The 111,679-nt window shown below is 65.3% G+C and carries 107 protein-coding genes, 1 tRNA gene and 3 pseudogenes; 41 read left to right on the top strand and 70 right to left on the bottom strand.

What is annotated here, in order from left to right; all coding sequences use genetic code 11:
* Positions 1-380: 380 nt before the first annotated feature.
* The 9 genes from ACJH5R_RS20955 to ACJH5R_RS20915 form a co-directional block, all read right to left on the bottom strand.
* Positions 381-1,103: a hypothetical protein gene (locus tag ACJH5R_RS20955; RefSeq protein WP_406782811.1), complete on the bottom strand. Its 723-nt coding sequence runs from the start codon at positions 1,101-1,103 to the stop codon at positions 381-383.
* A complete protein-coding gene (locus tag ACJH5R_RS20950; protein ID WP_406782810.1) occupies positions 1,100-1,507 on the bottom strand; it encodes a hypothetical protein in 408 nt (135 codons plus the stop codon). Before ACJH5R_RS20950 ends, ACJH5R_RS20955 begins: the two co-directional genes overlap by 4 nt.
* Positions 1,504-1,926: a hypothetical protein gene (locus ACJH5R_RS20945; RefSeq protein ID WP_406782809.1), complete on the bottom strand. Its 423-nt coding sequence runs from the start codon at positions 1,924-1,926 to the stop codon at positions 1,504-1,506. The genes ACJH5R_RS20950 and ACJH5R_RS20945 overlap by 4 nt, the downstream gene beginning before the upstream one ends.
* A 26-nt stretch (positions 1,927-1,952) precedes the next feature.
* A complete protein-coding gene (locus tag ACJH5R_RS20940) occupies positions 1,953-2,087 on the bottom strand; it encodes a hypothetical protein (protein WP_406782808.1) in 135 nt (44 codons plus the stop codon).
* Positions 2,088-2,449: 362 nt separating this feature from the next.
* The gene (locus ACJH5R_RS20935; RefSeq protein WP_406782807.1) at positions 2,450-2,830 is read right to left on the bottom strand and encodes a hypothetical protein; all 381 of its coding nucleotides are present in this window, start codon (positions 2,828-2,830) and stop codon (positions 2,450-2,452) included.
* Complete coding sequence (locus ACJH5R_RS20930; protein ID WP_406782806.1) at positions 2,830-3,255, bottom strand: hypothetical protein; 426 nt, start codon at positions 3,253-3,255, stop codon at positions 2,830-2,832. The genes ACJH5R_RS20935 and ACJH5R_RS20930 overlap by 1 nt, the downstream gene beginning before the upstream one ends.
* 151 nt (positions 3,256-3,406) lie before the next feature.
* A complete protein-coding gene (locus ACJH5R_RS20925) occupies positions 3,407-3,748 on the bottom strand; it encodes a hypothetical protein (protein WP_406782805.1) in 342 nt (113 codons plus the stop codon).
* Positions 3,749-3,765: 17 nt separating this feature from the next.
* Entirely contained in the window at positions 3,766-5,484 is a 1,719-nt protein-coding gene (locus ACJH5R_RS20920; protein ID WP_406782804.1) for a hypothetical protein, read from the bottom strand.
* 214 nt (positions 5,485-5,698) lie between these two features.
* The gene (locus ACJH5R_RS20915) at positions 5,699-6,811 is read right to left on the bottom strand and encodes a hypothetical protein (RefSeq protein WP_406782803.1); all 1,113 of its coding nucleotides are present in this window, start codon (positions 6,809-6,811) and stop codon (positions 5,699-5,701) included.
* A gap of 299 nt (positions 6,812-7,110) precedes the next feature.
* Here ACJH5R_RS20915 and ACJH5R_RS20910 point away from each other — a divergent pair, with 299 nt between their 5' ends.
* From ACJH5R_RS20910 to ACJH5R_RS20880, 7 genes are all read left to right on the top strand, one after another.
* Complete coding sequence (locus ACJH5R_RS20910; protein WP_406782802.1) at positions 7,111-7,353, top strand: helix-turn-helix domain-containing protein; 243 nt, start codon at positions 7,111-7,113, stop codon at positions 7,351-7,353.
* Positions 7,350-7,580, top strand: coding sequence for a hypothetical protein (locus ACJH5R_RS20905; protein WP_406782801.1), 231 nt, complete (start codon positions 7,350-7,352; stop codon positions 7,578-7,580). Before ACJH5R_RS20910 ends, ACJH5R_RS20905 begins: the two co-directional genes overlap by 4 nt.
* Positions 7,577-8,221, top strand: coding sequence for a hypothetical protein (locus tag ACJH5R_RS20900; RefSeq protein WP_406782800.1), 645 nt, complete (start codon positions 7,577-7,579; stop codon positions 8,219-8,221). The genes ACJH5R_RS20905 and ACJH5R_RS20900 overlap by 4 nt, the downstream gene beginning before the upstream one ends.
* Positions 8,218-9,012 carry a hypothetical protein gene (locus ACJH5R_RS20895; RefSeq protein ID WP_406782799.1) on the top strand — a complete coding sequence of 265 codons (795 nt, stop codon included), beginning with the start codon at positions 8,218-8,220 and terminating at the stop codon, positions 9,010-9,012. Before ACJH5R_RS20900 ends, ACJH5R_RS20895 begins: the two co-directional genes overlap by 4 nt.
* Before the next feature lie 317 nt (positions 9,013-9,329).
* Positions 9,330-9,803 carry a helix-turn-helix domain-containing protein gene (locus ACJH5R_RS20890; protein ID WP_406782798.1) on the top strand — a complete coding sequence of 158 codons (474 nt, stop codon included), beginning with the start codon at positions 9,330-9,332 and terminating at the stop codon, positions 9,801-9,803.
* A 402-nt stretch (positions 9,804-10,205) separates the two neighbouring features.
* Positions 10,206-12,098, top strand: coding sequence for an AAA family ATPase (locus ACJH5R_RS20885; RefSeq protein ID WP_406782797.1), 1,893 nt, complete (start codon positions 10,206-10,208; stop codon positions 12,096-12,098).
* A 456-nt stretch (positions 12,099-12,554) separates the two neighbouring features.
* On the top strand, positions 12,555-13,409 hold the full coding sequence (locus ACJH5R_RS20880) for a hypothetical protein (RefSeq protein WP_406782796.1): 855 nt from the start codon (positions 12,555-12,557) through the stop codon (positions 13,407-13,409).
* A 37-nt stretch (positions 13,410-13,446) separates the two neighbouring features.
* Here the strand turns inward: ACJH5R_RS20880 and ACJH5R_RS20875 are convergent, their stop codons facing one another.
* Together ACJH5R_RS20875 and ACJH5R_RS20870 are read right to left on the bottom strand one after the other, a co-directional pair.
* Complete coding sequence (locus ACJH5R_RS20875; protein ID WP_406782795.1) at positions 13,447-14,235, bottom strand: hypothetical protein; 789 nt, start codon at positions 14,233-14,235, stop codon at positions 13,447-13,449.
* Between the two features lie 363 nt (positions 14,236-14,598).
* A complete protein-coding gene (locus ACJH5R_RS20870) occupies positions 14,599-15,492 on the bottom strand; it encodes a DUF2971 domain-containing protein (protein ID WP_406782794.1) in 894 nt (297 codons plus the stop codon).
* A 137-nt stretch (positions 15,493-15,629) separates the two neighbouring features.
* Here ACJH5R_RS20870 and ACJH5R_RS20865 point away from each other — a divergent pair, with 137 nt between their 5' ends.
* Positions 15,630-17,069 (top strand): hypothetical protein, encoded by a 1,440-nt coding sequence (locus tag ACJH5R_RS20865; protein WP_406782793.1) that lies wholly within the window; start codon positions 15,630-15,632, stop codon positions 17,067-17,069.
* A gap of 259 nt (positions 17,070-17,328) precedes the next feature.
* Here ACJH5R_RS20865 and ACJH5R_RS20860 read toward each other — a convergent pair whose 3' ends face one another.
* On the bottom strand, positions 17,329-18,921 hold the full coding sequence (locus ACJH5R_RS20860) for a hypothetical protein (protein WP_406782792.1): 1,593 nt from the start codon (positions 18,919-18,921) through the stop codon (positions 17,329-17,331).
* A 267-nt stretch (positions 18,922-19,188) separates the two neighbouring features.
* Here ACJH5R_RS20860 and ACJH5R_RS20855 point away from each other — a divergent pair, with 267 nt between their 5' ends.
* The 4 genes from ACJH5R_RS20855 (at position 19,189) to ACJH5R_RS20840 (ending at position 22,655) form a co-directional block, all read left to right on the top strand.
* Positions 19,189-19,734, top strand: a complete 546-nt coding sequence (locus ACJH5R_RS20855; protein ID WP_406782791.1) for an ImmA/IrrE family metallo-endopeptidase — start codon at positions 19,189-19,191, stop codon at positions 19,732-19,734.
* A gap of 14 nt (positions 19,735-19,748) precedes the next feature.
* On the top strand, positions 19,749-20,840 hold the full coding sequence (locus ACJH5R_RS20850; RefSeq protein ID WP_406782790.1) for a hypothetical protein: 1,092 nt from the start codon (positions 19,749-19,751) through the stop codon (positions 20,838-20,840).
* Positions 20,841-20,914: 74 nt separating this feature from the next.
* On the top strand, positions 20,915-21,376 hold the full coding sequence (locus tag ACJH5R_RS20845) for a GNAT family N-acetyltransferase (protein WP_406782789.1): 462 nt from the start codon (positions 20,915-20,917) through the stop codon (positions 21,374-21,376).
* Positions 21,377-21,431: 55 nt separating this feature from the next.
* Positions 21,432-22,655, top strand: coding sequence for a hypothetical protein (locus ACJH5R_RS20840; protein WP_406782788.1), 1,224 nt, complete (start codon positions 21,432-21,434; stop codon positions 22,653-22,655).
* 117 nt (positions 22,656-22,772) lie between these two features.
* Here ACJH5R_RS20840 and ACJH5R_RS20835 read toward each other — a convergent pair whose 3' ends face one another.
* The 16 genes and pseudogenes from ACJH5R_RS20835 to ACJH5R_RS20760 all read right to left on the bottom strand — a co-directional run bounded on the left by ACJH5R_RS20835 (position 22,773) and on the right by ACJH5R_RS20760 (position 36,584).
* Entirely contained in the window at positions 22,773-22,949 is a 177-nt protein-coding gene (locus ACJH5R_RS20835; RefSeq protein WP_406782787.1) for a hypothetical protein, read from the bottom strand.
* Positions 22,950-23,172: 223 nt separating this feature from the next.
* A pseudogene (locus ACJH5R_RS20830) lies at positions 23,173-23,366 on the bottom strand (alpha-isopropylmalate synthase regulatory domain-containing protein); the annotation flags it as partial.
* A gap of 452 nt (positions 23,367-23,818) precedes the next feature.
* The gene (locus ACJH5R_RS20825; RefSeq protein ID WP_406782786.1) at positions 23,819-24,697 is read right to left on the bottom strand and encodes an alpha/beta hydrolase-fold protein; all 879 of its coding nucleotides are present in this window, start codon (positions 24,695-24,697) and stop codon (positions 23,819-23,821) included.
* 38 nt (positions 24,698-24,735) lie between these two features.
* A pseudogene (locus ACJH5R_RS20820) lies at positions 24,736-24,864 on the bottom strand (hypothetical protein); the annotation flags it as partial.
* Between the two features lie 76 nt (positions 24,865-24,940).
* Positions 24,941-25,348: a DUF732 domain-containing protein gene (locus ACJH5R_RS20815; protein WP_406782785.1), complete on the bottom strand. Its 408-nt coding sequence runs from the start codon at positions 25,346-25,348 to the stop codon at positions 24,941-24,943.
* 164 nt (positions 25,349-25,512) lie between these two features.
* Entirely contained in the window at positions 25,513-25,980 is a 468-nt protein-coding gene (locus ACJH5R_RS20810) for a CAP domain-containing protein (RefSeq protein WP_406782818.1), read from the bottom strand.
* A 74-nt stretch (positions 25,981-26,054) separates the two neighbouring features.
* Positions 26,055-26,564: a hypothetical protein gene (locus ACJH5R_RS20805; protein ID WP_406782784.1), complete on the bottom strand. Its 510-nt coding sequence runs from the start codon at positions 26,562-26,564 to the stop codon at positions 26,055-26,057.
* On the bottom strand, positions 26,561-27,166 hold the full coding sequence (locus ACJH5R_RS20800; protein ID WP_406782783.1) for a mammalian cell entry protein: 606 nt from the start codon (positions 27,164-27,166) through the stop codon (positions 26,561-26,563). Before ACJH5R_RS20800 ends, ACJH5R_RS20805 begins: the two co-directional genes overlap by 4 nt.
* Before the next feature lie 36 nt (positions 27,167-27,202).
* On the bottom strand, positions 27,203-28,627 hold the full coding sequence (locus ACJH5R_RS20795; RefSeq protein ID WP_406782782.1) for an MCE family protein: 1,425 nt from the start codon (positions 28,625-28,627) through the stop codon (positions 27,203-27,205).
* A gap of 1 nt (position 28,628) precedes the next feature.
* On the bottom strand, positions 28,629-29,786 hold the full coding sequence (locus ACJH5R_RS20790; protein WP_406782781.1) for an MCE family protein: 1,158 nt from the start codon (positions 29,784-29,786) through the stop codon (positions 28,629-28,631).
* Positions 29,783-31,108, bottom strand: coding sequence for an MCE family protein (locus tag ACJH5R_RS20785; RefSeq protein WP_406782780.1), 1,326 nt, complete (start codon positions 31,106-31,108; stop codon positions 29,783-29,785). The genes ACJH5R_RS20790 and ACJH5R_RS20785 overlap by 4 nt, the downstream gene beginning before the upstream one ends.
* Positions 31,105-32,439, bottom strand: a complete 1,335-nt coding sequence (locus ACJH5R_RS20780) for an MCE family protein (protein ID WP_406782817.1) — start codon at positions 32,437-32,439, stop codon at positions 31,105-31,107. Before ACJH5R_RS20780 ends, ACJH5R_RS20785 begins: the two co-directional genes overlap by 4 nt.
* Positions 32,440-32,480: 41 nt before the next feature.
* Complete coding sequence (locus ACJH5R_RS20775) at positions 32,481-33,530, bottom strand: MCE family protein (protein WP_406782816.1); 1,050 nt, start codon at positions 33,528-33,530, stop codon at positions 32,481-32,483.
* Positions 33,531-33,564: 34 nt separating this feature from the next.
* Positions 33,565-34,896 (bottom strand): MCE family protein, encoded by a 1,332-nt coding sequence (locus ACJH5R_RS20770; protein WP_406782779.1) that lies wholly within the window; start codon positions 34,894-34,896, stop codon positions 33,565-33,567.
* A 2-nt stretch (positions 34,897-34,898) separates the two neighbouring features.
* Positions 34,899-35,735 (bottom strand): ABC transporter permease, encoded by an 837-nt coding sequence (locus ACJH5R_RS20765; protein WP_406782778.1) that lies wholly within the window; start codon positions 35,733-35,735, stop codon positions 34,899-34,901.
* 42 nt (positions 35,736-35,777) lie between these two features.
* Positions 35,778-36,584 (bottom strand): MlaE family ABC transporter permease, encoded by an 807-nt coding sequence (locus ACJH5R_RS20760; RefSeq protein WP_406782815.1) that lies wholly within the window; start codon positions 36,582-36,584, stop codon positions 35,778-35,780.
* 330 nt (positions 36,585-36,914) lie between these two features.
* Here ACJH5R_RS20760 and ACJH5R_RS20755 point away from each other — a divergent pair, with 330 nt between their 5' ends.
* From ACJH5R_RS20755 to ACJH5R_RS20745, 3 genes are all read left to right on the top strand, one after another.
* Positions 36,915-37,097, top strand: a complete 183-nt coding sequence (locus ACJH5R_RS20755) for a rubredoxin (RefSeq protein WP_406782777.1) — start codon at positions 36,915-36,917, stop codon at positions 37,095-37,097.
* A gap of 195 nt (positions 37,098-37,292) precedes the next feature.
* On the top strand, positions 37,293-38,609 hold the full coding sequence (locus tag ACJH5R_RS20750) for a cytochrome P450 (RefSeq protein ID WP_406782776.1): 1,317 nt from the start codon (positions 37,293-37,295) through the stop codon (positions 38,607-38,609).
* Between the two features lie 17 nt (positions 38,610-38,626).
* Positions 38,627-38,947, top strand: coding sequence for a 2Fe-2S iron-sulfur cluster-binding protein (locus ACJH5R_RS20745; RefSeq protein WP_406782775.1), 321 nt, complete (start codon positions 38,627-38,629; stop codon positions 38,945-38,947).
* Positions 38,948-39,121: 174 nt separating this feature from the next.
* Here ACJH5R_RS20745 and ACJH5R_RS20740 read toward each other — a convergent pair whose 3' ends face one another.
* Together ACJH5R_RS20740 and ACJH5R_RS20735 are read right to left on the bottom strand one after the other, a co-directional pair.
* Positions 39,122-40,006: a LuxR C-terminal-related transcriptional regulator gene (locus tag ACJH5R_RS20740; protein ID WP_406782774.1), complete on the bottom strand. Its 885-nt coding sequence runs from the start codon at positions 40,004-40,006 to the stop codon at positions 39,122-39,124.
* Positions 40,007-40,101: 95 nt separating this feature from the next.
* On the bottom strand, positions 40,102-41,304 hold the full coding sequence (locus ACJH5R_RS20735) for a response regulator transcription factor (RefSeq protein WP_406782773.1): 1,203 nt from the start codon (positions 41,302-41,304) through the stop codon (positions 40,102-40,104).
* Positions 41,305-41,774: 470 nt separating this feature from the next.
* On the opposite strand from ACJH5R_RS20735, the gene ACJH5R_RS20730 reads away from it, so the two are divergent.
* On the top strand, positions 41,775-42,602 hold the full coding sequence (locus ACJH5R_RS20730; protein ID WP_406782772.1) for an alpha/beta fold hydrolase: 828 nt from the start codon (positions 41,775-41,777) through the stop codon (positions 42,600-42,602).
* 31 nt (positions 42,603-42,633) lie between these two features.
* Here ACJH5R_RS20730 and ACJH5R_RS20725 read toward each other — a convergent pair whose 3' ends face one another.
* Both ACJH5R_RS20725 and ACJH5R_RS20720 read right to left on the bottom strand, forming a co-directional pair.
* Positions 42,634-43,428, bottom strand: coding sequence for a MaoC/PaaZ C-terminal domain-containing protein (locus tag ACJH5R_RS20725; RefSeq protein WP_406782771.1), 795 nt, complete (start codon positions 43,426-43,428; stop codon positions 42,634-42,636).
* Positions 43,429-43,548: 120 nt separating this feature from the next.
* Positions 43,549-45,285: a PHA/PHB synthase family protein gene (locus ACJH5R_RS20720; RefSeq protein WP_406782770.1), complete on the bottom strand. Its 1,737-nt coding sequence runs from the start codon at positions 45,283-45,285 to the stop codon at positions 43,549-43,551.
* 507 nt (positions 45,286-45,792) lie between these two features.
* Here ACJH5R_RS20720 and ACJH5R_RS20715 point away from each other — a divergent pair.
* Positions 45,793-47,310 carry an aldehyde dehydrogenase family protein gene (locus ACJH5R_RS20715; RefSeq protein WP_406782769.1) on the top strand — a complete coding sequence of 506 codons (1,518 nt, stop codon included), beginning with the start codon at positions 45,793-45,795 and terminating at the stop codon, positions 47,308-47,310.
* Between the two features lie 57 nt (positions 47,311-47,367).
* Here ACJH5R_RS20715 and ACJH5R_RS20710 read toward each other — a convergent pair whose 3' ends face one another.
* The 9 genes from ACJH5R_RS20710 to ACJH5R_RS20670 form a co-directional block, all read right to left on the bottom strand.
* A complete protein-coding gene (locus tag ACJH5R_RS20710; RefSeq protein ID WP_406782768.1) occupies positions 47,368-48,906 on the bottom strand; it encodes a long-chain-fatty-acid--CoA ligase in 1,539 nt (512 codons plus the stop codon).
* 34 nt (positions 48,907-48,940) lie between these two features.
* On the bottom strand, positions 48,941-51,028 hold the full coding sequence (locus ACJH5R_RS20705; RefSeq protein ID WP_406782767.1) for an enoyl-CoA hydratase-related protein: 2,088 nt from the start codon (positions 51,026-51,028) through the stop codon (positions 48,941-48,943).
* Positions 51,029-51,076: 48 nt separating this feature from the next.
* The gene (locus ACJH5R_RS20700; protein ID WP_406782766.1) at positions 51,077-52,297 is read right to left on the bottom strand and encodes an acetyl-CoA C-acetyltransferase; all 1,221 of its coding nucleotides are present in this window, start codon (positions 52,295-52,297) and stop codon (positions 51,077-51,079) included.
* Between the two features lie 54 nt (positions 52,298-52,351).
* Entirely contained in the window at positions 52,352-53,485 is a 1,134-nt protein-coding gene (locus ACJH5R_RS20695; RefSeq protein ID WP_406782765.1) for a CaiB/BaiF CoA transferase family protein, read from the bottom strand.
* The gene (locus tag ACJH5R_RS20690; protein ID WP_406782764.1) at positions 53,482-54,669 is read right to left on the bottom strand and encodes an acyl-CoA dehydrogenase family protein; all 1,188 of its coding nucleotides are present in this window, start codon (positions 54,667-54,669) and stop codon (positions 53,482-53,484) included. Before ACJH5R_RS20690 ends, ACJH5R_RS20695 begins: the two co-directional genes overlap by 4 nt.
* Positions 54,666-55,661: a phosphotransferase family protein gene (locus ACJH5R_RS20685; protein WP_406782814.1), complete on the bottom strand. Its 996-nt coding sequence runs from the start codon at positions 55,659-55,661 to the stop codon at positions 54,666-54,668. Before ACJH5R_RS20685 ends, ACJH5R_RS20690 begins: the two co-directional genes overlap by 4 nt.
* Before the next feature lie 86 nt (positions 55,662-55,747).
* On the bottom strand, positions 55,748-56,878 hold the full coding sequence (locus tag ACJH5R_RS20680) for a TIGR03617 family F420-dependent LLM class oxidoreductase (protein ID WP_406782763.1): 1,131 nt from the start codon (positions 56,876-56,878) through the stop codon (positions 55,748-55,750).
* A gap of 134 nt (positions 56,879-57,012) precedes the next feature.
* On the bottom strand, positions 57,013-58,560 hold the full coding sequence (locus tag ACJH5R_RS20675; RefSeq protein WP_406782762.1) for an acyl-CoA carboxylase subunit beta: 1,548 nt from the start codon (positions 58,558-58,560) through the stop codon (positions 57,013-57,015).
* An 87-nt stretch (positions 58,561-58,647) separates the two neighbouring features.
* Positions 58,648-59,658: an AraC family transcriptional regulator gene (locus ACJH5R_RS20670; protein ID WP_406782761.1), complete on the bottom strand. Its 1,011-nt coding sequence runs from the start codon at positions 59,656-59,658 to the stop codon at positions 58,648-58,650.
* Between the two features lie 209 nt (positions 59,659-59,867).
* Between ACJH5R_RS20670 and ACJH5R_RS20665 the strand changes: the two genes are divergently transcribed.
* The 5 genes from ACJH5R_RS20665 (at position 59,868) to ACJH5R_RS20645 (ending at position 65,782) form a co-directional block, all read left to right on the top strand.
* Positions 59,868-60,224 (top strand): hypothetical protein, encoded by a 357-nt coding sequence (locus tag ACJH5R_RS20665; RefSeq protein WP_406782760.1) that lies wholly within the window; start codon positions 59,868-59,870, stop codon positions 60,222-60,224.
* A gap of 301 nt (positions 60,225-60,525) precedes the next feature.
* Positions 60,526-61,545, top strand: coding sequence for a phosphogluconate dehydrogenase (NAD(+)-dependent, decarboxylating) (gene gnd / locus ACJH5R_RS20660; protein ID WP_406782759.1), 1,020 nt, complete (start codon positions 60,526-60,528; stop codon positions 61,543-61,545).
* Complete coding sequence (gene pgi, locus ACJH5R_RS20655) at positions 61,542-63,143, top strand: glucose-6-phosphate isomerase (protein ID WP_406782758.1); 1,602 nt, start codon at positions 61,542-61,544, stop codon at positions 63,141-63,143. The genes gnd and pgi overlap by 4 nt, the downstream gene beginning before the upstream one ends.
* A gap of 124 nt (positions 63,144-63,267) precedes the next feature.
* Entirely contained in the window at positions 63,268-64,275 is a 1,008-nt protein-coding gene (fgd, locus tag ACJH5R_RS20650; RefSeq protein WP_406782757.1) for a glucose-6-phosphate dehydrogenase (coenzyme-F420), read from the top strand.
* A 253-nt stretch (positions 64,276-64,528) separates the two neighbouring features.
* Positions 64,529-65,782, top strand: a complete 1,254-nt coding sequence (locus tag ACJH5R_RS20645; RefSeq protein ID WP_406782756.1) for an NAD(P)/FAD-dependent oxidoreductase — start codon at positions 64,529-64,531, stop codon at positions 65,780-65,782.
* Positions 65,783-65,806: 24 nt separating this feature from the next.
* On the opposite strand, the gene ACJH5R_RS20640 is transcribed toward ACJH5R_RS20645, so the two are convergent.
* Positions 65,807-66,880, bottom strand: coding sequence for an AraC family transcriptional regulator (locus tag ACJH5R_RS20640; protein WP_406782755.1), 1,074 nt, complete (start codon positions 66,878-66,880; stop codon positions 65,807-65,809).
* Between the two features lie 43 nt (positions 66,881-66,923).
* A complete protein-coding gene (locus tag ACJH5R_RS20635; protein WP_406782754.1) occupies positions 66,924-67,547 on the bottom strand; it encodes a TetR family transcriptional regulator in 624 nt (207 codons plus the stop codon).
* A gap of 81 nt (positions 67,548-67,628) precedes the next feature.
* Here ACJH5R_RS20635 and ACJH5R_RS20630 point away from each other — a divergent pair, with 81 nt between their 5' ends.
* Complete coding sequence (locus ACJH5R_RS20630; RefSeq protein WP_406782813.1) at positions 67,629-68,594, top strand: aldo/keto reductase; 966 nt, start codon at positions 67,629-67,631, stop codon at positions 68,592-68,594.
* A gap of 32 nt (positions 68,595-68,626) precedes the next feature.
* On the opposite strand, the gene ACJH5R_RS20625 is transcribed toward ACJH5R_RS20630, so the two are convergent.
* Both ACJH5R_RS20625 and ACJH5R_RS20620 read right to left on the bottom strand, forming a co-directional pair.
* Positions 68,627-69,463 carry an SDR family oxidoreductase gene (locus ACJH5R_RS20625; RefSeq protein WP_406782753.1) on the bottom strand — a complete coding sequence of 279 codons (837 nt, stop codon included), beginning with the start codon at positions 69,461-69,463 and terminating at the stop codon, positions 68,627-68,629.
* A gap of 43 nt (positions 69,464-69,506) precedes the next feature.
* Positions 69,507-70,307: a maleylpyruvate isomerase N-terminal domain-containing protein gene (locus tag ACJH5R_RS20620; protein ID WP_406782752.1), complete on the bottom strand. Its 801-nt coding sequence runs from the start codon at positions 70,305-70,307 to the stop codon at positions 69,507-69,509.
* 209 nt (positions 70,308-70,516) lie between these two features.
* Here ACJH5R_RS20620 and ACJH5R_RS20615 point away from each other — a divergent pair, with 209 nt between their 5' ends.
* Positions 70,517-70,888: an AraC family transcriptional regulator ligand-binding domain-containing protein gene (locus tag ACJH5R_RS20615; protein ID WP_406782751.1), complete on the top strand. Its 372-nt coding sequence runs from the start codon at positions 70,517-70,519 to the stop codon at positions 70,886-70,888.
* A 324-nt stretch (positions 70,889-71,212) separates the two neighbouring features.
* On the opposite strand, the gene ACJH5R_RS20610 is transcribed toward ACJH5R_RS20615, so the two are convergent.
* The 3 genes from ACJH5R_RS20610 to ACJH5R_RS20600 all read right to left on the bottom strand — a co-directional run bounded on the left by ACJH5R_RS20610 (position 71,213) and on the right by ACJH5R_RS20600 (position 73,023).
* Positions 71,213-71,479: a hypothetical protein gene (locus ACJH5R_RS20610; RefSeq protein ID WP_406782750.1), complete on the bottom strand. Its 267-nt coding sequence runs from the start codon at positions 71,477-71,479 to the stop codon at positions 71,213-71,215.
* Positions 71,480-72,013: 534 nt separating this feature from the next.
* Positions 72,014-72,448 (bottom strand): hypothetical protein, encoded by a 435-nt coding sequence (locus ACJH5R_RS20605; protein ID WP_406782749.1) that lies wholly within the window; start codon positions 72,446-72,448, stop codon positions 72,014-72,016.
* Positions 72,445-73,023, bottom strand: a complete 579-nt coding sequence (locus ACJH5R_RS20600) for a recombinase family protein (protein WP_406782748.1) — start codon at positions 73,021-73,023, stop codon at positions 72,445-72,447. The genes ACJH5R_RS20605 and ACJH5R_RS20600 overlap by 4 nt, the downstream gene beginning before the upstream one ends.
* A gap of 315 nt (positions 73,024-73,338) precedes the next feature.
* Between ACJH5R_RS20600 and ACJH5R_RS20595 the strand changes: the two genes are divergently transcribed.
* Both ACJH5R_RS20595 and ACJH5R_RS20590 read left to right on the top strand, forming a co-directional pair.
* Positions 73,339-73,599, top strand: a complete 261-nt coding sequence (locus tag ACJH5R_RS20595) for a hypothetical protein (RefSeq protein ID WP_406782747.1) — start codon at positions 73,339-73,341, stop codon at positions 73,597-73,599.
* A 251-nt stretch (positions 73,600-73,850) separates the two neighbouring features.
* Positions 73,851-74,066, top strand: a pseudogene (locus ACJH5R_RS20590) (hypothetical protein); the annotation flags it as partial.
* A gap of 67 nt (positions 74,067-74,133) precedes the next feature.
* Here the strand turns inward: ACJH5R_RS20590 and ACJH5R_RS20585 are convergent.
* Entirely contained in the window at positions 74,134-74,511 is a 378-nt protein-coding gene (locus tag ACJH5R_RS20585) for a hypothetical protein (RefSeq protein WP_406782746.1), read from the bottom strand.
* A gap of 179 nt (positions 74,512-74,690) precedes the next feature.
* On the opposite strand from ACJH5R_RS20585, the gene ACJH5R_RS20580 reads away from it, so the two are divergent.
* From ACJH5R_RS20580 to ACJH5R_RS20560, 5 genes are all read left to right on the top strand, one after another.
* Complete coding sequence (locus tag ACJH5R_RS20580) at positions 74,691-75,047, top strand: hypothetical protein (RefSeq protein ID WP_406782745.1); 357 nt, start codon at positions 74,691-74,693, stop codon at positions 75,045-75,047.
* A gap of 14 nt (positions 75,048-75,061) precedes the next feature.
* Positions 75,062-76,759 (top strand): alpha/beta hydrolase, encoded by a 1,698-nt coding sequence (locus ACJH5R_RS20575; protein ID WP_406782744.1) that lies wholly within the window; start codon positions 75,062-75,064, stop codon positions 76,757-76,759.
* Positions 76,760-76,875: 116 nt separating this feature from the next.
* A complete protein-coding gene (locus tag ACJH5R_RS20570; protein WP_406782743.1) occupies positions 76,876-77,385 on the top strand; it encodes a hypothetical protein in 510 nt (169 codons plus the stop codon).
* 116 nt (positions 77,386-77,501) lie between these two features.
* Positions 77,502-78,050, top strand: a complete 549-nt coding sequence (locus ACJH5R_RS20565) for a hypothetical protein (protein ID WP_406782742.1) — start codon at positions 77,502-77,504, stop codon at positions 78,048-78,050.
* Positions 78,051-78,283: 233 nt separating this feature from the next.
* Positions 78,284-79,129 carry a bifunctional 5,10-methylenetetrahydrofolate dehydrogenase/5,10-methenyltetrahydrofolate cyclohydrolase gene (locus ACJH5R_RS20560; RefSeq protein ID WP_406782741.1) on the top strand — a complete coding sequence of 282 codons (846 nt, stop codon included), beginning with the start codon at positions 78,284-78,286 and terminating at the stop codon, positions 79,127-79,129.
* Positions 79,130-80,338: 1,209 nt separating this feature from the next.
* Here the strand turns inward: ACJH5R_RS20560 and ACJH5R_RS20555 are convergent.
* From ACJH5R_RS20555 to ACJH5R_RS20545, 3 genes are all read right to left on the bottom strand, one after another.
* Complete coding sequence (locus ACJH5R_RS20555) at positions 80,339-80,671, bottom strand: hypothetical protein (protein WP_406782740.1); 333 nt, start codon at positions 80,669-80,671, stop codon at positions 80,339-80,341.
* The gene (locus ACJH5R_RS20550) at positions 80,668-80,970 is read right to left on the bottom strand and encodes a DUF732 domain-containing protein (RefSeq protein ID WP_406782739.1); all 303 of its coding nucleotides are present in this window, start codon (positions 80,968-80,970) and stop codon (positions 80,668-80,670) included. Before ACJH5R_RS20550 ends, ACJH5R_RS20555 begins: the two co-directional genes overlap by 4 nt.
* A 493-nt stretch (positions 80,971-81,463) precedes the next feature.
* Entirely contained in the window at positions 81,464-82,375 is a 912-nt protein-coding gene (locus tag ACJH5R_RS20545) for a hypothetical protein (RefSeq protein WP_406782738.1), read from the bottom strand.
* 279 nt (positions 82,376-82,654) lie between these two features.
* On the opposite strand from ACJH5R_RS20545, the gene ACJH5R_RS20540 reads away from it, so the two are divergent.
* The 4 genes from ACJH5R_RS20540 (at position 82,655) to ACJH5R_RS20525 (ending at position 84,416) form a co-directional block, all read left to right on the top strand.
* On the top strand, positions 82,655-82,888 hold the full coding sequence (locus ACJH5R_RS20540; RefSeq protein WP_406782737.1) for a hypothetical protein: 234 nt from the start codon (positions 82,655-82,657) through the stop codon (positions 82,886-82,888).
* A gap of 209 nt (positions 82,889-83,097) precedes the next feature.
* Positions 83,098-83,427, top strand: a complete 330-nt coding sequence (locus tag ACJH5R_RS20535; protein WP_406782736.1) for a hypothetical protein — start codon at positions 83,098-83,100, stop codon at positions 83,425-83,427.
* Between the two features lie 38 nt (positions 83,428-83,465).
* Positions 83,466-83,756 (top strand): hypothetical protein, encoded by a 291-nt coding sequence (locus tag ACJH5R_RS20530; protein ID WP_406782735.1) that lies wholly within the window; start codon positions 83,466-83,468, stop codon positions 83,754-83,756.
* A 30-nt stretch (positions 83,757-83,786) separates the two neighbouring features.
* The gene (locus ACJH5R_RS20525) at positions 83,787-84,416 is read left to right on the top strand and encodes a hypothetical protein (protein ID WP_406782734.1); all 630 of its coding nucleotides are present in this window, start codon (positions 83,787-83,789) and stop codon (positions 84,414-84,416) included.
* Here ACJH5R_RS20525 and ACJH5R_RS20520 read toward each other — a convergent pair.
* A complete protein-coding gene (locus ACJH5R_RS20520) occupies positions 84,368-84,967 on the bottom strand; it encodes a VOC family protein (protein WP_406782733.1) in 600 nt (199 codons plus the stop codon). The genes ACJH5R_RS20525 and ACJH5R_RS20520 overlap by 49 nt on opposite strands.
* Before the next feature lie 74 nt (positions 84,968-85,041).
* Here ACJH5R_RS20520 and ACJH5R_RS20515 point away from each other — a divergent pair, with 74 nt between their 5' ends.
* On the top strand, positions 85,042-85,404 hold the full coding sequence (locus ACJH5R_RS20515; protein WP_406782732.1) for a hypothetical protein: 363 nt from the start codon (positions 85,042-85,044) through the stop codon (positions 85,402-85,404).
* A 273-nt stretch (positions 85,405-85,677) separates the two neighbouring features.
* On the opposite strand, the gene ACJH5R_RS20510 is transcribed toward ACJH5R_RS20515, so the two are convergent.
* From ACJH5R_RS20510 to ACJH5R_RS20475, 8 genes are all read right to left on the bottom strand, one after another.
* A complete protein-coding gene (locus ACJH5R_RS20510) occupies positions 85,678-86,574 on the bottom strand; it encodes a hypothetical protein (RefSeq protein WP_406782731.1) in 897 nt (298 codons plus the stop codon).
* A gap of 378 nt (positions 86,575-86,952) precedes the next feature.
* Positions 86,953-87,795, bottom strand: a complete 843-nt coding sequence (locus ACJH5R_RS20505) for a hypothetical protein (RefSeq protein WP_406782730.1) — start codon at positions 87,793-87,795, stop codon at positions 86,953-86,955.
* 25 nt (positions 87,796-87,820) lie between these two features.
* Positions 87,821-88,150 (bottom strand): hypothetical protein, encoded by a 330-nt coding sequence (locus ACJH5R_RS20500; protein WP_406782729.1) that lies wholly within the window; start codon positions 88,148-88,150, stop codon positions 87,821-87,823.
* Positions 88,147-88,377, bottom strand: coding sequence for a hypothetical protein (locus ACJH5R_RS20495; RefSeq protein ID WP_406782728.1), 231 nt, complete (start codon positions 88,375-88,377; stop codon positions 88,147-88,149). The genes ACJH5R_RS20500 and ACJH5R_RS20495 overlap by 4 nt, the downstream gene beginning before the upstream one ends.
* A gap of 11 nt (positions 88,378-88,388) precedes the next feature.
* A complete protein-coding gene (locus ACJH5R_RS20490; protein ID WP_406782727.1) occupies positions 88,389-88,712 on the bottom strand; it encodes a hypothetical protein in 324 nt (107 codons plus the stop codon).
* Positions 88,712-89,113 (bottom strand): hypothetical protein, encoded by a 402-nt coding sequence (locus ACJH5R_RS20485; protein WP_406782726.1) that lies wholly within the window; start codon positions 89,111-89,113, stop codon positions 88,712-88,714. The genes ACJH5R_RS20490 and ACJH5R_RS20485 overlap by 1 nt, the downstream gene beginning before the upstream one ends.
* Positions 89,113-91,179 carry a hypothetical protein gene (locus ACJH5R_RS20480; RefSeq protein ID WP_406782725.1) on the bottom strand — a complete coding sequence of 689 codons (2,067 nt, stop codon included), beginning with the start codon at positions 91,177-91,179 and terminating at the stop codon, positions 89,113-89,115. Before ACJH5R_RS20480 ends, ACJH5R_RS20485 begins: the two co-directional genes overlap by 1 nt.
* Complete coding sequence (locus tag ACJH5R_RS20475) at positions 91,176-91,370, bottom strand: helix-turn-helix domain-containing protein (RefSeq protein ID WP_406782724.1); 195 nt, start codon at positions 91,368-91,370, stop codon at positions 91,176-91,178. The genes ACJH5R_RS20480 and ACJH5R_RS20475 overlap by 4 nt, the downstream gene beginning before the upstream one ends.
* A 314-nt stretch (positions 91,371-91,684) precedes the next feature.
* Here ACJH5R_RS20475 and ACJH5R_RS20470 point away from each other — a divergent pair, with 314 nt between their 5' ends.
* The 3 genes from ACJH5R_RS20470 (at position 91,685) to ACJH5R_RS20460 (ending at position 92,950) form a co-directional block, all read left to right on the top strand.
* A complete protein-coding gene (locus ACJH5R_RS20470) occupies positions 91,685-91,891 on the top strand; it encodes a hypothetical protein (protein ID WP_406782723.1) in 207 nt (68 codons plus the stop codon).
* 88 nt (positions 91,892-91,979) lie between these two features.
* Positions 91,980-92,516, top strand: coding sequence for a hypothetical protein (locus ACJH5R_RS20465; RefSeq protein ID WP_406782722.1), 537 nt, complete (start codon positions 91,980-91,982; stop codon positions 92,514-92,516).
* Positions 92,513-92,950 (top strand): hypothetical protein, encoded by a 438-nt coding sequence (locus tag ACJH5R_RS20460; RefSeq protein ID WP_406782721.1) that lies wholly within the window; start codon positions 92,513-92,515, stop codon positions 92,948-92,950. The genes ACJH5R_RS20465 and ACJH5R_RS20460 overlap by 4 nt, the downstream gene beginning before the upstream one ends.
* Positions 92,951-92,957: 7 nt before the next feature.
* On the opposite strand, the gene ACJH5R_RS20455 is transcribed toward ACJH5R_RS20460, so the two are convergent.
* The 8 genes from ACJH5R_RS20455 to ACJH5R_RS20420 all read right to left on the bottom strand — a co-directional run bounded on the left by ACJH5R_RS20455 (position 92,958) and on the right by ACJH5R_RS20420 (position 101,437).
* Positions 92,958-93,515, bottom strand: a complete 558-nt coding sequence (locus tag ACJH5R_RS20455; protein WP_406782720.1) for an orotate phosphoribosyltransferase — start codon at positions 93,513-93,515, stop codon at positions 92,958-92,960.
* A 35-nt stretch (positions 93,516-93,550) separates the two neighbouring features.
* The gene (locus tag ACJH5R_RS20450; protein ID WP_406782719.1) at positions 93,551-94,726 is read right to left on the bottom strand and encodes a tyrosine-type recombinase/integrase; all 1,176 of its coding nucleotides are present in this window, start codon (positions 94,724-94,726) and stop codon (positions 93,551-93,553) included.
* A 163-nt stretch (positions 94,727-94,889) separates the two neighbouring features.
* Positions 94,890-94,976: transfer RNA gene (locus tag ACJH5R_RS20445), tRNA-Ser, on the bottom strand.
* Positions 94,977-95,076: 100 nt separating this feature from the next.
* Positions 95,077-97,608, bottom strand: a complete 2,532-nt coding sequence (locus ACJH5R_RS20440) for a PGRS repeat-containing protein (RefSeq protein WP_406782718.1) — start codon at positions 97,606-97,608, stop codon at positions 95,077-95,079.
* Between the two features lie 48 nt (positions 97,609-97,656).
* On the bottom strand, positions 97,657-98,751 hold the full coding sequence (gjpA, locus tag ACJH5R_RS20435; protein WP_406782717.1) for an outer membrane porin GjpA: 1,095 nt from the start codon (positions 98,749-98,751) through the stop codon (positions 97,657-97,659).
* Between the two features lie 358 nt (positions 98,752-99,109).
* Positions 99,110-99,610: a MarR family winged helix-turn-helix transcriptional regulator gene (locus tag ACJH5R_RS20430; protein ID WP_406756752.1), complete on the bottom strand. Its 501-nt coding sequence runs from the start codon at positions 99,608-99,610 to the stop codon at positions 99,110-99,112.
* Between the two features lie 11 nt (positions 99,611-99,621).
* Entirely contained in the window at positions 99,622-100,122 is a 501-nt protein-coding gene (locus ACJH5R_RS20425; RefSeq protein WP_406756751.1) for a MarR family winged helix-turn-helix transcriptional regulator, read from the bottom strand.
* Positions 100,123-100,432: 310 nt separating this feature from the next.
* Positions 100,433-101,437, bottom strand: a complete 1,005-nt coding sequence (locus tag ACJH5R_RS20420; RefSeq protein ID WP_406782716.1) for a MarR family winged helix-turn-helix transcriptional regulator — start codon at positions 101,435-101,437, stop codon at positions 100,433-100,435.
* A gap of 165 nt (positions 101,438-101,602) precedes the next feature.
* Between ACJH5R_RS20420 and ACJH5R_RS20415 the strand changes: the two genes are divergently transcribed.
* Positions 101,603-102,571, top strand: a complete 969-nt coding sequence (locus ACJH5R_RS20415) for an NAD(P)H-quinone oxidoreductase (protein WP_406756749.1) — start codon at positions 101,603-101,605, stop codon at positions 102,569-102,571.
* Positions 102,572-102,755: 184 nt separating this feature from the next.
* A complete protein-coding gene (locus tag ACJH5R_RS20410; RefSeq protein ID WP_406756748.1) occupies positions 102,756-103,370 on the top strand; it encodes a GNAT family N-acetyltransferase in 615 nt (204 codons plus the stop codon).
* A 152-nt stretch (positions 103,371-103,522) separates the two neighbouring features.
* Here the strand turns inward: ACJH5R_RS20410 and ACJH5R_RS20405 are convergent, their stop codons facing one another.
* A complete protein-coding gene (locus tag ACJH5R_RS20405) occupies positions 103,523-109,168 on the bottom strand; it encodes a PE family protein (RefSeq protein WP_406782812.1) in 5,646 nt (1,881 codons plus the stop codon).
* Positions 109,169-111,679 lie beyond the last annotated feature (2,511 nt).

Genomic DNA, 111,679 nt, shown 5'->3' with positions numbered 1-111,679 from the left:
AAAAACCCCGGCAAAAGCCGGGGCAATCTGTAACCGATGACGCGACTCATGTGTAACCCATGACCCGACTCATCACATGGCGGTGGCGGAGGGATTTGAACCCCCGGACGGTGTTAGCCGTCTCTCGCTTTCAAGCTACCCCGAACTGGGTCTTTACCGATTCAGCGGGGTCCAGGCGTGTCCACTGAAAACGGATCTACCTGCGCGAATACGAATTCCGCCAGGTGATGCCGAACCGGTCCAAGTGAAAAATTGGGTCAACGATGGGTCATCGACCCCGGTTCTGGGTCATCAGTAACGTCACCGCACACGGCGCGGCCCCAAACAACGAAACCGGCCCTACACCTGGAGCAGGTGCAGGGCCGGTTGGGTTGACTGGGTTACCGCGGCTTCGGCATCTCCGCGACCGGCTCGCGGCTGCAGGCGTCGCCGGCGAGGATCGGCACCGTTGCCGGCACCGCAACCCCGCCCGCGGGCACCGGCAGCGGCACCGTGAAACCGGTGCAGCGGCTGATGTCGACACGAACCCCGTCACCCGTTCCGTACGCGAACGCATCTCCGTTGCGGATCGACTGGTCCCACCGCCGAGGCATGTCCGCAACGGTCGGTGGCGGACCACTACCCGGAAGCCGCTCATTCGATGGCACGTCGCAGGACCAGTACGTGGTGTCCAGCCCCACGCCCACTGCTCCGGTGTTGTCGGGGATGCCGATCACGGTCCCGGCCGGCAACCGAAGCGTGACCGTGCAACCGACTTCTGGACGCGCGGAATGGAAGGCGAACGCCTCCCCCCGCTCCTCCGCCTTTGCTGCAGCGTCCCGGTCCACACCGGCCGGCAAATCAGCCACCTCGACGACGCCGCGGTTGCGGCGCTCCTCGTGGCGCTCCCCGGCGGCGTATCCGGCGCTGTAACTGGCGGCGGCCCGCCGACTGGCCTCAGCGACACCGCTGGCGTACCCCCGCTCGCGGGCGAGGTCCTGCGCCCACTCGACGCCGAAGGCGCAGGCCGTGGCCAGTGCCAGCACCCGCACCACTCGCACCCACCGCGGCGCCTTCGCCAGTGCTCTTCCGGGTGCACGGAGAATCCGATTCAGGCGCTTCATTTTCCACCTCCAGCCGGCAGCTTCTCGCTGGAGCCACCGCCCTTGCCCGGCGGCAGCACCAGCTTGCCGCCGGTGCCGGGCCGGGGCATGCACCCCCAGCCCATCCCGGATCCTTCGGTGATGTCGGTGTCCTGCTCCAGGATCTGAGGCACTTTCGAAATCGCCACCGCGACCTCCGCGATCCAGGCGTGGCAGATCGGCTGATCAACCGATTCGTACGGCGCCCGCCACACAACCGGGCGTCCGCTCTCGGCGGCGATCCGCAGCGCCACCGGAGTCGACTCCGAGAACGCGACCCGCTCCGGCTCCGGACCAGAGACGGTTCCGAGTCCGAACCCGATCCCGCCGGCGACGGCGGCCGCAACTGCGACCACCGCCCCGGTCAGCCACACGCGGGACGTCATGCGGCACCGCCGAATCCGTCGTCACTGGCGTAGCCGTAGCCGGTGTCAGCGGCGGGCTCGGTGACGGGCTCTTCGACCGGCGCGGAGACGGGCTCGGTTTCGGGCTCGGCTTCGGGCTCCGGGGCGAGCCCCAGCGCCTGCTCCAGGGCAGCCACATCGTGGAGAGCAGCCAACGACGCCTTCGCGCTCTTCTTTGACGCTACGGCGGCTCGCGCCGCCGTCACCCAGGCGCCGTCCACCAACGCCTGCACGCGGGCGCCGATCGAACCGGTTTTGCCACTGTCGATCTCATCGACCAGAGCGGTGCACTGCTGCGAAAGTTCCGCTGGCAGATTCCCACTCAAAACCGCCTTCTCCAGGAAACGGCAAGCGCGGTCGGCGCTGAGGCGCGGGGGCTTCGGGTTTGTCTTCGTGCTCATGTGTTTTTCCTTTCGGATTGAGGTGGTTACTTGTTGCTGTTTCGAGCGGCGTATTCGGCGACCGAATACGCCTGCATGGTGGTCAGGTCGACCACCACCGGGTGCTTCGCGCGGATGGCCTCCTGCAGAGCGCGGTCGCGGTCCGGGTCGGGGTCAGTCATCATTTCTCCTTGCGGTTGAGATGTGCTTTGAACGTTCGAGATTCGGGGTGTAGGCCGAGCGGGTCACGGGTCGGATATCACCTCCAGCGCTCGAATTTCGACGGACGCGGGATAGGCCAATCCCGTGTGATTGGAAATTGCAAGATCGGTGGCTGTATCGCACCCTGTATCGCACCTTGTATCGCCGGCTGTTTCGCGGGCTGTATGACGGCCATATCGGACGCACCGCCGCAAAAGCCGGTTCTGAGCCGAAAAACCGCCTCCCACGGCTATGTCGGCGCCGCCGGCGCCGTCTCCGTACCGGCCGCTGTATCGCGAGCCGTGTATCAGCCGGGTTATCGCGCGTGACCCGAAATAGATGATCATGCGATCACCCACTGCCCGGCCGCATCCCGCACCAAGCGCTCCCCCAGGAGCCGCGCGTCGGTTCCCGCCAACTGCGACGCGAGCGTGCTCGGGGCGACGCCCATCAGCTGCGCAATCTGACCGATCGGGCCGCCGCTCAGCACAGCCAGACCGAGTAGCCGGCGCTCTGTCAGCGCCATCGATTCGCGCGCCGATCGCAACGCGACGACGGCCGCGACGACGGCGTCCCAACGGGCAGAACCGACAGGTGCTTGAGCGATTCCGTTGAGGGGCTGCAACGCCTGCGCGTAGGTGCTGACGACAGTGTGAGCGGCCATCGGAATCGCCTCGGCGGCGTACGCGATTCCACTCGGTGTCGGCATCTTTCGGCGTCCCATCACAGCTCCTCGATCACGGTTGAATGCGTCGGCGGCGGGGCGATGGCGTACTCCCCGTTGAGCTTTTTAATGTCCGATCGGCTGGCGGTCGCTATGCGGCGCGACTCTGGATAGCTGTCGACACGGGCGCTGATTGTCTGCGTACGGGTCCGCATGCTGGTGGCCAGTGCATGGGCCGAAACGCCACCCAACCGAAGGGCGGCATACATCTTTGCGAGCGACTCGTCGACGGCGTTCTGGCCGCGCCGGTAACGAGCCAGCGCGTCCAAAACTTTCAGTGGATCCGACTCGCGCTGGGCTATCCAGCGGAGGGCTTCGAGCCGGCTCTCCTCGGCTGCTACGAGCTCGGCTGCTGCCTCCTGAACGAACTGCCTGCTGGCGGCGGAACTCTTGCGATCCCGCGCGTGGATGATGCGGGGGCTCATCGCGAAACCGCCTGTCCCGAGTGACGATTAGATGTGTCCGAAGCGGAGATAACCGCCAAAAAACCTGCACTGATTGATGATTCAGCCGCCGCGGTGGGGTAAACCTCCTGGTCAGAGCCCCTCGCCGGTTCCATGTGCCCCAAGTGACGATTCATCGCCGCTCACCCCGCTTCGCAGCGCTGGTGGAGGTCAGCCGCTGCCCAAGAGTTCCCGGCCGCATCCCCAGATCCCGTGCCGTAGTGGTGATCGGCGCCCCGCCGAGAACGGCCAGGCCCAGCAGCTCGAACATGGCTGCGTCGATGGCGACCTGACCAGCTCTGAACTTGCCTACGGCAGCTACGACTTCCGCCGGCGTCGCGTAGTCCTGCGCGGCGATCTGACGCAGCGCTGCTGCGGCGTCGGCAGCCGCGCGTCCGACTGCTGCAGCGGCTTTCGGGGCCTCGGTACGGGCGTAGAAAATGTCTTCGTGGGATGGGTTTTTCAAACGTGCCATCGTGGTCTCCCGCTCTCTCAGTTAGCGTTCTTGTGGGCGTCGCTGAGTGGTGCTGCACCCGGCTTGTAGTACTCGCTGGTGGGGTCATAAATGACGGCTGCGGGGTCCCGAACCCCGTCCGGACCGTCGAGAATCTGCACCGGCAGTGAGTTTGTGGATGGATCCGTTGCGGGGGTCCACTTCTGCCAACTCCCGTCACCGCCCGGCTCGCCGGGGAGCGGGAACTTCCAGGCGAATCGGCGTAGCCGTGGTGCCTGTCGCACCGCCGCGTCGAAGGCTTCGGAGTCGCGTCCGGGCGGGTTGAAAAACCCCTGGAACATCGCGATTTGGGGCGGAGCATCGTCGCGAATGTCCGCGACAATTCCGCGGCCCTTCTGCTTCGGGCTGATCAGTGCACCGAGCTCTTTGATGCGCTCCTGCGTGGCTCCAGGAGGGAACAGATTCTGCCTGTTGATGTCGCTCGGCGGCCCCAGCAGGACCAGGGTGGACGTGTTCACCTGAAGCTCCCCGTCCCAGGCTGCGCGGTAGGCGAATTGGCCTGCGATCAACAAGAAAATGCGAAATTCCCGCGCCTGGCTGGCGATGAAAGACAGGTTGGCGAGGGTCTCCAGCGCGCCGTCGCGGACCTCCTTGACTTTGCTTTTGGCGCGGTCATTGATCCAGGCCGGGTACTCGTCGAAAACGACCAAGAGCGGCGTCGGTCGGTACTCGATCCCCTGCTGAACCAGCCGCGCTGACAGCGCCTGGCGGCGCTCCAATTCGTCGCGGGCGTACTTCACCCCGCGGTGCAGAACCGCGTCATTCCCCCCACGCGCGGCGTTGTAACTCACCACTCCTGGGAGTCCTTCAAGGGCCAGTTTCCGCAGGTCTTTGCCCGATTTCGCATCGAGCAGGAGCACCTCAGATCCTTGCAGGCAAGCAGCTCGCACGACCGTCTGTGCGAGCACGGTCTTGCCACTGCCGCTGTCGGCGAACAGCGCCATGTGCGGTGTCTGATCCTGGTTCACCAGGATTGGCGAACCGTCTTCTCTCACCCCCAGCGGGAGCACGAAATCGGGTGCCGCTACATATCTCTCGGCTTGCGTACGGGGACGGGTAAACCAGCTGGCACGCAGCGGATTCGTCTTCGGGAACTCTCGAACGATGGGGCGCTGATTCAGGTGGATTACAGGGGTCAGACCCTGCACCGTGACCGTCAACTCCGGCATCCCGAGGGCCTGCTTCAACGCCTGTTCCGCAGCCTGCACCTGCTTGGGCAGCACCCCCTGCGGGAGGGTCATGGTGCAGGTTCCGCCACCGTCATCGGAACCGAACACGCACTTGGGGAACAGCGGCTTCTCCGGTGTTCCCATCACCAGTCCGAGCCGGTCCCACAAGTCCCAGCGCCAGTCCCCGCCGCGGTAGAACGCAGCAGTTTTCGGTGATTCCCTCCAGCCAAACGTCGAGTCAATTGCGTTGTAGCGGATGAGGTTGAACCGACCGGCAACGTCGCCTTCCGTGTACGTGTACTGACCCAGATTTCCCCGCTGTTCCGCCATCAGGATCAACGCGCGGGCGCACTCCATCTCCTGCGCTGGGTCCGCCACAGTGACGGTCACGAAGATGTCTCCGCGGTCAAGCCTGATGTCGCAGCTCACCATTCGGGGGATGCAATATTCCCCGAGCAACGCGGGGCTGGTGAGCAGTCGCTTCCACGCATCCTTCGCGTATTCAAAGCCCGTCAGGGGCTTCGCCACCTCCACTGATCCCCGTGCTGGCTGTGCCGCCGCGATTGCGGGGAGGAGCTGCACATACTCATCGACTGCCGCCTCCAGCCGACGCTCTGATTCCGCGGCTGCCGCCGCCGTCTCGACGTGCTCAGCTGGGGTCTCTGGCTCGGGTTCAGGCATCGGATCAGGCGCAGGCCCGCCAAAGTCCAAGCCAGCGAAAGGGTCGTCAGCCGCGGGCATCTCAGCTCCACTCGGGGTCGATCGTGCGGCCACCGCCACTGGCCGGCGCCGCCGGCTTCTGGTTCGTCACGGTGAGTGTGTAACCGCCCGAAGCAATGTCGCGGTCGAGCGACCCCGCACGGACTTTCAGAGCCCTCACCAGGGCCGGAAGGTGCTTCTCCAGCGTCTCCGCGGTGATGCTGCTGTGCAGAACCTGGAGCGTGATCTGCGCGTCACCGGATGCAACGGCGGCGACTCCGACGGCCCGGACCCACGAATCCCAGAGCTGCCCATCCTCACCAGTGATCTGCCGCCCCCAGCCGAGGTCACGGCTGACCTTCGACACCGCCGCGACCGCCGGCTGAATCTTCCCGTCGACGCTGGTCACAGCCTTCAAGGCGCTTCCCTCCGGCGGGTTCCAACCGTCGGCCTCGACCGACTGCTGGTACAGGCTCGCTGCCTGCTCAGGGGTCAGGATCGGCTCCGGCACCTGCTGCACCACCGGCGCCGGCTGGGGCGGCAACGGGATGCCGCGACCGCGCAGGTGGGCGTAAGGATCTTGCGGGGCAACGGGGTTCTGCTGAGCTTCCCACTGCTGCTGTTGCCACTGGTGGTGCGCGAGGTCGTAACCCCGCATTGCGGGCTCGTCGCCACTGACCTTCGCCCAGCCGATCATCGCGATGACGCCGGTGATGATGCCCGCCACCACGGCGGGTCCGACGCCGCCGAAACGGGCGACGCCGATGGTCGCGCCGACACCGATCAGAACCGCTCCTAGCCAGCGGATTCCGCCTCCGGCCAGCTCCGCTTTAGCAGCCCCGGCATGCCCCGGGCCGGCATCTTTCCGCGCCTCTCCCGGACCTTTCAGAAGCATGAAGAGTCCGATTCCGATCAACGGGAGCGCCCACCAGAGCGGGGTGTTGGCGTAGCTGCCGGGGTCCCACATGTCGTGGCGGTGCTGCTGTTCGGCTGACTTCTCCAGCGACTCGCGCAGCTGCCCGGCCGAGCAGATTGCCCGGTCAATCGGGTCATCGGAGTCGCACTCCGGCGCCGTGGCACCGGCGGTTCCGGACGCCGCAAGGGTGGCCAGAAAGGGGGTCAGAAGCGCCGCGTGAGTGGCGATCCGGGAGGTCAAAATGTCACGTCCTTCTGTCCTATTGCCCTTTGGATGTAGCTCAGGTTAGCCTCCGGTATGCGGTCGGTCAGGCATGGAAACCAGTGCAGTACAGCTGTTTTGGGCATTTCATGGGCAAGTCTGGACAACTCTGTCCAAGCCCGTCCAAGACTGGCCCTGTGACGCACATCACAGAAATAGTCGCCGAAATCGGCGCCGTGTCGCGCCAGTCGCGCCGCATTCGTCCAAGCCTGTCCAAGTTTGGGAAGTTCTGTCACACCAGCACGAGATCATCGTGCGCAGAACGAAAGTGAGCAGATATGGCCACCACCCCCGGCCCAGAACCGGTACCAGAGTCGCCGCGAGCAGTGCTCGATCGAGGCCGCGGGCTCGGCCTCGACGACGTCGCCGCGACCCTCGGAAAGTCCGTCAAAACGGTTCGGAGATTGGCACTGTCGGGTGAACTTCCCGCGTACAGAATCGGCTTAAAAATCACGGTCTTTGAGAAGGACCTCAACGACTTCATCGACGCTCGCCGCATCCTCGGAGGTGACGCAGCATGACCGACATCACCGAGATCCGTAGGGCCGCACACGCGCTGGCACTTGAGCACGGGCTGTCTCGGCAAGCAGCCGGCGCCGCCGCCGGCGTGGCTGAATTGCGCTTCCGTGGTGAGCCGATCAGTCCCGCAAGCCGCGAGCTGATCAGCCCGTACGGCGCGATCCCCTGGGTCAAAACGCACTGGGAAGAGATCCTCACCCGCGCCGGAATCGCGGAGGACCCACGATGACCGACTACGCGATTCTCGACCACCCTGGCATCGCCAGCGTCGAAGCCGTCGCGGTCGGAGAAGCCGTCCACGCATGGCTCCGCGACGGGCACGGTTGCATCGAACCCGTGCTGTCCTTCTGCGCCGGCTACGCGCGGGCGCGGACCCGCGCAATCCACCGCGGCAGGGGGTTGGCGTCGGCGGTTCTGGACATGGCTCGCGACGACATCGACGTGTTTGACCTGCGAATTCACAGCGACGAGCAGCTGCATCTGATGGGGCTGATCGACAGCTGCGTCGATGAGGTTTCCGGTCCTGCGGTGGATCAGCACCGGCGCAGAATCGCTGCGCTGGCGCGGGTTGCAGCGGTGGAGCTGATGGCGGAGACGATGCCGGAAGTCTCCTCTGCGCCGCTGGTTTGGGTGGGGGTGGAAGCGGAGGCCATGGTGCTGGAAGTGGACGTGGACGAAGTGGTTGTGGGTGATCCCGCTGCGGTAGCAGCGCGGCGTGAGGTGAGCTGGTTCGCAACGCATCAGGGCGGGTGGTGCGAGGCGAGGTACGCGGCGTGGCTGGGCGAGGAACCGCAGCGGGGAGAGCTGGTGACGCGGGTGGAAACGATGCTGCAGGCAGAGGGAATTGAAGCGATGGGAGTGGCCGCATGAGCCCAAAGAATGTCGCGCGCACCTACTGGAAATGTGTTCTGGCACTGTTCGTCACGCTGAGCGTTGCCGGAAACGTTCAGTACGCGATCCTCATCGCACCCGAGCCGTTTACGGTCGGGGCTGGCGTTGCCACAGCTGTCGCTCCACTGGCACTGTTCCTGGTCACCGAAGGCCTTACCCTCGGTGCCGGAAGTGGTGTTCGACGCGCAACCTATCGCGTAGCCGTCACCGCCCTGGCCGCAATCACCGCTGCTGCGTTCGCCGCCAGCTACATCCAGCTGCACAGCCTGCTGCTGGAGTTTCGCCTGCCCGCAATCACAGCTGTGCTCGCTCCGGCGATCGTGGATGCCGTCGTAGCGGTGTCCAGTCTGATGATCCTCGCGATGCGACCAACGGCCACTGTGGCCGCCCCGGTCGCCGGCGGCCAGGTGGTGGCCGCTCCCCCGACCGACCCGGCCGCCGAGCCGGTTGCCGGCGCGGTCGCCGCTGCACGTACGAGTGCGGGGCTGCACCTCGTTGCCGGTCCCGGTGATCACAACATGGGCGGCAGCGACCACGCAGCGGCCGGGGCGGCCGGCATACCCATGACCAGCGCCGACGCCCACCTCGACCGGGCGGCGGAGTTGGTGGCGGCCGGGGTGGTGAAGGCGCCGCCGCCCACGGTCGCTGCGGCACTGGCCGGACTGGCCGACGGTGGCAGCCACCGTGCCGTCGCGGCGGCCACCGGGCTGCATCGGACGTCGGTGAGCAGGTTGGCGGCGGCCGCCGAGGAGGCGGTCGGCGTCGGGTGACGGCCATAGTGGCGGCCGAGTGCCCGGTCGCTGATCAGTGACGGCCCCTGACTCTGCGGAGTCGGGGGCCGTTCCGTTTCGGGAACGGCTGCAGACGCGCCGCGGGGGAAATACGCCGATAAGGAGTTGATAAGACTTTTTGTGTTGCTGGAGTGAAAATTTGGACCGTCGCGAACCGGTGAATACCGGGGCGAATCGGGCAATGGTGTGCGGCTGTCCGCGTGTCGTGACGGGCGGCTGGACACGGCGAAATCCCATGCGAGGCTTGGTGCGTACGACGATCTCAACCGATCTCGACCGATCTCGCAGGAGCACTCATGACAACCACCTTCACCGCCGAGCCGATGCTCACCGTCGACGACCTCGTTCGCGTCTGGGGCGTGACCGACGAGTCAATCCGGGCGCTGATCAGCTCGGGAAAGCTTCGCGCACACCGTGTCGGCCGGCTCATTCGGATCCGTCCAGAGGACGCGGAAACGTACTTGGAAAGCACCGCAACGGTTCCCGCAGCTGTGACGGTTACGGTGACCGCGGCGGGGCTGGGCAGCTCCCACGGAGCCGTCACGATCGCCGGTAAAACGGTGGCCGGAGACGCTTCTGAGCTCACCGAAGCGCTGTGGAATGTTCCGCCGGAGGGCGGCGAAATCGAGGTCGACGGCCAACGGATTCTGGTCCCGCACCAGGCCGCCGGACGGGTCGCCAGCATCGCCCTGGCGGGCCTGGCCATGGTGCCGGGCGGTGACAGCGTCACCGCCTCGGTGCGGGCTGGCGACGACCCGCTGGACGCCTAGAAAGCACGAAAGCCGGGTCCCTCAACCCGGCTCCCGCAACAACTTTCGTCCTCATCCCACCAAGGAATGGACCTTCCCATGATACCTCAAGCACCCACTACCAATGCCTCCACCGTCAGCGCCACGCCGACCTGCGGCTGCCGCATCACCACGCTGGACAGCACACCTGGCTACACCGCTCACTCCCCCGAAACCTGCGCGGACAGCCGATCCGATGTCGGCGTTCCGCTGCCCGCCGCCGACGCGCTCGGCTTCCTATACATGGCGCTAGACGCGACCGAGCTCCGTGTCAGCGCCGATGATTTCGCCGCGGCGCTGGAGGCCCGGTGCACCGAACCGGCACCCCCGGCCCCTCCCGCGCCAGCACCCCCGCCGCGATCTGCAGGTGCGCCGTGGACGTCGGTGGAATGGGATCCGTACCTCCACCCCGACCTGGTGTCCACCGGCAGCGCTGGAGTGCTCGCCTACTGCGGCGAAGCGGCTATGCAGCTCCTCGCCGACGGCACAGCGCAGGTACTCGACAGCGGCGAGTTCCACCTGGAGTTCGGGTTCGGCGCAGGCTCCGTAATCACCGCCGATCAACTCGGCGCTGCCCTGCGCGGCATCGCTCCTGATGAAGTCTCCGCGGCACAGGCTGTGGAAGCCGCAGAACGTGTTTGGGGAGGGGATGAGCGGGTGTATGCGGCGGAGCGACGGGCGATCAAACGGGCACGCGCGGCGCGGTTCGGCGCGCAACTCGCCAGCGTCACCGGCGCCGATTCAGCCGAGCTGCGGGCGGTGTACATGAATACCGTCGCCGACGCTGCGCCCTCCCGTCCGGAGCCTGCGATCGCGGGCAGTGCCGATGCCGACTGGTTCGCCGCGACCTGCAATCCGCTGGCCGTCGACGGCGGGTACACCGACGGCGGTCTGACGCATCGGATCGAGGCGCAGCTACGGCACACCGCGTCACCGGTGGTGCCGACACGCGAGGAGGTCACGGATGCGGTGGCGGCGACGCAGTCGGCTATTGACGTGGCACTGGCAGCGGTTCCGCAGGCACCGATCGCGCCCGAACCCGATCAGGACGAGCTGGTTCTCAACCGCGCCGCATTCGAGCGCCGGGTGGAGGCCGAGCAGCTGAGGGCGGAGTTGAGGGCGTTCCTCGCCCGGGACCCCGCCAATGCGAAGCACGAGATCACTGCTCTTATGGCGATGCCATTGGCGGACCGGGCCGAGGCCGTCGTCGCCGCGAAGGCCGGTCGGCTCACCCGATTGGGGCTCACAATCCGAAGCCTCGGCGCCACGATGGTTGGGTCCACGCAGGCCTGGATCAGGCTGCGGGAAGGCGTGCTCACCGAATCACGGTTCGCCGACGGTGGCTCGTTCATTCTTGACATACCGGAGGTAACGCCCGCCATGTGGGGCGCGGGCGAGGACGTGCTGTGGGCCGAAGGGGAGGCGCTGGTGATCGCAGGTCCGCAGGGCGTCGGAAAATCCACAATGGCGGGAAACCTCGTGCTCGGCATGCTCACCGGAGGCTCCGATTTCCTCGGGTACCCGGTCAAGCGGGTGGACAGGATCCTGTACCTGGCTATGGACCGCCCACGGCAGATCGCCCGCGCCCTGCGGCGCCAGCTGGCTCACATGTCGCGCGAGCTGCTGGCGGAGCGGCTCACGGTGTGGCAGGGGCCGCCGCCGGAAGATCTCGCGGCTCATCCGGATCGCCTGGCGGCGATGTGCGCGGAGGCGGGGGCACAGGTTGTGGTCATCGATTCGCTCAAGGACGCCGCTCTCGGCCTGGCAACCGACGAAGTCGGTGCCGGCTGGAACCGTGCCCGGCAAACGGCGCTAGCGGCTGGTGTCGAGGTGCTGGAGCTGCATCACGACCGGAAAACGACCGACGCAGCTGCGCCCGCGATTGAGAAGCTTTACGGAAGTATCTGGATCACCAGCGGGGCCGGTTCGGTGATTCACCTCGGCGGCGAGCCCGGAGACCCGGTGGTGAAATTCCGGCACCTCAAGCAGCCAGCCACAGAAGTCGCACCGTTCGAAATCGCACACGATGGTTCCACCGGAACCATGACCGTTCACGCCGGCGTGGACCTGCTGGACCTGTGCCGGCAGCCCGGCGGGGCAAGCGCCGCACAGTGCGCCTCTGCCCTGTTCGAAACCGATCGCCCCAGCTCGGCTGAGAGAGAAAAGGCACGCCGGCGTCTGGAGAAATTGCGGGAGTCCGGAAGCGTTCACCGAGCTGACGTCGCGGGAATGGCCGTGTACACCGCCGTCAATGTAACGGCCGTGCGGGTGCCGTGACCCTCACGGCGGGGGTCACGCGGGCTGTTTTCACCTGAATCGCTGCGTGAGGCTCCGTGACCCCTTCCGTGAGGCTCTGACCTGCTAATTCACGGAAAGCGTGACCCTCCGTGACCGCACGCGTGAGGGGGTCACGCGCATCCCCCCCTTTAAGAGGGGGATGCGTGACCCCGGCCCTCGACGGACTTGAATATTTTAAATTGACCGCGTCATCAGCAAAAGAGCTGAGATGCACCCCACCCCGACCGGCCCAGGCCCGCGCAGCGGGACCGGGAGGTGGGTCAGGGTGCCGGTGCGGCGCTGGACGGTGCAGCCGGAGCTTGGAGGATCTGGAGCTGCAGGTCAGCGGCGAGCCGGTCCGGCTGCGGGTGGTGCGGACAGGGCCGAAGCCGGTGGAAGGGTAGAGGTGGCAGGATCCGCCCGGGTTGTCGCAGCCAGTGGGTAGCGTCGATCGCCATGGGACCGGACGACTTCTTCGAAGAGACCGAGACGACCAGTCCGTGGTCCAGCGAACCGACCATAACGACGAAGCTGCGGGAGAAGTTCCTCAACGAGCTGCGTGCCGGTTCGGTGGCCGGCACCGACGACCTCGACGCCGCGATCGCGTTGACCCACCTGGTGTGGGACAACCTGATCGCGTATGGCACCGGCGGCGGTGAAACCCTCGATGACAAGCAGATCGCCCTCGCTCAACGTGCGCTGACCACCACGCTCGGCCGCTTGGGGATCACGCTGAACCTCCCATGGCGTGACTTCACGTCGTTCCGGTCCTACTGGCTCAGGAACGACGGATACGGCTCTTGGCAAGCCCGCCGTGACCTCCTGGAGACGTTCTTCGCACCGGTCCAGACGGAGCTGGATCGGCAGGAGGAGGCGCAGTTCCGCGCCGTGAACGCCGAGGCGGTGTCGCCGCACACCAAGACGGGCTGGCCGAAGGTGGACGAGGAGCTCACCGAGCTTCGCCGCCGCTTCCGCACCGCCACTACGACGCAGGACTACCGCGATGTGGGCAACCGCTCGGTCGCGGTGCTGGAGGCCCTCAGCCGCACCGTCTACGACCCGGCGGTGCACCTCCGGGACGGGGAGACCGAGCCGCCGGTGGACAAGACCAAGCAGCGCATCGGCCGCTACGTCGAGGATTCGCTCGCGGGCAGCGACAACGAGGCGATACGCGGTGTCGTCAACAAGGTGAGCGACCTCGCCCACAGCGTGAAGCACTCCACCGCGCCGACGCGGCGGGAGGCCGGCATCGCCGCAGACTCGGTGATCATGCTGGCGAACATCCTGCGGCGGGTCGATCAGGACTTCTGAACCGCGTTAACTGCTGCGAGCAGCGGCTGGCATACCCCTAGCTACCGTCACCGGCCTCGACACGCTCACGCAGACCGACTACGTAATCGCCGCGAATGGCGTTCCCGCATCGGGGCCGCTTTCCGGCGTTGATGTCGCGTACGTACTTCGCTAGACGTTCGGGGTTCTTGCCGGCCCATCCGTGAGCGATCGCCCATCCCTGCATCGCCTCACCGTCCATGGAGATTTCGGCGGCCTTCAACGCCAGCAAAACACCGACGGTCACATCCTTCTCGTACCCAGCGGCAATCGTGTTGTTGTGGTTGATCATCGACGTCAGGTCAGTGAGCGCTACCACGATCAACGGATCGAGGTCGGGGGCAAGGTTCGCCCACGCCGACCCGTCGCCGAGGATCGTTGGTTTCATCGCTGTGACCCACGGGCGGATGCCTTCCTCATTCCACGTGATGACGCAGAGCGCCCGAATCCCGTGGCCGAAACGTACGAGTTCGCCGATATCCTCCATGTCCGCCCACGCCATCAGGACAGGGCCTCTGCCCACCGGTCCACTGCCTCCGCGACCCGTGATGTGCGTGACGTCGCGGTAACGATGAACGAAGTCCTCCAGCTGCGGGCAGTTCCGCAGGTGCGACTTGAGCGACGTCCACACCGACAGGGTGTCGCCGTCCTGCATGTGCTCGATACTCCAGTCAATCGCAGCGGAGACACCATCATCGTCATAGCTCGCGACTGCCGTCGGGTAGTCGACATTTCGATCGAACATGATTCCTCCACGGCTGGCTTGCTGGCTGAGGCGTTGCCCCACGCTAGCGGTGACCGCCGACACCGGCGCAGCACCCCGCCGTGCCGCCTCGGGCCGTCGTCCGCGCTTCGGCCACCGCGCCGGCGCTGGCACACGAGCGAACTGGTCCTGTCACCCCGCCGTGCCATGCTCGCCGCATGACCGAGGCCGCCAGGACCAGAGAGCGGTGCGACTGCCCGCGTGCCGATCACTCCTCCCCCGACGGCCGGTGCACTAACCCGTCAATACGCAGCGAAGATCCCGAAGACGCGGGTATCGCACGGTTTTCGGAGTGCGGCTGCTGCATGGCCGACTGCCCCGACGTGCACCCGATGCAGACGCCTGAAGCTGGCCCGGTCCAGTAGCGGTGCGGGGCTGCTGGGGATGGCAGGGGGCGCCGGCTTGGCGTCACCAGTCGCGATACGGGATCACGGATTTATAGACAGAGGGTCCAGGAGATGGCGGGGCTTTATCGTCTCCGAAGGGTGTGGCGTGAAAGAAGCGGATCAAGGACTGTCCACGTAGCACGCTGTGCGCCCCGGGGCCGACCCTGACTGATTCGACAGCCTCAGCAGGAATCCGAATCTTGACCCGTGGCGTCATGCCATACCTGGGACTAGGCGTGAAATGATTTGCACCCGCCCTGGCGATTACGGCGCGCACCTCTTTCTCCTCGCGGAAATTTGAATCTTTGGTAAACGCTGATTCCTCGGCGATGAGGTTCATCACGGCGAATTTCCGGAGCTCCTCGGAGACAAACTCCCCAGTCTCGTCATCTGTCCAACGCGCTGTGTCCTTCCAGAGCGCCTTAGCAAGTTCGATGATCTCGTCGGCGTCCTGCTTGGAGGCATCGCCGCTGTGATATCGCACCTTCGCCAACTGGAAGTCGCCGCCCAGCGCCTGCTGCAATGCCGCGGTCGAGAACCCGATGCAGTATCCGTCCTTCCCGTATGCACGCCATTGGCTGAGCTGATCACCGTTCTCCGAAAAGCTCACGATGTAGCACTCGATGAGACGCCGAGCTTCGTTGACGATCTCCTGGAGAGTCTTGAGCTCATCCAGTCCAGGCGGGGCACCTAGACCTCGTTCGATGCGTTCAAGATGCTCAACGTGGAGCGCGGTTTGCTGGTCCAGCAGTTGACACTCAACAACGTTGAGGCCCAGCTCCACTTCCGACGTGTCGTTGAGGTAGAGCGCGTTGGTCGCCCAGAGTTCACCGCTCCGGTAGATGCCTTCCAGCCCATAGATGTCGGTGTAGTGGTAAAGCGTGTCAGGCAACGGCTCGGGTGACAGCAGCGACATTCGCGGAGCGTATCGCTGCACAGTCGCCGCAGCGCCTTCATCAACCGATTCGTCATCCCAACTCAGCCACGGCGTCGTCAATAGCGCACCAGCCTCGCCTACGCCGTGTTGTCGCCGGCCGGCAATAGGCTCGTGGTGTGCACCCGCCGACCGACAAGCCCATCGTTTTGGACGACGTTGACCGAACACAAGCGATGCGCACCCCCGACGAATTGCAAGGGCTCGTCGCGGCGATCCACCGCTCCCCAGTCGGCACCCAGGAGACGAACTGGCTGGAGTGGAAGAGCTCCCTGAACATGGCAACCCCCGAAGGCCGGTTCACCGTTGCCAAGGCGATCCTGGGGTTCGCCAACCGATCCGTTGAACAGGCGCAGCTCGCATGCGAAGGTGTCGCATACGTGGCCGTTGGAGTCGAGCCCGGCGCCGCCGCCGGTATCGCGGCTGACGACCACGCCACCCTCGGGCAGCGGCTCAAGACCTACGTCGACGGCCCTCGTTGGACGCCTCACCACGTCTCGTTCTTGGGCGTGACGGTGCTGGTAATCGTCGTGGAGCCGCCGAAACCGGGTAACCGGATTTACACGTTGCAGAAGACCTACAACAAACAGAAGACCTATAACAAAGACAAGTACAACGTCGATGCCGGCACCATCTTTCACCGTGGAGCTGCGCAGTCAGAACCTGCAGGTCCGAAGGAAATCGAGATGCTGCAAGACCGCCTTCTGTCTGGTGCTCGGCTGCCGGAGCTAGACGTCCAGCCGACATGCACCGCTAAGCCACTCACCCGGCTCAGCGGCGACCAGGAGCAACTTGAGGACTGGCTGCGACGCCGCGAGGCGCACGTACGGGCGAACAGCGGCAAACCGCCGGACCGTCCGCCGCCACGCCCTAACCCGGTGCAAAACCCGGCTCGTCCGCGTTGGAGCGACTCGCTCAGCCGGCAGGGTGTCTACACCGCCCCAATGGCCCCGCTCAGGTACGCCGACCCTAAAGACGGCGAGGAGTTCGAACGGCGTTTGAAGGCCTACATGACGGATGTCACGCGACGGTTGCTCGATAACGTTCTGCGGAACATCGTCCTGGACGAGGAAGCGAATGCGGTTCGCTTCCGAGTGGCTAACGAGACCGACGATCCCGTGACCGGGGTGCAACTGACCGTGCACATCCCCAAGCGTGGCCTTCGGGTCTACACCTTCCCGCCAAGCGTCAAGAAACTCCCGTCTCCCCCGCGATGGCCCGACCCCATGGATACGGTTAGACCGGAGCCCAGCGTCTTTGCCCCAGCACGCCAGTCAGAGCCGCTTCACGCTCGCTCGCACTCCGGGTCGGTCGCAGACGGCGTCGACTCGTTCGAGGTCACCTGGGACGTCGGCGACATCCACCCCCACGACTCGCGCACTTTCTCCGTCACCGTCGCCGCTGGCCCTAACGCGCCTGAGCAGGTCCCTGTGGAGATAACCGCCCGCGCTATGAGTCATCGCGGAATCTGCACGAAGACGGAGCTGCTCGCGATCGGAGCAGATACCTGGATTGTCGACGATTTCTACGACGCGGCGCTCGCGGGTAGCAGCGCATAGATGTCGACTTGGGTGATCCGCTTCGGGCCGGTTGGTTTGTGCGACCAGACGAGCGATTATCTGGGCCAGATGCGAAGCCGTCGCCGCCGTGGTGGAGACCGATGGCCTCAACCGGAAGTCAGAGTTGTCGCCGACGAACGGCAGCGCCCTAACCGACGTTCCCAAAGGCATCGCCGCGATGGCGGCATTACTAGCGGGGCCAGGCAGGTCGGAGCGCTTCCGGCTGCTCGCCGCAGCCAGCCCTGAACTGACGCCGTCCCTACCCCTGGGTTAACTCGTCGAGGAGCTCGGGGTCGACCGTAAGCGGCGGTGACTGTGCACGGATGAATTTCCACAGATCGTTATAGCGGCTAATGGGCTTTGCGAGGTTCAGGTCGACGCCGGCGTCACGGCGCAGTGCGCTGACGGCGTCGCAGAGGTCTTGGGGGCCGGAACCGCCGTAACCGCTGTTGTAGCCACACCGGTGGTTCAAGATCGGGATCGGCCACGCCTCGCCGTTGCTGTCTCGGAAGAAGCCGCTGTATGCGTGCAGTTCGAACTCGACCAGCTGGCCGGTGGCCTGTACCTGCTGTGCAACGGTGATGTGGAAGTCATGGTCGACTGTCTCGACTGCCCACACGTGCGGATCCCGGCGGTGGGTGAAGTGGCCGACGATCTGCTCGCTAGATGCGCCACCGCGGCGGGCGAACGCAAAACCAAGTTCGTGGGGGTCTGCTGGGATCAGGTCGTCGAGCCAGAGGCTGGCCAGTGGCCCGTTGATTTCGTTGTCGACTGTGATGATGTTGGCGACGACCCGATCAATGCCTGGTACTCCGTCGAGCGCGTAGGAGGCCCGTATCGCCACGGCCGTGTCGTAGACGGGACGGTGCAGTAGCCATCGGATATCGCCGACGTCGGGAATATCGGGGATCTCCGGCAGCCGATGCAGGGGTTCCGCCGCTTGGAGTAGTCCGGGTCGGTCAGTCGACTCACCACAGGGCAGCACGGAGATATCGGCGCCTTCGAGGTGGCGGTAGAACTCGTTGGCCAGCTCAGTGACGCGAGCGGCATCTTCACGGGGCACGTACCGAGCCAGTCCGAGGAGGTGTGTCTCGTCTATGAAGGCGCTGCGGGGGCGGATCTTCTGTCGCGGCGCCCCGGGGAACCAGGCCACCATGTGCGCAATGTCGCGCAGCAGCGGTGACCACCAGGGGATGTCGACGCGCAGGAGATTAGCGAGGGTGTACCAGCCCCATTCGGCAACCTTGCCTTCGACCGGCTGTGGGATGTCGAGTTCCCGCAGCGCCGGGGTGCCACGCTCGGCGACTGCGATCGTGGCTTGCCACCCGTCACGGTCGTGCGGCACCGACACCTGGTCGGTGATCAACGCTACGGCACTCACAGACGGCAACGCCTCCAACAGCAGATGGGCGTAGTCCCAGCCGGTTTCACCAATGGGCTCGGGGTAAGCGATCGCAACCGTGCCGCGACCGTCGGCGGGCTGCCAGTGGTGGACGGCGAACTCGACTGGTGTGCGAGCCATCGGGTTACCGACGGGGCGCAGCACTTTTATTGGCTCGGCGTAGAGGAATCGCGCCGGGACGATCGAAGCATGCGGGCTGTACAGCCGTGGGATCCGGTGTGCGAGCTGTGGGCGGTAGGTGGTGATGTAGCGGAACAGTTGGTCCGGGGTCCACCGATTTCGTCCGGATTCCCGCGCGGCCGGCGCAGGAAAACCGGGGGCGTTAGACGCCACGTACTGGCGAATAGTCTGCTCCTGCACCTCGAGCACCGCCGCTACAGCGCGTGAGTCGAGGCACGGGTCAAGCCATGGGGTTCTCGCGAGCCAGGTGAGGTCGTCATCGTCGATCACGTAAGCATTGTCCATAGATGCACAGTATACATATGACATATATTTCACAATCATCTAACGCATAGTTGATAAATCTACGGATGGCCATACGTATCGGCTACAGGGCAATGCAGCTGTATCGGAGCTGGTAGCGGGCGATGCGGGTCGGCGCCGCCCGCGCCGCACGCCACAGCGCAGGCGTTGCCCAAATTCGTCGGTGACGTCCCCCATACTCCAATCAGCGGAGAAAACCGCGGCGATAGTATGAGGGGCCAAGGAGTTCCGGCGATGCGGAAGGAGTGGCTTTCGATGCGGACAATGAGCGATGAAGCCGTTGCCGTTCCGGCGCTGCCGGTATCGATTGCTCAGATCAACGACTTTGCCCGTCGCGTGGGTGAAGAGTTCGGGATCTACGACGAGAACGGGCGGGCGAACCTGCCTCTGTTGCTGGCCAAGCTCGGCGGCGTCGTTGAAGTCAGGGACGGCGCTGAATCGCTGGTCATCGACGACGATGACGACACGTTTACCGTCTACGTCTCCGGTCGGACATCGCCACGGCGGGACCGGTTCACGATCGCTCATGAGGTGGGGCACTTACTGCTGCACCACCTCAACGGCGATCGGAGCCTGCGCAGGTTTACCCGGAAAGGTTCCAACGCCGCCGAAACGCAGGCGAACTACTTTGCCGCAGCGCTGATCATGCCCGAAGACCACTTCAAGGCTGCACACGCGGCGCTCGACGGAGACCTCTGGGGGTTGGCACGCCAGTTTGACGTGTCACCGGCCGCTGCCGGTGTCCGGTGCTCGGTGCTGGGCCTGAAGACCGCGCAGTAACCCGGACTGCTCGCGTGACCGACGTCGGATCAAGGCTGTTTCTGTCCTGCGACCTCGTCGGTTCCACCCGTCACAAGCAGTCCGCCGGCGACACGCGCGTCTGGATCCCTGACTTCCTGCGGTTCTACTACGACTTTCCGGCTCGTGTTCGTGAAGCTCTCGATGACTCCGATCTGGCCTCCCGGCTGAAGTTCTGGAAGGCCGTCGGCGACGAACTGCTGTTCACCATCGACATCAAACGTGAATCCGACGTGTACCGCACCGTGAACGCCTGGGTTAAAGCGATGGCGCAGTACGAGGCCGAGCTCGGCGCCAAGAATCGTGAGGGAAACTCTTCGCCGAACAAGATGAAGACCAAAGGTGGGGCCTTCATCGCGACGTTCCCGGATCCAGACTACGTTGTCGCCGTCCCGACCGCCCCGGTGGAACCCGACTCCGAACGCGACGTCGTGGTGCGTAACGAGGCGATGAAGAAAGAGGCGAACGGCGGAAACGGGCACCTGCTGATCGACTATCTGGGGCCCAGCATCGACACCGGATTCAGGGTGATCTCCGCGTGCAACCAGCGGTACTTCACCCTGTCACTGGAAGTCGCGTGGGCGATGACCTACCACCGCCGAAACAATGAGAACAAGAGTTCTCTGCCCGGACTACTGCTCCTGGAGGAGCGCCAGATGAAGGGGGTGTGGGACGAACGCGAATACCCAGTGTTTGCGATCGACCGGCACCGCGAAAGCGCGATCGTCAAAAAGATCAACCGGGTACAGGGCAGGAAGAAGATCGGACTGCTCGACGTCGACGGCCTCGCCGCTGCGTGCCTGGACGATGAGAAGTGGCCGTCTCGGGTTCATTTCCGCGAGTCGGCGTATGACGCGTTCACTCGACTCAAGGACACTCTCACCGCTCGACAGGAGCATCTGGACGGGCTGGTGGACAGCTCGGGTGAAAGCATCGACGAGTTCAGGACCGACGGCGGCGACGTGGAATCAGGAACCGAAGACTCGGCCGGCGCTATCAACATGCCTCCCCCCCGCCCCGTAGACGGCAAGACGATCATCCCTAAAGACGGCTCAGCTGGTGGGGCGGTAAACCCTTCGGTGTCGTAATCCCCGAGTACGGTGCCGCTATGGCAACCAGGGTGCGGGAACGGGCTACCGGTAGGGGAGTAGGCGGTACGAAAATGGGCTACGCAGAGATAATTCTGGAGTTGGTTGACCACCGTCCAGACGCTGTCGATAGCTGGTGGACTCCATTCACATCATCGGATGGCTACGAGCATCCGCACTGGTGGCAAAGCGCCGACGGAACAGTCGGCGATCCGTGGTTCGTGCAGGTATTAGAGGCCGGCGTCGAAGTGGCCCGATTACAGCTCGACGAGATCGGTGGCATCAACCCCCACTATTCGAATGTGCCGGCAATCGGAGACGAACAATTAGAGATCCAGTTCATCGAGGTAGCGACCGCTGCGCGCCGCCGCAAGATCGGTACTCAGGTGGTGCAGGCCCTCTCGGTACGGAATCCGGACCGCCGCCTGCTGGCGTATAGCGAAGGTGCGGACGAATTCTGGGCATCGCTCGGTTGGGACCGGTTCGATCACCCGGACGGGCGTCACCGCGCCTTGTTCATCCAGCCGGAGCGGTAACTGTCCGAAATATGCCCTGCTCGCCACTAACGTGCGGCACGAAGGAGCTCTACAGATGACTGGTCTCATCCGCGGGCCGCAGCTGGCCGACCTGCTCACACAGAGCGCACGCGCTGCGTTCAACGAACTAGAACGTCTCGACGCCGACCACTTGCTGAGCGAGAACGTCGACGTGCTGGTGCACGGTCTTCTCGCGCGGCACATGCCCGAACCGGTCTCAGTCGACTGGACCGCGGCCAGAGGAACCCCGGTGCAGGAAACGACAATCGAGCGCACCACCATGGAGTTCGGGGAACGGCGCGACTACCGCATCCCAGGCAGCCGTCTGACCGTCTCGTGGCCGTTAACAGGCACAGCCGAGATATTGCGGCGGCAGGCGTCGCAGTTCACTTGGGGAGCCGACCACGGGACGATCATGGACCACAGCGTCCAGCTCAACATCGAGGGCACTGAACTCTCCACCGAGTTCATCGAGCGGCAGATGGCAGCGGTGCACGAGGATGTCGAGAAGCGGATCGGATGGGCAAACCACGACGTGACTGTCCACCGAACAGCCGTGGAGCGCGAGCTCAGACAGGCCATTGAAGCGCGGCGTGCACGAATCAGTGAGAACCGGCGGATTAGCACCGCGCTGAACATCCCGATCATGCCAACCGGCGCACGCCGGCCTCCGGTGCCAGCACGACGTCGGCAAGTACCACTGCAACAGCGCCGAGCCTCGGTGGAGTTCACCCCCGAGCCCGTGCTCGACGAGGCAATCTATCTGGACATCCTCGGTGTGGTCGAGAACTGGGCACGGTCACTGGAACGCACGTGCACACCTCCGATCCGCGCGCTCGGAGAGGAGGCTCTGCGGGATCTGCTGCTCGGCACGCTGAACGGGTACTGGCAGGGCGGCGCGGGAGGCGAGCTGTTCAACGGCCACGGCAAGACCGATATCCTGATCCGGGAGGGCGGCCGCAACGCATTTATCGCCGAATGCAAGGTCTGGAGCGGCGCTTCGAGGGCGACAGCGGCACTCGACCAGCTACTGAGCTACCTCGTCTGGCGAGACACCAAAGCCGCGCTAATCGTGTTTATTAAGCGTGCAAAACCCACTGAGGTCATCAGCCGACTGCATGCGGCGGTGCGTGAACACCCACGTCACCTGCTCACCACGGAGGAATCAGACCCTACCCGCCGGGCCGACTACGTCTTCACAGCTGAGGACGGCGAGCGGCGGATCGAGCTGGCGGTAATTCCCGTCGTGCTCCCCGGCGACGAAGCCGGTACTGACTGACAGCCCAGCGACCGCCGCTACTGTCCGCATCGTCTTAGCTGCGGGTCCACACCCGGTTCCCCTCTCCGAGGCCCCGCGGCGCAGGACGAACCAGCACCGCGAGGCTTCGACTACCGGCTACTTCCAGCCACACACCAGCCGGTGGATCCGCGCAAACAGCGAGCCGTGCTGTTCCGGATCATCGAGACACACGGACTGGTGGCAGACGCGGCACTCCGCGAGATTCTCGCCCGAGGTCAGGAAGTCCATGTCGTAGAGCTCGGTGCCATCGTGGGTGATTGCTTTGTTGGACACTTCTTTTCTCCATCTATTAGGCCCCGGATTGATCGGAGGGCGGGGCGGCTGCGAGTCCTCCTGGGGTGAGAGGCCGTCAACGTCACGTCCGCTCACCTATTCGGTACGAACCCCTCAAAATTCACGGGTCCTGTGATGCTTTTCACAGCTACTGCGTGTCCAGACGTCTCGATTGCGCAGGTCAGACGCGATCATTGCGGCACCTCCGTCCCACTCCCCCACCTCACCTGCCCCGGGCCGCCCTGTTCACCGCGGAGACCACCGCCCGCAGCGACGCGGTGGTGATCGACGGTGCGATCCCAACGCCCCAGACGACAACGTCGCCGATCTGCGCCTCCACGTACGCCGCGGCCTGAGCCTCCTCACCGGCACTCATCCGTGCTCCGAATAGTCCAGCACGTGGACCTGTACACCGACCTGGCCACAACTGCGCCACCAAGTTCGGGGTCGTCGGCCTGACCAACTCGCTGGCCGTAGAACTCGACGGGCTCGGAATCCGGGTCAATTTCGGTGCACCCGTATGGCATCGACACCCCGATGGGCAACGACGTGTCGATATACGAGATCCTGCATGACCAGCCGAACTACATCCACAGCTTTTCGCCGGTGCGCTACTCACCGAATCTCTCGCAGACCCCGATCTGGTCTCTGACATCGTCGTCTGGCTCGCCTGCGATGCCTCATCATTGATCGCGGCGGCCCAGATCCCAGCGGGCAGGGTCACTTAAAGATCTGAGCACCCCAGTAATTTTGCTCCGCAGCTACGGGTTCCCGACCGGCAACCTGGGGTGCTGTGGTCGGCGCTAGCCGCCCGGGCCGACCAGCCGACACCGGCGAGCGGATCGTGACGTTGCCACTTCGGGCGCTGGCTAGCGGAGGTAGGCGGCCAGGTCGCTGGACATCGTCGCCAGCTGTGATCCCCAAGTCGTCCAGCCGTGTTCGCCCCCGGCACCCAGTTCGAAATGACCATTCCTTCCACCGGCTTCTCGGTAATGCGAGTAGAAGATCACGTTGGTGCCCTGGGCGATCTCCGGGTAGCCGATCATCGCGGCTGGGTTGCTCGCCGCCCGGCTCGCCGGGCTGAACACCCACAGCCGAGTGTTGTTGCCTACCAAGAGGCCGACGTTCTGGTTCGGGGAATGCCACTTCCATCGGCCGAATTGGGGTGGGCCCCACATGTTTGCCGCATCGACGTTCCCGAACCGCTTCAAACCGTCGCTGATCGCACCGTCTACCCCGGTCCTTTCGGGGGTGAGGAATCCCGACAGGGAGCCCGCGTAGCGAAAACGTTCTGGGTGGAATGCGGCCAGGGTGGTCGCAGCGTAACCTCCCTGCGCAGCGCCGACGATGCCGTGACCTCCGGGGGCGAGACCCTTGTGGGTCGCCAACCAGTCGGGTAGCTCGCCGGAAAGAAACGTCTCCCACTGTCGGCTTCCGTCTTGTTCCCAGTTGGTATACATGCTGTAGCCGCCACCGGCCGGTGCCACTACCGAAACACCTTTACCGGCAAGCGTGTTCATGGCATTACCAGCCGTTACCCAGTTGCTGGTATCCGGCCCGGCGTCGAACGCGTCCAGCAGATACACCGCGTGCGGGCCTCCGGTCATGAACGCCACGGGGATATCGCGGCCCATCGTCGCCGACGGAATCATCAGGGTTTCGACGTTGGCTGCGCTAGTCGTTCCATGAAACCCGGCCGCACCGGAGATCATCCACAACCCGATCGCCAACATCGCGGCGGAGGCCATTCTGGTCAGGATGGACGGACGATTTGACGCTGACATAGCTAGCCGCCCCCGGCGCCGAGGTCCGGCAAGTAGACGGGTGGGGGGTACACCCCCCGAAGCAGCCAAGCGAAGGCCGCGATCCCGTACTCCAGTTCGTCGCTGGCGTCGTAGTCCGGGTTTTGTTCCATGAAACTACCTTTCGTCGCGCGTTGGGACGTTCCGCAATGATCGACGCTTGGATCGGAGGCTCCCACCTGAAATGCCCTACCCGCCCGAAGGCCGGTAATGAGCTGCCGAACTGCGCAACTGCCAGATCTTGGCGGGACAGAGTATGCCGACCGCATTCGAAATCACGTAGGAAATCTCGTACTCGTCTCCGGTGGCCAGGTCGACCCGCACCGCATCCGCCAGCTGAGCATAGGTGTTGCCCTGGCCAATCTTGTCGCAAATCCCGTAGCCGTAGCCCAGTGCGTCACCGTTGGGAAAGTTCAAGTGTCGCCGGAACCCCACGTTGTACAGGTATTCCACCTCGGGCGCGGGGACCGCGCGGGCCGGCGGTGCTACCGCTTGGGTGACACAACACATCGCGACGACGGCAACGACGGACAGGGCGAGTGTGCCGCCATGCATTCTGGCTCCTGAATTCACGCTACTGTCCTCGTGGTCGCCCATGGCCGTCCTCGACCAGGAATCGCCTGCGCTCCCATACAATCACCGCGGCCGAACGCCTGATTAGCCCCGAAGGTAATATTTTGATCCCTCGAATGGGGTATTACCGGAAGTCGTTGCTGTTCTGGCGTATTCGGCTCCGCGATCGGACCGGAATTGGTGAGTGATCACTGCGGCTGACCGTAAACCGCTACCACGACACTACGATCCACACTATTGAGCGACCACACCCCGATCTCGGTATTGGAGCAATCGGACATGATGACGAAGTAGCTTGGATTGTCATACCACTGGTGGAAGATCTCGACGCCGCTGATCGCCAGAGCGGGATTGATCGCCACAGTCTCAGCTACCTTGCCGCGGTAACCAGCAGCCTTCGCCCGATCTTGCGGGCTAGACGTATCAGAGCCGAGGTCGCCGTCGAGTTCTCGATTTCTCAGCAGATCGCTGGTGTGCCATTCAGCCGCCAGACGCAGCTGGGGATTGACTCTGAGATCGTTTCGGCAGCCCGCGTGTTGTTGAGTCGTGTAGACGTTGGAGAACACGCTGTTGTTGAGCCGTTGGTTGTCGGCGCGCGCGGTTGCCGCCAACGGCACCGTCGCGACGGCCAGGACGGCAACGGCCGTCTGTGCCATGGCGCAACGCACTGCGTGGGTCATGTCTTCGCCTACCCTCCTCGGTCATCCGCTCAAGGCCGCTTTGAACGGCCTCAGACGGTTTCGAACTTCGAGATCAGCCAGCGGCCACCAACCTTTTCGAGGCTGACCACGACACTGGATGCCGTCCATGTGGGGGCGCCTTGCCCAATGACGATGCTCTGGTTCACAAACAACAACACGGTCGCACCGGTTGCGGACGCCGAGATCGACGCCGCCGCCGGAATGGTTGCCACCGCGGAAATCTTCTTCTCGTGCGAGCCGGGGATTACCACATCGTGGATCAGCGCCGTGTAGGAGTCACGGAAGGCACCGGTCAGCCGGTCCCGGGCCGCTTCGAGGTCCTTTTGAACACTGTCGGGTTGGTAGGACAAAATGGCGATGGTGCTCTCGGTGGCAGCGCGTACCGCTTCCGCGCGGGCCGGCCCGGGGTCAGGTGCGGTGGCGCAGTACCACTTGAGCAGGGCGGCGGCAGCCGCCAACGCCAACACCGCGACCGGCAATACCCGAAATCCGATCACCCGCAACCACCGCTCACCGGAACGCGGCGTACGCCCCGTCATGGCACAAACCCAACGTCGGCTACCTTGATTTGATCGTCGACCTTCTGCACAGAGATTCGCAGTCGCCATATCCGTGGGACCGGCTCGGGTTCACCGGATTTCGCTGTCCGGACGGACACAAGCGCCAGCGCCTGCGCGGTGTCGGCCGTCTGGGACTCCAGCCCGAGCTGAACTATCGTGCCCACCGTCGTCGCCTCAGCTTGCTTGACGGCTTGAATGAATGGCTGCGACCGCTTCGCGAAGCCGTCGTGGAACTCACCGGTAGCTCCGTTCAGAATTCGCTGCACGTCGGCTTCGGCGTGCGTCCAGTCGATCGTCGTCAAGTTCAGCGCCCCCTGCTCGGCTACCCGCAAAAAATGAGCGCGCTGGGCTTGCACCTGGTGCGACCGGTAGCCATGAAATCCGAGCCAACCGACCAGCACACACAACGCGACCACAACGGCGAGCCCGCACAGCATTGCCGGCCCGGACTCCGATGTGGGCGGTCTCGGCCGCGCCGTCGCGTCGTGATCGGTGCCGGCGCTGACGGATTCGAGCGTGGGATACTCCTCGTCGAAGATGTTCGCGCCCGACGTCGGTTCGGGATCAGTTGTTGTCGACATATGGCCCTCCGTAACGCCTAGTGCAGGTCATCCCGATCAGCTCTCCGGGGGAAGCAACATCGATTGCCAGGTCTTGTCCCGCGGTGCAGTTTGGGCGAGGTCGGATTGGGTGTACGCCTTGCCATCTGGTCCGGTGTAGGTACCGGTGGCCGGGTCGTAGTCGGCGATGGCCAGCGGCGGAGTCGATCCGGGCCGCAGCTGCGGGACATCCTGACCGGTGAAGGTGGCGTTGGGGTCACCCTTCCAGTTGAAGCCGTCGTTGAGGGGCACATACTCCTCGTCGCTCTCGCACATTTTCACGGTCGCAGCGCGCTTACCCGGCACTGTTTCGCACGGGATGTTGCGGGCACCGCGTACACCGAACGGCGAGTCTTGAGGCACTCGGCAGTACAGATCGCCGGCCGGGCGGTCCGGATAGTCCTCGAACGTGTCTACTCGGCGCTGCTGAGCCGGCAGGTATCCGGTGGCGCATGGCGGCGGCAGGTTGAGGTTGAGATTGAAGCTCAGGTACATGCCCCGATACGGCTGTTTGGTGTCGGTATTCGCCAGAATGGAGGCCCATTCGATGGCAATCAGCTGGGGCGCCAGCACCAGAATCTGCTCGAGATCGTTCCGGTAAGTGAGTGCGACCTGGCTGGTGCTGGCCAGGTTGGCCAGCAGCGTCGGCAGGGTTGGCTGCAATCGGTCGACCAACTGGCGGGCCTCCCCCAGCGCCGGACCACCGTTGTCGAGAATCCCGGCGACGGCTTCGTCGTGGGCCTGCAGTTGAGCGGTCACGGTGGCCACCTGTGACGCCCACGCCGCGATGGCGTCGGAGGTCCTGTTCTGTGAGTCGAGTACCGGCTTGGCACGGTCGAGCAACACGAGCAGCGGGTCGAGATTCTTGCGCGCGTCGATCGCCAGCGTCGTGGAACCGTCGACAATCTTGGCGAGCTGCGGACCCAGACCGCCCACTGCGACGGACGCCTCGTCGATCACGGTCTTGAGGTTATGGTGTGACACCGCCTTGAGGTCGGTAACGAGGTCATCGAGCACAGTATTGATGTCGGGCGGAACGTTGGTGTCCTTCAACGCAATCACGTCACCGTCTTTCAGCGGAGCCGAACTTCCGTTTCGAGGGAGCAGTTCGATGTACTGCTCGCCGATCGCCGACTGGCTGTGTACCTCAGCGGTGAGGTCCGACGGGATGTCGATGCCGGATCTCAGCGCCAACTCGGCCTGCACGCCGGTGACGGTGAGCTTCACCACCTTTACTCGACCCACCGCGACACCGCGGTAGGTGACTTCGCTGGTGGCGTACAGGCCGCCGGTTTCCGGCAACTCGACTGTCACCGTGTAGCGCCCGATCCCGAAATACCACGCCGGCACGTGCCCAACCTGCAAGAACATCACCGCGATTCCAAGGATCGCCATGGCAGTGAAGGCGGCCAGCCGCAGCCGCATCGCTCGGTCCAGACGCATGCTACGGCCCCTGATCGTCACGGTAGGGAATCGCCAGTGGATTCGATTGTCCGAACCGCCCCGGATTCAGACACGGGCTGGGGAACTGGCCGACGGTACGGCCCCACTGCAGTTCCAACGCGGTGAGGTTGCACTCAAATCGGGTGCCGGTGAAAATCGCTGCATCGATTCGGCTGAGCGTGAGGTCGATGATCGCCGTAAGGTTCGCCGAATCCCCCCGCTGCCATTTTTCGATGGTGGCAGTCGGAAACGGATAGGTCGAGATCAGCCCGAGAGAACGGGTGAGGCTCGGTCCGGCGTTGGCCAGCGACTCCAAAACCGGCCCGATGTCGGCCAGCTCCTTGACCAGGTTGTCTTTGGACGCGTTGACGGTGTCACCGGTCAACGCACTGAACCTACCGAGCTGGTCGGTAGCCTCGACGAGGTTGACGCGTTCGTCATTGAGCACCTTGAGCGCATCGGGGATGACCTTGACCGCCCGCGCCAACACGGGTTCCTGGGCGGCAAACTTTCCCAGCAGCCGGTTGAGACTGTCGCTGGCCGCGATCACGTCGCCGGTCTGCCCTTGCAGGTTCGCGGAGAACACCTCAAGCTGCTCGATCAGGCTGCGCAGGTCATCTTCCCGGCCCTGGAATGCCGTGCTGAGCGCCTCGGTGATGTCATGAGCATGAGCCAGCCCTCCGCCGTTGAGAACCAGCGCCACCGAAGCCAAAGTCTGCTCCGGCGTCGGGAAGGAACCCGTGTGAGCCAACGGGATGACCGAGCCGTTGCCGAGCCTGCCTTGTGCCTGCTCCGTCGTCGGCGGCGCCAGCTCGATGTGCAGCGCGCCCAGCAACGTGGCTTGACCGATCTTGGCGGTCGCGTTGGCCGGTAGCTCGACATTGCCATTCACCCGTAGGGTCAGCAAAGCGTGCCAGCCGTGCAGTTTGATCTTGCTTACGTGGCCGACTGTCACGTCCGCGACGCGTACCCGCGCGTTGGGTTGCAGGTTCCTGACATCGTCCATCTCAACGTGCACCAGGATCGACGCCGCGCCTTTTCCTTCAGTGCCCGGCAGCGGAAGTGAGTTCAGCCCACGCCACCCGCAGCTCGACATCACCGCCGCAACGCCAACCGCCATCAGGATCACCGCGAGGCGGCGCTGCCAACCGAGTCTCATCGTCCATCTCCGTTGCGGGGCACCATCATGCCGGGCAAGCCTTCCGCGGGGTCGGTGGCCGTTGGCGCGCCTGCGTCCGATGCTGCGGTCGTCTCGGCCGCGGGCGGCCAGCCTGACCCCGGAGCGATGGTGGGCGGCACGAAGTCGGGCCGCATCCAGTCCTCGCTGTAGGTGACCTCATTGGGTCTGGCCTGTGCGCCGTTGAAAAAATTCTCCCCCAACGGCGGGAAGTTGTACTGCCGATTCTTCAAGATCGGCGCCAGATACTGTGCGCACAGTTTCGCCGATCCTTCGGCTCCCATCCGCGAAGCGGCTTGGACCGCGCCGCACAGAAAGGCGACCGGGTTGGCGAAGTTGTTGAGTAGCAGCTCTCCGGTCAGCGAACCGTTCGCGGGTTCGTAGATGTTGTTGAAGTTCGCCATCGCGTTGGGCAAGACGTGCAGTAGCTGCTTGAGATCGTCGAGACTGCCGACCACCGCGTTGCTGACCGATGTCGCCTTGTCCGATGTGGTTCCGAGCGCCTCACGGTTGTCGGCAACGAAGCTGCGTAGGTCGCCGACCACCGCGTTAAGATCCTCGGCCGCTCGACCGACCTTGTCGGGGTCGTCAGCCAGCACCGCCGACACAGCAGCCAAGTTGCGGTTCAGCTTCTCCAGCAGACCACCACTGTCGTGCAATGCCGACACCAACGTCGACAGGTTCCTCACCGTGCCGAAGATGTCGTTGCTGTGATCGCTAAGCACGGATACCGTCTGCGACAGCTTAATCACGGTGTCGCGGATGTTGATGCCCTCGCCGCGCAGGTTGTCCTCTGCAGTGTCAATCAGCGCCCCCAACGTACTGACCCCACCCGGCGTGGTCGGCTTGAGCGCATCGGTGAGCCGTCGGAGTTGGGTCCGCAAATCGTCCCACTCGACCGGAACCACGGTGCGGTCAAGCGGGATCACCGCGCCATCGCGCATCACCGGACCTCCGGTGTATGCCGGGGTCAGCTGGATTGCCCGACTGGTCACCAGCTGCGGGGACAGGATCACGGCCTTGGCGCCGGCGGGAACTCTGTGCTTGCGGTCGAGCCAGAACGAAATCTTGACCCGCTCCGGCTCCGGCTCGATCTTTTCGATCTTGCCCACCCGCACTCCAAGCACCCGGACATCGTCACCAACGAAAAGACCGGTGCTGTTCTCGAAGTAGCCGACCACCCTGGTTCGGGCGAACCCATCGATCGCTCGGTAGGCCATCACAACCCCGGCAATGAGCGCCACCGCCAGTGTTGCCGCCACGACGGTGCGCGTCGTCGTGACATGTCGCAGGCGCGCCATCATGATCGGCCCTCCTCCCCGCCGGCAGCCGGCACCTCGCCCGGTGCAGGCACGTAGGTATAGCCGGGCTTCGGCTGCGGACGGGATTCCATCCCGGGTGGTGCTGCTGCGGGCGGGCCCGGCGGTGCGCCGCCGGGCGGCGGGGCTGGCGGTTCTTCCCGGTACGGGTAGCGGCCCGGGGCCTGCGCGGGCAGGTTGGGATCAGAATTGCCGCTGATGGCATCGGGCAGGTTTAGCCGTGGTTCACCGCCCTGCCCTGTCCGTGGGTACGGCATCGGCAATGGTGGCGTCCCCGGCTGCCCGGTCTGCGGGTCGGTCAACTGCGACGGGAGCAATGTGGCCGGGTCCACTCCCAGATCGGAGAAGGCGGCATCGACGAATGGTTGGACAAACTGACCAGGCAACAGATTTGACACATACGCCTTGAAGAACGGTCCCGAGGCGACCGTCTCACCAAGCCCCATGGCGTAGGTGGACAGACCCTTGATCGCCTCCTGGACGCGATCCTTGCGGTTGTCGAGAATCGCCAACACCCCGTCGAGCTTGTCGAGCATAGGTCGCAGCTGTTGGCGGTTCTCTGCGATGAACGCCTTCAGCTGCCGCGACAGCACCGAGATGTGGGTCGTGATCTGGCCCAACGCCACGCTCTCCGTACGCAATTGAGCCAGCAGCGCATTCGTGTCGGTGACCAAGGCAACCACCCGGTCGGTGCGCTTGGCCAACACGCCCGTTGCCTTGGCGGCATTGTCGAGCAGGCTCCGTAGTTGCGTGTCGCGGTCGTTAAGTATCTGGGTGAATCGCGATACCCCTAGTACTGCTTTCCTCAGCTCCGGGCCCGTGTTGGAGAAGGTCTGCGCCAGTGTGGCAAGCGCGTCGGAGAGGTCTCCGGTGTCCAAGGCGCTGATCTTGGCAGTCAAATCGCCTAGCGCGTCGGGCAATTGGTAGGGCGACACGGTCCGCTCAATCGGGATCGGCCCGTCCAGGTGTCCGTCACCGCCGGGCACCACGTCGAGGTTCTTGGTGCCGAACAGGCTCTTGGTCTTGATCCCTGCCGTGGTCTGCGAGCCCAGGCGCACGTTGCTACGTACGTTGAACTTCACCAGCACCTTCGGGCCGTCGAGTTCGATGCTGGAGACTTTGCCGACCGGATACCCGGATATCTCGACGCCGGCACCGGTGAACAGTCCACCGGCGTCGCTGAAATAGGCCGAGTATTCCTTGCCGTGCAGGAACGGCATGCTCTGGTTCCCCAGTGCCAGGGCCACGATCACCCCTATGACCGCGACCCCGACGACACCCAGTCGTACGGGATTGCGTTCGGAGAACGGCCGCATCTCCGCCAACGACTTTCGGACTCTCGCCAGGGACCTGATTCTCATTTCGGTGTACACCGCCCCGAACTCTGACCGGCCAACTTGACGTACACCGGATCCCCACCCTTGCCATTCAGCTTGAGCAGCACATCACAGAAGTAGAAGCTGAAGTAGTCGCCGTAGATCGCCTGCCGGTTCAACGCGCGGTACTTGTCCGGCAGGACGTTGAGCAGGTCATCGAAGTACTCATGATCGAGCAGCACCGTCGCCGCGGTGCGGTCGGCCTCGTGCACCACCTTCTGAAGCGGTTCCCGAGCCCGGCTCAACAGATCGGCAACCGAACTGGTTGCACCGTTGATGTGTGCGACGGCCTTGACGACATCCATCTTGCGCGCGGCCAATCCGTTCATCAGCTCCGACAGCGAAAATACTGCCTTATCCAACTGGTCGCTCTGCCCTCCGAGGGTCCCCAACACCACGTCGAGGTTGGCCACGAGCTCGCCGACCAACAGGTCCCGGTCTGCCAGCGAGTTGGTCACTGCGGCGGCCTGGCTCAAGAACAACCCGATCGTGTCACCCTGGCCCTGAAACGCGGACATCAACTGAGAACTCAACGCGTTGATCTCTGCCGAGTCCACCCCTTGGAGAAGCGGCCGAAAGCCGCCGGTCACCGAGTCCAGGTCCAGCGCAGGTTTCGTGCGAGCCACCGGGATCGTCTGACCCGGCTTCATGGCGCCTGCGCCAACAGTTCCTTCGTCTAGAGCCAGGTACCGACCGCCGATCAAGTCGTCGTATCTGATCTCGGCTCTGGTTGCTTCGGTCAAGGTCACCGACGGATCGACGGAGAACCTGACGCGCACTGTCGCATCGGGGTTGATGGTGATTCCCTGGACCTTCCCGGACTCCACCCCGGCGATTCGGACGAAGTTGCCGTTCTTCAGGCCGGACGCATTGATGAACTCGGCGACGTAGCTGGTGCCGCCGCCGGGCCGGAACTGTCCAAAGACCGCTAGCAACGCCAAAGTTCCTAGCACGCAAACGATCACGAAGACACTCACGCGAAAAAATATGCTTGCCAATCTATTTCTCACAGGAACTTCCTTGCTCGACATCCAGGTTGCCTGCCCACGGATTGATTTCGGATGATCACGGCGGCGGTACACCCGGGAACAGTGGCGCCCCGCCTGGGCCGTACATCGGCGCACCGTAGGGCGGTGCTCCCGGGTAGGGCTCCGGTCCGGGCGCAGGCCCGGGAAGGCACTTTCGAATGCTGGGCGCCACCGGATACCCGCGGGTCACCGGGAAGAAGTCAGCCCAACAAGGACTTCCGATACCGGGGTTGGGCCGGATGTCGAGGCCAGTGCCCCAGCCGGTGTCGGTGACCAGTTGGCGCACCGGGAAGTTCGCTCGGGGGTCCGGCAGCGACCCGCATCCCGGCTTTCCGCCGGGGCCACCCTTGGCTGCGACAACGGGCAGGTTGTCGGGGTAGGCATACGGGTCATTGCCCAGCTGCAACGCGACGTCCAAGATCAGCGATTTTCCGTTGGCGTCAAAGACTGAGGGGACGGCCTCGTCGAGAAACCCCGTTGCGCCCTGCAACGTGCAGGTGTACTCGGGCTCGTACTTGAGCAGCAGGCTCGTCGTCGGCTCCAGATTGTTGACAGACGTGATCAGGTCGCCTTGACTCTGCGCGAGCAGTTCGGTGCTGGCTGTCGCGAATCCGACGGCCTTCAACAACACCTCATCGAGTGCCGCTGAATGGTTGACGACGGTCTCGCCAGTGGTGCTGGCGGTGTCGAGAATCCGCAGGATGTCCGCTGCGGCCGTGTTGTAGGTGTCGCCGAATCGCTCGACCGATTGCAGGACGGATCTGATGGTCTCGTGACGCGCATTCAGGGCCAGTAGAACCTGGTTGAAGTCCGTGATGGCCTGACCGATCCGCTCGCCCCGCCCGCGCACTCCGTCGGCCACCGCCGTCAACACCGAGTTCAGCTTGGCCGGATCAACTACCTCAAGGAGGTCGACGACGTTCTCGAAGACCGTATTGACCTCAGAAGTGACGTTGCCGGCTGCCAGCACCGCACCGGCGGCGAGCCGGCGGGAACTAGGGTTCGCCGGTGGTGTCAGTTCGACGAACTTGGCCCCGAACGCGGTCGTTACCTTGATCTTTGCCTCGACGTTGGCCGGGATGTAGGGAATTTGGCCCGGATCAATCTCAAGGGTGAGCGCAGCGCGGCCGTCGCGACCCTCGATATCGGCGACCCGGCCGACGTCGACGCCACGCATCTTGACCTTAGCGTCGATCTCCATTACCAAGCCGGAGCGGTCAGACGCCAGCGTCACCGGAACATACGATCTGAACGTGCCCCGAAAGGCCGCAGTGGTCGCGAAGACGAAAGTTCCGACGGTCGCGATCAGAATGATCGTCCAGCACCATCGCGGGATCCAGTTCAGGATGAGTCCGTGTCTATCGTCCATAGCTAGCCGGCCAGGTGGATGTTGCCGTCCGTGCCGTAGACGGCAAGGATCATGAGAACGATTGCGAGCGACGCGACAGCCATGGAGGTCCGCACCGCCACGCCTACTGCCTCGCCCACACCCGACGGGCCACCCGCGGCCGTATAGCCGTGGTAGGTGTGGATCAGCATGATCACGAGGGTGATGGCCGCGATAATGCCCAGCGACCAGAACAGATCGGCAGGATGCAGGAACAGGTCGAAGTAGTGGTCGTAAACGCCGCCACTTTGACCGTAGATGTAGACGGTGCTGAGGCGGGCGGCCCCGTAGGCGGTGATCATCCCAATGCACCAGATCGGAACGACCGAGATGAGTCCACCAATGACCCTGGTGCTGGCCAGGTAGGTGATGGTGCGTATGCCCATCACCTCCAGCGCGTCGACCTCCTCGTTGATCCGCATCGCACCGATTTCTGCGGTCGTGGCGGCACCGATCGTGGCTGCCAATGCGACCGTGATCGTCCCCTGTTGGATCACCCGAGGATTGAAGAACGCCGATGCCGCACCCGTGAGGGCCTCCGTGCCGATGGCCTGGAATTGGTTGTACCCTTGCACTCCCACCAACATGCCGGTGGTCGCCGTCAATGACCCGACGATCACGACTGATCCACCGATCGCTGCCAGCAGCCCTATTCCCAGCCCGAGCTGAGCGACTTGGCGCAGCACCTCCGTCCGATACTTGACGATGGCTTCGGGTATGCAGGCGAGCGTTGTGGCATAGAAGTGCATCCGCTCGCCGGCCCTGCTCCACTTTCGTAGCAACAGGTTTGCGGTGCGCACGATCACGGCGCGTTGCAGCATCACGGGCAGCGTCTTGGGTAACGTCGGCGTCATCAGTTCACCTCAGTTGATCGTGAATTGGACACCGATGGCGGTCATCAGGATATTGATCGTGAACAAGGTAATGAAGCAGAAGACCACGGTCTCGTTCACGGCGATGCCGACTCCAGCTGGCCCTCCCCTGACCGAGATGCCCTTGTAGCAGGCGATCAGCCCGCTACACAGCCCGAAAAGTGTTGCCTTGATGAGGGTGACCACCACATCTCCGAGCCCGGTTAGCAGCGTCAGGCCCGAGACAAAGGCTCCCGTGGACACATGAAGGAAGTAGACGCAGAGCACGAACGCACCCGTCAGGCCCACGATCACCACCTGCGAGACGATCAGCACCGAGACAAGCGTCGCGGCGAGCACCCGCGGGACTATCAGTGCGCGGATCGGATCGATGCCCATCACGCGCTGCGCGTCGAGTTCTTCGCGGATGGTCCGGGCACCGAGGTCCGCGCACATCGCGGTGGCACCGGCACCGGACACCACGATCACGGTCGCCAGCGGGGCGATCTGAGTCACGGCGAAAAAGGCGGAGCCGGTTCCTGAAAAGTCTTGAGCCCCGAACTGGCTCAGCAGGATATTGAAGAGGAATCCACTGATCACGGCATAGGGCAGCGCCAACAGGATCGCCGGTACGATCGACACCCGCGCCACAAACCATGTCTGGGTTAAGAACTCCTCCCACGCGAACGGCGGCCTGAACATGGCGACGAAGGTATCCAACGACATGCCCACCAAGCCGCCGATGCCGCCGAAGAGCGTCCGGAACGGCTTGGCAAGTTGGCTTCCCGGCCATCTGACAGGCACACCGGCGCACGGCATCAACCGGTCGCCGAGCGGTTGCTGCGCCTCTGGATCCGGCTGGTCATCAGCCAGCGACGCCTCAAGGGCCGCCGTCGAAGCCTCGTCGTGGTTCACCGACATAACCGACAGCTAACCAAGCGCGCAGGACGATCACTACCCCTCAACGGGGTCTCTACGTCCCCCATTCAGGGCATTTTTGCAACCGGTCGGTAGAAGCTGCTGGACGGGCGCGGCGGAACCCCCGCACGCTTATCCGAGGAGGTCGACTCAATTCGACCAGATCAGCACGGAGCAACGCCGTAGTGCCGAATTCCGTTACCCTGCACTATCACTAGGAGATCGCCTGCCATGACCGACTACAAATTGTTCCGCTGCGTGCAATGCGGATTCGAGTATGACGAGGCGCTGGGTTGGCCTGATGACGGCATCGCGCCGGGCACGCGGTGGGAAGACATCCCCGAGGACTGGTGTTGCCCGAACTGCGGCGCGGCCAAATCTGACTTCGAGATGGTGGAGGTAGCTCACGGCTGAGCCCAAGTCTGCTACCAGACCAACTCCCTTGCGCCCACGGCCAATAGCTCCCCCAAAGTGGGCAGCCAGAGACCACCTTGTGATGACGCGAAGTCGGCGGGATCGCCGCAAACTTGAAACATCGAACTCAAAGCGCCCCGGACGGCCGGACCCAACCGCAGCCAGACGGCGAACGATTGGAAGGAAGAGCAAGCCGTGACGACCACACAGGTTACTGATTCAGCCCTGGTACCCGACGAGATCGCGAATCAAATCGTGCTGCCCGAGGGGCACGTCGACGAGGACGCGTTGTACGCCGCGTACAAGTGGGTACGCAACAACGCGCCTGTCGGTCGCGCAATCGTCGAAGGCTATGAGCCACTGTGGTTGATCAGCAAGCACGCCGACATCATGGAGGTCGAACGTCAGCCGGAGATCTTCGCTGCCGGCGGCACCAACCATTGCGTACTGCAGACCCAGGCCGGCGACGAGTTCACCAAGCACCTGTTGGGCGGACATTTGCGGGTCATGGATGCGCTGCCCTACCTCGATCCGCCCGAGCACACCGACGTGAAGAACATCGCGATCGATTGGTTCCGGCCGACGAACCTCAAAAAATGGGAGGGTCAAATCCGCGACCTCGCCAAGGAGGCAGTCGATCACCTAGCCGCTGGCGGTGACCGAGAAATCGATGTCGTCAGCGACTTCGCGCTGGCCTATCCGCTGCACGTGATGATGACGCTGTTTGGGGTACCACCCGAAGAGGAGCCCAGGATGATGGCGCTGACGCAGGACTTTTTCGGAACTAACGACCCCGACACGCACCGCGACGACGTAGACACCGTGTCCCCCGAAGCCGCCGCCAAGCAGTGGACGTTGGCGGTGGCCGATTTCAACGCCTATTTTGACACACTCGTCGAGGACCGGCGTGCCAATCCGCGTGACGATCTCGCTACCCTGATTGCGACCGCCAAAGACGCCAACGGCGAGTATTTTCCGAAGAGCTACAGCTACGGATGGTTCATCGCGGTCGCAACCGCTGGACATGACACCACGTCAACCACGATCTCGACGATCTTGCTGGAATGCGCGAAGCAGCCCGACCTGCTTAGCCGGGTGCAGGCCGATCTGTCGTTGGTGCCGGATTTGGTCAATGAAGGGGTCCGCTGGGCTTCTGCGGTGAAGCACTTCACCCGCCGGGCGCTCGCCGACTACACGCTGCGCGGGCAACAGATCAAGGCCGGCGACCGACTGATGGTGCTCTTTCAATCGGGCAGTCGAGACGAAGAAGTCTTTGACCGGCCAGAAGAATTCGTCATCGATCGGAGACCGAACAAGCACATCGCGTTCGGTTACGGACCGCACATGTGCCTCGGCATGTTCGTGGCCAAGACCGAAATGAGAGTGCTGCTCGAAGAACTGCTGCCGCGGCTAAAGAGCATCGAACTGGCCGGGGAAACGAAGGTGGCGCAAACGAACTTCGTCGGCGGTATCCGTACGCTGCCGGCGCGGTTGACGTTCTCGAACTCATAGTCCACAACGGAGATCTGGTGCCCAGCATCACCTTTCTACTCTCTGGCGGAGACGAGGCTGTTATCGACGCTCCCGTCGGGGGCTCCGTGATGGATGCCGCCGTGCGCAACAACGTGCCAGGCATCGTCGCCGAATGTGGCGGCTCGTGTTCATGTTGTACATGTCATGTACACATCGACAAGGAATGGTACGGGGTTTTCGGCGAACCCTCCGATGAAGAGCGGGAGTTGCTTGAGTTCGCCGACAACTACAGCGAATACTCCCGGCTGTCTTGTCAATTGGTGGTGACGAGCCGCTGCGATGGCCTGCGACTGAGAGTGCCTGACAGCGCGGGGTAACCACCGTTCGATCTGGGCGCCGCCCAGCTGACTCACCGTCCTGACCCAGCAGCACCGCCGGGTCACGGTGGCCCCCACGAGGCATGCCGAGCCGTTCCGGCATCCGCTGAGAAACCCGCCGTGCGCCGATGCATGGAACTACTCGGCCACCTGAGTTCCGGTTCATTCACCGTGTCAACAGTGCGATAGAGAACTGAGGTATCTGCTGACCGCCTCGGCCCGGCTACTGGCGTCAAGTTTCCGCATAATGTGTCTGACGTGGGATTTCACCGTATTTTGGGTGACGAAAAGCTCCGCAGCGATTTTGGCATTGGTATTGCCGACAGACAGCAAGTCGAGTACTTGACGCTCCCGGTGGGTCAACTGGGCCAGCTGATGTGCGCGGACGTCCTGCACAACCGCATCACCGACGCGTCCGTACGGTTCCAGCATTTCGGACATTGAAAAGATGTCACCGGTGTGTTGACGCGCGAGCTCCCTCATCACCTGTAGCCGCCCCAACAGGAGGTTGCGTTCGAAAATTACGCCAATTCCTTCGGCAAACGTTCCGATCAGATCGCGGTCGCTCGGGGACACGCCGCCGGGTTTTGCGGGGGTGTCCGCATGGAGCAACGCAACGGGCTGTTGCCATATGTACACTGGCGCCGCGACGTACGAATTGGATTTGCTTATCGCGGCAAGCTCGGCATGGACGCGCGGGTCCTTCTGCGGCCGCTGAATGAGGATCGGCGTATGGTCGCGCACCATGGCCGATTCGGGCAGTGGATAGTCGAGTTGGCGTGGATACGCCCGGCCGATGCGCACCAATGCCTCCACCATGCCGGCATCGTCGGGGACGTACGCGGATTGCACCCACCACACATTGTCGCGAATGCTTGAGAAGAGAGTTCGGCCGAACCCTGCGCGATGCAATTCGGCTGGGATGTGTTCGGCAAGTTGGGAGTTGTTGTGCATACCCCGAAGCCGGGAGAGACTGTCGGCAGCCATAGTCGGTGCCGCAGGTGCTGTCAGCCAAAGCGACTCGGCATCGGTCGCCGCGCCATCATGGAGTCCTGACACAGGAAAAGGCTATCTGTCCGACTACACGCCGCGCATCTCCCGACAGGGGTAATTGCGCAACCTGCGGTCCCGCGCAAATGTGGCTTGGCCAGAAACTACAGCGAACCGCTCCGCAGCTCCGAGCGATTCGCACGTGCGCGATGAAACCTTGTCACAGCCTCAGTTCGGTTCTTCGCACCAATTTTTCGCAGGATCCTCTTGACATGGGATTTGACCGTGCCTTCGGTAACGAAGAGACAGGCCGCGATCTGTGCGTTGGTCTTGCCCGTAGCCAGTGCGCGCAGCACCTCGAATTCACGAGCCGTGAGCTCACCAAGCGCTTCAATTCCGGCGAGGCGCCCGCTGGGTGGCGGCGTCGAGAATTCCGATTCGATCAGTCGCTCCGCATCCGGTGGCGCCGTCCCGGCGAGACCCATGACATCGATCGTGAAATCGTCGGCGAGCGCATTCGCGGTGCGCAGATAGTCACCGGCCGCCTGTCGCATCGTCCGCAACCGGTCAAGCATCGAATTGCGTTCGAAGGCGGTTCCCAGCCCTTCTGCGAAGATGCCGAGCACATCACAATCGAATTCGTGCACTCCATAGTCACCTGTGTGACGATCGGCATGCAAGAGCCCGACCGCCTGACCCCAACTGTAGACGGGCGCGGCCACGTAGCCGGCACTTCTGGTTACTTCGTTCAGCTCGGGATACACTCGAGGGTCGGCGGCCGCGTTATGAACGAGAATGGGAGTCCCCCGACGCACCATTTCGCACTCCGGCAACGCGCTCGTGAGCCGGCGAGGATTGGACAGGCCCGCGGCCACCATCGTGTGCGCCAGTTCGTCGTCCTCGCCAGCAAACGCGGAACGGGCGAACCATACCCCGCTTTCGATTCGCGAGAACAACACTCTGGTGAAGCCTATGTCATAGGCCTCCACTGGAGCGCGCTCGACCAAGGCCGTTAAGGTCCGCGCGTCACGCAGTCGGTGCAGTGCATTGCACGCGGCGCGAACCTGTTTGCCGTGGCGCACCACAAACATGTCTTTGATTGCCACCTGGACTTGCTGCGCACGCAGGACCAACGCCGAGGTCTGCAGGTAGGCCGACGACAAGGGTGAATCCACCATCCGGTCAAGGCGCGCCGCCAGCGCCGCTCGCGTCGCCGATAATGCGGTGTCCGCGGCACCCAAATCGTGATCCGAATAGCAGTCGCAGCTGCCACCGTCCCCAATGAGCTGGTTTGCTTGATCAATGATCGCCTGTGCCTGCGCGATGCACTGTGCAGCGGTTCCGATCTGCGCCACCTTCACACTCACCCCCGAATCCTCCGATTTTGCCTGGTCACCGATACCTGCGTTGCCCTGCGGGGCTCAGTATGTGACCGAGGCCACGCTTGTGCAAGTGATTGCCCCTCGTATACCTCTTTCGAGGTACAGCTGACTCGACAGGGCAGGTGAGCGCCTTGCACCGCTGAGCGATTCGGTGACGTGATTCGACCGATTGGGGCCTTGCCTCGCCCGTTCAAAATCTATCGTCTGGCTGTTGTGGCCGACATCGCCGACAGGCGTCCCCGGCGGGTTTGCCGGCGGCGCGGTGGCGTCTGTCCTCTCGGTCGGCCTGGGCGATCTCCCATTCGCAGGAAATACCTCCCCCGACTGGGCTTTCCGCTCGCCACGTGGCCTGCCGCCACGCTACCGTCTGCGTTGAATGATCCGTCCTGCCCGGTGATCGAATCCCCATTCATCGGTAGCTGTCCGACTACCGTAACCATGCTGAGGGAGCACCAATGATGACTTCCGCCCGCAACGAACAGGCGTCGCAGCTTTCGACCCGCTTCCTCGACGTGGCCGGCCATCGCCTACGGGTCGCAGTGCGCGAAGGCGATGGCCGACGCCCGCCGCTGTTGCTGTTCAACGGCCTGGGAGCGAGCCTGGAGGCTCTGCAGCCCTTCGTCGACGCCCTGCAGCCCGAGACCGGTGTGGTGCTATTTGACATCCCGGGTGTCGGCCAGTCCGACACCCCACTGCTGCCTTATCGACTGTGGAAGGTGGCACGGCTGACCAGCCACCTCCTCGACGTGCTGCAGCTGGGCGAAGTCGATGTGCTCGGCATCTCGTGGGGAGGTGCGCTCGCCCAGCAGTTTGCGTTCCAATGCCGGCGGCGATGCCGCAAACTGATCCTGGTGAGCACAATGCCCGGCGTGGGCGTACCCGGCGGGCCACGGGTGTTTCTGGAAATGCTGAGCCAGCGCCGCTTCAGCAACGTCGAGCATGCGCGTCAAGTTGCACCTAAAATTTATGGCGGCAAAGCTGCACTGCCAAACGCGACTATTCCTCCCTTCTTTGAGCACTTGCAAAGTCCCGGCCGCGGCGTGTTCTACCAGCAGCTGGCCATGCTGGGCTGGACAAGCGTTCCCTTCGCCCGGCTAATCCGACAGCCAACCCTGATCCTCACTGGTGACGACGATCGGATCATTCCCCCGGTGAATGGCAGCATCATGCGCGCGCTCATGCCGCACGCAGAGCTGCACATCTTTCACGATGGCCATCTGGGCTTGCTAACAAGCGCCGACGAAATCGCGCCGATCGTCGAAAGTTTCACTAGCCGCACCTAGGGTGATCCCCGCGACTCGACCCGTCAAGGTGTTAACGGAGCTCGATTGAGGCGTTTGACAGCACAACCGAGCCCCGCTCCTTGGACAGCGCTTCAAACAACACGGCCGCTTTCTCACGCCACATCCGAACGGTGATCACTTCGCCGGGGAACACCACTCCGGCGAACCGGGCGCGGTAACGTGCGCCGCGCTCGACTTCCCCGCCAAGTACGTTGTCCACCACCGCTTTGCAGACCATCCCGTAGCTGCACAGGCCGTGCAGGATCGGCCGGTCGAAGCCGCCTCGGCGGGCGAACTCGGGGTCGACGTGGATCGGGTTCATATCACCAGAGAGGCGATAGAGCAGCGCCTGTTGCGGCAGAGTCGGGCAGTCAACCACGACGTCGGGGACGCGATCCGGTGGCTCCGGCGGCGCCGCCGCTGGTGGTCGCCGACCATCGGCGTCGTCAAATCCTCCCTCACCGCGAATGAACGCGCTGAATCGGTTGGTGACCAGCGGCTTGTCACTGCGGGCGTAGCGCGTGACTGTTTCGAGCACCACCAGCGCCGCCTTGCCCTTGTCCGATACCTCGCAAACGTTTGCCGACGTTCGAACGTCACCATTGGCCGGGAGAACGTCGTGCAGGTGCAGATCCTGTTCGCCGTGCGGAATCTGGCTCAGCTCGACATCCATGCCCGAGAGCCGCAGCATGTCTTGCAACATCGAGAAGGCCGGGATCACCCCGAATGACGGCAGAACTCGCAGACCTTCTTCGTAGACATATTTGAGTTCGGCCGGATCGGTCGTGGCTGCACCCGCGCCGATGCCGAGGTGATAGAGGATCACCTCCGAGGGACTCCAGGAGCTGGCTCGGTCGTCGAGCCGTGCGCCAAGGACTGAATGGATGTCTATCGGTATGGGTTTGGGCCCTCGCTCCCGGTCAGATCGTCGCCCCAGCGAGTTGGATCACCGCAGCACATAGCGCCCCGGCGCAGAATCGAGCGGGGTGAAGGCGGCGTTGCCGAGCCCGTCCGGGGCTTTGACCACACCACCTGATCGCTCGATCAGCCACGGCGCCCAGTCAAGCCACCAGGTGCCCTTGTGTAGCTGGGCCGATTGCAGCCAATCTTCCGGGGTCGGACACGACTCGTCGCCGATGCGGTAGGTCGATTTTGGGTTCCCCGGAGGGTGGAAGACCGCAGCCATGTGCCCGCTGGTGGACAACACGAAACGGGTCTTGCCCCCCAATACGGCAACACTGCGATAACAACTTGGCCAGGGCGTGAGGTGATCGGTTTCACCGCCGACGACGTAGGCGTCGCAGGTGATTTGGGACAGATCAATCGGCGTGCCGAGGATCGTCAGGGCTCCGGGTTTCGCCAACGGGCTGGACAGCGTGATGTCCATCAGGTCGGCATGCAGGCCAGCCGGCATGTTCATCGAGTCCTGATTCCAGAACAACAGGTCGAACGCCGGGGGCTGGTTGCCCAGGTAGTAGTCATTGATGAAGTTGTTCCAGATCATGTCGTTGGGTCGCAGCCAGGCGAACGTGCGCCCCAACTCGGTGCCGGCGAGATAACCCTTGCGCCTGACCTTGGCCTTGGCGACTTTAGCGATATCGGGTGAGGCCATGCTGAGAACGGGAACGCCGGCGCCGGGGTCAATCACCGTGACCATCAGGCTCAGACTCGCGACCGCATCGATGCGACCTAACGCGGCCAAATGGCCGATAGCAATGGAACTCGCGATTCCGCCGGCGCAGAATCCCACCACGTGAACCGCGTCGGCTCCGGTGATTTCGCGCGCCGTATCGATCGCCTTCACAATGGATTCGAGGTAGCCGTCAAGGTGCCAATCGGCATTGTCGCGGGTCGGGTTGGCCCACGACACCGCGAACTGCTGCAGCCCCTGGCCGCCAAGAAACTCCACCATGCTTTTACCCGGCGAAAGGTCGACGATATAGAACTTGCTGATCATCGGAGGGACCAGCAGCACCGGAATCTCGCGCACTTTCTCGGCGCGAGGCTGGTATTGGATGAGTTCGAAGCGGTCCTCGCGGCGCACTACCGCACCGGGTGATACGGCGAGTGATTCCCCGACTTTGAAGGCCGTGGGGTCGACGTTGGCAGGTAGCTTGGCCGGCGACCGTGCATCTCGCACCGCGGCCCGTGCCCCTGCGACGAAGTTGGATCCTCCTCGGTCGATCGTGGTCTTCCAGACGGTCGGATTGGTGAGCGGGAAGTTTGTGGGGGCCAGCGCATCGATCACGTTGTCGACCACCATGCGCAGGCGTTGCCGGTCGGCCGGCTGCAGAGGGGGCTCGTCGGCCAGCGCGCGGGCATAGTCGCTGATGCTGAGGTAGCTTTGGCAGATCCGCCGGAACAGCCAGCTTTGCGTCCAGGCCGGATCCCGGAATCGTGAATCACGCCTCGTCGGTTGCCGCTCGGACCGCCCAGCAATCACTCGACCGAGGTCGGCTGCCATACCCGCGGTGTGGCCCAAGACTCGACGGGGCCGTCGTGCCAGCATCCCGGCGGCCTTGAGGAACTCCGATCCCGGAATGAACCTGTTCTGAGGGCTGGCAGCCAGAACCATTAGCTGATCCAGGCCGACGTTCTGAACCTGCCCGTCGGCGTCGGTGATCTCCAGCTGCGCTGCCGTGGGCTGCTCAAGCGTCGCCGCCTCGCTGCCGACGGACTCCATTGATCGGGGATCTGCTTTGCCTGGCCCGCTTTTCGCCCTCGGTGCCTCTGGTGCGTCCATATCCACACGCTATTGACCTACCGCGACTTAGACGACCTCCCTTTCGTGGGAATGGTCTGCCTCGACGGAGGTCTTCTATGCGACCAAGCGGCCCTCCCCGCGCCCGGCACCAAAAATTTGCCCGCTGCCGACGCGTTCGCCCCGAGAGTTGGCGCGAGGGCCATCAGCGCCCGGAATAGCCTGCAGAATAGCCGATTACACGCGTCCGCGTCCGCGAGCGCGACCGCTGGCCAGCGGTCATGGTTCCAACCAGGTAGTCCGACGCGAGAATGTCGCGCTGCGACTCTCCCCTCCGGGATACGAACACCTCACTTACGGGTACTGACCCCTTCGGTCAAACAGTGATTCCATGATTTTGGATCGGAGTCGCGTACCGGCGGCCGCCGATTCGTGCGCCATGTAAACACAGCACACCGCCATGCGGCGCTCACAGCAAGGAGTTAGCACATGACAGCCGTAGACGTCCGGCATCACCTGATGCGGATCGGCGGTAAGGAGCTCGACTCCGCACAGCGCATGTCCATCATCAACCCCTGCGATGGGTCCCTGGTCGCTACGGTCGCCCAAGGTGATGCCAGCGACATCGACGCCGCGGTCGCAGCCGCGAAGGCCAGCTTCGAGAGCGGAGTGTGGTCGGCACTGGAACCCCGGGAGCGGGCGTCGATCATGCGGCGCATCACCAAAGCGGCCAACGACGCAGCCGACGAACTCGTGGAGTTGGAGATGTCGGCTAACGGCGCGACCATTCGGCAGGCGACCGGCTTTCACATCGGCTACTCTCTGGCACACTTCGGTTACTTCGCCGACCTCGCCGAATCTTACGAGTGGCAACAGGCCACCCCGGTGTCGGACTTCCCGGCGCTGAGCCAAAGTGTGGTGCATCGGGAGCCCATCGGCGTGGTGGGCGCCATCGCCCCGTGGAACTTTCCGCTGCTGTTGACACTGTGGAAGGTCGGGCCCGCGCTGGCCTCGGGGAACAGCGTTGTCGTCAAGCCCGACGAGCATACGCCGCTCTCGATCCTCGCGTTCGCCAGGATCGCCGAGGCGAACGGTCTTCCGTCCGGCGTGCTGAACGTCGTGCCCGGCACCGGCACCGAGGCGGGCGCTCGGCTGGCCAGCCATCCCGACGTTGGCAAGATCGGCTTCACCGGTTCGACGCAGGTCGGCCGCGAGATCATGCGGTTGGCGTCGGACACCGTGAAACAGATCACCCTGGAGTTGGGAGGCAAAGGACCCTCGATTGTCCTCGATGACGCCGACCTCGACATGACGGTCGACGGGGTTCTGTTCGGTTGCTTTGTCTATTCCGGCCAGGTGTGCGTGTCCGGAACGCGGGCTCTAGTGCCCGCGCGGATGCACGACGAGTTCGTCCGGCGGTTGGTGGCGAGGGCAAGCACCCTGGTGCTCGGCGACACCCGCGACTGGGACACCGACATGGGGCCGGTGATCGACGCCAGACAGCAGGAACAGTGCCTGGAGCATATTCGTCGGGCCCAGGATGACGGCGCCACTCTCGAAATCGGGGGTGGTGTGCCCGAGGGACCCCAGTTCGAGCGCGGGTTCTGGGTGGCACCCACCATCTTGTCCGGTGTGCGTAATGATATGCCGATCGCCCGTCAGGAAGTGTTCGGCCCGGTCCTGGTGGTGATTGCCTACGACGACGACGAAGAGGCGTTGGCGATCGCCAACGACAGCGACTACGGTCTGGCCGCCAGCATCTGGTCGACCGACAACGCTCGTGCGCTCAGTATGGCCGCCCGGGTCCAATGCGGCAGCGTGTGGATCAACGATGCACACCAGATCAATTGCCAGGTGCCCTTCGGGGGCTACAAGCAAAGCGGGCTCGGTCGCGAACTGGGGCCCAATGCTATGGATTACTACACCCAGGTCAAGACCGTACAGCTGGATCTATCCAGCGGCCGCTTCGCCAAGCCGTTCGGAATCCTCCTCGGCCATGCCGATTGAGATGTCATCGCCGCGGCCTGTCCGACGATCCTATCCGCTCCGATGAGCTGGCGTTGTTCAGGAGTCGCGCTGGCCGCGCTTCACAGCGCTATCCCGTAGTTCACGTTTGAGGACCTTGCCGGTCGGGGTGCGCGGGAGTGCATCGATGAACTCCACTGAGCGCGGCGCCTTGTAACCTGCGATCGACGTTTTCACGTGGTCTCGAAGCTCGTCCGCCGCGACGCCCGCGCCATCGTGCAGTACGACCACCGCATGCACCCGCTCGCCCCATTGATCGTCCGGTAGCCCGATCACCGCACAGTCTCGAACCGCGGGATGCGCACTGAGAGCGTTCTCCACCTCGATGGAGTACACATTCTCGCCGCCGGTGATGATCATGTCCTTCATCCGGTCGACCACGTAGAGGTAGCCTCCAGCGTCCATGTACCCAACGTCCCCGGTGCGCATCCAGCCGTCGACGATGGCCGCCGCGGTCTGATCCGGGCAATTCCAGTAGCCCTGCATGACGTTCCCGCCGCGCACCGCGACTTCACCCACTGCGCCGCGCTCGGCTTCCTCTGCCCCGGCGTCGATGACGCGTACTTCGGTGTGCGGCAACGGACGTCCAGCCGACTTGAATCGTCCGGCACGGTGATCACCGGGCAGCAGCAGCGTCGCCAGGCCCGCCAGTTCGGTCATCCCGTACGCCTGGGTGAACCCCGCTGAAGGAAACGTTTCCACAGCGCGGACCAGCAGTTCCTCGGCGATGGGTGAAGCCCCATACAGGATGCTTTCGACACTGCTGACATCGCGGGCCTTGGTCTCCGGGTTATCGACGATGGCCTGGATCATCGCGGGTACCAACGTGATCCCGGTGATCCGGTGACGTTCGATGACGTCGAGAACGACCTCTACATCGAATGCCGGCAGCACCACGTGGGTACCGCCAAGAAGCGTCTGCACGCTGCCACCGATGAAGTCGGCCAGGTGAAACATCGGCGCCACATGCAGATACACCCCGCCGGCTCGGAACAGTCCGCAGGCGGCCGCCCCAAGCGTTGATGCCACAACATTGCCGTGGCTGAGCATCACCCCCCGAGGAAACCCGGTGGTGCCACCCGTGTAGAACAACCCGGCGAGCGCATCGTGGCCGCGACGCACGTCCGGCACCGCCGGGTACCCGGCAGCGAGCGCTTCGTAACAGAGCATGCCGGCAGGGGTCGGACCGTCGCCGCAATAGATCACCGTGCGCAAATCGCGATAGCCTTCGCGCAATGCCGGAACGATCGGTGCGAACTTGTCATCCACAATCAGCACGCTGCTCTGACAGTCGGCAAGCGAGTATGCGATCTCTTGGACACCCCACCGGGTGTTGACCGGGTTGAGTACCGCATCCGCCCAAGGCACGGCAAGTAGCGACTCGAGGTAGTTGTCCGAGTTCAGCGCCAAGATCGCCACCCGATCACCGGGCTGAACCCCCTGGTCTTTCAAGGCGCCGGCGAGCCGCGCCACTCGATCGGCAACCTCCCGGAACGACCGAGTCCGGGTGCCGCAGATGGTCATCGGGGCGTTCGGGGTTTGTTGGACCGATCGATGAAAACCTTGCGTCAAATACATTCCCTACTCCGCTCTCATCCGAACGCGGTCTCGCTCACGCAGTGACCGGCGAGGCCACTGGCCGGAAGCGGTCTCCGTGCACATCGGCAAGTTCTGAACATCTGGCCAAAAATCCCGTCCGCCCACCTTCGTAGTGCTCAACGAACCGCAGTGCGCCACCGAGCGCGGCGGGAAAGGCGATTCCGAGTACCGAAGCCACATTCGCCTCCGTGTCGGCGCGCACCACTCCTTCGGCTCGGGCGCGTACAGCTTCCAGCGACAGCCGGACCAGCAGACGGTCGGCAAGATCGGCTACATCGAGAATGGCGCCGGTGCTGCCGAAGGCATCCACCAGACCTGTCCACAGCGTGGCCCGTTTCCCGTTCCGATAGTCATAGAAGCCGACACCGGCCCCACGCCCGCCACGACCGAACTCGGCGCTCATCCGCCGCAGTACGTCGCCGATCGATGACGGATTGCGTTCACCATCGCCGATGATCTCCTCATCGATTCGGCCGAGCACCGGAATCGATAACTCGTCTACCAAAGCCAGCGGTCCGATCGGAAAGCCCGCCCGGCTGGCCGCTCGTTCGATGGATGCCGGCGGTATCCCCTCGGTCAGCATGGCCATGGCCTCATCGAGATACGCGTGCAAGATTCGGGTGGTGTAGAAGCCGGGCACGTCGCTGACGACCACCGATGTCTTGCCGAGTTGGCTGGCGAAGTCGATTGCCCTTTCCAGCGCATCCGCCGAGGTGCCTGCTGCCTCCACGATCTCCAATAGGTCCATTTTGTCCACCGGGGTGAAGAAGTGCATGCCCGCAAGATTCGCTCGATCGGGCACCGCATCACCCAGCTTGGAGATCGGCAAGGCCGATGAGTTCGATACCACCAGCGTGTCGGGTACGGCCCGGGAACAGACGGCGGCGAGCCGGCGGCACCTTTCAGCGGCATCACCGAACACCGACTCGACAATCACGTCCACCGCCGGGGCGGCATCGAGCCGGCAGGCGTTGACGCGCCCGGCATCGGCTTTCAGTTGCGCAGACACGGCGGCGGCAGCCGCCTCAGCGTCAGTGGTATGCGCGTCGGTGATCGTGGTGTCGATTCCGGCAGCAGCACAGGCTTGTGCGACGTCAATCGCAACGGGACCGGCACCGACCACCAACACCGATCGTGCCCGGAACACCTGTTGGCCTGCGGGACGGCGTCTCGACCGGCGCACCTGGCGAGGTTCGAAGAACGTCGATGCGATGATGTTCGTCGATACACTGCCAGCAATCAGCGCAGCGCATTGCCGGGATTCGAGCACCTGAGCACTGTCGAAGTCGAGCCGCGCGCCCTCCACTACCGTAGCCAGAATCGCCGCCGCCGACGAAGCGGGGGCACCCCGGCTCTTCCGGAGCAACCGTGCTGGAAGCAGCATCAAATCCGGCGCCATGGACGGGTCACCGGGAACGCCGCCGGGCAGCTCATAGCCTGGCCTGTCCCACGGCTGCATCGGATCCGGGGAGGCAGCGATCCACCGTTTCGCAGCCGCGAGCAGCTGCTCCGGCGAGTCCACGACCTGGTCGACGAGGCCCACCGTCAACGCCTGCCGTGGTCCGAAGCGCGTGGCAGGCAACAGGATCTCATCGAGCGCATACCGCACCCCGAACATCCGGACTGTGCGCACCGTTCCCCCGGCTCCCGGTAGCACACCCAACGTGGCCTCGGGTAGACCGACGAGGGCGCCGGGATCGTCGACGACGATCCGGTGATGGCACGCCAAGCTCAGCTCGCACCCACCCCCCAGCACCGCCCCGTTGATGGCGGCAACCACCGGCCGCCCAAGCAGCTCCAATCTACGCAAATTTGCCTTGAGGGTGTCCAACATCTGCGCCGCCCCGGCAATAGCATCAGGTCCCATCGTGGCGAACTGGCTCAGGTCTGCCCCGGCGAAGAAGGTCGACTTGGCGGAGGTGAGCACCACACCTGATATCGATTCGCGTTGAGCTTCCAAGCGGTCGAGAACCACTGGGAAGTCCTTCTGGAAACGCGAATTGACGGTGTTGGCCGCGCTGTCCGCGTCGTCCATGATGAGCACGACGACGCCGTCGTGGTCACACTGCCAGGAGAACATCGGGTGGTCGGTGGTGCTCATGGCGTCTCCGTTGGTATCGGATGCTGGATCAGTGGGTTGAGGTGGCGCTCAAAGGCGTTCGATCAATGTTGCGACACCCATCCCGGCGCCGATGCACAAGGTGACGACCGCCAGACGGCCGTCACGGCGTTCAAGCTCGTCGACGACGGTGCCGACCAACATCGCGCCGGTGGCACCGAGTGGATGTCCCATCGCGATTGCTCCGCCGTTGACATTCACATGGTCCTCATCGAGGCCGAGCTCTTTGACGTACTTCAGGACCACTGCAGCGAAAGCCTCGTTGACCTCGAAAACATCGATGTCGGCTACGCCGAGCCCGGCAGCGGCAAGCAGCTTGCGGGTCGCCGGAATCGGGCCGGTGAGCATGATCGTCGAATCAGCACCGGAGGTCGCGGTGGCAACGACACGTGCCCGCGGCGTCAGGCCGCAACGTTCGCCCGCTTCCCTACTGCCAACCAACACCAACGACGCTCCGTCGACGATGCCCGACGAGTTTCCCGCGTGGTGCACATGGTTGATCCGATCGATCCAGTGGTAGCGGTTGAGCGCGACCGCGTCGAAACCTTCCGCGCCGATTTTCTCAAACGCGGGCGTCAGCTGGCCCAACGCCTCGACAGTGGCCCCTGGGCGCATGTGCTCATCGTGATCCAGCAACACAAACCCAAAGTCATCAACCACCGGCACCACGGATTTCGCGAAATACCCACCCTCCCACGCCCTCGCCGCGCGCTGCTGAGAACGAACCGCGTACGCATCGACATCCTCGCGGGTGAATCCCTCGAGCGTGGCGATCAAATCGGCACTGATGCCCTGGGGCACATAGCCGGTCGCCATGCTGGTGGCCGGGTCCTCGAACCACGCACCGCCGTCGGACCCCATCGTCACCCGTGACATTGATTCCACCCCACCGGCGAGGATCAAGGAATCCCAGCCCGAACTCACCTTCTGCGCGGCGATGTTCACGGCCTCCAAACCCGATCCGCAGAACCTATTGATCTGGAGGCCGGCAACGGTGTCGGGTAGGCCGGCCACGAGGGCAGCAATACGCGGCAGCACCGACCCCTGCTCGCCGAGCGGGGAGACGATACCCAAAACGATGTCGTCGATGATCGCGGGGTCGAGTCCGGGATTGCGGCTCCGCATCGCCTTGATCAATCCCACCACCAGCGAGATCGGTTTCACCGCATGCAGGGATCCGCTCGCACGGCCCTTTCCGCGCGGGGTGCGGATAGCGTCGAAGATGTAGGCGGTGTGTCGCCCGTCGGCCACGATTAGTCCTCCGTCAGGATTGGATATTCTCTTGAGCTGGAACGAATGAGCTGGTCAACTCGCTATCGCGGGCCAGTTGCCGGATTGGGCCAGCGCGCCGCGTATCTCGTCGGAATGCTCGCCCGGAACCGGCCATGGTCGCGGCACGGGCGCGGGCGTTGTATCGAATTTCGGCGCCGGTGCGGGTTGCTGGATGCCGCCGACGGAAATGAAGGTTCTCCGCGCTACGTTGTGCGGGTCGGTCATCGCTTCGTCCACGGTCAACACCGGAGACACACAGGCATCACTGCCGGCAAAGACCTCGATCCATTCGGCGAGTGGTCGACCGCGGATGATGGCGACCACCCGTTCAGTCATTGCGGCCCACAGTGCCGAGTCGCCGTGACTTTCCTGCCACTCCCCCTCGAAGGGCACACCCAATCCCTGCAGAAAGTCTCGGTAGAACTTGGGTTCGATAGCGCCCACGCTCAAGTATCGGTCGTCCGCGGTGCGGTACACGTTGTAGAAGTGTGCGCCACCATCGAGCATGTTCGTCCCACGCTGGTCACCCCAGAGGTTCGCGCTGCGCCAGGTGTGCAGCATGGTGGTGAGCAGTGCGGCGCCCTCGGTCATCGCCGCATCGACGACCTGCCCCTCCCCCGTTCTGGAGGCGTGATGCAGCGCCGCGAGAATACCGTAGGCCAGTAGCATGCCGCCGCCACCGAAGTCCCCGATGATATTCAGCGGTATTGCCGGTGGGCCGTTGCGAGGACCGATCGCGTCGAGTACGCCGATTCGCGAAATGTAGTTGATGTCGTGACCGGCATGCTGCGCCAACGGCCCCGTCTGCCCCCACCCGGTCATCCGCGCATACACCAATCGGGGATTGATGCCGTGACATGCATCAGGCCCCAGCCCCAGTCGTTCGGTGACGCTAGGCCGGTACCCCTCGATGAGGACGTCGGCTTGACCGATCAGTTGTCTTGCGACGTCGATATCGTCCGCGTCCTTCAGGTCAAGCTCGATCGACCTCCGGTTGCGGTTGAGCAGATCCTGATGCGGGGGCACCGGATTTCCGGCGTGCCCGCCTTTGCGGTCGACCCGAATGACGTCAGCGCCGAGGTCCCCGAGCAGCATGGCCGCGAACGGGGCGGGCCCGATGCCCGCGAGTTCGACGACTTTCAGACCGACGAGCGCCCCGCCCGTCACGCTAACTCGCTGTGTCGCCGCAAGACATCACGTGCGATCGCGTGCTTGTGGACCTCAGTCGGACCGTCGTAGAGGCGGAAGGCACGCATGTCGCGGAAGATCATGCCGATCACGGTTTCGTCGGAGATACCGATGCCGCCAAGAACCTGCACGCAGCGGTCGGCCACTCGGTACAGTTCCTCGGACACCGAGGCTTTCGCCATCGAGCTTTCGTGGCGGCCCTTGGCGCCTTGGTCCAGCTGCCAGCATGCCCACCAGATCATCAACCGGCACTGCTGAAGTGCAATCTCGTTGTCGGCAAGCATGAACGAAACGCCCTGGTGTTCCCCGATGGGCTTGCCGAACGCGGTCCGGGTCAGCGCATGCCCGATAGCTATTGACTGCGCCCGCTCGGCGGCACCGAGCCACCGCATGCAGTGAGTCAGCCGCGCCGGTGCCAGCCGAAGCTGCGCGTAGCGCAGCGCGTTTCCAGCTTCGCCCAACAGCGCCGACTTGGGCAGCCGAAGGTCGTCAAATCGCACCACACCGTGTCCTTCGACATAGTTGCGATCCATCGTGGACATCACCCGCTCGATCACGATCCCTGGGGTCTCACCGTCGCACAGGAACAGGGTGGGCCCACCGGGACCGAACGAGTTCTCCTCAACGTCGGCCATGATGATCCAGGTCCGGGCTCCGGAGGCGCCGGTGATCAGCCATTTGCGCCCACTAATGGTGTAGGTCTTACCGTCGAACACCGCTGTGGTGGTCAGTTGACGGGGATCCGACCCGGCGCCTTCCGGTTCGGTCATCGCGAACACCGAACGCTGCCGACCATCGATGACCGGCTTGAGGTACTGCTCGACCTGCTCGTCATTGGCGATCTTGGACAGCAGATACATGTTGCCCTCGTCGGGTGCGGCGCAGTTGAGCGCCACCGGACCGAGGGTAGACCAACCCGCCGCCTCGTACAGCACCGCCTGCTCACGGTGCGACGGCTCGCGGCCGCCAAACCTGCGCTGCGCCTGGAAGGTCAGCAGACCTCGATTGCGCGCTAACGCAACAAGTTCGGACCGCAACTCTTCGTTGGGGCCATGCTGGGTGAGCCGGGGGTCGGTCTCGTACGGGACGATTTCCTCTACGACGAAGGCACGGATCTCGTCTCGCAACCGGGCCAGTTCTGGAGTGATGGTGAAGTCGATCATTGTTCTCCGTTCATCAGTGCGTCGGCACGCTCAAAAAGCTGCAGGGTCGTGGAGTGAAGTTCGTCCCCGGTTCGCCGGGGAGCCAATCCGGCTTGCGCGCGGGCGTATGTGCCCTCCAGGACGATGCCGAGCTTGAAGCAGGCCAGGACCGTGTACCAGGTCACGGTCGTAACATCGCGGCTGCTACGCCGGGCGTATTGCGCGACCAGTTCATCGGCAGACGGCAGCGACGACGCCATGAACGCCCCGCCGAACACACTGGTGGCCTGCGGCAATTGCCAGGTGGCCAGCAGCCAGCCGAGATCAAGCAACGGATCGCCGATGGTGCACATCTCCCAGTCGACGACCGCCACGATGTCGGCGGAACATCGATCGAACATCACATTCGCAGAATGGAAGTCTCCGTGCAGGATTCCCGCTGACCAGCGTTCGGGTCGATGACATTCCAACCAGTCGGCGACCTGTACGACGTTCGGTATCCCGGCTCCACGGTATCCCTCAAATTTGTTATAGGAGTCCAATTCGGCAATCCACCGGGGCACCTGCCGCTCGAGAAACCCATCCGGCTTTCCGTAGTCCTCCAAACCGACGGCACGGTAGTCGATCTCCCCCAGCTCGGCGAGCACGTCGACAATGTTGAATGCCATCTTCCGCCGAATCTCGGGATCGTTCGCATGTAGGGCAGGCAGTTCGACGCTGGCGTTGAACCCGTCGACGGGCTCCATCAGGTAGAAGACTGCGCCGCTCAGCGTGTCAGTGTCCGCGCAGACGTCGATCAGCCGCGGGTGGGGAACGTCGGTATCCGCTAGCGCCTTCAGGATTCGCGTCTCCCGCAGTATTGCCGAATTGCTGAACGGCCGCAGATGACGCGGGCCACGGCGTAACACATAGGTGCGGCCGGCACGGTTGAATGTCACCATCACGTTCTGGGTCCCACCACCCAGCGCAGCGACTTCGGTAATCGCTCCGTCGCCTAACCCACGCTCCGACATCCAAGCCGCTACGGCGGTGATCTCCAGTGGTTCAAGAGTGTTCGCAGGCGGCGTGCTGGCCGCGTCCCGACTGACCGAAGTCACAGCTACGTCTCCACCGGGCAGCTGGTCGTCATTGCCGACCCCTCGGCGGCAATGGCGGCCCGAGCGGGGGTATCGTCGTGAGCCTGAATGATGCGGACCATCGCCGCCAACGCTTGGCGGTCCTCATCGTCACGGACAGCGATTGAGAATTCGATATCGGTCACAATGGCGGAATATCGGTCGAGGATCCGCTGTCCGATGTTGTCGTAAGTTCCGACAACGACGAACATGTCAAGAACCTCATCGTCGATGAGCTCGGGGAGTTCCTCCCATCGCTGTGCCTTCGAAAGGACCTGCGCTGTCGTCGCCAATTCGGAAAGCCCGACATGTTCGAAGGCCGCGGCATATCCGGGAGTCGAGGCGTAGAACGCGATGCGCGCCCTGGCGTCGCGCACCTTGTCGACGAGTTCCGACTCGGTTCGAGCGGAGGCCACGAGTGGCTTCATGCACACTCGGAAATCGTCCAACGCACGGCCGGACCGCTTGGCACCACGTCGGACCGCCGGCAGCATGACCTTGTCGATATAGGACGGTGTGCACACAGGGTGCGGGCGAATGCCGTCGGCGACCTCGCCCGCAACGGCGCACATCGCCTTGTTCACCGACGCCAGGTGGATCGGAATGTTCGGGTGCTCGATCGGTCCGGCGTCGAACAACGGCACCATCAGCGACAGGTCGTAGTGCTGACCTGAGAATTTCAGCGGCAGCCCGCTCTGCCAGCACGCCCAGACGGCCCGGACGGCCTGGACATATTCGCGCATCCACGGCGCCGGCGGATGCCAGGCCATGCCGTACCGACGCTGGATGTGCCCGCGCACCTGAGTACCAAGCCCGAGGGTGAAGCGGCCTCGGGAGAACTTCTGCAGCGTCCACGCATTGAGCGCCATGACCGTCGGGCTGCGCGGAAACGCGATGGTGACACCCGTGGTGAGGCGGAGACGTTCGGTGTGTTCGGCCGCCAGCGTCAACACGGTGAACGGATCGTCTTTCGTCTCTTCGACCACCAGGCCGCCGTAGTCCAACTCTTCGAGCAGTTTCGCGTTCTCGGCGACGGTCCAGATGTCCAGCGGCGTTGCCGGCGTGCGCAATCCCGGATCGACCTTGCCCAGCGGCAGCAACGTCTCCAGCCTCACTGACTCTCCTCACCTCGATTGAATGCACACCGAACGTACGCTTGGCCCAGGTTGCCGAAACAGGGCCGAATCTGGCTAATGAGTTCACCGAATCGCTCGCCGGTGGGTCCATGTGCCGCACCGGCCGAGGCCTGTCAGAGCGGTGATACGGGGCGGTGACGCGGCGTCAGCGTCTGCATCAAGCGGCGCCGGGGCAGGGTCCGCAGCGTCGCCGCGAGCATCTCCCGTGTCTGGCTGGGCCGCACAATGGCGTCCACCGCGAATCCCTCGGCGGCCCGCACCGCACCCAGGTTGGCGCGATGGGTCGAGACCAGGCGCTGCTTGGCCGCCTCGGAATCGTCGGCAGCGGCGATCTCACGTCGGAAGACCAACTCGACCGCGGCGTCGACGGGCATCACCCCCGACTCGGCATGAGGCCAGGCGATGACCAGCTCCGGGTGGAAGGTGCGCCCGCCGGACATGACGATATAGCCGCCCCCGTAGCCCTTGCGGACCAAGATCGTCACGGTGGGAACCGTGGCGGAGGCCAATTCCAGGGTCAGTCGGGCGGCGCTGCGCGCCAGACCGTTTCGCTCCGCATCCGCGCCCACCGCGAGACCAGGCAGATCCATCATCACCAGCACGGGAAGCGCGAAAGCCTCGCACAGCGACACCAGGTGCGCCGCCTTGTCGGCCGCATCGGCGTCCAGCATCCCGGCTCGATGCAGCGGCTGGTTCGCGATAATCCCCACGGACCGGCCGTCGATGGCGGCGAGCACGCTGAGCATGTTGCGCCCGAAGCCCGCCTTCAGCTCTACCATCGAGTTCTCATCGACCAGCGCCTCGACGACCTCGCGCATGTCGTAGCCGCGACGCAGGTCTGCCGGAACCAGGTCGTCGATCCGGCCGGCCAGACTCGTCGGCGGGGGCGATCCGGGCGCGTTGACCGGCCCACACTCAGCGTTCTGCGGCAGCAGTGACAGGTAGCCGCGGATCGCGTCCATCGCCTCGACCTCATCATCGACCGCGAGGTCGATCACGCCGAACGACTCCTGGGCATCGGAGCTGTAGATTTCATCGGTGTCCACATCCTCGCCGGTCGCTCCGCGCACGATCCGCGGCGGCGCCATCCCGATCGAGGCCATGCCCCGCACGGCGACCACAAAGTCGCACAGCCCGGCAGTGAGCGTGGGCTGGCCGAACGCCGGTCCCATCACGGCGCTCACCAGCGGAACCCAGCCCGACAGCCGGGTCAGCATCTGTTGAAAGTCGAAGCCGAAGGCGAAGCGGCGGGCATCGAGCCCCTCCTGGATGCGGTGGCCGCCCCCGTCGAAGATCATGACGACCGGGATGCCACGCGTGGCCGCAAGCTCCCAGCACCGTCGCAGCTTCTCGTTGCCGAGATCACCGTTGCTGCCACCCGCTACCGTGAAGTCGCTGGAGACCACCACAGCAGCACGGCCGTCGATCTCAGCCAGGCCGGTGACCAACGCGTCCGCATGCAGAGGTGCCGTCCCCACAGGGGTCTCGGGCGTGGCGAGCGCACCGATTTCGATGAACGTTCCATCATCGGCGAGGAGCGCGATCCGCTCCCTGGCGGTCCTCTTGCCCAGCGAGTGCTGGCGTGCGACCGCCTCGGTGCGTGCACCATCCTGGCCCTGGGACAGCGCCGCCTCGTGGTGCAGTCGACCTGCCGCGCTCAAGCCGGTGCCCCTACCCGCCAGATACATACCGTCGTTCTTACAACATACCGCCGGCCGGCGGACAGCGAACCCGCAGCAGTCTCGGCCTCAGCCAGATCCATAACGATGCGACAATTCGCGGCGACGTCCCCGCGGTGTCGTATCGAACCAACGTCGGCAACTCCTGGTCAGCGAACTCTGTTCGGAGTAGCCGAGTTGCCGTGCAACCGTCGACAGCGGGACGTTGGGGTTGGCGAGCAGACCCTCAGCGATGTCACGCCGCACCTGGTCGAGAAGTTCGTCGAAAGTGGTTCCGGACTCAGCAAGCCGCCGCTGCACCGTCCTCGGGTGCATGATCAGCAGGGCCGCGACCCGCTTGAGGCTCGCCGCTCCTGCCGGCAGTGCGCGTTTGACGGTGTCGGCGACGACATCTAGGAATGCGGTGTCCCGGTCGGCGCCGGCCATAAAGCGCACCGCGAGGTCGTAGGCGAGCGTATCGACCTGGGTGATCTTGCGGTCCAGCAGCGCACGCGGAAAAATCATGCTGTTACGCGGCGCCTCGAAGTCGACCGGGCACGCAAAGTTGCGCACGTAGACCTCGCGCTCGGAGATGCGCGGGTGCTCGAAGGTGACACGGAGGGGACGAAATTCCGGGCCCGCGAGCATCGTGAACAACCCGTGCATGAACCCCAATGCGAGTTCGACGACGTGGTCACGAAACGGCAGGCGACGCAGCAGGGTACGGAACTCGAACGCCGCGAAGTCGTCGTCGAGGTGCAGCGCGGTGGCGATCGCCGGGCTGTAGACGTGCGAGTACTCGGCGACCGATTGCAGGGCCGCCCCGACGGTATCGGCGTTGCGCGCCACGATGGCAACCGGCCCGAGGATGTCGGGGTGTTGCCTGGCGGCCAGACGCAGTGCGACATCGGGTATCTCGAACTTGTGCGCGACCGTTCCGAGCACCGTCGACAACGCGCTGAACGGTATGTAGCGATCGTGGGCGCCGATCATGTCCATATCGATGCCGACATCGCCGAGTAGTTCGGTTGGGTCGCAACCGATTTCGCTGAGCAACTCGGGGAGGTGGCTCAGTGATGCGGCACTGATCAGATCCCCCATGTGTTGAAAAGTAAAAAACTCGGCACCAAGTGTCAAGAACCCCGGGACCGTTGTCTGCCAGACTCGGCACACCCGCCGGCCACGCGACGGAATGACCGGCGGCCGTGAGTTCTCCGAGAGCGAGCCCGGACCGCGAGTTCCGATGCTCGCCGTAGCCCATCGCCGTTCCGCCTCTCATCTTTCATCTTAAGTTCGAAAGGTCACCAACAATGTCAGACGAAGGGGTGTGCGCGGCCACGGAACTGGTTGGGGCCACTCGCGAACTCACGGCCGCCCCGACGGTATCGGCGTTGCGCGCCACGATGCGGTTTGCGCTATGTAGTGCGAAGACCCGCTCCTCTCCACAGAAAGTGATTCGAATGCCGAACGATAAGGCGCTTGCCACGATTGCCGGCGAACGCGCTATCGAGCGCGCGCTGGTCAAATTTGCTCGTGCAATGGACGAATTGCCGACGAACGTGCCATCGAGCGCGTGGTCGCGGTTATTTTGTGGCATGTTGTCGGCTCAGGCGGAGGGCAAGGAGGCGATTTCGCTGTCTTTGGGCGGTCACGCGCTACGTCGTTAATCTGGTGGCGCCCGGGACGGGGGACCACGGTCCCGGAGCCCACTCTGGCTGCAATCGTCGATCACGGCGTAGTGCGGGGGGGATCGGGTGACCGCCAACTTACGTGCAGGCGCGCAGCGTGTTCGACGGACTCGATGCAATAGGGATCGACAGAGTGAAGTGGCCGACAAGCTGCAGAGTCGCGGTGTCGCTCAGTTCCGGAAGTCTTGGTGCGCTGATCGCCGAGGTTGTCGCGCTCCTGGAAACCCGCCGATTCCACCCGTAAACCTGACGAATAGCGCAGCACAGTAAAGGGATTCAGATGCAAGTGGGAATGGTTGGTGTGGGCCGGATGGGTTCCGGGTTGGTGTGCAGGTTGCAGCGCGCGGGACATTCCTGTGTGGTCTACGACCCGGATACCGATGCGGTGGACCGGATCCGTGACCGGGGTGTGGTTGGTGTCGGATCGCTAGCTGACTTGGTTGCTTCGCTGGGCCGGCCGCGCGTCGTGTGGATCATGGTGCCGGCCGCTCTGACCAAAGCGGCCGTCACGGGGGTCGGAGACCTGCTTGACCCCGACGATGTGATCATCGACGGCGGAAATTCGTTCTACCGTGACGATGTCGCCCGTTCCCGTGCGCTGGCGGCGCGCGGAATCCACTACGTCGATGTCGGGACCAGCGGTGGCGTGTACGGTGCTGAGCGTGGGTTCTGCCTGATGATAGGCGGTGATACCGCGGTCGTCGAACGGCTCGATCCGATCTTCCGGGCGCTGGCCCCCGGACTGGGCGCTGCTACGCGAACACCTGGTCGCGACGGGCCGATAACTCCTGCAGAACAGGGCTATCTGCATTGTGGCGGGGCCGGGGCGGGTCATTTTGTGAAGATGGTGCATAACGGGGTCGAGTACGGTCAGATGGCCGCGCTGGCCGAGGGGATGGCGATCCTGCGGAACGCCGATATCGGTGCTACGGCTCGATCTGTGGACGCCGAGACCGCTCCACTAGTCGACGCGTCGTTCTACACCTACGACTTCGACGTCGCCGAAGTCGTTGAGGTCTGGCGTCGCGGAAGTGTGGTCACCTCGTGGCTCGTGGATCTGACGGCTGCTGCCCTGCATGCCGATCCCGATCTCAATGGATTTTCTGGCCGCGTAGCCGATTCCGGTGAAGGTCGGTGGACGGTGCAGGCCGCTGTAGACGAAGGTGTCCCGGCGCACGTCCTTACGGCGGCCCTGTATGAGCGGTTCGCCTCACGTGGCGAAGCAAACTACGCCGACAAGGCGCTGTCGGCGATGCGCAATGCGTTCGGTGGCCACATCGAGAAAGGGCCCATGGCATGAACATTCAAGGCCTTCCCGCATGGATCCAATTGCAGCGCCACCGTCATGAGTTGCGCGCCAACAGGATTGCTGACCTGTTCGTCGCTTCCCCCGGCCGAGGGCCCGCGATGACGGTCGAACACGACGGCCTCGTACTTGATTACTCCAAGAATCTGGTGACCGTACGCACGATGGAGCTCCTTGTTGAACTCGCGAACGAACGCGGGCTTGGTGCAGGTATTGAGGCCATGTTCCGCGGGCAAAACATCAATACCAGCGAACACCGACCGGCGCTGCATACGGCGTTGCGCGCACCGGCGGGGAAGGTCATCGAGCTCAACGCGAAGGACATCGTGCCAGCAGTTCAAGGTGTGCTGGAGCAGATGAGCGAGTTCGCCACTCAAGTCCGATCTGCCAACTGGCGTGGGGCGACTGGGAAGCCGATCCGAGCGGTGGTTAACATCGGTATAGGGGGCTCTGATCTGGGTCCGGCGATGGCGGATCATGCATTGCGGGAGTTCGCTGCATTCGACGTGCGATTCGTATCGAATGTGGACGGGCACCACCTCACTCGCATACTGGGCGATCTGGATCCGGAAACCACGCTATTTGTGGTCTCGTCCAAAACCTTTACGACAGCCGAAACCTTGACCAACGCGCGCACCGCGCGTGACTGGTTGCTGGCATCCGTTGACGAGGCCGACGCGATCGCACGGCATTTCGTGGCCGTATCCACCAACGCGAGCGCGGTCGCCGATTTCGGAATCGCTCTGGAGAACATGTTCGAGTTCTGGGACTGGGTGGGCGGACGCTACTCACTGCCCTCCGCGATCGGATTATCGCTGATGTGTGCGATCGGACCCGAACGGTTCCGGGAGCTGCTCGCTGGCGCGCATTCGATGGACCAGCACTTTCGCACAACCCCACTGCGCAACAACATTCCAGTCCTGCTCGGGCTGCTCGGCATCTGGTACCGCAACTTCTGCGATACCCAAACCCATGCCGTACTGCCCTACGACCAGCGACTCTCAAGGTTCCCCGCTTACCTACAGCAGTTAGAAATGGAGAGTAACGGAAAAGCAGTCGGGCGCGACGGGGCCGACTGCACGGTAGACACCGCACCGGTCATCTGGGGCGAACCTGGCACCAACGGTCAGCATGCCTTCTTTCAACTGCTGCACCAGGGCACGCTGCTCATACCCTGCGATTTCATCGGCGTCCTCGAGCCCGCCCACGACTTGGCTGGCCATCACGACATGCTGATGGCGAATCTATTCGCTCAATCTGAAGCGCTGGCCTTTGGCCGACCAGCAGCCGCCGATGGGCCGAGGCAGCCGGCGCATCGCAAGTTTCTCGGGAATCGGCCCAGCAACACGATTCTGCTCCCGAGGCTTACGCCATATTCACTCGGTCAGCTGATTGCGCTGTACGAGCACAAAGTGTTTACCCAAGGATGGGTCTGGGGCATCAACTCCTTCGATCAGTGGGGTGTAGAACTCGGCAAGGAACTCGCGGCGAGGATCGTCGACGAACTCGGAACGGAACACGAACTCGCTCACGATAGTTCGACTAACGCGCTGATTTCCCGCTACCAATCCGCGCGGGGCCGGATGGCCTGACGTGGAAGGTAGGTGGGCATGCAGGCTTCCCGCTGTCGCCGCAATTCGATACAGGCAAGCGGCGAATTCCTCGAAGAGCGGCAACGAGTTTAGTCAAGTCAATCGACATGAGAGAAATCTACGCATGAGCCTGAAACTGGGTTACAAAGCATCTGCAGAGCAGTTCGACCCCCGGGAACTGGTCGAACTAGCGGTGGAGGCAGAGGCGCGCGGGATGGACAGCGCTATGGTCAGCGACCATTTCCAGCCCTGGAGGCACCAGGGTGGTCACGCGCCGTTTTCGGTCGCTTGGATGACGGCAGTCGGGGAGCGTACTACCACACTGATGTTGGGCACCTCAGTAATGACCCCGACGTTTCGCTACAACCCGGCCGTGATCGCCCAGGCGTTCGCCACAATGGGTTGTCTATATCCCGGGCGCATTCTGCTTGGCGTGGGTACCGGCGAGGCGCTCAACGAGATCGCCACCGGCTTCCAAGGCCCGTGGCCGGCGTTCAAGGAGCGGTTTGCCCGACTCCGGGAGTCGGTGCTGCTGATGCGTGAATTGTGGCGCGGCGGGCGGGTGGACTTCAACGGCGAGTACTACAAGGTGCGCGGCGCATCGATCTACGACGCCCCCGAGGGCGGTATCCCGGTCTACGTAGCCGCCGGTGGACCGATCGTCGCCCGATACGCGGGGCGAACGGGAGACGGATTCATCTGCACGTCCGGCAAAGGGATGGATCTGTACACCAACAAGTTGATGCCCGCTGTCGCCGAGGGCGCCAGCACGGTCGGGCGTAACCTATCGCAGATCGACCGTATGATCGAAATTAAAATCTCTTACGACACAGACCCGAAAGCGGCACTCGAGAACACCCGCTTCTGGGCACCTCTCTCGCTTACTGCGGAGCAGAAGCACTCCATCGACGACCCGATCATGATGGAGCGCGCCGCCGATGAGCTGCCGATCGAGCAGATTGCCAAGCGCTGGATCATCGCCGCCGATCCGGACTATGTCGTCGGGCAGGTCCAACAGTATGTCGACGCCGGATTCAACCACCTGGTTTTCCACGCCCCTGGCCACGATCAACGCCGTTTCCTCAAGCTGTTCGAACGCGACCTGGGTCCGCGACTGCGAAGACTGCTATAGGACGCTTCTGTCACCCCACCCCCACCGCTGTCCAGATCGCCAAGATGCTCGACTGGGCTCGTCGACCGGCGTAGGCGTAGACCAATCTGAGCATATGGCGCTCCTGCCCAGCGAACTCTGACCCTTTCGTGCAGTGAGAACCACTCGTTGTGATGACGCGCCGGTACTTCGCGATCGGCAGACTGAGTTCGGAGGAAATGGGACATTTCCGCCAGCCACCCGGCGACGGGCCTATCCCAAGAAGGTGACATCAGTGACTACCGGCGCTCGTGGATTCGGCAATCGCCATTGCACCGTGGTGGTCGGTGCCGGTCACGGTGGCGGCAACCTGGTATCCCTGTTGCGGCAGTACGGTTACGACGGCGGCGTGGTGATGTTTGGTGACGAACCGCATCCCCCGTACCACAGACCACCGCTGTCTAAGAAGTTCTTGTCTGGCGATCTTGAGCAGTTGCTGCGGCCGGTTGATTTCTATCGCAGTCAGAACATCGAGATTCGGCTGGGAACGGACGTTGTCAGCGTCGACCGCGTCAACCAGGCGATCGTGACGAGCACGGGTGAAGCGATCGGCTACCAGTATCTGGTGCTCGCTACTGGTGCGGAGGCACGGCAATTGAGAGTACCCGGCGCCGAACTGAACAACATCGTCAGTCTCCGTACCCTCGACGACGCGCATGGGCTGCGCGATCGCATTGCCAAGGCCCGCCGGCTGGTGATCATCGGCGCTGGTTACATCGGCCTGGAGGTGGCCGCCGAAGCCGTCGCCAACAGTGACACGAAGGTGGTCGTGCTTGAACGCGAGCAGCGCATCCTGGCTCGGGTGGCCAGCGCGACATTCTCCGACGTCATGGAGAAACAGCACGCCCGTCGGGGTGTTGAGATTCGCACCGGCGAGCAGGTTGTCGGATTCGTCGGCGACGACAAGGGCGCAGTATGTTCCGTGCAGCTCAATGGAGGTGAGGAGCTTGACTGCGACGTGGTCCTGGTCGGGATCGGCGCCACTCCGCGCGAAAAGCTGGCCAAGGATTGCGGAATCCGCTGTGATAACGGGATCACCGTGGATGAATCCGGTCGCACCAATGACCCGGCGATCTTCGCCATTGGCGATGTGACGAAGCGGCCGATGATGGGGGTCGCCGACACCATCCGCATGGAGAGTATCCCCAGCGCTGTCGAGCAGGCCAAGTGCGTTGCTTCGGTGATCGCCGGGCGGCCGCTGCCGATTCGGGAAGTACCGTGGTTCTGGTCGGATCAATTCGACTTACAAATCAAGATTGCGGGCGTCGTGCCGGCGACGGGGACGACCATCGTCAGAGGCGATGCGGATACCCGCAAGTTCGCCCTGTTCCATCTCAACGACGACGATTCGGTGATTGCGGCCGAGACGTCTAACAACCCGTCGTTGTTCATGGCCGCTAAAAAGGCGATCAGTCAGCAGGCAAAGGTGCATCTGGATCTGCTGGGCGACGAGTCGGTCGATATCAAACGGTGTTTTGAATTCCATTGACCCGTGCCGCTGTTGGCGATGCAGTCACGGCCGTAATGGCCCGACCGGCGTGGCGGGCGGGTAGCTTCTGGCTGCTCGTTGGCCGAATTTGCTGGCGAGGTGTACACGGTAGGCCCCGGGGCTGTGTCCAGTCCATTGCTTGAAAGCTCGGGTGAACGCCCGCGCCTCGCTATAGCCGACAAGCCTACCGATCTCTTCCACGGGCACCGAACTGCCGAGGAGTCGTTGAACCGCAAGATCCCTGCGGATGTTCTCTTTGATCTCGCGATACGACGTGGATTCTTCGCTGAGTCGTCGACGCAAGGTAGATTCCGCCATACTCATTTGGTGAGCCACCGAATTGAGCGGCGGAAAGGTTAGCGGTAACGATCGAGCAGCCAGTAGTGTAGTTTTCACCCGACGCGAAATGCTGTTCTCGTCGGCCGGTGTCGACATGAACCCCAATGGTGCCGCCGCCAGAAATTTCTTGAGTTCAGCGCGGCTGCGGACGACGGGCTGCTGCAAGAACTCGCGGTCGAAGATCACCGACGTCGCATCCGAGTCGAAATAATGCGGGCAACGGAAGATATAGCGCAACTCATCTGCATACGCCACCGGCCGGGGATAGCTGAATGTCGCCGCCGTGAGCGGAGGCAACGAGCCGGCGAGCCACCCGATGAGCCGATACCAGATCGTGGCCCAGAACTCCAGGAAGTAATGGCTGGGATCGAGGTCAAGGGACGCGAACTCGATGGAAAGGCGCAGTTGCTGCCGGTCGCCGTCCAGAGACATCGTCATTGCGTCGGTGATGAGCTGATAGAACAAGACGCCCTTGCGCAGTGCGGCTTCCAGCGACGGCTCGGTGATGATCCCGTACGTCATCATGGCGAACGTCCCAGGCCGGGCCGGACGCGCCAAGAAGCCCATGAACTCGTCATCGAGCGCGAACCACATCAACTGCACGAGGCGGGCCAACAGTTCGACATCGCCGCGCCAGGACGGGTCGAAAACGCGATCCTTGTCCAGGCCAATCTCTGCCAACAGGTCATCCGGGTCGATCCCGTGGCGCTGCGCACTATGCAGTGTCTGTTGAAAGTAGTACGCACACGAGGTCGCCATTTGGCTCGGATCTCCCTTCCGCGACGAGGCGTCCGTGCTGGGCTTACCGCCCTGGCATAGGTGGTCGCTGGACAGTGTCGAATGCGATGTCGATGAGATGTCCTAGGTCCCGGGTCCCGCCGGACTCGGCCCATTCATTGAGAGCGACGTCTAGGCATGCCAACGCGCAGTAGATAAGCGCGGCGGCCGCCATGTGACCTTCCGGGTGACCGTCAATGCGGGATTCGATGAGGGGGGCGAGCAAACCCGCCCATACGGTGTGTTTCTGATGGCCGCGCGCCCGCAACGAGGGAGTGCTGGATGCGACACGCGTTGAACGAAGGGCGGTGTCGGGCTCGGCCTCTGCGATGTCAGCGATGACGCGGATGGCGGCGTGCAACGCTGGCCACGCGGCTTCACTGGGCGGCCGATCGGCGAGTGCGGCGCACACGGAATCGCCGATCGGCAGCAGATCGCCGAACACCACGTCCTCTTTGGTTGCGAAATAGCGGAAGAACGTTCGTACCGATATGCCAGCTTCCCTTGCGATGTCGTCCACCGTGGTTGCTTCGAACCCATGCTCGTCGAACATGCAGAGGGCACGGTCGGCGATATCGGCCCGAACCGCGGCGCGCGTGCGATCGCGGATACCCATCGGTCGAGCCGGCGGCTTCGTCACCCGTTGCACCGGCGAAATGTTACACGCTGTAGCACGATTGACATTGACTGCCAAACTCGACATAGTCTGTCTATGGCATCGAAGCTAACGATGGAGGATCGAGTCTTGGGCAGCCAGGGACTGAAGTCCTCGGCGATGGGATACGGTTGCATGGGTATTTCAGTTGCCTACGGGCCGGGCGATGAACAGGGCGGGAGCGAGGCGATCCGCCGCGCCCACGACCTCGGCATCACGCATTTCGATACGGCAGAGATGTATGGCTGGGGCGAAAACGAGCGAATCGTGGGCCGGGCGCTGAAGGCCATCCGCGATGAGGTCGTCATTGCTACGAAGTTCGGATTCACCGCCCCGGACCTCGGCGTCGATAGCCGACCGGACCACATTCGCGAGGTGCTGGACAACAGCCTGCGCAACCTCGGTGTCGACTACATCGATGTGTTCTACCAACATCGGGTAGACCCGAACGTCCCGATCGAGGACGTTGCCGGCGTGGTCAAAGAGGCGATCGAAGCTGGCAAAGTCAAGTACTTCGGAATGAGCGAAGCCGGCGAGAAGACCATCCGACGTGCTCACGCGGTGCAACCCGTATCGGTTCTGCAGACCGAGTACTCGCTGTTCGAACGCGATGTTGAGCGGTTGTTTCCGACCTTGCGAGAACTCGGAATCGGGTTCGTTGCCTATTCGCCGCTGGGCCGAGGCTTCATCACCAGTGCGGTGAAGGCTGCCGCAGAGTACGACGCGACGGATATGCGTCAATACGACCCGCGCTGGCAGGCGGGAAACTTCGAGAAGAACCGGGACGCGACTCGCCTGCTGTCCCAGCTCGCCGCCTCCCACGGTGCCACCGTGGCGCAGTTGGCGCTGGCCTGGATCCTCGCCCAGGGTGACGACATCGTTCCTATTCCGGGCAGTCGACGTGCGGAGCGTGTCCAGGAGAACGCCGAAGCGGTGAACCTGGTGCTGTCACAAGACGATATGGACACGATCGCCGAGATCTTGCCGACCGGCGGGCATGGTTCCCGGTACGTGGACGCCATGCTTCCCCAGTGGGATTGATTCAACGATGTGTGGCGTTCCACTTGCATGTGTTAGTACACGAAGTCCTCGCCGCTGGCGCGCACGGTGACGTCACTGATGCTGATGCCCCACGGCTGATCGATGACGTGCACGACGGCATCGGCTAGCTCGTCGGGCTTGATCATCCAGTACTGGACAGAGTCGACATCGGTGAGTGCCGCCGGCAAGGTGCCTTCGGCTGCCGCACCCCAATGCTCGGCGAACTGCGGTGCCCGCTGCCCGGTGAGTCCGAAGGCGGCTGCCTCGTTGACGATTCCTCCCACCAGACCGGTGCCGAGGACGCCCGTCGGCTTGACGGTCGTGACCTTGATCTTTCCCTTGGTCTCGATGCGCAGCGAATCCGAGAGCACGGTGACCGCCGCCTTCGTCGCACTGTAGACACCGGACCCCTCGACACCGGCGTTGCCGTAGATCGACGAGATGTTCACCACCTGGCCGCGACCTTGGGCGATCATCTGGTCGTAGACCGCGGAGATGCCATGAATCGCGCCCTTGAAGTTGATGTCGATCACCTTGTCCCAGGCCGCAGCCGCCGCCTGATGGTCGGCGAAGAAGGCGAGCGGCATGATGCCGGCGTTGTTCACCAAAACGTCGATGGCCCCGTAGATTTCGACGGCGCGATGTGCCGCCACGCGCATTTGAGCGAGGTCGGTAACGTCGGCGACCACGTCGACCCCCTGGTTGCCGGCCGCGGTGATGCCCTGAAAGACGGTCTTGAGGTTGGCGGCGTTCACGTCGACCCCAACGACTTTCGCGCCGCCCGCCGCGCACTTTTCGGAGATCAGCTGGCCGAAGCCGTTGCCGGCGCCGGTGACGATGATGACCTTGTCTTTCAGATACTCGGACATGGGTACTCCTCTGAATGGGTGGGATGGATGGGAAATGCGACGATCAGACGACGTGGACAGCGTCGAGTACAGCCGCGACGCGGGCATGATCACCGCCTAGGTCGACGGCCGAACGCCAGGCGGTGCGACGGGTAGCCCAGCGAGTGAAATCGAGTGCGTCGCTGACCGCGACGTCGTCGGGTAACTGGACAGTTTCAGCGGCCGTGATCGTCGTGGGGTCCGCGGCGTCGCGGGCGAGGGTGAAGCTGCGGTCGGTGGCACCGGTGAGGCACAGACCGATCGGGGCATCGAGCAGCGGTGCGAGCGCCGTTCCGCACATCCCGCGCAGGCCGGCGAGCATCCAGTCCAGTGCGGGGTTGATCGCTGCCTCAACGGGGATCTGCGCGGTGGCCGAAACCCGGGTGGGGGTGAACAGATCCGAATCCAGGTGCACCAGATGGTCGAAGGCGACGGCGTCGGCCAACTGCGCCATCCGGTAGGTCCCCAGGTCGAGCAGTGGAAGCGGCTGATCGCGCAGCGGCTCCTCCTGCAACGCGGCCAGCGTCTCAAGGCCGATCTCGCTCTGCGCGTTGTAGTAGTCGATCACCTGGGCGGGCATCCACTGCGCGTTCTGGGCGACGACGGCGTCGTTCAGCCTCTCGGCCATGCCGCTCGGATTGTCCGGCAGGATGAGCTCGGGATCGGCGATGAAGTTGAAGAAGAACGCCATGTGCCCGACTAGATCCTGGACTCGCCAGCCGCGGCAGGCGCTGTCGGCCGCCCAGTCCCGGAGGGTCAGGTTCTTGATGAGTTCGCGAGTGGCCCCAACCAGTTCCGTGGCCGCGCACACCCCTTCGTCTGACATTGTTGGTGACCTTTCGAACTTAAGATGAAAGATGAGAGGCGGAACGGCGATGGGCTACGGCGAGCATCGGAACTCGCGGTCCGGGCTCGCTCTCGGAGAACTCACGGCCGCCGGTCATTCCGTCGCGTGGCCGGCGGGTGTGCCGAGTCTGGCAGACAACGGTCCCGGGGTTCTTGACACTTGGTGCCGAGTTTTTTACTTTTCAACACATGGGGGATCTGATCAGTGCCGCATCGCTGAGCCACCTCCCCGAGTTGCTCAGCGAAATCGGTTGCGACCCAACCGAACTACTCGGCGATGTCGGCATCGATATGGACATGATCGGCGCCCACGATCGCTACATACCGTTCAGCGCGTTGTCGACGGTGCTCGGAACGGTCGCGCACAAGTTCGAGATACCCGATGTCGCACTGCGTCTGGCCGCCAGGCAACACCCCGACATCCTCGGGCCGGTTGCCATCGTGGCGCACGGAACAACGATGCTGAACGGAGCATCCCGGCTATTGGGAATTGAGGGTTCCCGACAGTCCGTGGCATCAGCAGCTGCCGCGCACGCGGGCGGATCATCAGACCACCGGTGAGGGCGACTACGCCGCCGAGGATGTAGAGAACCGGATATCCGCCGACGGGCGTGAGCGCTCCCAGCGCGATGACGGCCGGGGCCAACAGCGGACCCACCGAGCGTGGAATCGAATCCGAGAGCCCGGCAAGCGACATGTAGCGGCCGGATTCGCGGCCGTCGCCGGCCAGAACATCAATGGTCAACGCTGCTTCCACCGGCATCAGGATCCCGGTGGCCAACCCGGTGATCACCATCCCGGCGAAGTAAATATCCACAGTGTGTGACGCTGCGATCGTTACAGCACCTGCCAGTGCTACGACGGAGGCGCCCACGCTCGCACCGATTAGAGCCGTTGCCAAACCACCAGGCCGGTGAGCGTGATCAGGCGCGAGAGATCAGCGGAGGCCACGCCTAGCTGATCGGTGAGGAAGTAGAACCCGTAGGTGGTCGTGAGCGTGCTGCCCATCGTGAGCACAAACTTGGCTTCCCAGGCCCAGGAGATGTCAGGCACCACCCGCGGGCGAATCCTGAACATCTGCAGAACATTCGACAGGCAAGGGCCGTCGGCCAGTTCCTCGACTCTGGGCCTGCGGTCCTGCAGTATGAGCACTGGCGCTGGTCCCCTTCCGAAACGACACATTCGATGCCGCCCGCACCCCACTCCACAATGTTGTTGAGCACGCGCTGGTCCATTCGCAGAGTTGCCTGGCGTTGATCACAACGCCCTCCATCGCGGGGTAAGCCCCCTGGTGTGGTGGCGTTTCGGGAGGTGACGCCGATGAACCGGCCGGGATTGAACCGGTCCGGCTGGGCCACCAGTTGGCCAGTCGTATGACGCGGACACGTTAATGGCCACTTGCGATTTGCGTGGGATGTAGCGCCCGGCTACCTCGGCGTCCTTTACGGCACGGGCGGAGCCGAGTGGCGGCCGGGCGTACATTCGCAGGATCTCCTTGAATGCGTCGCTGACCAGGGCTCCCAACGAACAGCCCTCGCGCCGTGTTCCAGCGCGAAAGTGCCACTACCAGCACTTTTGCTGGAGCTGCTGCGGGAATGTCAATTCTCACCAGTGGTCGCCACAAAACCGCATCTGACTGTGCCCTGGTCGGGGAGCGCGCCGAAGTCCCAGGTGACGACGACGGCGCTACCCCACCACCGCAGCTGCACCCCACGGACCCTTCCCGATCCGCGCCTCAGCAACCCGCCCATCAGCCGAGAACCCGACGAATAGCGCCCCCAGCTGACCCGCTTCGTCCGCGGCGACGACGCTAGCTCGTCTCCCGTCACCGCGCACAGCCGAGTCATCGAGCACAGTAAATGTGTGGCCGCCGAAGACGATGCGGCTGCCGACAAGTCCCGCCGGCGCGGCGGGCGCCGACCGCTGCGGAGTCAGCCCCCACACCCACCCGGAGCTGAACCCCACCGCCGCGCCGCCGGCCAGCAGGGCGATCGCCAGCCAGATGACCACGCTGTTGCCGCTGAAGTGCGCGACCCCGGCGAGGATCCCGCCGGCACCGCCCAGCAGCGCGGCCTTCTCGGCTCGGGTCAGCGACGCGGAGGCAGATTCGGTGGTGGTCACGGCTTTCCTTCTTCCTTGCGGGCGGCGCGGTAGTTGTAGACCGTCGCTCGTGACACTCCGAACTCGGCGGCCAGCACGGTCGCCACTTCGCCGTCGGCCAGCCGCCGCGCGACTTCGGCGGCTTGATCATCGGAGAGCGCCGGCTTGCGCCCCTTGTAGACGCCCTTCGCCTTCGCGATCGCAATGCCCTCGCGTTGCCGCTCCAGGATCATTGACCGCTCGAATTCCGCCACCGCGCCAAGCATCGACAGCAGCAGCGTGCTCATCGGCGAGTCGTCGCCGGCGAACGTCAGGTTCTCTTTGGCGAACTGGACCCGGACACCGCGATCCGTGAGCTCACGGACGGTCCGGCGCAGATCTTCAAGATTGCGGGCGAGCCTGTCCATCGAGTGCACGACGAGGGTGTCGCCGTCGCGGACGTAGTCGAGCGCGGCGGCGAGCTGCGGCCGGTTGATGTCTTTGCCGCTGGCCTTATCGGTGAACACCTTGTCCAGCGTGAGGCCGTCGAGCTGACGCTCGGTGTTCTGGTCGAGAGTGGAGACGCGGACGTAGCCGACGGTCTGCCCGTTGCCCATGACCGCTCTCCTCTAACTAGGTTCATAGAACATGCTAGACATTCGTCTAACAATTCGTCAACCACCCTTGTTAGACAACATCGCCCCAGTTCACCACCTTGAGAGATTCGTCTAACACGGGTACACCCGTGTTAGACAGTGAACCGGCGTCGCAGAGTCGATCCGCACAAACAGCGGCACCTCCGCCGAGCCCTCTTGAAGACCCCGAATCGTTCAGCAAGAGTCTTCACCAATGGTCCTACGGCCCGTTTCCAGCCGAAGGTTCCCGATTCCACATCGACATATCATTGACAGATAGCAAGGATAAGGTGGACCATGGGCAGTGACGGCATCGACGACGTCATCGAGTGGGCGGAGTCGCAAGGATGGACGGTGACAACTGACGCCAACGGATACCGCCGGTTCTACGACCCTGCAGGCACTTACATCACCCGGTACCCGGCGACACCAGGGAACGCACGTCGCCGGCGCCTCGATGTGTTGACCAAGGTGAAGAAAGCCGGACTCCCGTGGCCCGTACCGAACAAGAAGGAACTGCGCTCGGTGCGACGCAAGGAGCAGGAAGGAGAAGGCTGATGAACGAGACCAACGACTGGGTGCTGTCCTACACCTTCGACCTGGATCCGGATACCGCGACTGTCGACATCTGGGAAGGTGTTCTCGATGGGTTTGACGGATCGGTTGCGCGGATTCCCGGCCACGGGATCGACATCACCGTGTGGGCTGACGGCACGCTAGACATGCTCGACGCGGCGAACAAGCTGACTCACGAGATCATTGCTCTGATCGGGGCGCAGCCAGTCGGGCTGGAAGTTCTACGCGAGCACGAGTACGAGCAGCGAGCCGAGGCACCGAGCATGCCGGAATTGATGAGCGCTGCGGAAATCGCCGGTGAGCTGGGGGTGTCGCGGCAGCGCGTCCACCAGCTCCGCGAGCTTCCCGCGTTCCCCGCACCGCTGGCGGAGTTGCGGGGCGGCGCGGTCTGGGACGCACGCGCTGTGCGGATGTTCGGTCGGAACTGGGAACGCAAACCAGGCCGCCCTCGCGCTGCTGACGTCGTGTGACCGCGCCCGCCTTATCCGTCGCTAGCGGTCAGCCCGAGTCGGGCGGTCAGCTGTCGCGGCGGACCTGAATCACCCGGTGTCCCCATCCCCGGGTCGGGTCCAGCCGACGAAGAGGCGTTTGGTTGAACAGCCGCTGAACGAAGGGGCCTCGCCAAGCGTGGTGCTTGTACGCATACATCCAATGTCCTGCTAACCACAGCATTACCCCGATCAGCAACGTGACGACGGAAATCGCCGCCGCGTCAAGGTAGTTGCTCAGGCCGCTCCAGAACATCCCCGATACTCCGAAGCCCATCAGTAGTATTCCCGCGAACCGCGCCACGGCCGAGCCGAACCACCACGCGATGATGGCGACCACGATCGCGACAGAAAGGTACGTAAATACCAGCACTGCGCCATCTTCGCACGCAAACAGCAGGTGCACCCGGCGTCAACCGAGGTCGTCGGCGAGCACCTCTGCCTCCGCCAGTCCCGGCAGCCGCTCCTTGAGCAAATACGCCATCATCCGCCGCGCCTTCGCGACGACCGGTCAGTCCCTGCGAACGGCCCGACTCTCCACGACAGTGAATTCCGCAAACCGGCATTCACTAATACAGTTCCCCCATGACCTCCCCCGTCCTGCGGGTCACCCCGGTCAGCCTGCGCGATCTGGCGCAGCGCTGCACGGTGCTGTCGGGTCAACTAGCACCGGCACTGCCCGCAGCTACCGCGTCCGGCTGGCAGTCCAGCGGAGCTGCAACCACCACCGTCAATACCAGTGCAAGCAGCGCCGGCACCGCCTCCAAGTCCCGGATGACCGCGAGCTCGAACAAGCTGGGCATCGCGGCTCGCGAGTACGAGTTGATGGACCATGATGGCGCCGCCGCCCTGAACGCAGTCCCCCAGCACGGAGCCAGTCTTCCCACGCTGATCCCCCGCAGCTCCGGTGTCGACGGCGGCGCCGGCAAGCTCGGGATATAGGCAGGTAGACCGCGATGTCCGGATTGCCGCCGCTAACCGAGATCGAAGACGCCAACTGGGATTACCTCACCACCAATGCCACCGCCTGGACCAACCTCGCCAACACCTGGGAAGCCGCGTTCACCGAAGTCCGCGACGCCTCAAAGAGTCCCGGAGGCTCCCCCTGGACCGGCGCCGGCGCCGAAGCCTTCCAACAGCGCGCCGCCGCCGACGTCGTGAAAATCCACGGTCCCGCCGACATGCTGCGCAACGCCGCCGCGATCGCCACCCGCGGCGCGCAAGCCCAGCAGAGCAACAAGGGACTGGTGCTCTCTGCCGTCAATACCGCCGAGCGCGAGGATTTTCGGGTCGGCGACGACTACTTGGTCACCGACACCTGGACCTACTACAGCTCCGCCGCGGAACAGGTGCAGCGCGAGACCGCCGCGGAAAGACATTCCAGCTTCATCAAGTCCCGCGCCGCCAACCTAGTCAACAACGAGCAGGAAATAGCCCGCCAACTCAACACTGCCACCGCGGGCCTGCACGGGTTCGCCTTCCCCGAAGACGGCGCCGATGGTGGGGCGGGCGGAGCTGACGCGGGGCCGGGGATACCGCCGGATGACCCGAAGCAGTTCGCGCAGTGGTGGAAACAGCTGAGCCAAGAACAGAAAGACGCCGCCTACAGCCGTGACCACTTCATCGGCAACCATCCGGGGATGCCGTTCGACGACAAGACGCACTACAACGAACGGCATCTGCCGGAGCTGATGACCAATGCCCAGTCCAACGTCGATGCGATGCAAGCACGTTACGACCAGCTCGCCCGCCAGGTGTACATGGGCGATCACAGCCCGGAGACAAGCAGCGAGCTGGCCACTCTCGGACCGCAATTACAGGCGGCCAAGCACTCGCTGGCGGAGTATCAGGGTGTGCAGAACGCGATGAATACACCGGAAGGTGGTCCGCCGCGCTACCTTGGTTACCTCGACGACCAGGGACGTGCGGCTGTCTCGATCGGCGATCCCGACACTGCCAAGCGCAACGCCATCTTCGTGACCGGCACCGGAGCCGACCTAACGCGGATCGATGGCGCCACCGACAAATCACAAGCGATGTATGCCGCAACGCGTGCCGCTGACAAGAGCCTGCAGGACGGGGATGTAGCGGTGACGACGTGGATGGCATATGACCGCCCCATGGACGTGTTCGAAGCGGCGCACACCAGCTACGCCCATAACGGCGCAGCCCGGCTCGATTCGTTCGAAAACGGAATGCGGGCCTCGCACATCGGGGCACCGTCCACCGACACCGTGATCGGACACAGCTACGGCTCCACCCTGGTCGGCGCAGCGTCCACCGACGGGCATCACCTCGCCGCCGACAGGATCATCGCCGTCGGCAGCCCTGGCATGCTCACTGACTGCGCGGAGGGACTCGACCTGAACCCAAACGCCAAGGTGTTCGCAACCAGGGCGGATAACGACGTCATCACTTGGGCTACCGGTTTCACGCTGGGACCCGACCCCACCGATATGAATTTCGGAGCCACTCGCCTCGACGCCGATCCCGGGCCGTCGGGCATCTTGGGCATTCCCGGCACCAGCATCGACGCCCATAGCAGCTACTGGGACCGTGGTAACCACGCCTTGACCAACTTCGGGAACGTCATCGCCGGTGTTGACCCGCCGTATGTGTTGGCGCCACCGCCGCATATGGAGAAGCCATGGTGAACCGCGCCGCATTCCGAATACTCGCCTCAGCCGCATCGATCGGCCTGACCGTTGCCATGACGGCAGGCTGCGGCCAGCACAACCCGCTCGGGCCACCCGTCCCCAAAGGAGCGACCATGATCAACGGACCAGCCTCCGCCGACCCACCACCTCCACCGGGCTGGAAACAGAACCCCGTCATCCCCACCAGCCAGCAGCAGGCCCAAGACACCATCGTGGGCTACCTAAAGAAAACCCTGGCGGCGCTGCCGGCTGGAACGACAGTGGACGCAAGCCGCTACGGCGGCGGCACCACAACAGTCGGGTGCAACGACAACGACAACAGCCCCACCGCCCCACAGGAATTCAGCACATGGGGTGATCTCAATCTGCCGCCCGGCACCGACATCGCCGGCGCCATCGCCCAGGTAGGCGCCATCTGGAAGAGCTGGGGCTGGTACGTCATCGAACGCGACGGCTTCCGCAAACCCAACCGCTTCGCATACGGCCCCGACGACTACCGTCTCCAGATCGAAGCGGCCTACCCCGAGGGCTACCCACCCACGCTCAGCGGTGCGTCACCGTGCTTCCCCGGGGATGTGCCCAAAGAACGCAGCCCGTTCCCGAAAATCCTGCGGAGCGAGTGATGTGGATGGCCGCAGACACCGACGGCTACAGCTGGGTGATCATCGGATCCGCGAATCACCGAGCCAGCCTCCCTCGACGTCGGCTGCAACGGCACCGACACAGCGGATGACTCGCGATGAAACTCGTACTCAGTCTGGCCATTCCGCTAGTCACCGCTCTGGCGTTCGGCGCGTCAAGCGATCCCGCTGAGGCGAAGCCTGACGCGCCACAAGACCCGGCGCTCATCGCCCGCTTCACGAACGTGATCTGGCCGACAATTTTGAATTACCGGCACTACGGGCAGGGCGATCCTCAGTCACCGCCGGGGCCTGGCTCCGACATGGCTAAATTCAACTCGGTGGTTGACGTCGCCAACCAGACGGGCGCTGTGAAGATCGAAGCCCAAGGCATTGGCGAACTTCTCAACACCCGCGGCGTTTCGACGGGCGAAACCGATCACATAGCCCTTGCGGTTGCCACGATCTCGTCACTTGCCGCGGGGGACGCCCGCGTGATCGCTTGCTATACATACGACTTCACCGCCCGCAGCGAGTGGCCACACACAAACGACCACCCTGTTCCGGGGGCGTCAGAAGTCACATTCACCCTTCACAAAGACGATGATTGGTTGGTGCGCAAGATTTCCAACGATCACGCGGTGCCGGGCTGCGGGACCGCAGACTGAGCGGCAGTAACTGATTCAAACTGTCCTCTCACCGTCGCCTGGATCGTCGAGCACCAGGACGAGATCGCCGCGGAGTTCGAGGCCTACGAGCCGCGCCCCGAAGACAAACAGGATCCCGCGCAGGATGCGACCGCAGTCCGCGCCGCGCTCACCGCCGCCCGCGCCGGCCGGTACAGCTGGGCTTTCATCGGGTCGGCGCAGCTGATGTCAGCCCCCTCCACGACACTGAGCCCATGAGCGCAATCATCGACGGCACCTCCGTCGCCCGCCAGATCCTCGCCGACACCGCCGAGCGCGCGGCCCGGTTCACGCAGGAGCACGGCCGCAAACCGTGCCTGGCCACAGTCCTCGTCGGCGACGACCCCGCCTCGCACACCTACGTCCGGATGAAGCGGAACCGGTGCGCCGCCAACGGCATCGACTCCGAACAGCACCGATTGGCCGCCGATGCGACCACCACGGACGTTGTCGCACTGGTCGCGGCGCTGGCCGCCGATGACGCCGTGGACGGCATTCTGGTGCAGCACCCGATGCCGCCGGCGGTCGACGAACGCGCAGTTTTTGAGGCGATCACCGCGGCCAAGGATGTCGACGGTGTCACTCTGGCATCGTTCGCCGCGATGTCGCTGGGCACCAAGGGTTTTCAGTCCTGCACCCCCGGCGGGATCATGCGACTTCTGGATGCCTACGAGGTGGACCCGGCCGGCCAGCACGCGGCGGTGATCGGCCGCAGCCCGATCCTGGGTAAGCCGGCCGGGATGCTGCTGCTGGCCCGCGACGCAACGGTCACCATGTGCCATTCCAAGACAAGGGATCTGGCGGCGATCGTCGCTTCGGCCGACATCGTCGTCGCCGCTGTCGGTCGGCCCGAACTGATCCGCGGCGACTGGATCAAACCCGGCGCCGTTGTCATCGACGCCGGCTACAACCCCGGCAATATCGGCGACGTTGAGTACGAGGCCGCGGCGCGGCGGGCCAGCTTGATCACGCCGGTGCCGGGCGGCGTCGGCCCCATCGCGGTGCTGCTGGCGCAGACCGTCACCGCCGCGGAGGCGTCGGCCGGTACAGCTGGACACTGATCAGGTCAGCGCCGGGGATCCGCGGCGAGGCGGCGCGGGCGGTGTTCGGGTGAGCTGCAGCTACGGCTGAGAGGGCGCGGGTTCTGCGGCGGGCGCTGGTTCCGGAGCTGCACCGGGTGCTGGTGCTGGCTCGGCGCCAGGCGGAAAGTACGTACAAGCCATGTCGGCAAGCGGCCCTGCGCCGACGAGCGCGTAATCGTAATGAAGGACGCAGTCATCCCGTCCACCGTCAGAATAGGTGCAAGTCACGTGGGACTCCGTAAAAAATCCTCCGGTGCGCCCACAGCGCGCATTCGTCTTGGCTACGCACGCCTTCCACGCATCAGCGGTGTTCACGTTCGCTAACGCAGTGCAAGTCTCGCCAGCGTGCGCGAGAGGCGTTGGAGCCGCGAGGAACAGGGCGGCAGGCGCTACTGCCAGCAAAGTCTTGATCCACACGGTCAGCATCCCTAGCTCGGCTCACCGACAGGTGGTTCTGCGCCTGCTGCGGGCGGCGGTGCCGAGTCGGCACCGGGCGGGATGTACGTGCAGCTCATGGACGCCGTTTCTGTGTTAGGCGAAAACGGCACAAGGTGTTCCTCACATTCATCCCGGCCGCCGTCGGGGTACGTGCAAGTGGCGTGGATTACCGAAAAGAAAGCAAAGCGGCCCTCGCAGCGCAAGCGCATCTTGTCCCGGCACTCTTTATAAGCACCAGCGGTATTCACATTCGCTAATGCGGTGCACTCACCACCCGCATGTGCGAGAGGCACTGGCGCAGCAAGGAATAACGCAGCGGGCGCTACGGCAAGTAGAGCCTTGATCCACATCATCTGTCCCCTCAACTCGGCTCACCGGCCGGCGCGGGCTCTTGTGGCGGCGGTGCCTGATCAGCGTTAGGTGCGGGCGGCGGTGTGGAGTCGGAGCCAGGCGGGAAATACGTGCAGGTGTGGTCGATAACCCCTAGTCCGCTGAACGAGTACGGGTTCGTGTGTGTGACGCATTCATCCCGACCGCCGTCGGAGTAGGTGCAGGTGTTGGAGTGTATGCCAATAAAACCCCCGGTGTACTTGCAGTACACGTGCATCTTGAAGATGCACTCGTCATACGCGTCGTAGTCAGGAGCCAATGCGGTGCACGTCTCGCCAGCTTGGGCCATCGGCACTGGCACTGCAACGAATAACGCGGCAAGCGCTACCGTCAGCAAAGTCTTGATCCACACGGCGTTTCTCACTGCGCACCGCCGAGGGTTTCAGGGCAGAGCTCGTGCTGCGCGGCGTCGATCATGTAGTCGGGGATCGAGGCGTTCGTCAATGGGTTGAAACCTGCGCGGGGGTCGCCGCTGTATCTGATGTTCGCGCAGATGTCGTTTCCGCCCCGGATAGCGAGTGCTGGTGACGCGATGCCAATTACAGGCGCGCCGTAGGTCATGCCATGAGCAGCGAGGCTGTCAAGGTATGACTGCTCATCCGCGGAGGCCACCCCCGCAGTTCCGAGCAGCATGCCCAGCGCCGCGATACCGATTCCTGCCGTCCGCGCGACCCGCCTCATCACGATCTTCACTTCAGTCCCCCGAGGGTGTCGGGGCAGAGCTCGTGTTGCGCCGCAACGGCGATGCCGTGTCCGTCAGCGCCACGCGGGGATCCGGAGACAGTTTCGAGGCTGGACCGATCCCGTAGAGATGAGCACATGATGTGCCCGAGCCCGATGAGGGTGGAATCGCTCATGATGTCCGTCCAGATCCCCTGGTCATGGACGGCAGCGACGAATGACTGATCATCCGCCTGCGCCACCCCCGCTGCTCCGAGCAGCAGCCCCATCACGGCCACGCCAGCGCTGAGCGCCTTCGCAATTCGTCCCATCGCCATCTTTACTGCGCACCGCCCAGGGTGTCGGGGCACAGCCCGTGTTGCGCAGCGTTTATCCAACCCCAACCCCAACTACTTGCGATAGCCTCGGCTGGTATTCCCGACCGGATCATGGCGCACATTTGGTAACCGTGTTCGATTCTTTTCGCATCGGTCTGAGTCAGCTCGGCGTAGCTTCGAGGCGGTAGTTGATCGAGAAACGATTGCTCATCAGCCTGCGCCACCCCCGCAGTTCCGAGCAGTAGCCCCGCCGCCCCCACACCGATACCGACTGCCCGCGTAATGCGCCCCATTGCGCTTCCTTCCGCCGCCCTACTGACGTCCTGAATCGTCCAGTATCACCGGACGGCAGTGGTTTCGCGCGGCGGATTGGCGGTATTCCCGCGACAGCGGTCCACCGACGTGCGCAGGAACCGGCCCCGTCGCGGCCCCGGGATCGGAGCTGGGTCGGCACCGCGGTAAGGGTACTGACCGCACCCACCAGCAGCTACAGGAACGCCCATTCAACTGCAGGCTCCGATGCCGCCACTTCGCCGCCGACGACAATGGTCAAACCTTGAGAGCTCACCTCGTATCGGGTGCCATCGGCTGGGTTAGTCGCGGTGAAGCCGTCTGATTTCGAGATGACCGAATCGACGCGGATCGCCGCCAAGTCACTCAGTCGCATTCCCTTGTAATAGAGGCCTCCGCCCTGTGCGTAACAAACCACCACGAGTGACGCTGCGGTTCGCAGGAGCATCGCCGAATGGTCTGGGACTTCGCAACGAGCAGCTGGGTATCCGAGGAATCCTTGAGTGTCCGCACCGGAGACGGGGATCGGCGGGGTGGACCCCGGAACCGACGCGTTCGGCGGCGGCGGAGGATCCGGCCACATCGGGGGCTGCACTGCTTTGGGCGACGGAGACGCTTGCCGAAATGCAGGGGCCGGCGTGTCCCAGAGGCAGTCAAACGAGCGGAAGAAATGGGTGTCCAGATCGCCGTCAGCGAACTGCCGCCCGAAAGCAGATGGTTGTACGTCTACGTCAGCTTTGAACGGCCCGCGACCGAGAATCGCGCGTTGGCCAGCCAAATCGAGGATCAGGGTGAGTACTCGTCCATCGACAGAAGACGAGACCGACACGCCATCGGGATTCGACTTGTCAAAGTCTGAGACATCGGCCTTCCAGTCCTGACCAACGCTCGGCAGGGGAGACATCACAATGATCGACCGGGCATCATTCGCTGGGGTGATGTGGAACCAAAGGTCAATCTCGCCGGGCGCTTCTGTAGGCCCAAATCGGCCTTGAACAAGCCTCGGCGGGCGCGGCACCTCGCCAGCGAAAGTGATTTCCAGCTGTAGGCGCTGACCGCCCGCATGGGACAGCGTTACCTGCTGCACCTGAGTGGCTAGAGGTCCCATCGGGGAGGTGCGATCCTTCTCCGGCTGACATCCCATCGTATGGGGAAGCGCTGACCACCGCATCGAAACTGGATCGTCCTTCGCGCATCCTCCTGCGGCAACGGCACCGCCAATTGTCAGAACCGCAACCGCTGATCGCACTGCGCGTGCCGCCCGACCGATGACCGTCATGCAAATGATTAGAGCAAATGCACTCTCGACCGGGTGCCGCAGTGACTCCGTCTCACCGACTCGCGCCCTGCACCAGATCCGGCGCCGAGACCGCGCACCATCGCGGGCATGGACCCCGTCACCGCCGCGCAGCTCCGCCGTTTCGTCGTCGAACGGTTGGCCCCGGCCGGCGCGACCGATGCGCAGCTTGACCGGGCTCTGGATGCGGTGCTGGAGAAGGCGCCGTTGAGTACATGGTCATTCGACGGGCACTGGTACACGACGGATGCGGTCAGGGTAGTCGGAGCTGCAGCGGATCGCGGCCGGTGCGGTGGACGACTCGTAATCCGTTACTACGCATAAACGGTTTTTATTCTCTGTTTTAGAGACATCCCTGCTAGAGCGTTTTTCTTAGCAAACGACACGCGGACAAACGCGCCGAAGCGGAAATTAATTTCTAAACCCCGATCCATATATTGACCTGCAGCTTCGCCTGAACCTGTTCTCTAAAATAGAGAAAGCCGCAGGTCAAAGCATTGCGGGGTTGCACAATTGCGTGTTCACTGATCCGCATGGAAACGCAAACGCACACCGACGCAGCGGAATACATCCGCACCTCAGTGCGCCTGTCCCCACCTATTCATCGGAATCTGCGAATCGCCGCTTTGAATTCCGGAACCAGCGTCAGCGCCCTGATCGGCCAGGCCCTGGAGCAGGCCCTGGCCGTCAGCGATCCGGCCACCGTGGCCGCTGCCTCCGACAGCACCTACACCGGCAGCTGGGTCAGCGTCGCGCTCCCGGCGCAGCTCCACCGCCGGCTCCGCCTGGCCGCGATCGACGCTGGCGTTCCGGCCACCGCCATCGCCGCCGGCGCCGTCGCGGCGCTTACGCAGAACCTCTGACCCGTAGAAAAGCTCGCCCAACCCGAAAGGAAATGACCATGAGCACCAACACGATCACTCCCGAGTCCGCCGCCGTCGCGCTGCGGAAGCACACGGACTTCGCCGCCACCTGCGACCGACTCGCACAGGGCGGCGCCGACATCGATGTCACGGTGGTGAGCGACGTCCTGCGCCTGGACATCACGCTGCTGACCATTGATGGCGAGCCGTTCACCGGCCACGCCGCGGTCGCGTTCTCCGACCACGCCGACGCAGCCGCCGTTGCAGCCACTGCCTATGAGCGCATCACCGAAGTCGCCTCCGTGGTGCTAGGCGAACAGGTCGCCTGAGCCGAACTCCAAGCTGAAAGGACCCCTGAAATGGCCAAGCAAACCATCGCCAGCCTCGTCAACGAGAGCATCGGCACCCTCCGCGGTCTCGACCGTGCGGGCCTGCGTGTCTGGGCAATCGACCGCGGTCTAGACAGCGCCTCGGGCTTCTCCCGCTTCAAGAAGGCCCTGGCCGACAACGGAATCGACTACGCGGCTCTGGGCCAACCCACGATCACCCCGACTGCCGAGTTGACCCTCTACTCCGACGCAAAGGTTTCCGCAGACCGGTTCGGGATCGTGTTCGGCGACGACGATCCCGCCTGGTACGGCAAGTTTTTCGGCGAGGTGGGCGAGCAGAGCCGCGGCGAGATGGAGGCGGCGAAGAAGGCGGTTTGGTACGCATCGAAAGTAGCCGAGCGGACAGGACACACTCTCCGTCTGAACCTATTCGTCGACGCGCAGTGGCTCTGGCACGCGAACGGCGACACCGGAGGGGGTAAGGCCGCCGCGCTGCGCGACTACGCCCGCCGCCTCGGTGTGGTGCTCCACGTCGAATGGATTCCGGGATCGGAGAACCCGGCCGACGAATACACCGTGTGCAGCGGATACGTGAAGTGGACCGAGACCATCTATGCTGCTGCCGAGCACCTCAGCGAGGTAGCTGGCACCGCCGCCTGACCCCCGGGGCGGCCCCGGAACACCACCGTCGCCGGGGCCGCCCACCGCCCTTGACCTGCGGAAACAACCGAACCGAACCCGGCCCGCCACAATCGGGTCGGGGGCTGTTGCTGTTGGGTCAGCAGCTGATCACTCCTCCGGCGGGGGCCGCCCCAGGTGACCCGGGTCGTGTAGTCCCCCGCTTCAACGCAACTGCTCAGCGCCTCCCAGTACGCGTCGTCTTTCAGCAACCGCAGCTCCACCACCACGTCGTCCGGCCCGTCGACTAGCAAGCCCCACTTCATCGTCCTCACCGTGAACCCCGCCGCCCTCGCCGCGTCGGCCGCGGTGGCGACGTCGGGCAGCTGAAGCGACAGCCGTGTGCGCGTCGGCGGCTTGCTCCCAGCCGGGTACAGCTCCAGGACCGCGCCGTCGGACAGCGTCGCTGAGTAGTGCACCGGCCCGGAGGAGCCGTGTTGCTCCTGCACCAGGGGCAGGCCCAGCACCGCGCCGTAGAAGTGGTGGGCGCGTTCCAAGTCAGAGACGTACAGCACCAGAAGCCCGAGCTTCACCGTCCCAGCTTCCCACCGCCGGCCGACACGCGCCTGACCATGGCGATGTCGGCACGGAGCCTTAGCGTCCGGGCATGACCGCCTGTCTTACTCGCATGCACCTGTTCGCCGACGCCGACGATGCCGACTCACTGGTCGTAGCCCTGTCCGCCGTCGCCGGCACACCGTTACCGGAATGGCAGCCTTACACCCGCAAGGACGGCGTCGACGCGCGGTCCGCCACCGTATTGGTGGGCGCCGCGTCCATCGTCGTGACGGTTGGCGCTCCGGCGCTGCCAGCGTTGCTGATGCTCAGCGTCCCGGACGTAGCGGCGGCGGTAGAGCGGTTGAATGGCGCCGGCTTCAGCGCCCGCGTTGACCGCCACGGCGAAGCTGCTATCACCGTTCCCGGCGAAGGCATCGTCATCCGGCTCGCGCCCGGCGGTAGTGCGAAATGAAACTCCGTCACATCTGCGAGGTGTGTGGCACGGAACAGGTCCTCACCCCCGAGGGGGCGTATGAGGCCGGCTGGGATTACCCGCCCCGTATGGGCGCGTTCGGCGTCGTCAGCCCAAGGACTTGCCCGAAATGCCCTATCGTCGAGACAGTTTGGTGGGCAGTGGCGATGGTCGGCAAAACGCTTGATCAGCTGACTGGCAAGCAGCGGGCTGCCGTCGCCCGAATCCTCGCCGAGCCAGCGTCGATCGCGGCGCCCTGCGAAAACTGACCGGCTAACCCGCCTTCTGCTGCTCGTCGTCCCCGCGGCACACCGTGCCGCCGCGCACGATCCCGTCTTCCAGCGGCTCAACTACACCCTGCTTGATCGCCGCGGCTTCTCTCTGCGCCCCACCGGCCTTGCCGCCCATGCCCATCGGGCTGTACGGGGCGCCCATCCCGCCCGCAGCCGGCGCTGCCGCGGTGCCGGCAGCCGTGGCGGGCGCGGTGGTCGGCATTCCGGCGCTGAGGGAGACGCCGGGTGCGGGTCTGCCGGTGACGTTGGTGGCCGTTTGCATGCCAGTCACGCTGTAGCCAGGGTTCGTGGGCCGCGGTGCAGCTGCGCTGCTCACCGGCGAAGCGCCGGCACCCGTCGCGCCGACCGCGGCGGACAGGCCGGTCGGGGCGGAATCGCTGTCTCGGCGTTTGTCGGCGGCTTTCGGTGTCGGTGTGCTGGTGGGGGCTCCGCCCGCCGCCGCGGCTTGCGGGTGCGGCTGTTGGGGCTGGGGCTGGGGCTGGGGCTGGGCTTGCGCCCCCTGACCCTGCGGGACCTGCGGCATCGTCGGCATCGTCGCCTTCGACAGGTCGGTGCGGGGAGAGGGAGATGTTCCGGCTCCGGGCGCGGCGGGAGTGCGTGGACCGGCAGGGGTTCCGGGTGTCGTGCGGGCCGGTGGCTTGAGAGCGCCGAAGGAGTTGGGGGTGCGGGCGGAGATGCTGGGTCCGTCGACGAACGATCGACTGCCCAGGGTCTGCTGCTCGACCTTCGCCGCCAAAGCAATCATGCCGGTGTTGTAAGCCTCGTCTGCGCTGATCCGTTGCGCCCGCATGACCGAGGCGTTCTGCTGCGCAGCCTCCGCAGCCGCGTGGGTGGCGACCTGCTGCGCGGGGGTGCCGCGCTCGTACGCGGCGCTCATCGCGCGTCGGGTCTCGGCTACTCGCGCGTCAGCCTCATCAATCTCGGCGTCTTTCGGTGCTACCGATTCCCAATGATCAGCGAGCGCGACTGCTTCGTCCGCTGCGGCGGCACTGGCGTAAACCTGATTGGCAGCTCGCCGCACTTCATCGGCGCCCTGGTGAAGAGCGTCGATACCGCGGGTCAATCCAAGGCCTTCACCTTCTCCGGCAAGGCTGTTCGCACCGGACCGGACGTCAGCCTCAATGCTCTCCAGCCGGCTACCCAACCCCCGCACGCGAACCGTGTTGCGGAGTGCAGTGAAATCTGGATCAGGGAATTCGCTCATACACCCATTGTTCCAGCTCAACGCCCTGAATTGGGGTCTCCGGCGCGAATTTCAGCGAGCGGTGATCGCCTCAGCGTGGAGCCGATCGAGCGCCGGTGCCAGCAGCGCGGCGGTCGACGCTGGATGGTAGTCGTCAGTCGACGACATGATCCCGATAAGCCACGCCGCTCCATCTGCAACAAGGAACACCGCTGCGCCCGAGTCCCCGCCCTGGGCGCTGCTGCCGAAATGCACACCACCCGGGTCGCGGGAATTGAGCAGCGGACCGCAGGCGACCCCGCTCACCGCGCCGAAAAAGCAGACCGGCGCACCCTTCGGGAGGGCTTCTACTTCGGCGACGGACAGCACGCCGGCCACAGGCCAAGTGCCAGCGATGATCGCCGCGACGGATCCCGCTGGCGTCCAAATAACAGCCGAGTCATTGGCGTATCCCGTGGCGGGGTCACGCAGACCGCGGCTGAATTCAGCTTCGACCGCCGCTCCCAGTGCACGTACCGGAAGCCCGTCCGACCCGGTGAGTTTCTGCTCGCCAACGGCATTGGTCGCGCAATGGCCAGCGGTCAGGAATCCCTGACGTCCGCCGTCGGCGACAGCGGGGCCAATGGTGCAACTCCTGGCGCGACCGTCCAACGTTTCGTGCGCAATCGCTGCGCCAGGAATGGGCACGGGACTGTAGTGCGTGCCAACGAGAGTGTCACGTGGCAGGGCTACTCCCTGACCGGTGACGTCCACCCACTCCCGCTCCGCCCCTGCTAATTTCGCATCTTCCAGAGCCGCTGACTTCAGCTGGGTGCCTGGCCGTGCCGTCCCTGCAACCGTCGTGCTGCAGCCCGAAAGAGCCGCCACCACCGCCGCGAGCGCGGCGGCAGCTGTTGCGGCTGCGCGACGGATCATCTGCCCATCATCCCACGTCAGAGCGTCACGTGCCTGCAATGTTTTTCGCGCGAGAATCCTGGATCGACTCCATTCCGCCGTTCCAGCCGCGCATGTCGAACGTCGTCTCCCACAATTGGCTGTGTGTGGTGTCGGTGGTGTCGGCCGTCGTTGTCACCGAACCGCCGAGCGCGGCCAGGAACGACGCCGTCGCGTCGGCAACCGAGCCGGTCGCGCCAGCCGCACCAGCCGCTGCTTCGTCGGCGACTTGCCGCGCCACAGCAGCGGTCTCGGGCAGCGGGCTGTGAGCGGCGTCGAGGCCATCCAGCGCCGCGGTGAAGCGGTGGTAATCCTTGATCTGGATCTGATCGGTCACGATGCGTGCCCCCACTCCTTGGCCACGGCCCGCAGGTTCGCGACCGCGGCGGTCATTCCGTGGAAGTCGCCCGGTTCCACAGCGGTGATGCATTCCAGCGCCCCCAACAGCGCCTGCTGCGCCTGCTCCTCCAGTGCCGCTGCTGCCGACTCCATCGCCGCTGCCTGCGCGTCCTCGGCGGCTGCGGCAGCGGCCACTGCCGCCAATCGTTCTGCGCGCTCATCCATGGCCAAACCTCCTATACGTTCTGAACTTCTTGTGCGCCCGCTTCATCGATCCCCTGCTGCCCATCGACGATCAGCTCCAACTCCGCCAGCACCGACGCCACCGCTGCGGCAGCCGCGTCGATATGCGTTCCGGCTCCGTCAATCGCCAGCCCCAGCGCCGTCAGCGACGGCGCATAGACCGGCGCTGATCCCCCTTCTCCCGTGGCAGCCGCGGCCGCAGCCGCGCTCACTTTGCTCCCGGCGTCGCGCCGAGCCGCGATCTGCCCATGCAACTGCGTCAACTGCGACAGCTGGTTCCGGAACCCGTCCCAGCTATGCACTTCGATGTCACCCATCAGTTCCCTTTCTCCATTTCCAGCGACTCCATCTCGGCTTGGGCGTCGACCGTGATGGCATTGATCAGCGTCACGAACCCCGGCCCTGGGGTGTAGGTGCGGTTGACCGCGTCGTACACCTCTCCTCGCTCCACCAGCACTCGCCCCGTCGTCGCCCTCGGCATCTCCGTCACGGGCGTCTTTTGCGCCCGCAGCATTCGCTCGACGTCGCTCATCGCCGCCGCCAACTTTTGGGCGACCGCCTCTTTCTGCGCCAGCGGCGACGGCTGCCGCTCGGGCAGCGCCAGCTTCACCGTCACGCCCTCCGCTAGCCCGGCTTGCGCCAGTGCCGCGCCGACGGCGTGGAGGAAGAGCTGCGTCTCGCGGGTCGCGTTCTGGATCGGCGGAATCCTCGGTGTCATCACTTCACCGCCTTCGGGTCGAGGTTCTGCGGAGCCGCGGACGGCACAGTCTCGCGCAGACCGGTGTCCGTGGCAGCTGCGCTGGCCGGCCCTGCACCGCCCTGCGCCGGCACGCCCGGAGTGCCGGAGGAATTGACACCCGCAGGACTGGCATCGGCCGGCACTCCGGTCGATGCGGTGCCGCCCGGAACCGGGTAAGCCACGTTGGCGGGCGCCTGTCCGGAGACAGGGCCGGTCGCAGCTCCGCCTTGCGCAGGGTCCAGCAGGTGGAAATAGCCTGCGCGTGAACCCATGTCCTTGGGCAACTCGCTGGCGCCGACCACCTTGTAGTCATCAATGCTGTAGAACTGGCCGTCGCCGAGCATCAAGAACCGCTTGTCGCCGGCCACCAGCACATCGCCTGGTTTCGCATCGGACGGAGCCACTTGCTGGCCCGGGTCCTGGCCCGGTGTCGGCGGCACCAGCCCCGCCTGCGCCGCGGCGTCGGCCAAGCTGATCGGGTGATTGGCGTCGCCTCCGGCGAGCAGCTGTGCCAACTTCGCTGTCTTTGCATCCGGGAAAGTCGTCTTGTGCCCCTTGACGTCAACTTCGGTCGGGGTCTTCAGTTCTGCCACAGCGGGTTTCGCTCCGGTCTTCCCGAGACCCGCAGCGGGACCGGTGGCAGCTGCGGCTCCAGGAACCACAGCGGCCTTCTGCTGCACGGGGTCACCACCGGACAGTTTTGCCTTCTTCTCATCCCCGTCGACGAGCTTGCGACCGCGATCCGCGTCGTCGGCGAGCCGCTTGCCCTGCTGACCCAGCGGCGTTCCGCCGCCACCACCGAGCGGGCTTCCACCCCCGTGCCCCATTGGCGTGCCGCCACCCATGGGAGACCCACCGCCCATGTGAGGCATCTGCGGCATGGCCATCTGCTGCTTGCCCAGCTGGCCCAAAAGCTTGTCGATGTCGCTTTTCTCCGGCGTCTTGGCGGCCGGCGGAGTCGGAGCGGGTCCGGCCGGAACAGCTGGCATCGCCGGCTTCGGCGCCGGCGCCGCTGGCTTGCGGCTGCCGACCAGAGCGGCCCCTCCGGGAGCCAGCGGCGCCACCGGAGAGTGGGCGAACAGCTGCGCCAACTTCTCGTTGGCTGTTTTGGATTGCGTGACCAGCTGTTTCATGGCGGTGTCCATCGCGTGCGCCGGTGCGGTGTCGGTGACGCTGCCCGACGCGAGCTGGCGGCGGATGTTGCCGTTCGTCTGCGTGACGGCTGTGTAGCCGTGCTCCGCCGCGTCAGACGCTGCGGCAAGCTGCGCCATGATCGCGTCGGTCTGGGTGGGAAGCTTGGCCATGGCGGCGAAGTGGGGGGCGAGCTGCGATCGGGCCTTGAGCATGTAGGGCTCTCCGGACGACTGCAGCTGGCGATCGATCTGCGCGAAAACGTCAGCGACGCCGCGCAGCCACTGATCCGTGGCGGTCTTCACCTGAGCCGTGTCCAACCGCAGGGCCTGCGGGGGCTGCTGGCCCCACACCGTCCCCTGCGGCCCGTCAGTGAAGCCGAAAATCTTGCGTTGCAGCTCAGTGAGCCCCTTATCCGCGTCAGCGATTTTTCCCTGCTCAGCTACCGCAGCCGGCAGCATGTGGGTCCGCTCGCCATCCGGCGGGTCCCACTCGCCGCAGCTGCTACCACCCCCGCCGTGGGTGGCGTCCCAGGCCACCCCAGCGAGCCCACCAACCCACCCGATCGGACCCGGGATGGTGCCCACCAGGTTCAGAGCACCTCCGACCACGTTCCCACGCTCGAAGTCCCTGATGGCGGCACCGGCGGCGGCGATGCTGCCCACCACCGGCAGAGCACGCATACCGAACCTGCCGGCCGCACTGCCCAGCACCGCCGGAGCTTTCGCAGCGGCTGCGTCGGCCAGTTTGCCGGTCGTCTTCCACTGGCTCGCGTACAAACCGGGCACTTTTTTCACCCACTCCGGCGCTGTATACGGCGGAGGTGGAGGCAACTTCGGCTTCGTGGCGCCCCTCACCCCGCCCTTCGCGCCACCGCCTGCGCCCGCGTCGGCGTCGACGTCCGGCCCGCTCATCGGTCCGCTCCGACCACGTCCGCGAACTCGGCGACGTACCGCCGAACCGTCCAGTAGCTGACCCCATACCGCGCCGCGACGTCACTGATCCGCTCACCGTCACGGACCCGTTTAGCCACTTCACGGCGGGTTTCGGGATCCGGAATCGCGTGAGGGAAGAACCTGCCTGGAATGCCTCTGACCTTGCTCATGGCGACGGTGTAGCACGCGGCGCGCACTTTCAACGGGTGGGGCGCGGTTTCGAAACACCCCTCCGCCCAGTTCCGTCTACTGTGACTGAAGTCACAGTAGACAAATCTGCGCCGGTTTGCCGTGCATCCCCAACCGGCAACAGCACCGGCATCGCCGCCGGCACCGCTGCCCGATCCCCCGGCCGGCCACAACGGCGGCACCCGGCACCCCGTCCGGCAACCGGAAGCCGTGGTGCCGGATCGGCACCGCGCCGCGCGGGTCAGCGGCAGTGACAGGGGTTGAACTGCAACGCATTCCGGCGCACGATCGGTGCATGACTACGACAACTGCTCAGTACATGGGAATTCGCGACCGCATCGAGACGGCGGCCGCTTTGGCGCAGGCCGCGCAGCGGGGGGTCGAGGTGCTGGACGCCGACGCCGCCGATTCGCTGACCGACGAGGTGAAAACGGCTGCCGCCGACAGCATCTGGTCCGGCCTCTGCGCCGGGATCCAGTCGCTGGACCGCCTCGACCACTGACCCACCCCCACCGCGCAGCCCCGGCCGCCCCACCCGGCCGGGGCTGTTTCAGCTGCAGGTGTCGGATGGGAGCGGGAGGATGAGCAGCATGAGCGAGTTTCACTGCGATTGCCCGGAACCCGAGACCTTGCCGGGCGACCGCTTCCCTTTCATCACCGTCGACGGGCTGCACGCGCTGACCGACACCGAACACTGGCCCGGCGAGCGGCCGGTGATGATCCGTATCGGTAACGGCAAGCCTCGACTGGCTTATGTGGCGAGCCAGATCGAGACAGCCCAGCTGCACGGCCGCGAACAGCGGGTGCTGCTGCTGGCCGACACCGACCCCGCGCTGGTCTCCGGCGACCTCCCCTACGAACCGCCGCGGACTGTCGGCGAGCTCATCGCCGCACTGCAGGAACTGCCCCCTGATCGCCCCGTAGCCACGCCAGCACCACACGGGGGCAATGGGCACATCCAGATCAGCACTGCGACGCTCCAAGCCCGTCAGGGGCAGCCGAGGGGTGAAGGGATCTTTGCGCGGGCGGGGGCGCTGTCGGCCGGCGACGTGCCGGTAGGGGACGAATTCGAAGCCGTCGTTCTCAGTTGGGACGACGATCAGGCACCCCGGCGGGAGGAGCAGTGATGCGCGACAACGAAAACGACAAACACCGCATCGTCGACGCCGTCGAGATTGCCGGGAAATTCACATGGTTCCGATGCTTGGAACCAGGCGACGAATCAGGGGAAAGCGAGTACACGGCGGAGATCCCTGCCGGCACCGTCGCCACCGTTGGAGAACTGGTCGAAAGGCTGCAGCACATACCGCCCGAAACTCGGCTGCTCGGTTCAGGCTACGAAGGCGGTCTGACCACCCTCGGAATAAGCCTCATCGAGGCGCAGGAGCTGGACCGTCACGACGACATGGAATGGCTGGGGAACTACGAGACGGTGGCCGAGGCGCAGCGCCAGGCTGCGCTGAGCCCTGACGCCTTCGAGTTGGCGATCGCCAGCGTGCAGCCGCCGACGCTGGTCGGAGAACCGTTCTACTCGGTGGTTTTGTACCGGCCGGGCCGGTGATGGGCGATTATTCGGTGCCTAACGCCGGTATCCCCAGCTCCCCATGATTCACCAGCGGCAGGTATCGAACCCCGGCCGCCTCCAAGGCCTCTCGCCCACCCGCGTCACGGTCGACGACCGGGATCGCTGCGGTAACGACCGCGCCGGTCGCGCGCACGGCCTCCAGAGCTTTCAAAGTTGAGCCGCCAGTGGACACGACGTCGTCGACCAGCAGAACTGGCGAATCCGGCCCCAACTCAGCGCCTTCGATCACCCGGCTGTGGCCGCGCCCCTTCGGCTCCTTGCGCACGCTGAACCATTCCGCTCCGCTGGCCAGCGATACGCCGACCGCGACGGCGTCGGCGCCCATCGTCAGCCCACCGACGTGCGTGAAGGAGATCCCCTCCGCGGCGGCCAGTTCCACGATCGCCGCTGAAACCTCGCGTAGCACGGTCGGCCGGCACAACGCCGCCTTCACATCGACGTAGTAGCGGCTGGTCGCTCCGGACGCCAGCGAGAACGGTTCGGAGCGGTGGGAGACGGCATATGCGCGGAGCGAGTCGATCACGGTGGTGGGTACGGGCATAGGCCGACCGTACCGGCGAACCCTGACGGCACCCATCAGCTGCTCAGCAGCTTCGCCGCAACGGCCAATCCGGTGGCGTTCACATGCACGTAGGTGCGCATGGCCAGCACCCCGCCGTCGGCGTGACCGAGCCACGCCGCGATCACCGCCGGCGACGCTCCGCGCCGCTCAAGCACCGACGCCGCGGTGTGCCGTGATGCGTGCAGCCGCCGACGCGGTATCCCGGCGAAGTCGAGAGACCTTGTCCACCAGTAGTTCAGGGTGCGCGGCGAGAGCGCGCGGCCGAGATCGTGGGACATCAGATAGCCGTCGCTTTCCCCCTCCCACAGCCGCCCCGCTGCCAGCCGCATCTCCAACTGCACTTTGCGCACCCGACGCACGATCGGGATCACATGCAGCGGGATCGGCAACTCACGCGATGACGCCGCTGTTTTTGCATCTTCCTGCGCGATCACCCCGGCTGCCGTGGACACCCGTGTTTCTCGCACGGAGAGCGTCGGCTTGTCGGCGTCGAGATCGATTGCGGACCACCGCAGTCCGGCGATCTCTGCTCGGCGCAATCCCAGCAGCGCCAGGTGCAGGAACAGCTCACGCCGCTGAGCGTGATGATCATCGCTGCCGGTGTGTGCGGCGATGAGCTTCTCTACCTCGGAATCCGACAACGAATCGTCGGTCTTCATCGCCGGTGCCCCTGACGGTTTCCGGAGCGGCTCAACCAGAGCCACCACGTTACGGGCGAGCACACCTTCGGCGTGCAGATCAGCCCACACTTTTCGCCACCGAGCCAGCATGGGATTGATGCTGGTGCGCGCCCAGACACCACGGTCTCCGGAGCCGGTGCGCAACTCGGTCACCAGCTCCTCCACATCGTGCTTCGTGATCTTCTGAACCTTCACGTCGCCATACCGGTCGACGACGGGCTGCAGCGCCGCGGTGTACGCCTCGGAGGTGGTTTGTTTCACCCGCGCCGACTTCGACTTCAACCACGTCTCGATCGCCTGCTTCACGGTGAGGTCTGACGGCGCCGTGTGTGTCCCCTCGGCGAGTTCGCTCGTGATCTTCGAATGCCACGCTGTCGCTTCAGCGGGAGTCTTGAATCGGCGCTTGTGGTGGAACCGCGAACCGTCAGAACGCGAACCGTGAATACGCACCTCGTATCTGACGCCGTCTCCGGTGTCGACACGAGTCACATGTTTGGGCAGTCGAGCCATGCGAGAACCTCACCTTGAATCGTTCGGTGAGACCAGCCGCAAGCTGCGACACGCGGACCCAGGTTGGGTCAATTCCCCGGATTGTGGGTCATCCTGGGTCATTTTGGAGCCTTGGAGCGGTTTTCGAGCCTCGGATTCTGACTCGGAAACCATCCCTGAGCTGCGGTGGCGGAGGGATTTGAACCCCCGGACGGTGTTAGCCGTCTCTCGCTTTCAAGGCGAGTGCATTAGGCCGCTCTGCCACGCCACCGCGGGAAATCGTACCTTGGCCGGGTCAGTGCTCCCGAGCAGACGCAAACTCGCACGCGCACGGCGCCTTTAATGCGAGTCTGCGTCTGCTCGTGGCCGGGTCAGCCGGGTTGGCCGCTACCGCCGGTGGTGCCGGGCTGGCCGGGCGGGGTGCCGGTACCGGCCACGCCGCCGGCGCCACCGGAACCGGCCGCACCGCCTGCGCCGTGCGTCCCGCTGCTACCGCTGGCGCTGGTGCCGCCCGCGCCGCCGGCCGCGCCATTGCCGCCGATCCCCCCGTCGCCGCCGTTGCCGCCGGGCAAGGCGTTGCCGCTCGCGTCCGTGCCGCCGTTGCCGCCGCGGCTGCCCGCACCGCCGGTGCCACCGGCGCCGCCAGTACCCCCATTGCCACCGTTTCCGGAGGCGGCGGTACCACCGCTGCCGCCAACGCCGCCGTTGCCGGCGGCGCCACCGTCGTGGCCGTTACCGCCGGGTTCGTGCGCGGGATTGGTTGCCGGCGCGCCCGTGAATCCGGTTCCACCGACGCCGCCGTTGCCGCCATTGCCGGCGTTCACGCTGCCTTGGGCATTGCCACCGATCCCGCCGGCCCCACCGTTGCCGCCGACGCCGATGGTGCCGGTGCCGCCCATACCGCCGTCCCCGCCGTTGCCGGCTTGGCTGGGCCCAGCACCGTAGGGGTTGTTGGCGGGCATGGAGACACCGCCGCTGGTGCCGCCGGTGCCGCCAGAACCGCCGTCGCCCGCGGTGCCACCTATTCCACTGCCACCGAGAAGGACTGCGCCCGCGCCTCCGGTTCCTCCGGTGCCGCCGTTGCCACCCGAGGCGGTGCCGCTGCCACCGTTGCCACCTACCCCGCCCGCACCGGCATTGCCGCCGCCGTACGCGGTGCCCCCGGTGCCGCCGCTGCCGCCATTGCCACCAACGCTGATGACGCCCGGCCCGGAGGCGCCGTTGCCGCCGTTGCCGCCGTTGCCGGCAACGGCGCCGGCAGCGCCGTTGCCGGCGAAACTCCCTCCGCCGGGCGAGCCGTTGCCGCCGTTGCCGCCGTGGCTCCAGATGGTGCCGGTTCCGTCATTCCACCCGGTGCTGTTGCCGCCGTTGCCGCCGTCGCCGCCGGCGCCGCCGGTGGCACCGGATCCGCCAGCGGAGAAAATGTCACCGTCACCACCGTTGCCGCCGGCATAGGTACCTGTGCCGCCGTCCCCGCCGCTTCCGCTGGCCCCGCCGACCCCGGTTTGGGTGCTTCCGCCCGAGCCGCCGCCGCCACCGTCACCGCCGATGGTCTTTACGGTGTTGTCGCCGGTAGCCCCATTGCCTCCGGCGCCGCCGTTACCGCCCGCACCACCGACACCGCCTTGGGACGGAGCGCCCGAGCCGCCCCAACCGCCGCTGCCGCCGGTGCCCGCGGCGGCATCTCCGCCGTTGCCGGCGTTTCCGCCGGCGCCGCCGGTGTTGTTGCCGGCGGACTGGCCGCCGTTGCCGCCCCAGCCGCCGGCGCCACCGTTGAGGCCGTTGCCGCCGTGACCGCCAACACCGCCAGCGCCGCCGATGTTGCCGTTGCCGGCGTATCCGCCGTCGCTGCCGGAACCACCGTTGCCCAGGTAGTGGCCGTTGACGTCTTGGTAGGCGTCGCCGCCGTTACCGCCGTCGCTGCCGTCGCCGCCGTTTCCGAGCTGCCCGGCGTGCCCAAACATGGGGCTGGTGTAGATGGAGGATCCGCGTGCACCGGCCGCACCACCGGCGCCGCCGCCCCAGGACCAGGCCCCGTTTCCGCCGTCAACGTGTTCGGCGGTGCCCGTGGCGCCGTCGCCCCCTTTGCCGCCGGCTCCGGCGTTGCCACCATTGCCACCATTGCCGAACATGAAGCCGCTGCGCCCGCCAGTGCCGCCATTGCCGCCGTAACCACCGGCTACGCCGTTGCCGTCGCCGCCGCCTGCGAAAGTGCCTGCGGCGCCGGCCAGCCCGGCTGCCCCATTGCCACCAACCCCGCCGTTGCCGAAGAGCCACCCCGAGGCGTCGCCGCCGGCACCGCCGTTGCCACCGGCGACAGCAGCATCCAGGGCGATCCCGCCGTTGCCGCCGGCACCGCCGTTACCCATCCAGAGGCCACCAGCCCCGCCGTCACCACCGTTGGCTCCCGCGCCACCATCACCGCCGACACCGCCGTCGCCAAGCCAGCCGGCCGCATTGCCGCCAGCGCCACCGGCCACACCGGCTTCGGTGCTGTCCCAGCCGTCGCCGCCGTCACCGAACCACAAGCCACCATGGCCGCCATCGGGATTGGCCTCGGTGCCATCGGCACCGTCACCGATCAGGAACTGCCCGGCCGAGGTGTTGATCCAGCCGTTGACCATTTCCCCGAAGTCACTGTTGATCCAGGCCTCCATCGAGGTGTGGATCGGGTCGTAGAACCACTGATCCAACATGCTGGTCCAGTCGAAGGTTCCCGCGTCGGCCGGTTCGGCAGCCAGCCACGCCGAGGAATCGAAAAGGTCAGCGATCCAGTCGAATTCATCGGCTTGAGCTGCCGGGGCTGAGCTCAGCGGCGCCATTCCAAAGGCCAGGAACGCGCCAACGGTACTGGCGGCACCGACCGCCCGGGAGTGGCGGCGTGCATTGGTGTGATGACTCATGTGCAGGGATACCTCTCTCAAAGAATGGGGGGGTGAAGGGTTTAGGAGTCAGAGTCCGAGCAGGTCGCCCAGCCAACCGAATGCATCAGTCGCTGCAGCACTGCCGTCATCGAGTAGGGGCAGTTCCGCGCCGGCCAACGGTGGGGTCACCACCACCGAACCCTTGCCATCCCAGCCCGAACCCAACAGGGCACCGACGGTCTGACCCCAGGCCTGCCAAGCGGCGATCGGACCGATCCCCGCACTGTTGAGATCGAGGGTCCCCAGCACCGGCACGCCGCTGAATTCGATACCCACACTTTGGAAGATCGACCCGCCGTCCGCGGGCACCGAGGCGGCGACCTCGCCGCCGGGGCCCAGCACCTGGTACGGACCCACCGCGACAGCACCCGGCGACAGCAGGCCGCCGAAGGCGAAATCCAGGTGATCCATGTTCATCCCAGCCGGGAAATAGCCCGACGAGTTGATCATCGGCAGCAGAGCATCCAGGTTCAAAGTGGCGCCGTTGAAGAACGCACCACCCATGTTGACCAGGATGTCGAACGGATTGTCACCGTCGGTGATGCCGTTCAGCAGCGCGATCCAGGGGCTGATGCCCGGGCCGATCATGCCCATCAACACCGCACTGGCCGGCGAGCCCAAGTAGTCGATGATCGGCATGATCGAGTCTTTGTCCACATCCGCGGGGATGTAGCCGGCGACCTGGCCGAACATCAACGCATGCGTACCGTCCATGGTGTGGTTGAGCACGGTGGAGTGCGTCGCGTCGGTTTCGTTCTGCAGCGCCCAGCCGGAGATCACCGCGTTCAGATGCAGCTGAATCTGCTCATTGATCTCGTTGGTCGAACCTGCTGGGTCGTTGGCCAACTGGTCCCAGTAGCTCATCTGGTTGGCCCAGAACTGCTGCATACCCACCCCGGGAGCCAGGTACCAGTTGTTCAACATCGCCGTCACATTCGCCGACGCGGCATTGAGCACGTCATCCCACGCGCTGGTCAGCGCCACCACCGGGGACTGGACATCACGCAGCGCGGGCAACGGCGCAGACACCGGGGTGATAGCGACGAGACTGGCCCCGACCAGTGCCACACCAGCGGTGGCATAGGGGCGAATGGTGGCGTACAAGGGAACTCCTTTGGTCATGTGACGCTCAGCAATCGGAAACCTAGCTGGACAACGCCTTAACGTCACTGACTAAGAGTCGTTATAGCCAAACCTTTACGCGGAGACCGCTTTACGGCGAACCTTTGCTAACGGACTATCGGCAGGTAGAGACTGCCATCCATTGCCGAACAGCGAACCTCCAAGCGGGCGAAAGTATTTGAATTTGACACTACTGGCGAGTAAGCGCTGGAACAGGTTCCTTAGACGACAAGATAGGATTCGCTCAGAAGCGACCGAGGAATCTACTGCCTTTCGGCAAGGGCCGAGTTGGTTCGCTTGAGGCGCGCCAAGCGATGTATGCCGCACGGTCGACTCCGGGCGTCAGCTGCCGAGAGACCTACTCACGCCGGCCGTTGGAGCCTTCCAGCGGCGCACTAATCCGGCGGCAGCCATCACCCAGGGCGATCAACTGCTGGCGGGTCATCTGATCCAAGTAGTGCTTCCGAATCCCGTTGGCATAGGTCGTGGTCGCCGCCTCGGCTCGCGTGCGACCCTCGCGGGTAATGCTGGCCCGCACGCCCCGTCGGTCGATCGGGCTGGGGTCTCGACGCACCAACCCCTGGGATTCGAGCCGCCGAATCTGCCAGGTCACTCGACTAGGTATCAGCATGAACGCCTCAGCCAAGTCGCTCATCCGAGCCGACCCCTTGTCGGATTTGGCGAGGAGATCCAACACCAGAAAGTCGAAGAGGGCGAGCCCATGCCACTCCTTGAGCAGATCGCTCAACTTATCCAGAAGTCGTGAGGCCTGGAAGAACGCGTGCCAGCAGCCCTTCTCGGCGTCATTGAGTCCCGTCACCTGGCACATCTGCGAATCGGGCACCATCTCCTCGGGCACGGCTGGCGCTCCTAACAGACCCGGCCGTCGGGCGATTTCAGGGCAGCGCTGATTCGTCGGCAGTTCTCCTCGATGGTGACAGCTTGCCGACATGACAACTGGCTCAAGAAATGACGCCGCAAGCCGTATACGTAACTCGCCGTGGCGCCCTCGACCAAGCTGCGGCCATCGTCAGTGATGTGCAGCGTGACCGCGCGCTTACCCGCTGGGCTCACCGAGCGATGGACCAACCCGCGTTCCTCGAGATTCCGAATTCGCTTCGCCAGCTGACTAGCCGTCGGATCGAGGAGGTCGGTAAGTTCGCGCATCCGCGCGTAGCCGGAAGGCGAACTGATCAAGACATCCAGTATCTGTATGTCGACCAGAGTGAGTCGGTGAGTGTCGGTCAAGTGCCGGTCCAGCGTCGGCCACAACCGAATGGCGGCGTCCAGGAAGTTCTGCCACGACTGTCGTTCTGCTATGTCCAGCCCCGGCAAATCACTGGCGGTCCGAGGACGCAGAGGGCGAGGCATTTGCGTGATAGTAGGCGACACGGCCAATGCGGGGATGGCTTTGGTCGGTGCGTCGCAGGGTCCTGCCGACTTCTCCGAACCTGGCGGGGGCCACGCCAGTGATCAAGCAATGAATTCCCAGGTCACCAGCACGGTCATGGCGGTCGCTCTGACGATGTCGCGGTCTCAAATATTTCAAGCGGTAACTACCCGTGGGTAACCAGTTCGCTTCTCTCCCATGCAGAACCACGCCGCCCGAATCCAGCAAACTGTGGAAACCCTGTGAACCACAATGCGACTGGGTGGCACCGGTGCTAGATCGGTCAGCTGGTCACTGGTGAACGACGTCGCCTTCGACGACCGCGACTGCCGCTGAACTCCGGCGTACCGCGCGCACCGGCCGGGCGGCTGCGGACTTGAGAGGCAAGCTGATCCGCCGGCACGCATCACCGAGAGCGATCGCCTGCCGGCGCGACATCGGGTTCAAGTAATATCGGCGAATCTCCCTGGCGTAGAACGCAAGTGCCGGCCCCAGCCGGACCCGGCCGTGCAGCGTGATGGTGACGACGACGCGTCGCCGATCGCCCTCACCGGGCGCACGACGCACCAGCCCCTCGGACTCCAGACGGGTGATCTGCTGAGATATCCGGCTGGGCTGCAGTGCAACCGCCTGACCCAACACGCTCAGGGGCGCGGATCCGCCCGGGGATTTGGCGATCAGATCCAGCAGCAGAATGTCGATGAGGCCGAGCTGGATCGCCTCGACCAAACGCTCGTTCAATACCGGGAACAGCGTCGCCGACGACGCCATGAACTGGTGCCAGCAACGCTTCCCAGCGTCGTCGACCCCGGGCAGATAACAGGTGGGCGCCTCCGGAAAGGCTTGGGCATCAAGGCGAACCGGAACGGGCGGACCAGGTCCGACTAGTGCACGCCGCAGTTCGGAAAGCCGAAGGCCCTCGCCGATGCGCCAGCAGTTCTCCGCAACGGTGCTGACCTGGCGAGTCGACAGCGATCCGAGTAGGTGGGTCGAGACAGCCTTCGCGTAACTGATGATCGCCTGGTCGACTCTCGCGCGGCCGGCGTCGGTGAGCAGCGCGACCACCCCGCGTTTGTCCTGCGGATCAGGCTCGCGGCGTACCAGCCCGCGCTCCCCCAGACGGTCGATCCGGTTCGTCATCTGACGCCGCGTCGCGCCCAGCAGGCCGGCCAGATCACCCATCCGAGCAGATCCGTCGGAGGACTTGACCAGCATGTCGAGCACCCGCAAGTCGATCACCGACAGTTGATGCTCAGCGTTGAGCGCCCGGTTCAGGGCTGCGTCGAATCGCAGCACGGCTTCCAAATAGTGTTGCCATGCTTGACGTTCGGCGAGATCCAAGCCGGGTAAATCACTCCCCGTCCGGCGGCGATCGTGGCGCTGCACAGCGTCATGCTAAGCGACACACTTAGGGTTCCTCAGCGTTTTCGGCCGCGTCGGGCCGGTAGTAGCGTGTCCGGCATGCGTGCCATCGTCGTTGAATCCCCCGAAGTCCTCGCATGGCGAGAGGTCCCCGATCTTCAACCCGCCCCGGGCGAGGTGCTGATTCGGGTGGCCGCGGCCGGGGTGAACCGGGCCGATCTGCTGCAGGCCGCGGGCTTGTATCCGCCCCCACCCGGGGCGAGCGACACCCTCGGCCTCGAGGTCTCCGGCGTCATCGCCGCGGTGGGTGACGAAGTGTCGGGTTGGACAACCGGGCAACAGGTTTGCGCGTTGTTGGCCGGGGGGGGCTACGCCGAGTACGTCGCGGTTCCCGCACCCCAGGTGCTGCCGATTCCGGCCGGGGTGGACCTGGCCGATGCCGCCGGCCTACCGGAGGTGGCGTGCACCGTCTGGTCGAACCTGGTGCTGACGGCGGGGTTGTCCGAGGGCCAGCTGCTGCTGGTGCACGGCGGAGCGAGCGGCGTGGGCAGCCATGCCATTCAGGTGGCGCGCCAACTGGGCGCCTGGGTGGCCGTAACCGCCGGATCAGCCGCCAAATTGGAGTTCTGCCGTGAACTGGGTGCCGAGATCACCGTCAACTATCGCGACGAGGACTTCGTGGAGCGGGTCCGCGAGGCCGGCGGCGCCGACGTGATCCTGGACATCATGGGGGCGGCCTACCTGGACCGCAACGTCGATGCGCTGGCCAACGACGGACGGCTGGTGGTCATCGGGATGCAGGGCGGAGTCAAGGGCGAGCTGAACCTGGGCAAGCTGATCTCCAAACGCGCCCGGGTGATCGGGACCGCCTTGCGCGGTCGGCCGGTGGAGGGGCCGCACAGCAAGGGCGCGGTTGTTGCCGCGGTGACCACCGAGCTCTGGCCCATGCTCGGCGACGGCCGGGTCAAGCCGGTGATCGGCGCGCGGTTGCCTATCGAACAGGCCGCCGAAGCGCATCGGCTGCTGTCCTCGGGTGAGGTGACGGGAAAGGTTGTGCTGACCGTCTAGGTGCCTGCCGAGGGTGCACAGATTGCCGGTTTTTGCGGTGTGTCGGCGTGCAAACACGCACGCTCGCCCCGGGGGGCTCGACGTAGCATCATTGTCGATACCGATTGTCTACGGATTCCCAGGAGGCACTTGTAATGATTACTCAAGCCAGCTCGGCCACAACGGATTCGGGTGCGCTATGAGTATGCCGCGGGAACGGGTCGGCCTGAGTGACTACCTCCTGAGTGTTCCGGCGCCGCCGCTACCGATCCTCGCCGATCCGTACAGTGTCCGTTTCGCTGACCAGCCCGGCGACGCCGAGATGATCTCGGAATGGATGAACCGGCCGCATCTGGCCGAAACCTGGGGCTACGCCTATCCACCCGACGAATGGCGTCGTCACCTGCAAACCCAGTTCGACGGTGCCTACTCACGCCCGTACATCTGGCTCCTCCACGGCGAGCCCCTCGGATATATGGAGCTGTTCCGGGTGGCAAAAGACGACCTGGCAACGGTGTATGACGCCCTTCCCTACGATGTGGGCTTGCACGGAGCCATGGCCGACGCCGCCGCGGTCGAGAAGGGCCACGGCAAGAACATCTTTGGCCCCTTGGTGTCCAGCATCTTCGCGGCCGAACCGGAATGCCGACGGATCATCGGAGACACCAATGCCGGTGCGGGCTCGTACGGTCGCCGGTTCTGGGAGCGCCGCGGCGGGGTCTTCCTCGGCGAGCACTACATGGCCAAGTGGGATCAGAACATTGCCCTGTACGCCTGGCTGCGGACCCCGGAAGATATGCCGGGCTATCGCAAAGCGTAGGCGGAGCGGCGCAGAGGGGCGGTGACAGAACAGCTGTCGCCGCCCTTTTTGTTGGCGTGAGTTCGCTTGGCCCGCAACGTACGAATCCCCGGACCCGACACCGAAGTGTCGGACCGGGGATTCGTACGTCTACGCCCTGCCCAGGCTTCTGGCTACGGTGCGCCCGTGCCGCCGGCGCCACCGGCACCGCCCTGACCGATGGTGCCGCCGTTGGCCTTGCCGCCGTTGACACCGGCAGAACCCGACGAACCAGCGACACCGTCGCCGTTGGTACCGCCCGCACCACCCTTGCCACCGCTACCGCCGCTGCCGGCCCAGTTGGACTTGCTGGGCTTGGAGGCGCCGTTGACGCCGTTACCGCCCTTACCGCCCATCCCACCGGCACCGCCGTCAGCATTGGTGCCGTCGGTGTTGGCCCCGCCTTGGCCGCCGGTGCCACCCTGGCCACCGGTACCGCCGCTGCCTCCGGTACCGCCACCACCGGTGCCCTGACCGACGATGCCGTTGTAGCCGGCACCACCGGCGCCACCATTGCCGCCGACGCCTGCCTTACCGCCGACACCGCCCTGACCGCCCTGGCCGCCGCCGCCGTGTGCACCGGCCTGTCCGTCGCCCAGCGCAACACCACCGGCGCCGCCCTGACCGGCCGCGCCGCCGATACCGCCGTCGCCGCCCTGACCGCCGACGCCACCGGTACCACCGGTACGCCCGGGCAGACCCAGGGCGCCGGCACCGCCGGCACCACCGGTGCCGCCGTTACCACCGGTACCGCCGCCGCCGCCAACCCCGCCGTTGCCACCGAGGCCGCCCGCACCACCGTCACCGGTGACGGTGCCGCCGGCACCACCGACTCCACCGACGCCGCCCTTGCCACCGGCAAACCCGGTGGCACCCTTGGCGCCGTCGCCGCCGGAGCCGCCGGCCATCGAGTTACCGTTCGGGTCCTTGGGCTGGTTACCCGTGCCGCCGTTTGCGCCAACCGAGGTGTTGTTGCCGGCGATCCCACCGTTACCGGCGTTACCACCGGCGCCACCGGTGCCGTGCTGGCCGGCCGCACCACCGTTACCGCCATTACCGCCTGCGGCACCGGCGCCGTTGGCGGCGTTGGTACCGGAGGTTCCAGCGGCACCGTTGCCGCCGACACCGCCGGCACCGCCGTTGCCGTACTCGGCGGTGGAGTTACCGCCGGTACCGCCGTTGCCACCGACCTGCGCCAGGCCGCTGCCCAGCGTCGTGCCATTGCCGCCGTTACCGCCGGTGCCACCGGCGCCGACCGCGCCGTGGTTACCCGCGGCGCCGCTGTCGGCTTGGGTCACCCCGTCGCCACCGAGACCGCCGGCACCGGCCGCGCCGCCGGCTCCGTAGGTGCTGCTGCTGTTGCCGCCCTTACCGCCATTGCCGGCTGCGGCATTCGTTCCGCCACCCGCGCCGTCGCCACCGCGGCCGCCGACACCGGCGTTGCCGCCCTTGCCGCCGTTACCGCCATGGCCGCCCGAGCCGTCCGCACCGCTGTTGCCATCGGTCGCCGCACCGCCGGCACCACCTTGGCCACCGGCACCGCCGGCACCGCCCGCCCCGGCCGCGCCGGTGGCGTCACCACCGACCCCACCGTTGCCTCCGGTTCCGGCCGTGGCGTTGGTTCCCGCGGTGCCGTTGGCGGCGTTGCCGCCGACACCACCGTCACCACCGATACCACCGTGGCCACCGGCGCCGCCGTCACCGGAGATGGAGCCACCGGCACCGCCGACACCACCGTTGCCACCGGCCGTACCGGCCGTGCCGTCGGTGCCGTTGATGCCGCTGGTGCCTCCGGCCACACCGTTGGATCCAGCGCCGCCGTCACCGCCCTCGCCGCCGTGTCCAATCGTGCCTGCCGCACCGCCGGTACCGCCGTTACCGCCGGCCTGGCCGAGCGCGGCGTTACCGCCGTGGCCACCGTCACCGCCGTTGCCACCGAGCACCAGGCCGTCCTGGCCGTCGGCAGCAGCCGTGCCGTTGCCGCCGATGCCGCCGGTGCCACCTTGGCCCGCCGTTCCAGCGGTGCCGCCCTGGCCACCGTTGCCACCGGATCCAGCAATCGTGTCGCTGCCACCGCCGGCACCAGCGCCACCGTTACCACCGTTGGCTCCGTCGCCGGTGTTACCTCCGGCGCCGCCCTTGCCGCCGGCACCGGCAGCGCCGGTGTTGCCGTTGGTGGCCGAACCACCGGCTCCACCACTACCGCCGTTACCACCGGCTCCACCGTCACCGTTGGTGCTGGTGGCGTCGCCACCGTTGCCGCCGTTGGCGCCGCTGCCGGCCGTCGCATTGGTTCCGGTCGCACCGTTGTCGCCGGCACCGCCGTGGCCACCGACACCACCGGCGCCACCGGTACCACCGACACCACCGTTGCCGGCCTCAGCACCACCGGCACCACCCTCGCCGCCGCTACCGCCGTGGCCACCGGCCGAGCCGGCCGTGCCGTCGCCGTTCGAGTCGGTGAGGCCGTCGACACCGGCCGAGCCGACGCCGCCGTTACCGCCGGCGCCACCGGTGCCGATCACACCGGCACTACCGCCCTTACCGCCGGATCCACCGTCCTGAGCCGAACCGTCGCCCAGGGTCTGGCCGGCACCACCGTTACCGCCGGCGCCACCGTCACCGCCGGAGCCGTTGGTGCCGTCCTGGCCGTCGCCAGCCTGAGCGCCACCCTTACCGACGCCGCCGGCGCCACCCGCGCCGCCGAGGCCACGGTTACCGCCGTCACCGCCGACGCCACCGTTGCCGGCTGCGGCTTCGATACCGCCGCTGCCACCGTTGCCGCCCGCACCACCGTTACCGGCGTTGCCGGCGTTGCCGCCCGCGCCACCCACGCCGCCGGCGCCATTGGCGGTCTCGCCGCCCTGGCCACCGGCACCGCCGGAGCCCGCGTTACCGCCCAGGCCGCCGTTACCGCCAGTGTCGCCGGCCAAGCCGATGACACCGTCGCCACCGTTGCCGCCACTACCGCCGGTGCCGCCCGCGCCGCCTGCACCTGCAGCACCCGAGGTGGTGCCTCCGGCGCCACCGTTACCGCCGTGGCCACCGGTGCCACCATCGCCACCGAGAGTGCCGTTGCCGTCGATGTCGGTGCCGCCAGCCAAGCCGCTACCGCCATGGCCACCAGCACCGCCGGCGCCACCGGTACCGATCGCACCCGCCGCACCACCGTTGCCGCCGTAGCCACCGGCCTGGCCGGTCACACCGTCGGCGAGCATTGCGCCGTTGCCGCCGGCGCCACCGACACCACCGTTGCCGCCGCCGGCGACCACGCCGCCCGCACCGTCGGACCGGTAGGTGACACCGTCACCGTTCAGGCCGCCCTTACCGGCCGAACCACCCGTACCGCGGTCACCACCGGCGCCGCCGTTACCACCGTGCCCAGCAGTGTCGTCGGCGCCACCGCCGGCACCGTTACCACCGCGGCCACCGTCACCGGCCTGGCCGGAGGCGCCGCCGTTACCGCCGATACCACCGCTGCCGTTGAGCCCGGCGGTGCCGTTGGTGGCGCTACCGCCCTGACCGCCGCTGCCGCCCTGACCGCCGTTACCGCCCTGGCCGCCGTTACCGCCATCGGTGCCATCGCCGCCGTTGCCGCCGCTGCCCGCGGCGGCGTCGGCGCCCGCGAGACCTTGCACGCCCGCGCCGCCGGCACCACCGTTGCCGCCGGCACCGCCGACACCACCCTGGCCGCCGTTGCCGGAGATCGAGCCGCCCTTACCGCCGTTGCCCGCGCTACCACCGGCCGCACCGTTACCACCGGTTCCGCCGTTGGCCAGAGCAGTCGAGCCGGTCGCGCCCGCGGCGCCGGCACCGCCGTTACCGCCGGCACCGCCGTTACCCACGGGTCCGGCATTGCCACCGTCACCGCCCGCCCCACCAAGCTGCGCGGTGCCATCAGCGAGCAGCACGCCGGTACCGCCCTTGCCGCCTGCCCCGCCGTTGCCGCCGATAGCCGAGGCACCCGCATTGCCACTGGCCGCCTGGGTGGTGTGCCCGGCATTCCAGCCGCCCGTACCCGCCGTGCCCGCCGTGCCGCGGACGCCGCCGTTGCCACCGTCACCGCCGGAGCCGGCCACCGCACCACTGCCGCCACCGGCACCGTCGGCACCGCGACCACCGTTACCGGCGTTACCGGCATTACCGGCGTTCCCACCGGCGCCACCGGATCCGTCCGCACCGGCACTGCCGTGGCTGGAAGTACCGCCGGCGCCCCCGGTACCACCGGCGCCACCGTTACCACCGACACCACCGTTGCCGCCGTCGGTTCCGTCCGCGCCGGAGCCACCGCTGCCCGGGGTTATCACGGTGCCACTGACGCCGTTGGCGCCGTGGCCGGCGTTACCGCCGCCGCCACCTACGCCACCTTGGCCGCCGGCACCGCCGTTGCCGTCATTCGTTCCGCCGGCACCACCGACACCGCCCGCACCGCCGACGCCGCCGTGGGTGCCGTTGGTGCCGTTGCCGTCGCTCAGCGTGACGCCGTCTTCACCAGCCGCACCAGCACCACCGTTGCCGCCGGCACCACCGGTGCCCACCGAAGCCGCGTTACCGCCGTGCCCACCGGCACCGCCGCCCTGGCCCGTGTCACTGCCACTGATCAGACCCGAGCCGATGCCACCGTTGCCGCCGGCACCACCGTCGCTGCCGATACCGGACACGCCACCGCTGCCGTCCGCACCGTCGCCATTCGTGCCGGTGCCGCCGGCACCGGCCGTGCCCGCAGCGGCGCCGTCGGCGCCATCGCCACCCGCGCCGCCCGCGCCCGCGTTGGCCGCGCCGCCGCCACCGAGGCCCTTACCACCGGACCCGGCCGTGCCGGCGTTGCCACCGTCGCCGGCGTTACCGCCGACACCACCGGTGCCGGCGACAGCGTCACCGCCCTGGCCGCCGACACCACCCTGGCCACCAGCACCGGCGTTCCCACCGTTACCGCCCGCGGTGTCGGCCACTGTTGCGTCCGCGCCCGCGCCGCCGGCGCCACCGTTGCCGCCCTTACCGGCGTTGCCACCGGCGCCACCGTTGCCTGACGTGGCGCCACCGCTACCACCGGTGCCGCCGTTGCCACCGATGCCACCGACCGCACCCGCAGTGCCGTTGCCGTCGCCGCCGGTGATGCCGTCCACGGTCGCACCCACACCACCGGCACCGCCGGCACCGCCGTTGCCGGTCGTGGCCGCGTTACCGCCGGCGCCACCATGACCGCCGCCCTGGCCGACACCGCCGCTCAGACCCACGCCGGCGCCGCCCTGGCCACCGACGCCGCCGTCGCTGGCAATGCCGTCGGGGCGAGTGGAGCCATCCGCGCCGTTGGTGGTGCCGGTGCCGCCCAGGCCCACCTGGCCTGCTAGACCACCGTCGGCGCCGTTACCGCCGTGACCGCCGTTCCCGGCGTTCGCCGCACCGCCGCCGCCCAGGCCGGCGCCGCCGTTGCCCGCGACGCCGCCATTGCCGCCGATGCCGGCATTGCCGCCGGCGCCACCAGTGCCGTTGGTGGCCGTGCCGCCCAGGCCGCCATTACCGCCGCCGCCACCGGCCCCAGCGTTGCCGCCGTTGCCACCGTCCGTGTCGGCCACGGTGGCGTCCGCGCCCGCACCGCCGGCACCACCCTGGCCACCGACGCCGCCGAAGCCACCCGCACCGCCGTTACCCGAGGTGCTGCCGCCGGCACCACCCTGGCCACCGTCACCGCCGACTCCACCGACTGCACCGTCGGTGCCGTTCCCGTCGTTGCCGGTGCTGCCGTCTACCGTCGCGCCGGCTCCGCCGGTGCCACCCATTCCGCCGTTGCCGACTGCGGCGGCGTTACCACCCTGGCCGCCGTTGCCGCCGCCCTGACCGGTGTTGGTCCCGCTGATCAGGCCGTATCCGTCGCCTCCGCGACCGCCATCTGCACCGTCGGCCGCTACGCCGTCAGCGCCCACGGCGCCGTCCGCGCCCGCGTCGACCCCGGCGCCACCCACGCCGGCCTGACCGCCTGCGCCGCCGAGCGCGCCGTCACCGCCGTTGCCGCCGGCACCGGCGTTCGCACCGCCACCGCCGCCGCTGCCCTGACCACCGACGGCCGCGGTTCCCGCGTTGCCGCCGGTACCACCGGCGCCACCCTGGCCACCGGTGCCTTCGGCCGAGGTACCACCGGCACCACCGGTGCCGCCCGCGGCACCGGCACCGGCGCTACCACCGTTGCCGCCCGCCAGGTCCAACAGGTAGCCGTCGTCGGCTGCGCCACCGTTTCCACCGTTACCACCGGTGCCGCCGTTACCACCGGCACCACCGTTTCCGGAGCCCACGCCCGCGGCGCCGCCCGCACCACCGTTGCCACCTACGGCACCGGTACCACCCGTGGTCCCGTCGATGACCACCGTCGTTCCGTTGATGCCCGACGCGCCGTTTCCGCCGTCGCCGCCGACACCACCGTCGCCGCCGATACCGGCCGTACCACCGGTACCGCCGTTGCCGCCGGCCTGCGGCACATTTCCACCGAGCAGTTCACCGTCGCCACCGCGGCCGCCGGTACCACCGTGGCCGCCGCCGCCTTCGGCACCATTGGCACCCTGGTCCGCCTGGACACTGTTGTCCGCGTTCCAGCCGCCGGCACCACCGGCGCCGGCCTCGCCGCGGTTGCCTCCGGTACCGCCTTGTGCACCGGAGCCGGCCGTGGCGTTGTTGCCGCCACCCGCGCCGTCACCGCCGCGACCGCCGTTGCCGGCATTACCGGCCGCGCCACCGACACCACCCTGGCCGCCGTCGCCGTCCGTACCGGCGTTGCCCGCTGTCGCAGTGCCGCCGGCACCGCCCTGACCGCCGACACCACCGGCGCCACCATTGCCGCTGTCGCCGCCGCCGATACCAACCGTGCCGTCGCCGCCGCTGCCGGCCGTCGCATCGACACCGTCCTGGCCGTCGAGGCCGTGGCCACCGGCACCGCCGGTGCCACCGACGCCGCCCGCACCACCGGCGCCACCGTTGCCCGCGGTGCTACCGCCGGCACCACCGATGCCGCCCGCACCACCGGCGCCACCGACGACGCCGTCCGTGCCGTCACCGCTGATGTTCGTGTGTCCGGCCGTGCCGGTCGCGCCCTTACCGCCGACGCCGCCGTTACCGCCGTCACCGACCGCCCCGGCGTCGCCACCGTTGCCGCCCTGTCCACCGGTCTGCACGGTGCCGTCGCCCAGCAGCTCGCCGGCACCACCGTTACCGCCGTTGCCGCCGTTGCCGCCGGTGCCGTCTGCGCCCGTCGCGCCGGAGGCCGCGTGGTTAGCGCCACCGCTTGAGCCACCGGCACCACCGGCGCCACCGCTACCGATGGCACCACCGGCGCCACCCTTACCGCCGTTACCGGCCGCTGCCCCGGTACCGCCGCCGGCACCGTCACCGCCGTTACCACCGACACCGGTCGCGCCCGCGGCGCCGCCGTCACCGCCGATACCACCGACACCGTGCGCACCCGCGGTGCCGTGTGTGGAAGTACCGCCCGCGCCGCCGTCACCGCCGACGCCACCGACGCCACCGTTGCCGGCGGTGCTGTTCGCGTCGCCACCGTCGCCACCGTTGTCACCGCTACCGGCGGCCGCATTCAGACCCGCGGTGCCGTCATTGCCGGCGCCACCGACACCACCGGTGCCGCCGCGGCCACCGGCGCCACCGGCGCCACCGTTGCCGGCGTCGGAACCAGCGGCACCACCGGCGCCACCGACACCACCGGCGCCACCGGCCAGACCCGTGGTGCCATCACCGTTGGCATCGGTGTGCCCGGCCACGCCGACCGCACCGTCACCACCGGCGCCACCGGCGCCACCGTTGCCCAGCGAGCCAGCGTCACCACCACGACCACCGGCACCACCGGCACCACCGGCGATGACGGCGTCGGCGCCGTCACCACCCTGGCCACCGTTACCACCACCGGTCGCCGCCGCACCCGCAGCACCCGCCGTGCCACCAGGTGCCGCCGCACCACCGGCACCGGCCACACCCGCGTCACCACCACGGCCACCGGCACCACCATCGATGTGAGCGCCATCGCCGTCGGCGCCGGCGCCACCGTTACCACCGACACCGGCGTTACCACCGTCACCAGCAGTGCCACCAACACCGGCGACACCCGCCGACCCCAGCAGACCACCGGAACCAGCAGCACCACCACGACCGGCCGCACCACCGTTACCACCGTTGCCACCGTCACCGGCAGCGCCGCCGTCGGCGCCCGGAGCAGTGGCGTTGATGCCGTCGCCGCCATCGCCACCATTACCACCGTCGGCACCAGCACCGCCGGCACCACCCTTACCGCC

The organism is Mycobacterium sp. SMC-19, from assembly GCF_045310815.1.
Classification (GTDB): domain Bacteria; phylum Actinomycetota; class Actinomycetes; order Mycobacteriales; family Mycobacteriaceae; genus Mycobacterium.
Note: the sequence above shows the minus strand (reverse complement) of the source record. Positions and strands in the feature narration are given on the sequence as shown.

Bases quoted from the DNA above. Each gene is read 5' to 3' on its own strand.
- ACJH5R_RS20955 (WP_406782811.1), bottom strand. From the start codon at position 1,103: ATGAAGCGCCTGAATCGGATTCTCCGTGCACCCGGAAGAGCACTGGCG.
- ACJH5R_RS20950 (WP_406782810.1), bottom strand. From the start codon at position 1,507: ATGACGTCCCGCGTGTGGCTGACCGGGGCGGTGGTCGCAGTTGCGGCC.
- ACJH5R_RS20945 (WP_406782809.1), bottom strand. From the start codon at position 1,926: ATGAGCACGAAGACAAACCCGAAGCCCCCGCGCCTCAGCGCCGACCGC.
- ACJH5R_RS20940 (WP_406782808.1), bottom strand. From the start codon at position 2,087: ATGACTGACCCCGACCCGGACCGCGACCGCGCTCTGCAGGAGGCCATC.
- ACJH5R_RS20935 (WP_406782807.1), bottom strand. From the start codon at position 2,830: ATGGGACGCCGAAAGATGCCGACACCGAGTGGAATCGCGTACGCCGCC.
- ACJH5R_RS20930 (WP_406782806.1), bottom strand. From the start codon at position 3,255: ATGAGCCCCCGCATCATCCACGCGCGGGATCGCAAGAGTTCCGCCGCC.
- ACJH5R_RS20925 (WP_406782805.1), bottom strand. From the start codon at position 3,748: ATGGCACGTTTGAAAAACCCATCCCACGAAGACATTTTCTACGCCCGT.
- ACJH5R_RS20910 (WP_406782802.1), top strand. From the start codon at position 7,111: ATGGCCACCACCCCCGGCCCAGAACCGGTACCAGAGTCGCCGCGAGCA.
- ACJH5R_RS20905 (WP_406782801.1), top strand. From the start codon at position 7,350: ATGACCGACATCACCGAGATCCGTAGGGCCGCACACGCGCTGGCACTT.
- ACJH5R_RS20900 (WP_406782800.1), top strand. From the start codon at position 7,577: ATGACCGACTACGCGATTCTCGACCACCCTGGCATCGCCAGCGTCGAA.
- ACJH5R_RS20895 (WP_406782799.1), top strand. From the start codon at position 8,218: ATGAGCCCAAAGAATGTCGCGCGCACCTACTGGAAATGTGTTCTGGCA.
- ACJH5R_RS20890 (WP_406782798.1), top strand. From the start codon at position 9,330: ATGACAACCACCTTCACCGCCGAGCCGATGCTCACCGTCGACGACCTC.
- ACJH5R_RS20880 (WP_406782796.1), top strand. From the start codon at position 12,555: ATGGGACCGGACGACTTCTTCGAAGAGACCGAGACGACCAGTCCGTGG.
- ACJH5R_RS20870 (WP_406782794.1), bottom strand. From the start codon at position 15,492: ATGTCGCTGCTGTCACCCGAGCCGTTGCCTGACACGCTTTACCACTAC.
- ACJH5R_RS20855 (WP_406782791.1), top strand. From the start codon at position 19,189: ATGCGGAAGGAGTGGCTTTCGATGCGGACAATGAGCGATGAAGCCGTT.
- ACJH5R_RS20845 (WP_406782789.1), top strand. From the start codon at position 20,915: ATGGGCTACGCAGAGATAATTCTGGAGTTGGTTGACCACCGTCCAGAC.
- ACJH5R_RS20840 (WP_406782788.1), top strand. From the start codon at position 21,432: ATGACTGGTCTCATCCGCGGGCCGCAGCTGGCCGACCTGCTCACACAG.
- ACJH5R_RS20825 (WP_406782786.1), bottom strand. From the start codon at position 24,697: ATGGCCTCCGCCGCGATGTTGGCGATCGGGTTGTGGATGATCTCCGGT.
- ACJH5R_RS20815 (WP_406782785.1), bottom strand. From the start codon at position 25,348: ATGGGCGACCACGAGGACAGTAGCGTGAATTCAGGAGCCAGAATGCAT.
- ACJH5R_RS20810 (WP_406782818.1), bottom strand. From the start codon at position 25,980: ATGGCACAGACGGCCGTTGCCGTCCTGGCCGTCGCGACGGTGCCGTTG.
- ACJH5R_RS20805 (WP_406782784.1), bottom strand. From the start codon at position 26,564: ATGACGGGGCGTACGCCGCGTTCCGGTGAGCGGTGGTTGCGGGTGATC.
- ACJH5R_RS20800 (WP_406782783.1), bottom strand. From the start codon at position 27,166: ATGTCGACAACAACTGATCCCGAACCGACGTCGGGCGCGAACATCTTC.
- ACJH5R_RS20795 (WP_406782782.1), bottom strand. From the start codon at position 28,627: ATGCGTCTGGACCGAGCGATGCGGCTGCGGCTGGCCGCCTTCACTGCC.
- ACJH5R_RS20790 (WP_406782781.1), bottom strand. From the start codon at position 29,786: ATGAGACTCGGTTGGCAGCGCCGCCTCGCGGTGATCCTGATGGCGGTT.
- ACJH5R_RS20785 (WP_406782780.1), bottom strand. From the start codon at position 31,108: ATGATGGCGCGCCTGCGACATGTCACGACGACGCGCACCGTCGTGGCG.
- ACJH5R_RS20780 (WP_406782817.1), bottom strand. From the start codon at position 32,439: ATGCGGCCGTTCTCCGAACGCAATCCCGTACGACTGGGTGTCGTCGGG.
- ACJH5R_RS20775 (WP_406782816.1), bottom strand. From the start codon at position 33,530: ATGTCGAGCAAGGAAGTTCCTGTGAGAAATAGATTGGCAAGCATATTT.
- ACJH5R_RS20770 (WP_406782779.1), bottom strand. From the start codon at position 34,896: ATGGACGATAGACACGGACTCATCCTGAACTGGATCCCGCGATGGTGC.
- ACJH5R_RS20765 (WP_406782778.1), bottom strand. From the start codon at position 35,735: ATGCTGCAACGCGCCGTGATCGTGCGCACCGCAAACCTGTTGCTACGA.
- ACJH5R_RS20760 (WP_406782815.1), bottom strand. From the start codon at position 36,584: ATGCCGTGCGCCGGTGTGCCTGTCAGATGGCCGGGAAGCCAACTTGCC.
- ACJH5R_RS20755 (WP_406782777.1), top strand. From the start codon at position 36,915: ATGACCGACTACAAATTGTTCCGCTGCGTGCAATGCGGATTCGAGTAT.
- ACJH5R_RS20730 (WP_406782772.1), top strand. From the start codon at position 41,775: ATGATGACTTCCGCCCGCAACGAACAGGCGTCGCAGCTTTCGACCCGC.
- ACJH5R_RS20720 (WP_406782770.1), bottom strand. From the start codon at position 45,285: ATGGAGTCCGTCGGCAGCGAGGCGGCGACGCTTGAGCAGCCCACGGCA.
- ACJH5R_RS20715 (WP_406782769.1), top strand. From the start codon at position 45,793: ATGACAGCCGTAGACGTCCGGCATCACCTGATGCGGATCGGCGGTAAG.
- ACJH5R_RS20710 (WP_406782768.1), bottom strand. From the start codon at position 48,906: ATGTATTTGACGCAAGGTTTTCATCGATCGGTCCAACAAACCCCGAAC.
- ACJH5R_RS20705 (WP_406782767.1), bottom strand. From the start codon at position 51,028: ATGAGCACCACCGACCACCCGATGTTCTCCTGGCAGTGTGACCACGAC.
- ACJH5R_RS20690 (WP_406782764.1), bottom strand. From the start codon at position 54,669: ATGATCGACTTCACCATCACTCCAGAACTGGCCCGGTTGCGAGACGAG.
- ACJH5R_RS20685 (WP_406782814.1), bottom strand. From the start codon at position 55,661: ATGTCGGAGCGTGGGTTAGGCGACGGAGCGATTACCGAAGTCGCTGCG.
- ACJH5R_RS20670 (WP_406782761.1), bottom strand. From the start codon at position 59,658: ATGGGGGATCTGATCAGTGCCGCATCACTGAGCCACCTCCCCGAGTTG.
- ACJH5R_RS20665 (WP_406782760.1), top strand. From the start codon at position 59,868: ATGTCAGACGAAGGGGTGTGCGCGGCCACGGAACTGGTTGGGGCCACT.
- gnd (WP_406782759.1), top strand. From the start codon at position 60,526: ATGCAAGTGGGAATGGTTGGTGTGGGCCGGATGGGTTCCGGGTTGGTG.
- pgi (WP_406782758.1), top strand. From the start codon at position 61,542: ATGAACATTCAAGGCCTTCCCGCATGGATCCAATTGCAGCGCCACCGT.
- fgd (WP_406782757.1), top strand. From the start codon at position 63,268: ATGAGCCTGAAACTGGGTTACAAAGCATCTGCAGAGCAGTTCGACCCC.
- ACJH5R_RS20640 (WP_406782755.1), bottom strand. From the start codon at position 66,880: ATGGCGACCTCGTGTGCGTACTACTTTCAACAGACACTGCATAGTGCG.
- ACJH5R_RS20630 (WP_406782813.1), top strand. From the start codon at position 67,629: ATGGAGGATCGAGTCTTGGGCAGCCAGGGACTGAAGTCCTCGGCGATG.
- ACJH5R_RS20625 (WP_406782753.1), bottom strand. From the start codon at position 69,463: ATGTCCGAGTATCTGAAAGACAAGGTCATCATCGTCACCGGCGCCGGC.
- ACJH5R_RS20620 (WP_406782752.1), bottom strand. From the start codon at position 70,307: ATGTCAGACGAAGGGGTGTGCGCGGCCACGGAACTGGTTGGGGCCACT.
- ACJH5R_RS20615 (WP_406782751.1), top strand. From the start codon at position 70,517: ATGGGGGATCTGATCAGTGCCGCATCGCTGAGCCACCTCCCCGAGTTG.
- ACJH5R_RS20600 (WP_406782748.1), bottom strand. From the start codon at position 73,023: ATGGGCAACGGGCAGACCGTCGGCTACGTCCGCGTCTCCACTCTCGAC.
- ACJH5R_RS20595 (WP_406782747.1), top strand. From the start codon at position 73,339: ATGGGCAGTGACGGCATCGACGACGTCATCGAGTGGGCGGAGTCGCAA.
- ACJH5R_RS20580 (WP_406782745.1), top strand. From the start codon at position 74,691: ATGACCTCCCCCGTCCTGCGGGTCACCCCGGTCAGCCTGCGCGATCTG.
- ACJH5R_RS20575 (WP_406782744.1), top strand. From the start codon at position 75,062: ATGTCCGGATTGCCGCCGCTAACCGAGATCGAAGACGCCAACTGGGAT.
- ACJH5R_RS20570 (WP_406782743.1), top strand. From the start codon at position 76,876: ATGATCAACGGACCAGCCTCCGCCGACCCACCACCTCCACCGGGCTGG.
- ACJH5R_RS20565 (WP_406782742.1), top strand. From the start codon at position 77,502: ATGAAACTCGTACTCAGTCTGGCCATTCCGCTAGTCACCGCTCTGGCG.
- ACJH5R_RS20560 (WP_406782741.1), top strand. From the start codon at position 78,284: ATGAGCGCAATCATCGACGGCACCTCCGTCGCCCGCCAGATCCTCGCC.
- ACJH5R_RS20550 (WP_406782739.1), bottom strand. From the start codon at position 80,970: ATGGGACGAATTGCGAAGGCGCTCAGCGCTGGCGTGGCCGTGATGGGG.
- ACJH5R_RS20545 (WP_406782738.1), bottom strand. From the start codon at position 82,375: ATGGGACCTCTAGCCACTCAGGTGCAGCAGGTAACGCTGTCCCATGCG.
- ACJH5R_RS20540 (WP_406782737.1), top strand. From the start codon at position 82,655: ATGGACCCCGTCACCGCCGCGCAGCTCCGCCGTTTCGTCGTCGAACGG.
- ACJH5R_RS20535 (WP_406782736.1), top strand. From the start codon at position 83,098: ATGGAAACGCAAACGCACACCGACGCAGCGGAATACATCCGCACCTCA.
- ACJH5R_RS20530 (WP_406782735.1), top strand. From the start codon at position 83,466: ATGAGCACCAACACGATCACTCCCGAGTCCGCCGCCGTCGCGCTGCGG.
- ACJH5R_RS20525 (WP_406782734.1), top strand. From the start codon at position 83,787: ATGGCCAAGCAAACCATCGCCAGCCTCGTCAACGAGAGCATCGGCACC.
- ACJH5R_RS20515 (WP_406782732.1), top strand. From the start codon at position 85,042: ATGACCGCCTGTCTTACTCGCATGCACCTGTTCGCCGACGCCGACGAT.
- ACJH5R_RS20510 (WP_406782731.1), bottom strand. From the start codon at position 86,574: ATGAGCGCCGCGTACGAGCGCGGCACCCCCGCGCAGCAGGTCGCCACC.
- ACJH5R_RS20505 (WP_406782730.1), bottom strand. From the start codon at position 87,795: ATGATCCGTCGCGCAGCCGCAACAGCTGCCGCCGCGCTCGCGGCGGTG.
- ACJH5R_RS20495 (WP_406782728.1), bottom strand. From the start codon at position 88,377: ATGGATGAGCGCGCAGAACGATTGGCGGCAGTGGCCGCTGCCGCAGCC.
- ACJH5R_RS20490 (WP_406782727.1), bottom strand. From the start codon at position 88,712: ATGGGTGACATCGAAGTGCATAGCTGGGACGGGTTCCGGAACCAGCTG.
- ACJH5R_RS20485 (WP_406782726.1), bottom strand. From the start codon at position 89,113: ATGACACCGAGGATTCCGCCGATCCAGAACGCGACCCGCGAGACGCAG.
- ACJH5R_RS20480 (WP_406782725.1), bottom strand. From the start codon at position 91,179: ATGAGCGGGCCGGACGTCGACGCCGACGCGGGCGCAGGCGGTGGCGCG.
- ACJH5R_RS20475 (WP_406782724.1), bottom strand. From the start codon at position 91,370: ATGAGCAAGGTCAGAGGCATTCCAGGCAGGTTCTTCCCTCACGCGATT.
- ACJH5R_RS20470 (WP_406782723.1), top strand. From the start codon at position 91,685: ATGACTACGACAACTGCTCAGTACATGGGAATTCGCGACCGCATCGAG.
- ACJH5R_RS20465 (WP_406782722.1), top strand. From the start codon at position 91,980: ATGAGCGAGTTTCACTGCGATTGCCCGGAACCCGAGACCTTGCCGGGC.
- ACJH5R_RS20455 (WP_406782720.1), bottom strand. From the start codon at position 93,515: ATGCCCGTACCCACCACCGTGATCGACTCGCTCCGCGCATATGCCGTC.
- ACJH5R_RS20450 (WP_406782719.1), bottom strand. From the start codon at position 94,726: ATGGCTCGACTGCCCAAACATGTGACTCGTGTCGACACCGGAGACGGC.
- ACJH5R_RS20440 (WP_406782718.1), bottom strand. From the start codon at position 97,608: ATGAGTCATCACACCAATGCACGCCGCCACTCCCGGGCGGTCGGTGCC.
- gjpA (WP_406782717.1), bottom strand. From the start codon at position 98,751: ATGACCAAAGGAGTTCCCTTGTACGCCACCATTCGCCCCTATGCCACC.
- ACJH5R_RS20425 (WP_406756751.1), bottom strand. From the start codon at position 100,122: ATGCCTCGCCCTCTGCGTCCTCGGACCGCCAGTGATTTGCCGGGGCTG.
- ACJH5R_RS20415 (WP_406756749.1), top strand. From the start codon at position 101,603: ATGCGTGCCATCGTCGTTGAATCCCCCGAAGTCCTCGCATGGCGAGAG.
- ACJH5R_RS20410 (WP_406756748.1), top strand. From the start codon at position 102,756: ATGCCGCGGGAACGGGTCGGCCTGAGTGACTACCTCCTGAGTGTTCCG.
- ACJH5R_RS20405 (WP_406782812.1), bottom strand. From the start codon at position 109,168: ATGGGTGGCACCGGCGGAGCCGGCGCGACGGTAGACGGCAGCACCGGC.